Source organism: Rhizobium sp. C1 (assembly GCF_021026335.1).
Classification (GTDB): domain Bacteria; phylum Pseudomonadota; class Alphaproteobacteria; order Rhizobiales; family Rhizobiaceae; genus Ensifer_A.
Genome location: NZ_JAJNCY010000001.1, coordinates 733,520 through 845,530, shown reverse-complemented (window position 1 = coordinate 845,530; position 112,011 = coordinate 733,520). Strand labels below are relative to the sequence as shown.

109 protein-coding genes and 5 tRNA genes (1 of these 114 running past the window's edge) are annotated in these 112,011 nt (G+C 61.0%); 52 read left to right on the top strand and 62 right to left on the bottom strand.

What is annotated here, in order from left to right; translation table 11 throughout:
• Positions 1–421 carry the final stretch of a UbiH/UbiF family hydroxylase gene (locus tag LQK83_RS04225; RefSeq protein WP_230836008.1) on the top strand. It extends 791 nt beyond the left edge of the window, so the window shows 421 of its 1,212 coding nt (coding positions 792–1,212); its start codon lies off the left edge, out of view; its stop codon occupies positions 419–421.
• Here the strand turns inward: LQK83_RS04225 and LQK83_RS04220 are convergent.
• Both LQK83_RS04220 and LQK83_RS04215 read right to left on the bottom strand, forming a co-directional pair.
• A complete protein-coding gene (locus LQK83_RS04220; protein WP_230836007.1) occupies positions 389–1,351 on the bottom strand; it encodes an AEC family transporter in 963 nt (320 codons plus the stop codon). The genes LQK83_RS04225 and LQK83_RS04220 overlap by 33 nt on opposite strands.
• 36 nt (positions 1,352–1,387) lie before the next feature.
• Positions 1,388–2,131: a cytochrome c biogenesis CcdA family protein gene (locus tag LQK83_RS04215; RefSeq protein WP_230836298.1), complete on the bottom strand. Its 744-nt coding sequence runs from the start codon at positions 2,129–2,131 to the stop codon at positions 1,388–1,390.
• Positions 2,132–2,360: 229 nt separating this feature from the next.
• On the opposite strand from LQK83_RS04215, the gene LQK83_RS04210 reads away from it, so the two are divergent.
• Together LQK83_RS04210 and LQK83_RS04205 are read left to right on the top strand one after the other, a co-directional pair.
• Positions 2,361–2,436 (top strand) — tRNA-Lys (locus LQK83_RS04210).
• Positions 2,437–2,812: 376 nt separating this feature from the next.
• On the top strand, positions 2,813–4,369 hold the full coding sequence (locus tag LQK83_RS04205) for an amidohydrolase (protein ID WP_442966694.1): 1,557 nt from the start codon (positions 2,813–2,815) through the stop codon (positions 4,367–4,369).
• 86 nt (positions 4,370–4,455) lie between these two features.
• Here the strand turns inward: LQK83_RS04205 and LQK83_RS04200 are convergent, their stop codons facing one another.
• The 5 genes from LQK83_RS04200 to cysG form a co-directional block, all read right to left on the bottom strand.
• The gene (locus tag LQK83_RS04200) at positions 4,456–5,268 is read right to left on the bottom strand and encodes a ferredoxin--NADP reductase (protein ID WP_230836006.1); all 813 of its coding nucleotides are present in this window, start codon (positions 5,266–5,268) and stop codon (positions 4,456–4,458) included.
• Positions 5,269–5,471: 203 nt separating this feature from the next.
• A complete protein-coding gene (locus LQK83_RS04195) occupies positions 5,472–5,975 on the bottom strand; it encodes a DUF934 domain-containing protein (RefSeq protein ID WP_230836005.1) in 504 nt (167 codons plus the stop codon).
• A gap of 29 nt (positions 5,976–6,004) precedes the next feature.
• Entirely contained in the window at positions 6,005–7,675 is a 1,671-nt protein-coding gene (locus LQK83_RS04190; protein WP_230836004.1) for a nitrite/sulfite reductase, read from the bottom strand.
• A 68-nt stretch (positions 7,676–7,743) separates the two neighbouring features.
• On the bottom strand, positions 7,744–8,049 hold the full coding sequence (locus LQK83_RS04185) for a DUF2849 domain-containing protein (protein WP_230836003.1): 306 nt from the start codon (positions 8,047–8,049) through the stop codon (positions 7,744–7,746).
• A 1-nt stretch (position 8,050) separates the two neighbouring features.
• The gene (cysG, locus tag LQK83_RS04180) at positions 8,051–9,487 is read right to left on the bottom strand and encodes a siroheme synthase CysG (protein WP_230836002.1); all 1,437 of its coding nucleotides are present in this window, start codon (positions 9,485–9,487) and stop codon (positions 8,051–8,053) included.
• Between the two features lie 212 nt (positions 9,488–9,699).
• Here cysG and LQK83_RS04175 point away from each other — a divergent pair, with 212 nt between their 5' ends.
• Together LQK83_RS04175 and mazG are read left to right on the top strand one after the other, a co-directional pair.
• Positions 9,700–10,293 (top strand): nucleoside deaminase, encoded by a 594-nt coding sequence (locus tag LQK83_RS04175; RefSeq protein WP_230836001.1) that lies wholly within the window; start codon positions 9,700–9,702, stop codon positions 10,291–10,293.
• 31 nt (positions 10,294–10,324) lie between these two features.
• Positions 10,325–11,152 carry a nucleoside triphosphate pyrophosphohydrolase gene (mazG, locus tag LQK83_RS04170; RefSeq protein ID WP_230836000.1) on the top strand — a complete coding sequence of 276 codons (828 nt, stop codon included), beginning with the start codon at positions 10,325–10,327 and terminating at the stop codon, positions 11,150–11,152.
• On the opposite strand, the gene LQK83_RS04165 is transcribed toward mazG, so the two are convergent.
• From LQK83_RS04165 to dusB, 11 genes are all read right to left on the bottom strand, one after another.
• Positions 11,149–11,448, bottom strand: a complete 300-nt coding sequence (locus LQK83_RS04165; protein ID WP_230835999.1) for a type II toxin-antitoxin system RelE/ParE family toxin — start codon at positions 11,446–11,448, stop codon at positions 11,149–11,151. The genes mazG and LQK83_RS04165 overlap by 4 nt on opposite strands.
• 6 nt (positions 11,449–11,454) lie before the next feature.
• A complete protein-coding gene (locus LQK83_RS04160) occupies positions 11,455–11,748 on the bottom strand; it encodes a ribbon-helix-helix domain-containing protein (RefSeq protein ID WP_230835998.1) in 294 nt (97 codons plus the stop codon).
• A 128-nt stretch (positions 11,749–11,876) separates the two neighbouring features.
• On the bottom strand, positions 11,877–12,716 hold the full coding sequence (locus LQK83_RS04155) for an SDR family NAD(P)-dependent oxidoreductase (protein WP_230835997.1): 840 nt from the start codon (positions 12,714–12,716) through the stop codon (positions 11,877–11,879).
• 93 nt (positions 12,717–12,809) lie between these two features.
• The gene (gene hflX, locus LQK83_RS04150; RefSeq protein ID WP_230835996.1) at positions 12,810–14,126 is read right to left on the bottom strand and encodes a GTPase HflX; all 1,317 of its coding nucleotides are present in this window, start codon (positions 14,124–14,126) and stop codon (positions 12,810–12,812) included.
• A gap of 75 nt (positions 14,127–14,201) precedes the next feature.
• A complete protein-coding gene (hfq, locus tag LQK83_RS04145) occupies positions 14,202–14,441 on the bottom strand; it encodes an RNA chaperone Hfq (RefSeq protein WP_109857631.1) in 240 nt (79 codons plus the stop codon).
• A 100-nt stretch (positions 14,442–14,541) separates the two neighbouring features.
• On the bottom strand, positions 14,542–15,405 hold the full coding sequence (locus tag LQK83_RS04140; protein WP_230835995.1) for a D-amino-acid transaminase: 864 nt from the start codon (positions 15,403–15,405) through the stop codon (positions 14,542–14,544).
• Positions 15,406–15,446: 41 nt separating this feature from the next.
• Positions 15,447–16,811: a nitrogen assimilation response regulator NtrX gene (gene ntrX / locus LQK83_RS04135; RefSeq protein ID WP_230835994.1), complete on the bottom strand. Its 1,365-nt coding sequence runs from the start codon at positions 16,809–16,811 to the stop codon at positions 15,447–15,449.
• Positions 16,801–19,071, bottom strand: coding sequence for a sensor histidine kinase NtrY-like (locus LQK83_RS04130; protein ID WP_230835993.1), 2,271 nt, complete (start codon positions 19,069–19,071; stop codon positions 16,801–16,803). Before LQK83_RS04130 ends, ntrX begins: the two co-directional genes overlap by 11 nt.
• Before the next feature lie 149 nt (positions 19,072–19,220).
• Complete coding sequence (gene ntrC, locus LQK83_RS04125) at positions 19,221–20,675, bottom strand: nitrogen regulation protein NR(I) (protein ID WP_230835992.1); 1,455 nt, start codon at positions 20,673–20,675, stop codon at positions 19,221–19,223.
• A complete protein-coding gene (locus LQK83_RS04120; RefSeq protein ID WP_230835991.1) occupies positions 20,672–21,823 on the bottom strand; it encodes a two-component system sensor histidine kinase NtrB in 1,152 nt (383 codons plus the stop codon). The genes ntrC and LQK83_RS04120 overlap by 4 nt, the downstream gene beginning before the upstream one ends.
• Positions 21,820–22,827, bottom strand: coding sequence for a tRNA dihydrouridine synthase DusB (dusB, locus tag LQK83_RS04115; RefSeq protein ID WP_269065189.1), 1,008 nt, complete (start codon positions 22,825–22,827; stop codon positions 21,820–21,822). The genes LQK83_RS04120 and dusB overlap by 4 nt, the downstream gene beginning before the upstream one ends.
• 200 nt (positions 22,828–23,027) lie before the next feature.
• Between dusB and LQK83_RS04110 the strand changes: the two genes are divergently transcribed.
• The 4 genes from LQK83_RS04110 (at position 23,028) to LQK83_RS04095 (ending at position 25,755) form a co-directional block, all read left to right on the top strand.
• Positions 23,028–24,242, top strand: a complete 1,215-nt coding sequence (locus tag LQK83_RS04110) for a bifunctional 2-C-methyl-D-erythritol 4-phosphate cytidylyltransferase/2-C-methyl-D-erythritol 2,4-cyclodiphosphate synthase (protein ID WP_230835990.1) — start codon at positions 23,028–23,030, stop codon at positions 24,240–24,242.
• Complete coding sequence (locus LQK83_RS04105) at positions 24,239–24,754, top strand: CinA family protein (protein ID WP_230835989.1); 516 nt, start codon at positions 24,239–24,241, stop codon at positions 24,752–24,754. The genes LQK83_RS04110 and LQK83_RS04105 overlap by 4 nt, the downstream gene beginning before the upstream one ends.
• Positions 24,755–24,817: 63 nt before the next feature.
• On the top strand, positions 24,818–25,081 hold the full coding sequence (locus LQK83_RS04100; RefSeq protein ID WP_230835988.1) for a hypothetical protein: 264 nt from the start codon (positions 24,818–24,820) through the stop codon (positions 25,079–25,081).
• Positions 25,081–25,755 (top strand): nucleotidyl transferase AbiEii/AbiGii toxin family protein, encoded by a 675-nt coding sequence (locus LQK83_RS04095; protein WP_230835987.1) that lies wholly within the window; start codon positions 25,081–25,083, stop codon positions 25,753–25,755. Before LQK83_RS04100 ends, LQK83_RS04095 begins: the two co-directional genes overlap by 1 nt.
• Positions 25,756–25,758: 3 nt before the next feature.
• Here LQK83_RS04095 and LQK83_RS04090 read toward each other — a convergent pair whose 3' ends face one another.
• From LQK83_RS04090 to LQK83_RS04075, 4 genes are all read right to left on the bottom strand, one after another.
• The gene (locus LQK83_RS04090; protein ID WP_230835986.1) at positions 25,759–27,387 is read right to left on the bottom strand and encodes a CTP synthase; all 1,629 of its coding nucleotides are present in this window, start codon (positions 27,385–27,387) and stop codon (positions 25,759–25,761) included.
• A gap of 151 nt (positions 27,388–27,538) precedes the next feature.
• Complete coding sequence (secG, locus tag LQK83_RS04085) at positions 27,539–28,048, bottom strand: preprotein translocase subunit SecG (protein WP_230835985.1); 510 nt, start codon at positions 28,046–28,048, stop codon at positions 27,539–27,541.
• 119 nt (positions 28,049–28,167) lie between these two features.
• Positions 28,168–28,935, bottom strand: a complete 768-nt coding sequence (gene tpiA / locus LQK83_RS04080; RefSeq protein ID WP_230835984.1) for a triose-phosphate isomerase — start codon at positions 28,933–28,935, stop codon at positions 28,168–28,170.
• A 121-nt stretch (positions 28,936–29,056) separates the two neighbouring features.
• Positions 29,057–29,950 (bottom strand): alpha/beta hydrolase, encoded by an 894-nt coding sequence (locus tag LQK83_RS04075; RefSeq protein ID WP_230835983.1) that lies wholly within the window; start codon positions 29,948–29,950, stop codon positions 29,057–29,059.
• 207 nt (positions 29,951–30,157) lie between these two features.
• On the opposite strand from LQK83_RS04075, the gene parE reads away from it, so the two are divergent.
• Together parE and LQK83_RS04065 are read left to right on the top strand one after the other, a co-directional pair.
• The gene (gene parE, locus LQK83_RS04070; RefSeq protein ID WP_230835982.1) at positions 30,158–32,248 is read left to right on the top strand and encodes a DNA topoisomerase IV subunit B; all 2,091 of its coding nucleotides are present in this window, start codon (positions 30,158–30,160) and stop codon (positions 32,246–32,248) included.
• 131 nt (positions 32,249–32,379) lie between these two features.
• Complete coding sequence (locus LQK83_RS04065; RefSeq protein ID WP_230835981.1) at positions 32,380–32,835, top strand: hypothetical protein; 456 nt, start codon at positions 32,380–32,382, stop codon at positions 32,833–32,835.
• A 151-nt stretch (positions 32,836–32,986) separates the two neighbouring features.
• Here LQK83_RS04065 and LQK83_RS04060 read toward each other — a convergent pair whose 3' ends face one another.
• Positions 32,987–33,742, bottom strand: coding sequence for a carbonic anhydrase (locus tag LQK83_RS04060; protein WP_230835980.1), 756 nt, complete (start codon positions 33,740–33,742; stop codon positions 32,987–32,989).
• Positions 33,743–33,888: 146 nt separating this feature from the next.
• Positions 33,889–35,046 carry a DUF2336 domain-containing protein gene (locus tag LQK83_RS04055; RefSeq protein WP_230835979.1) on the bottom strand — a complete coding sequence of 386 codons (1,158 nt, stop codon included), beginning with the start codon at positions 35,044–35,046 and terminating at the stop codon, positions 33,889–33,891.
• 87 nt (positions 35,047–35,133) lie between these two features.
• On the opposite strand from LQK83_RS04055, the gene LQK83_RS04050 reads away from it, so the two are divergent.
• Entirely contained in the window at positions 35,134–35,682 is a 549-nt protein-coding gene (locus LQK83_RS04050; RefSeq protein ID WP_230835978.1) for a hypothetical protein, read from the top strand.
• Positions 35,683–35,717: 35 nt separating this feature from the next.
• Here the strand turns inward: LQK83_RS04050 and recJ are convergent, their stop codons facing one another.
• The 6 genes from recJ to LQK83_RS04020 all read right to left on the bottom strand — a co-directional run bounded on the left by recJ (position 35,718) and on the right by LQK83_RS04020 (position 44,110).
• The gene (gene recJ, locus LQK83_RS04045) at positions 35,718–37,520 is read right to left on the bottom strand and encodes a single-stranded-DNA-specific exonuclease RecJ (protein ID WP_230835977.1); all 1,803 of its coding nucleotides are present in this window, start codon (positions 37,518–37,520) and stop codon (positions 35,718–35,720) included.
• Between the two features lie 78 nt (positions 37,521–37,598).
• Positions 37,599–39,560: a MacB family efflux pump subunit gene (locus LQK83_RS04040; protein WP_230835976.1), complete on the bottom strand. Its 1,962-nt coding sequence runs from the start codon at positions 39,558–39,560 to the stop codon at positions 37,599–37,601.
• A gap of 11 nt (positions 39,561–39,571) precedes the next feature.
• Positions 39,572–40,795, bottom strand: coding sequence for an efflux RND transporter periplasmic adaptor subunit (locus LQK83_RS04035; protein WP_230835975.1), 1,224 nt, complete (start codon positions 40,793–40,795; stop codon positions 39,572–39,574).
• Positions 40,796–41,066: 271 nt separating this feature from the next.
• On the bottom strand, positions 41,067–42,377 hold the full coding sequence (locus LQK83_RS04030; protein ID WP_230835974.1) for a homoserine dehydrogenase: 1,311 nt from the start codon (positions 42,375–42,377) through the stop codon (positions 41,067–41,069).
• Positions 42,378–42,439: 62 nt separating this feature from the next.
• Complete coding sequence (locus LQK83_RS04025; RefSeq protein ID WP_230835973.1) at positions 42,440–43,663, bottom strand: LL-diaminopimelate aminotransferase; 1,224 nt, start codon at positions 43,661–43,663, stop codon at positions 42,440–42,442.
• Between the two features lie 174 nt (positions 43,664–43,837).
• Positions 43,838–44,110: a hypothetical protein gene (locus tag LQK83_RS04020; RefSeq protein WP_230835972.1), complete on the bottom strand. Its 273-nt coding sequence runs from the start codon at positions 44,108–44,110 to the stop codon at positions 43,838–43,840.
• 188 nt (positions 44,111–44,298) lie between these two features.
• On the opposite strand from LQK83_RS04020, the gene LQK83_RS04015 reads away from it, so the two are divergent.
• From LQK83_RS04015 to radC, 4 genes are read left to right on the top strand one after another with little or no spacing between them, the layout of a single operon-like run.
• The gene (locus LQK83_RS04015) at positions 44,299–46,128 is read left to right on the top strand and encodes a PHA/PHB synthase family protein (protein WP_230836292.1); all 1,830 of its coding nucleotides are present in this window, start codon (positions 44,299–44,301) and stop codon (positions 46,126–46,128) included.
• A gap of 2 nt (positions 46,129–46,130) precedes the next feature.
• Positions 46,131–46,829: a DNA/RNA nuclease SfsA gene (sfsA, locus tag LQK83_RS04010; RefSeq protein ID WP_230835971.1), complete on the top strand. Its 699-nt coding sequence runs from the start codon at positions 46,131–46,133 to the stop codon at positions 46,827–46,829.
• A gap of 45 nt (positions 46,830–46,874) precedes the next feature.
• Entirely contained in the window at positions 46,875–47,699 is an 825-nt protein-coding gene (map, locus tag LQK83_RS04005) for a type I methionyl aminopeptidase (RefSeq protein ID WP_230835970.1), read from the top strand.
• Positions 47,699–48,541: a RadC family protein gene (gene radC / locus LQK83_RS04000; RefSeq protein WP_230835969.1), complete on the top strand. Its 843-nt coding sequence runs from the start codon at positions 47,699–47,701 to the stop codon at positions 48,539–48,541. Before map ends, radC begins: the two co-directional genes overlap by 1 nt.
• Positions 48,542–48,570: 29 nt before the next feature.
• Here radC and LQK83_RS03995 read toward each other — a convergent pair whose 3' ends face one another.
• The 7 genes from LQK83_RS03995 to LQK83_RS03965 all read right to left on the bottom strand — a co-directional run bounded on the left by LQK83_RS03995 (position 48,571) and on the right by LQK83_RS03965 (position 57,116).
• Entirely contained in the window at positions 48,571–50,310 is a 1,740-nt protein-coding gene (locus tag LQK83_RS03995) for a pilus assembly protein TadG-related protein (protein WP_230835968.1), read from the bottom strand.
• On the bottom strand, positions 50,310–50,729 hold the full coding sequence (locus LQK83_RS03990) for a TadE/TadG family type IV pilus assembly protein (RefSeq protein WP_230835967.1): 420 nt from the start codon (positions 50,727–50,729) through the stop codon (positions 50,310–50,312). Before LQK83_RS03990 ends, LQK83_RS03995 begins: the two co-directional genes overlap by 1 nt.
• Before the next feature lie 479 nt (positions 50,730–51,208).
• Positions 51,209–52,291, bottom strand: coding sequence for a BMP family ABC transporter substrate-binding protein (locus LQK83_RS03985; RefSeq protein ID WP_230835966.1), 1,083 nt, complete (start codon positions 52,289–52,291; stop codon positions 51,209–51,211).
• Between the two features lie 25 nt (positions 52,292–52,316).
• The gene (locus tag LQK83_RS03980; protein WP_230835965.1) at positions 52,317–53,240 is read right to left on the bottom strand and encodes an ABC transporter permease; all 924 of its coding nucleotides are present in this window, start codon (positions 53,238–53,240) and stop codon (positions 52,317–52,319) included.
• 3 nt (positions 53,241–53,243) lie between these two features.
• Positions 53,244–54,338, bottom strand: a complete 1,095-nt coding sequence (locus tag LQK83_RS03975; protein ID WP_230835964.1) for an ABC transporter permease — start codon at positions 54,336–54,338, stop codon at positions 53,244–53,246.
• On the bottom strand, positions 54,328–55,890 hold the full coding sequence (locus LQK83_RS03970; protein WP_230835963.1) for an ABC transporter ATP-binding protein: 1,563 nt from the start codon (positions 55,888–55,890) through the stop codon (positions 54,328–54,330). Before LQK83_RS03970 ends, LQK83_RS03975 begins: the two co-directional genes overlap by 11 nt.
• A gap of 305 nt (positions 55,891–56,195) precedes the next feature.
• Complete coding sequence (locus tag LQK83_RS03965) at positions 56,196–57,116, bottom strand: LysR family transcriptional regulator (protein ID WP_230835962.1); 921 nt, start codon at positions 57,114–57,116, stop codon at positions 56,196–56,198.
• A 164-nt stretch (positions 57,117–57,280) separates the two neighbouring features.
• Between LQK83_RS03965 and LQK83_RS03960 the strand changes: the two genes are divergently transcribed.
• The 4 genes from LQK83_RS03960 to LQK83_RS03945 all read left to right on the top strand — a co-directional run bounded on the left by LQK83_RS03960 (position 57,281) and on the right by LQK83_RS03945 (position 59,199).
• Complete coding sequence (locus tag LQK83_RS03960; RefSeq protein ID WP_230835961.1) at positions 57,281–57,769, top strand: nucleoside deaminase; 489 nt, start codon at positions 57,281–57,283, stop codon at positions 57,767–57,769.
• Complete coding sequence (locus LQK83_RS03955) at positions 57,766–57,924, top strand: hypothetical protein (protein WP_230835960.1); 159 nt, start codon at positions 57,766–57,768, stop codon at positions 57,922–57,924. The genes LQK83_RS03960 and LQK83_RS03955 overlap by 4 nt, the downstream gene beginning before the upstream one ends.
• Positions 57,925–58,102: 178 nt before the next feature.
• On the top strand, positions 58,103–58,375 hold the full coding sequence (locus LQK83_RS03950) for a hypothetical protein (protein WP_230835959.1): 273 nt from the start codon (positions 58,103–58,105) through the stop codon (positions 58,373–58,375).
• A gap of 266 nt (positions 58,376–58,641) precedes the next feature.
• Positions 58,642–59,199 (top strand): hypothetical protein, encoded by a 558-nt coding sequence (locus LQK83_RS03945; RefSeq protein ID WP_230835958.1) that lies wholly within the window; start codon positions 58,642–58,644, stop codon positions 59,197–59,199.
• A 143-nt stretch (positions 59,200–59,342) separates the two neighbouring features.
• On the opposite strand, the gene LQK83_RS03940 is transcribed toward LQK83_RS03945, so the two are convergent.
• Positions 59,343–60,629 carry an amidohydrolase family protein gene (locus tag LQK83_RS03940; protein ID WP_230835957.1) on the bottom strand — a complete coding sequence of 429 codons (1,287 nt, stop codon included), beginning with the start codon at positions 60,627–60,629 and terminating at the stop codon, positions 59,343–59,345.
• 157 nt (positions 60,630–60,786) lie between these two features.
• On the opposite strand from LQK83_RS03940, the gene LQK83_RS03935 reads away from it, so the two are divergent.
• Positions 60,787–61,866, top strand: coding sequence for a glycosyltransferase family 61 protein (locus LQK83_RS03935; protein ID WP_230835956.1), 1,080 nt, complete (start codon positions 60,787–60,789; stop codon positions 61,864–61,866).
• 45 nt (positions 61,867–61,911) lie between these two features.
• Positions 61,912–62,265 carry a YigZ family protein gene (locus tag LQK83_RS03930; RefSeq protein WP_230835955.1) on the top strand — a complete coding sequence of 118 codons (354 nt, stop codon included), beginning with the start codon at positions 61,912–61,914 and terminating at the stop codon, positions 62,263–62,265.
• 40 nt (positions 62,266–62,305) lie between these two features.
• Here LQK83_RS03930 and thrS read toward each other — a convergent pair whose 3' ends face one another.
• Both thrS and LQK83_RS03920 read right to left on the bottom strand, forming a co-directional pair.
• Positions 62,306–64,315: a threonine--tRNA ligase gene (thrS, locus tag LQK83_RS03925; protein WP_230835954.1), complete on the bottom strand. Its 2,010-nt coding sequence runs from the start codon at positions 64,313–64,315 to the stop codon at positions 62,306–62,308.
• A gap of 165 nt (positions 64,316–64,480) precedes the next feature.
• On the bottom strand, positions 64,481–66,442 hold the full coding sequence (locus LQK83_RS03920; RefSeq protein ID WP_230835953.1) for an ATP-binding protein: 1,962 nt from the start codon (positions 66,440–66,442) through the stop codon (positions 64,481–64,483).
• Between the two features lie 944 nt (positions 66,443–67,386).
• Between LQK83_RS03920 and LQK83_RS03915 the strand changes: the two genes are divergently transcribed.
• Positions 67,387–67,842: a hypothetical protein gene (locus tag LQK83_RS03915; RefSeq protein ID WP_230835952.1), complete on the top strand. Its 456-nt coding sequence runs from the start codon at positions 67,387–67,389 to the stop codon at positions 67,840–67,842.
• Positions 67,843–67,872: 30 nt separating this feature from the next.
• Here LQK83_RS03915 and yidD read toward each other — a convergent pair whose 3' ends face one another.
• Positions 67,873–68,214, bottom strand: coding sequence for a membrane protein insertion efficiency factor YidD (gene yidD, locus LQK83_RS03910; protein WP_230835951.1), 342 nt, complete (start codon positions 68,212–68,214; stop codon positions 67,873–67,875).
• Between the two features lie 9 nt (positions 68,215–68,223).
• Complete coding sequence (locus LQK83_RS03905) at positions 68,224–68,670, bottom strand: iron-sulfur cluster assembly scaffold protein (protein ID WP_230835950.1); 447 nt, start codon at positions 68,668–68,670, stop codon at positions 68,224–68,226.
• 427 nt (positions 68,671–69,097) lie between these two features.
• On the opposite strand from LQK83_RS03905, the gene folE reads away from it, so the two are divergent.
• The 3 genes from folE to LQK83_RS03890 all read left to right on the top strand — a co-directional run bounded on the left by folE (position 69,098) and on the right by LQK83_RS03890 (position 71,251).
• Complete coding sequence (gene folE / locus LQK83_RS03900; protein WP_230835949.1) at positions 69,098–69,715, top strand: GTP cyclohydrolase I FolE; 618 nt, start codon at positions 69,098–69,100, stop codon at positions 69,713–69,715.
• A gap of 5 nt (positions 69,716–69,720) precedes the next feature.
• Positions 69,721–70,173: a phosphoribosyl-AMP cyclohydrolase gene (gene hisI / locus LQK83_RS03895; RefSeq protein ID WP_230835948.1), complete on the top strand. Its 453-nt coding sequence runs from the start codon at positions 69,721–69,723 to the stop codon at positions 70,171–70,173.
• Between the two features lie 109 nt (positions 70,174–70,282).
• Positions 70,283–71,251, top strand: a complete 969-nt coding sequence (locus tag LQK83_RS03890) for a patatin-like phospholipase family protein (protein WP_230835947.1) — start codon at positions 70,283–70,285, stop codon at positions 71,249–71,251.
• A gap of 27 nt (positions 71,252–71,278) precedes the next feature.
• Here the strand turns inward: LQK83_RS03890 and LQK83_RS03885 are convergent, their stop codons facing one another.
• The 4 genes from LQK83_RS03885 to LQK83_RS03870 all read right to left on the bottom strand — a co-directional run bounded on the left by LQK83_RS03885 (position 71,279) and on the right by LQK83_RS03870 (position 74,906).
• A complete protein-coding gene (locus LQK83_RS03885) occupies positions 71,279–72,256 on the bottom strand; it encodes a DUF2497 domain-containing protein (RefSeq protein ID WP_442966693.1) in 978 nt (325 codons plus the stop codon).
• A gap of 127 nt (positions 72,257–72,383) precedes the next feature.
• Positions 72,384–73,169, bottom strand: coding sequence for an ATP12 family chaperone protein (locus LQK83_RS03880; RefSeq protein ID WP_230835945.1), 786 nt, complete (start codon positions 73,167–73,169; stop codon positions 72,384–72,386).
• 79 nt (positions 73,170–73,248) lie between these two features.
• The gene (locus tag LQK83_RS03875; RefSeq protein ID WP_230835944.1) at positions 73,249–73,914 is read right to left on the bottom strand and encodes an HAD-IA family hydrolase; all 666 of its coding nucleotides are present in this window, start codon (positions 73,912–73,914) and stop codon (positions 73,249–73,251) included.
• Positions 73,911–74,906 (bottom strand): RluA family pseudouridine synthase, encoded by a 996-nt coding sequence (locus LQK83_RS03870; RefSeq protein ID WP_109857581.1) that lies wholly within the window; start codon positions 74,904–74,906, stop codon positions 73,911–73,913. The genes LQK83_RS03875 and LQK83_RS03870 overlap by 4 nt, the downstream gene beginning before the upstream one ends.
• Positions 74,907–75,253: 347 nt before the next feature.
• Between LQK83_RS03870 and LQK83_RS03865 the strand changes: the two genes are divergently transcribed.
• The 5 genes from LQK83_RS03865 to fghA all read left to right on the top strand — a co-directional run bounded on the left by LQK83_RS03865 (position 75,254) and on the right by fghA (position 79,593).
• Entirely contained in the window at positions 75,254–75,535 is a 282-nt protein-coding gene (locus LQK83_RS03865) for a hypothetical protein (protein ID WP_230835943.1), read from the top strand.
• 43 nt (positions 75,536–75,578) lie between these two features.
• Entirely contained in the window at positions 75,579–76,295 is a 717-nt protein-coding gene (locus tag LQK83_RS03860; protein WP_230835942.1) for an MgtC/SapB family protein, read from the top strand.
• 237 nt (positions 76,296–76,532) lie between these two features.
• Positions 76,533–78,212, top strand: coding sequence for a SulP family inorganic anion transporter (locus LQK83_RS03855; RefSeq protein ID WP_230835941.1), 1,680 nt, complete (start codon positions 76,533–76,535; stop codon positions 78,210–78,212).
• A 76-nt stretch (positions 78,213–78,288) separates the two neighbouring features.
• Positions 78,289–78,741: a YaiI/YqxD family protein gene (locus tag LQK83_RS03850; RefSeq protein ID WP_230836290.1), complete on the top strand. Its 453-nt coding sequence runs from the start codon at positions 78,289–78,291 to the stop codon at positions 78,739–78,741.
• A gap of 18 nt (positions 78,742–78,759) precedes the next feature.
• On the top strand, positions 78,760–79,593 hold the full coding sequence (fghA, locus tag LQK83_RS03845) for an S-formylglutathione hydrolase (protein WP_230835940.1): 834 nt from the start codon (positions 78,760–78,762) through the stop codon (positions 79,591–79,593).
• An 18-nt stretch (positions 79,594–79,611) separates the two neighbouring features.
• Here fghA and LQK83_RS03840 read toward each other — a convergent pair whose 3' ends face one another.
• The 4 genes from LQK83_RS03840 to LQK83_RS03825 all read right to left on the bottom strand — a co-directional run bounded on the left by LQK83_RS03840 (position 79,612) and on the right by LQK83_RS03825 (position 83,131).
• Positions 79,612–80,382 carry a hypothetical protein gene (locus LQK83_RS03840; RefSeq protein ID WP_230835939.1) on the bottom strand — a complete coding sequence of 257 codons (771 nt, stop codon included), beginning with the start codon at positions 80,380–80,382 and terminating at the stop codon, positions 79,612–79,614.
• An 82-nt stretch (positions 80,383–80,464) separates the two neighbouring features.
• A complete protein-coding gene (locus LQK83_RS03835) occupies positions 80,465–81,856 on the bottom strand; it encodes a TolC family outer membrane protein (protein ID WP_230835938.1) in 1,392 nt (463 codons plus the stop codon).
• A gap of 148 nt (positions 81,857–82,004) precedes the next feature.
• The gene (locus tag LQK83_RS03830) at positions 82,005–82,676 is read right to left on the bottom strand and encodes a protein-L-isoaspartate O-methyltransferase family protein (RefSeq protein WP_230835937.1); all 672 of its coding nucleotides are present in this window, start codon (positions 82,674–82,676) and stop codon (positions 82,005–82,007) included.
• A 380-nt stretch (positions 82,677–83,056) separates the two neighbouring features.
• Positions 83,057–83,131 (bottom strand) — tRNA-Asn (locus LQK83_RS03825).
• Positions 83,132–83,319: 188 nt separating this feature from the next.
• On the opposite strand from LQK83_RS03825, the gene LQK83_RS03820 reads away from it, so the two are divergent.
• Both LQK83_RS03820 and LQK83_RS03815 read left to right on the top strand, forming a co-directional pair.
• A complete protein-coding gene (locus LQK83_RS03820) occupies positions 83,320–83,586 on the top strand; it encodes a hypothetical protein (protein ID WP_230835936.1) in 267 nt (88 codons plus the stop codon).
• A 115-nt stretch (positions 83,587–83,701) separates the two neighbouring features.
• Positions 83,702–83,775, top strand: a tRNA-Cys gene (locus tag LQK83_RS03815).
• Positions 83,776–83,910: 135 nt separating this feature from the next.
• Here the strand turns inward: LQK83_RS03815 and LQK83_RS03810 are convergent.
• From LQK83_RS03810 to rocF, 3 genes are all read right to left on the bottom strand, one after another.
• Complete coding sequence (locus LQK83_RS03810; RefSeq protein WP_230835935.1) at positions 83,911–84,810, bottom strand: PhnA-like protein; 900 nt, start codon at positions 84,808–84,810, stop codon at positions 83,911–83,913.
• Between the two features lie 423 nt (positions 84,811–85,233).
• On the bottom strand, positions 85,234–86,289 hold the full coding sequence (locus tag LQK83_RS03805; RefSeq protein ID WP_230835934.1) for an ornithine cyclodeaminase: 1,056 nt from the start codon (positions 86,287–86,289) through the stop codon (positions 85,234–85,236).
• A 26-nt stretch (positions 86,290–86,315) separates the two neighbouring features.
• On the bottom strand, positions 86,316–87,245 hold the full coding sequence (gene rocF, locus LQK83_RS03800; protein WP_230835933.1) for an arginase: 930 nt from the start codon (positions 87,243–87,245) through the stop codon (positions 86,316–86,318).
• Positions 87,246–87,368: 123 nt separating this feature from the next.
• On the opposite strand from rocF, the gene LQK83_RS03795 reads away from it, so the two are divergent.
• The 7 genes from LQK83_RS03795 (at position 87,369) to LQK83_RS03765 (ending at position 93,585) form a co-directional block, all read left to right on the top strand.
• A complete protein-coding gene (locus tag LQK83_RS03795; RefSeq protein ID WP_230835932.1) occupies positions 87,369–87,806 on the top strand; it encodes an Lrp/AsnC family transcriptional regulator in 438 nt (145 codons plus the stop codon).
• Between the two features lie 88 nt (positions 87,807–87,894).
• On the top strand, positions 87,895–89,337 hold the full coding sequence (locus tag LQK83_RS03790; protein ID WP_230835931.1) for a cryptochrome/photolyase family protein: 1,443 nt from the start codon (positions 87,895–87,897) through the stop codon (positions 89,335–89,337).
• Between the two features lie 223 nt (positions 89,338–89,560).
• Entirely contained in the window at positions 89,561–90,121 is a 561-nt protein-coding gene (locus LQK83_RS03785) for a type 1 glutamine amidotransferase domain-containing protein (RefSeq protein ID WP_230835930.1), read from the top strand.
• 203 nt (positions 90,122–90,324) lie between these two features.
• Complete coding sequence (locus LQK83_RS03780) at positions 90,325–91,365, top strand: cysteine synthase A (protein WP_230835929.1); 1,041 nt, start codon at positions 90,325–90,327, stop codon at positions 91,363–91,365.
• A gap of 7 nt (positions 91,366–91,372) precedes the next feature.
• Entirely contained in the window at positions 91,373–92,110 is a 738-nt protein-coding gene (locus LQK83_RS03775; protein ID WP_230835928.1) for an alanyl-tRNA editing protein, read from the top strand.
• A gap of 12 nt (positions 92,111–92,122) precedes the next feature.
• On the top strand, positions 92,123–92,977 hold the full coding sequence (gene sseA / locus LQK83_RS03770) for a 3-mercaptopyruvate sulfurtransferase (protein WP_230835927.1): 855 nt from the start codon (positions 92,123–92,125) through the stop codon (positions 92,975–92,977).
• A 5-nt stretch (positions 92,978–92,982) separates the two neighbouring features.
• On the top strand, positions 92,983–93,585 hold the full coding sequence (locus LQK83_RS03765; protein WP_230835926.1) for a GNAT family N-acetyltransferase: 603 nt from the start codon (positions 92,983–92,985) through the stop codon (positions 93,583–93,585).
• 240 nt (positions 93,586–93,825) lie between these two features.
• On the opposite strand, the gene LQK83_RS03760 is transcribed toward LQK83_RS03765, so the two are convergent.
• On the bottom strand, positions 93,826–94,539 hold the full coding sequence (locus LQK83_RS03760; protein WP_230835925.1) for a PadR family transcriptional regulator: 714 nt from the start codon (positions 94,537–94,539) through the stop codon (positions 93,826–93,828).
• A gap of 158 nt (positions 94,540–94,697) precedes the next feature.
• Positions 94,698–95,522 carry a serine O-acetyltransferase gene (gene cysE, locus LQK83_RS03755; protein ID WP_230835924.1) on the bottom strand — a complete coding sequence of 275 codons (825 nt, stop codon included), beginning with the start codon at positions 95,520–95,522 and terminating at the stop codon, positions 94,698–94,700.
• A gap of 75 nt (positions 95,523–95,597) precedes the next feature.
• Here cysE and LQK83_RS03750 point away from each other — a divergent pair, with 75 nt between their 5' ends.
• Positions 95,598–96,398 carry an enoyl-CoA hydratase-related protein gene (locus LQK83_RS03750; protein ID WP_230835923.1) on the top strand — a complete coding sequence of 267 codons (801 nt, stop codon included), beginning with the start codon at positions 95,598–95,600 and terminating at the stop codon, positions 96,396–96,398.
• Between the two features lie 12 nt (positions 96,399–96,410).
• On the opposite strand, the gene LQK83_RS03745 is transcribed toward LQK83_RS03750, so the two are convergent.
• Positions 96,411–97,190, bottom strand: a complete 780-nt coding sequence (locus LQK83_RS03745; protein ID WP_230835922.1) for an alpha/beta fold hydrolase — start codon at positions 97,188–97,190, stop codon at positions 96,411–96,413.
• 168 nt (positions 97,191–97,358) lie between these two features.
• Here LQK83_RS03745 and LQK83_RS03740 point away from each other — a divergent pair, with 168 nt between their 5' ends.
• The 4 genes from LQK83_RS03740 (at position 97,359) to LQK83_RS03725 (ending at position 101,627) form a co-directional block, all read left to right on the top strand.
• A complete protein-coding gene (locus tag LQK83_RS03740; RefSeq protein WP_230835921.1) occupies positions 97,359–98,690 on the top strand; it encodes a glutamine synthetase family protein in 1,332 nt (443 codons plus the stop codon).
• Positions 98,691–98,705: 15 nt separating this feature from the next.
• Positions 98,706–99,995, top strand: a complete 1,290-nt coding sequence (locus tag LQK83_RS03735; protein ID WP_230835920.1) for an NAD(P)/FAD-dependent oxidoreductase — start codon at positions 98,706–98,708, stop codon at positions 99,993–99,995.
• Positions 99,996–100,102: 107 nt separating this feature from the next.
• On the top strand, positions 100,103–100,348 hold the full coding sequence (locus LQK83_RS03730; protein WP_230835919.1) for a zinc-finger domain-containing protein: 246 nt from the start codon (positions 100,103–100,105) through the stop codon (positions 100,346–100,348).
• Positions 100,349–100,451: 103 nt separating this feature from the next.
• Entirely contained in the window at positions 100,452–101,627 is a 1,176-nt protein-coding gene (locus LQK83_RS03725) for an FAD-dependent monooxygenase (RefSeq protein ID WP_230835918.1), read from the top strand.
• 26 nt (positions 101,628–101,653) lie between these two features.
• Here the strand turns inward: LQK83_RS03725 and LQK83_RS03720 are convergent, their stop codons facing one another.
• On the bottom strand, positions 101,654–102,856 hold the full coding sequence (locus LQK83_RS03720) for a cystathionine beta-lyase (RefSeq protein WP_230835917.1): 1,203 nt from the start codon (positions 102,854–102,856) through the stop codon (positions 101,654–101,656).
• Between the two features lie 442 nt (positions 102,857–103,298).
• Between LQK83_RS03720 and LQK83_RS03715 the strand changes: the two genes are divergently transcribed.
• The 6 genes from LQK83_RS03715 to LQK83_RS03690 all read left to right on the top strand — a co-directional run bounded on the left by LQK83_RS03715 (position 103,299) and on the right by LQK83_RS03690 (position 109,444).
• Positions 103,299–104,324 carry an amino acid ABC transporter substrate-binding protein gene (locus LQK83_RS03715; RefSeq protein WP_230835916.1) on the top strand — a complete coding sequence of 342 codons (1,026 nt, stop codon included), beginning with the start codon at positions 103,299–103,301 and terminating at the stop codon, positions 104,322–104,324.
• A gap of 102 nt (positions 104,325–104,426) precedes the next feature.
• Positions 104,427–105,620: an amino acid ABC transporter permease gene (locus tag LQK83_RS03710; RefSeq protein WP_230835915.1), complete on the top strand. Its 1,194-nt coding sequence runs from the start codon at positions 104,427–104,429 to the stop codon at positions 105,618–105,620.
• A 10-nt stretch (positions 105,621–105,630) separates the two neighbouring features.
• The gene (locus tag LQK83_RS03705; RefSeq protein ID WP_230835914.1) at positions 105,631–106,782 is read left to right on the top strand and encodes an amino acid ABC transporter permease; all 1,152 of its coding nucleotides are present in this window, start codon (positions 105,631–105,633) and stop codon (positions 106,780–106,782) included.
• A gap of 18 nt (positions 106,783–106,800) precedes the next feature.
• Positions 106,801–107,568 (top strand): amino acid ABC transporter ATP-binding protein, encoded by a 768-nt coding sequence (locus LQK83_RS03700; RefSeq protein WP_230835913.1) that lies wholly within the window; start codon positions 106,801–106,803, stop codon positions 107,566–107,568.
• 361 nt (positions 107,569–107,929) lie between these two features.
• Positions 107,930–108,268, top strand: a complete 339-nt coding sequence (locus tag LQK83_RS03695) for a hypothetical protein (protein ID WP_230835912.1) — start codon at positions 107,930–107,932, stop codon at positions 108,266–108,268.
• Positions 108,269–109,444 (top strand): glutathionylspermidine synthase family protein, encoded by a 1,176-nt coding sequence (locus LQK83_RS03690; RefSeq protein WP_230835911.1) that lies wholly within the window; start codon positions 108,269–108,271, stop codon positions 109,442–109,444.
• Between the two features lie 8 nt (positions 109,445–109,452).
• Here LQK83_RS03690 and LQK83_RS03685 read toward each other — a convergent pair.
• From LQK83_RS03685 to LQK83_RS03665, 5 genes are all read right to left on the bottom strand, one after another.
• Positions 109,453–109,529: transfer RNA gene (locus LQK83_RS03685), tRNA-Arg, on the bottom strand.
• Between the two features lie 84 nt (positions 109,530–109,613).
• Complete coding sequence (locus LQK83_RS03680) at positions 109,614–109,919, bottom strand: ETC complex I subunit (protein WP_230835910.1); 306 nt, start codon at positions 109,917–109,919, stop codon at positions 109,614–109,616.
• Between the two features lie 108 nt (positions 109,920–110,027).
• Positions 110,028–110,104: transfer RNA gene (locus LQK83_RS03675), tRNA-Pro, on the bottom strand.
• An 83-nt stretch (positions 110,105–110,187) separates the two neighbouring features.
• Positions 110,188–110,676 carry a DUF192 domain-containing protein gene (locus tag LQK83_RS03670; RefSeq protein WP_230835909.1) on the bottom strand — a complete coding sequence of 163 codons (489 nt, stop codon included), beginning with the start codon at positions 110,674–110,676 and terminating at the stop codon, positions 110,188–110,190.
• The gene (locus LQK83_RS03665) at positions 110,676–111,254 is read right to left on the bottom strand and encodes a cold-shock protein (protein WP_230835908.1); all 579 of its coding nucleotides are present in this window, start codon (positions 111,252–111,254) and stop codon (positions 110,676–110,678) included. The genes LQK83_RS03670 and LQK83_RS03665 overlap by 1 nt, the downstream gene beginning before the upstream one ends.
• 213 nt (positions 111,255–111,467) lie before the next feature.
• Between LQK83_RS03665 and LQK83_RS03660 the strand changes: the two genes are divergently transcribed.
• A complete protein-coding gene (locus tag LQK83_RS03660) occupies positions 111,468–111,908 on the top strand; it encodes a VOC family protein (protein WP_230835907.1) in 441 nt (146 codons plus the stop codon).
• Positions 111,909–112,011: the final 103 nt, after the last annotated feature.

Sequence of the window (112,011 nt, the reverse complement as noted above, 5' to 3'; positions counted from 1 at the left end):
GCTTTCCGGCATGACGGCCGATCGCTTCGGAAAGGGCCGTCTGGCGCTCATCGGCGAGGCGTCCCACGCTTTCCCGCCGATCGGCGCGCAGGGACTGAATCTGAGCCTGCGCGACATCATCGCGCTCTGCGATCTTCTCGGCATGAAGCGCGATCATGAAGGCCCCAAGCCTGTGGGTGACGCCTTTGACCGCAATCGCCGGCCCGACGTGCTCAGCCGCACAGCGAGCGTTGATCTGCTCAACCGCTCGCTTTTGTCCAATTTTCTGCCCGTGCAGCTGGTGCGCGCCGCAGGGCTCCACCTGCTCGACCTGTTGCCGCCATTACGCAATCTCGTCATGCAGGAAGGGGTCGCGCCGGGCCGGGGGCTTCAAGGCCTATCGTCGGGCCTACGGGAAAAGATCGCCCGGAAGCGTGCCTGATCGCATCAGATACAGCAGGACCGACACGGTCAGCACGGAAAAGAGCGTCGTGATCAGCACGGTTGCTGAGGCTTTTTCCTGCCATACGTCATATTGCTGGCCGATCACGAAGACATTGGTCGCGGTCGGCAATGCAGCAAGCAGGACAGCCGTCTGTATCCAGACATGATCGAAGTTGCCCGCGGCACTGAGGCTCAGATACATGAGCGTCGGCAACACGATCAACTTTGCAGGGACGATATAGACGATTTCTGCCGGGATCCGCTTCAAGGGACGCAGCGCCAACGTGACCCCCATGGCAAAGAGCGCGCACGGGGCGGCTGCCTGTGCAAGATAGTCAATCAGCCTGCCAAGCGGTATCGGCGGCTGAAAATGCATAGCCGCAGCGACGAAACCGATGGCTGTTGCGATGATGAAAGGATGCAGCACGATCCGGAGCAGCACGTCCTGTGCCACGAGCCGGGCTGACCGCTGTCCCTTTCCGCCGAGCGAAATGAGCGCCGGCGCGACGATGAAATGCAGCATGTTTTCAAAGCAGAAGATCAGCGCGACCGGAACTGCCGCCCGCTCGCCAAAGGCGAGAAGCGCAAGCCCCGGCCCCATGTAGCCGATATTGCCATAGGCGGCCGCCAGCCCCTGAACCGTCGCCTCCGGCACGCTCGAATCGCGGCCCAGCCAGCCGATCGCAAAGATCACCACGAAGACCGCGTAGGTCGTCCCAATATCCGTGACGATGAAATCGAAGCGCGTCAGCTGCTCGACCGGTGTTCTCGAGATCAGCTTGAAGAAAAGCGCCGGCAGTGAAACATAGACGATAAAGACATTGAGCCAGCCCAGCGCCTCGGCCGGCATGGGCTTGCACTTCGCCACCAAATAGCCGATCAGGATCAGCCCGAAGAATGGCAGCACAAGTCCGGTAACGTCCGCCATGTCCTGCCCCCGTGACTGTTTCCAACCCGTCTGCTGTTAGCCGATTTGTCCGAGGATTGGAAATGTCTGCTGGAACCAGATCGCCACATTGGCGACAAATCCGGTCAGAAATGCAATGCCGGTGAGAACCAGCAGTCCACCCATGACCTTTTCGACGGCGCCAAGATGGCGCCGAAAGCGCGAAAGGAAACGCATGAATGCCCCGGAGAAAAAGGCAGCGATCCAGAACGGCACCGCAAGCCCCAGCGAATAGACCGCCAACAGAAAGGCGCCGGAGCCTGCGGTATCGGAGGCTGCCGCAATCCCGAGAATGGCACCAAGAACAGGCCCGATGCAGGGTGTCCATCCGAAGGCGAAGGCCAGGCCCATCACATACGCCCCGGAAAGCGTCGCGGGCTTAGCCGACGACTGGAACCGCGCCTCGCGCGCAAGGAGCCCGATGCGGAACAGGCCGAGGAAGTTCAGCCCCATCACGATGATGATCACACCGCCGATCTTGGACAGAATGTCGATATATTGCCGCAGCAGCAGCCCCACCGCCGACGCGCCGGCTCCCAGCGCCACGAAGACGGTCGCAAAGCCCAGCGTGAAGAAGACGGAGGAGAGGATCACCGCATTGCGCGACCGTGCCGCCGCCTGCCCGCCGTTGCGGAAATCCTCGACGGAAACACCGGCCATGTAGCACAGATACGGCGGAACCAACGGCAGTACGCAAGGTGACAGAAACGACAAGGCACCCGCGACAAGCGCGCTGATGAGCGAAATACCGGCGACGGTCAGCATGAAAACTCCTTGCCCCTCACCGGTTCCGCAGCTCAGGTAAAAGGCCAAAATCCGAGGCCCATATAGACCCGGCATCCCTCACCCGCCAATCATCTTTTCGGCATCGCTGGAAAAAGCGCCAAATGGTCGCAGAATTGACGATTTTCCGGGTTGACCCGACCGTGCCTCCTGCATATGTTCCGCCCACTTTCCGGCCCGGTTCGCTTCTGCAACCGGACAGACGCGGGAGCGCGTAGCTCAGCCGGTAGAGCAACTGACTTTTAATCAGTAGGTCCAGGGTTCGAATCCCTGCGCGCTCACCACTTGAACCCCTGCCCCTATTTTTGTTGCCAGGAACGCTCCTGGCCTAGCAGAAGGCGGGTTGGCGGTTGTGGTCTGTCGCGATGAGGAAGCGTGAGCCACCGGCGCTTCTCAAGCGAACCATTTGCAACATCTTCAGATTCCGTACATAGATATTCCCGTATTCAACACATATGGCGAAGGATTTTTCATTTGTGCGATTGTTGTAACCCCGGCTTGATGAAGTTCATGCGGTCCTATCAAAGTCGGCGAAATGTTCTTGCAGGGCTTGCTGCTTCCCTTGCCGTCGCCGCTTCTCCGGCCTTGGCGCAGACCTCAAAACCTGACGGTCCACCGGAAAAACCTGAAACAATCTTTCTGGGACGCACCATCTATACGATGAACGATGCGCAGCCGCATGCCGAAGCGGTGGCAGTCAGCCATGGCAAGATCGTCGCCATTGGTCACGCGGCCGAAATTCTGGCGCTGAAGGGAGCAGACACCAAGGTCGTCGACTTCGGCGACAAGGTGGTTTTTCCGGGCTTTGTCGATCCGCACATGCATTCGTCCTTCTCAGGGCTTCGGCCCTGGCTGGACATCGGCCCGTTCAGCGTTCCAGATATGGACAGCGCAAGGCAGAAATTGCGCGATGCGGCAAGCAAGCTCAGCGGAGACCAATGGCTTCAGGCCAAGATGGTGGACCCCTCCATCATGCCCGGCGAGCCCTTTACGTTGTCCGACCTCGACAGCATCGCGCCGAATGTGCCGCTCTTCATTCTGGAATCGAATGGTCATGTCGCCTATGTGAACTCGCTGGCGCTGGCAAGGGCCAAGGTGACGAAGGATACTCCAGACCCACCGCAGGCCCGTTTCATGCGCGACGCGAGCGGCGCCCTGACGGGTCGCCTGGAAGAGGCACCGTCCTTCTATCCCTTCCTTGCGGTGATGCCGCAGCCGACCGCGGCCGATCTCGTTGGCTATTTCCGAGCAGATCTTCAGGATGCCGTGGCCAAGGGGTGCACGCTGGTGCATGATTGCGGCATCGGCGCAGCCTTCGGTGAGAAGGATCTGGCGCTCATCGATGCTGTCATGAAAACCAATCCGCCCCTGCGCTATGCCGGGTATCTCGTGTCCACGCATTACGACGCCTGGGAAAAGCTTGGCCTTCGCCCTGGCGAGCGTACGTCCCGCTTCACGCTCAACGGCATCAAGGCCTGGGCGGATGGCTCCAATCAGGCACAGACCGGCTATCAGCGCGAACCCTATCTCGGTAGCACCGGGCGCGGTGCCCTGAACTATCAGCCGAGCGAGATCGAGGCCGTGGTTCGCAAGGCTCATATGGCGGGCTGGCAGGTTGGGATTCATGCCAACGGCGATGCGGCCATCGATGTTGCCATTGACGCCTTCGCGCAAGGTACGAGTGGAGAAGGCGGCCATCAGCTACGCCATCGTATCGAGCACAGCTCGATCCTGCATGACGAGCAGATTGTTCGGATGAAGGAGCTGGGCCTCTCGCCCTCGTTCCTGATTGGACATGTCCACTTCTGGGGCCGCGCGTTTCAGGATCGGATTCTGGGCCCGGAACGGGCAAAGCGCGTCGATCCCTGCCGCTCCGCCCTCGACAAGGGCTTGCGAATTTCGCTCCACTCGGATTTCAACGTCACGCCCATCGATCCGTTGCGTTGCGTCGAGAATGCGGTCGTGCGCGATATGAAGGAAGGCGGCGGTGTGTTGGCGCCCGAGCAATGCATCACGCCCATGGAAGCACTGAGAGCCGTCACGATCGACGCGGCGTGGCAATGCCATATGGACCACGTCTGCGGTAGTCTCGAAGTTGGCAAGGCTGCGGATATGGTTGTGCTTGAAAAAGATCCGACCGTCGTTCCGGCGGAGCAAATCCATGCCATCAAGGTGATGGAAACCTGGATCGATGGTCAGGCTGGATATACCGCCTGATCAGCGCGCCGTGCGGAATGGATCCTAAAGACAAAGGGCGCCTCACCGGGCGCCCTTTTTCGATATTGCAGAGGATGCTGTCAAGCTCAGCCGACGAAGGCCCGCTCGATCACGAATTCGGCTGGCTTGTTGTTGGCCCCTTCAGTCAGCCCTGCCCGCTCCAGCAGTTCCTTCGTGTCCTTCAGCATCGCGGCCGAGCCGCAGATCATGCCGCGGTCGATGGCCGGGTCGAGTGGAGGAACGCCAAGATCGGCATAGAGCTTGCCGTTTTCCATCAGGTCGGTGATGCGGCCTTGGAACGGGTAATCCTCTCGGGTCACCGTCGCATAGTGCTTCAGCTTGTCACCGACGATCTCGGAGAGGATCTCGTCGTTCTTGATTTCCTCGACGAGGTCGAAGCCGTATTTCAGTTCGGCGACTTCGCGGCAGGTATGCGTGAGGATGACTTCCTCGAATTTCTCGTAGGTTTCCGGTTCGCGGATCAGCGAGGCAAACGGCGCGATACCCGTGCCGGTCGAGAACATGTAGAGACGCTTGCCCGGCGTCAGCGCATCGAGAACCAGCGTGCCCGTCGGTTTCTTGCGCATGAACACGGTATCGCCCGGCTGGATCTTCTGCAGTTCGGTGGTCAGCGGACCGTCCGGCGCCTTGATCGAGAAGAATTCGAGCTCCTCTGCCCAAGCCGGGCTGGCGATCGAATAAGCGCGATAAAGCGGCTTGCCCGAGACCATCAGGCCGATCATCACGAACTCGCCCGAACGGAAGCGGAAGCTCTCCGGACGCGTCATCCGGAAGCGGAACAGACGATCCGTGTAGTGATGGACGAAGGTGACGGTTTCGGCAAAGACGCCGGCCGGGATTTCAGCAGCGACATCCTGTTTCAATACGGGTGCGTTCATTCTTGATCCAATCCGGGTGGGCGTGCCGCAGACAAACTTGAGTGTGCGAGGCAAATATTACATTTCCGGCCGCTGGTGAAGCGCTGTTGTTGCTTTTAACGCGCCCTCAGGGGAATGCTTTGCCGCCATTCTCGCATTCAAGGTATATCAAATACATATTCTGTATTTGATATACATCAACGGCTGGCGGCAAGCGTGACCCCTCACGAGGCCTTGCGGCGCCAGCTATAGCCTTGGCCCGCTTCCGCCGACTTGAAGGCCGGCTGGGTGTGGAGGTCGATCCCCGGCAGGCGGTTTTCGGCAAGACGCGTCAGGGCCGTGGGGTTCTTGACGGCAAAGCTGTCGATGCCGCAGCGGATCATCAGGGGGATCTGGTCGATGAGCACATCGCCGACCGCCCTTACCTCGCCCTCATAGCCCAGGCGCTCACGCAGCAGCGAGGCATGGCTGAAGGCGCGCCCGTCGTTGAAGGCCGGGAATGCCAGCGCCACGACCGCGATGCGCTCCAGATGCGGTGCCAGTTTCGTGACGTCGTCAGCCGGCGCGATCAACACGCCGAAGCCGCCTTCATTGCTGGCCTCCATCTGTTCGAGGAATTCGCCAAGTGCGAGGATCGGCCGAGCGCCTACCGGCAGAGCCTCGCTCTCGATGGGCAGCGCCCAGGCGTCATTCTCGACAAAGCCGGTTTCTTTCCAGATTTTCGTCATGCGTCAGTTCTTTCTGATCCGGGTCTGTCTCAGGCGGCCTTGGAGGACGGCCCGTAAAGCGCGTCCTTGAACGGCTGCGGGCCAACACGGCGATAGGTGTCGATGAAGCGCTCGGAGGCGTCGTTGCGGATGGCGATATAGGTGTTGACGACAGTCTCCACCGCATCCGTCACCTTCTCCGGCTCGAAGCCGCGGCCGATGATTTCGCCGATGGAGGAATTCTCGTCGGCCGAGCCCCCCAGCGTGATCTGATAGAGTTCCGCGCCCTTCTTTTCCACGCCCAAGAGGCCGATATGGCCGACATGGTGATGGCCGCAGGCATTGATGCAGCCGGAAATCTTGATCTTCAGCTCGCCGATTTCCGCCTGACGTTCGGCCGAACCGAAGCGGGTGGAAAGCTCCTGCGCGACCGGGATCGAGCGGGCGTTCGCCAGCGCGCAATAGTCCAGACCCGGACAGGCAATGATGTCGGTGATCAGGCCGGCATTGGCCGTGCCGAGACCTGCCGGCTGCAGCGCGCGATAAAGCGGCTCCAGATCGGCAATCGCGACATGCGGGAAAATGATGTTCTGCTCATGGCTGATGCGGATTTCGTCGAAGGCGTATTCTTCGGCGAGATCGGCCACCAGATCCATCTGGCTGTCCGTCGCGTCGCCCGGAATGCCTCCGATCGGCTTCAGCGAGATGGTGACAGAGGCATAATCGGGGTTCTTGTGCGGATGCACGTTCTGCTGCACCCAGCGCGCAAAGCCCTCATCCGCCTTCTTCCAGGCGGCAAGGTTCGCCCAGCCTTCCGGCCGCTCGGGGAGCGCCGGCGGTGCGAAATAGTCGGTGATGGCGGCGATGTCCTGATCGGGGAGCTTCAGTTCGCCATCCTTCAGATGCACGAATTCGGCCTCGATCTGGCGCGTCAGTTCCTCGACGCCGGTTTCGTGGACGAGGATCTTGATGCGCGCCTTGTACTTGTTGTCGCGGCGGCCATGCAGGTTGTAAACGCGCACGATGGCGGTCGTGTAGGAAAGCAGGTCCTCTTCTGGCAGGAAGTCGCGGATCTTCTTGGCGAGAAGCGGGGTGCGCCCCTGCCCGCCGCCGACCCAGACGGCAAACCCAAGCTCGCCCTTGTCGTTCTTCTTCAGCTGCAGACCGATATCGTGAACCTGGATGGCTGCGCGATCATGTTCCGAGCCGGTGACGGCGATCTTGAACTTGCGCGGCAGGAAGGAGAATTCCGGATGCACGGAAGACCACTGGCGCAGGATTTCTGCATAGGGCCGCGGATCGGCAGCCTCGTCAGCGGCGGCCCCAGCGAAATGGTCAGCGGTGACGTTGCGAATGCAGTTGCCCGATGTCTGGATCGCATGCATCTCGACGGATGCGAGATCGGTCAGGATGTCCGGCGTGTCGGAAAGCTTCGGCCAGTTATACTGGATGTTCTGGCGCGTGGTGAAATGGCCGTAGCCGCGGTCATACTTGCGCGCGATATGGGCGAGCATCCGCATCTGCTTGGCATTCAGCGTGCCATAGGGAATGGCGACGCGCAGCATATAGGCGTGGAGCTGGAGATAGACGCCGTTCATCAGGCGCAGCGGGCGGAACGCATCCTCGGCGATCTCGCCGGACAGACGCCGCTCCACCTGGTCGCGAAACTGCGCGACGCGCGCGGACACGAAGGCGTGGTCGAATTCATCGTAACGGTACATAGGGGCTCCTCAAGCAATTCCAGGAAAAGTGCAAGGCGGTTTTCCGTCCGGAATTGCGCAAAAATCTCTTAAGCTGCGCGCGTCGGGGCGTAGGCGTTCTCGCCATAGCCGACCGTCGGGCCTTCGGCGCGGATGCGCTCGCGCAGGCGAATGGGGCGGATCGTTTCGCCGACCTCTTCCACTTCCACGAGGTTCACGTCAAGGATCTTGTTGGCGGCAAAGTCGCGCTTGCCGATCGCTTCCAGCGAGGCTTCGGCTTCCGCATGGCGGGCGACGAGCGCATCCTGCAGCGAGGTGGTCCACTCGCCACTGGCATTCAGCCAGACGGCAATGCCGTCGCCGAGGCGGTTGGCGGTGAGAACCTTGTAGATCATGTCAAACTCCCATGGAGACAGGCGACCGCTTGGCTGCAAGGCTGAGCGGCGTGGATTTCTCGAAGTTGGCTCCGGCGACGGCCTCGCCGATGACGACCATGACCGGCCCGGTCAGTTCGTCGAAATGCTGCAGGCTCGGCAGGTCAGCAATCGTGCCGTGGAAGAGCCGTGCCTCGCGGCGGCTGGCATTCTCGATGACGGCCACCGTCGTCTCGCGCGGCATGCCGCCAGCAATCAGGCGCTCGGCCACCGAGGCCGCGACCGTGCGCCCCATATAGACGGCAATGGTGGCGCCGGAAACGGCCAGACGCGCCCAGTCGGGCAGAACGTCACCCGTCATGTCATGGCCGGTGGTGAAGACGAGCGACGAGGCAACGCCGCGCAGCGTCAGCGGCAGTTCGAAATCGGCGGCGGCGGCAAAGGCGGACGTGATGCCCGGCACGATCTCATAGGTCACGCCGGCCTCGCGCAGCGCTGCCATCTCTTCAGCAGCACGGCCGAAGATCAACGGATCGCCGGATTTCAGGCGGACGACACGTTTACCTGACTTGCCAAGTTCCACCAACAGATCGTTGATTTCGTTCTGAGACTTGGAGTGGCAGCCCTTGCGCTTGCCGACGGGGATGCGCTCGGCATCGCGACGGCCCATATCGACGACGGCCTGCGGAACCAGCGCATCGTGGACGATCGCATCCGCTTCCATCATGACGCGCTGGGCGCGGAGTGTCAGAAGATCTTCGGCGCCGGGGCCGGCGCCCACAAGCCACACGTGACCGGGCAAACCGGCCGAGGCGCTCAGGAGACGATCCGCCTCGGCCGTGGCGAGAGTTGCGTTGCCATTCGCCATGGCATCAGCAACCGCGCCGGAAAAGAACCGGCGCCAGAACACGCGACGTGAAACGCCCTTCGGGATCTTTTGTTCCACGCGCTCGCGATAATTTATCGCGAGGCGTGCAAGGCGGCCGAGAGAGGGCGAGAGCATCTGATCAACCGCAGCGCGGACCATCTGCGCCAGAACCGGCCCCGCCCCCTCAGTGCCAATCGCCACAGCCAGCGGCGCGCGGTTGACGAGCGCGGGCGTGAAGAAGTCGCAATAGTCGGGCTGGTCAACGGCATTGGCTGGAATCTTGAGCGCGCGGGCGCGATCGACAATGCCACGATCCTCGGTCTCGTTGCCTGTTGCCGCAAAGACAAGAACGGCCTTACGCATCATGGCATCCGCTTCAGCCGGAGAAATCTGGCGCAGCGAATGCGAAGCAATGAAATCCGCGAAGCTCTTTTCAGGCGCATCCGCAGCGACCACGATCTCGACCTGCGTATTGGCGAGCAGCCGCGCCTTGGCATAGGCCTCGTCGCCCTCGCCATAGACGAGCGCCACCTTCCCCGCCACGCGGAAGAAGGCCGGAAACACCGAAAGCTGGTCGTCTTTTGCAGTCATCGCATACGCCTGTGTGAAGTCTGGTAGAATTTTCTCTTTTCGAGGCGAAAACCGGAAGGAACAGAAATGCGGATGCGGCACAAGGAGGATATTTCTTTGCCCCGAACAAAAGCTTTCTGAGCAAATCCGCCCGGTTGCCGCTTGCTGCGATTTACAGAGCCGACATGGCTCAATAACGTCGAGTCACTTCAAAACCGTGAAAGGATCGCTTGATGGATTACGCGCCCGAGGTCATAGCCGCCCGCCTGCTGGATGTCATGGAGAAGGACGTATTGCCTCTGACCCACAAGGGCGTGAATAGCGGAGCCAAGGTTTTCGGCGCGGCGATCCTGAAGAAGTCCGATCTGTCGCTGGTCATTGCCGGCACGAACAACGAGATCGAGAACCCGCTCTGGCATGGCGAAGTCCACACGCTGAAACAGTTCTACGAACGCCCAGGCGAGAAGAACACGAAGGACCTCATCTTCTTCTCCACCCACGAACCCTGCACCATGTGCATGTCGGCGATCACCTGGGCCGGTTTCGACAACTATTATTATTTCTACAGCCACGAGGACAGCCGCGACGCCTTCGCCATTCCGCATGACCTCAAGATCATGAAGGAACTCTACGGCCTCGACGCCGGCGGCTACCATCGCCAGAACGCATTCTGGAAGAGTTTCTATCTCGGCGATCTCGTCGCCGCTTCGCCGGATGCCCCGCGCGCAGCGCTTGAGGACCAGACCGCCCGCATCAAGACGGAATATGACCGGCTGTCGAACGTCTACCAATCCAGCAAGTCCGCCAACGCCATTCCGCTGAACTGATGCCCCTGATCGCCCCTTGACTGGAAAATCCATGGAACCCTCGCGCGATATCTCCCGCCTCCTCGAAATCATGGCGGCGCTCCGCACCCCCGTGACCGGCTGCCCTTGGGACCTCGAACAGAATTTCGAGACCATCAAGCCCTATACGATCGAAGAGGCCTATGAAGTCGCCGACGCCATCGAGCGCAAGGACATGGGCGACTTGTGCGAGGAACTCGGCGACCTCCTGTTACAGGTCATCTTCCACGCGCAAATGGCTGAAGAAAAAGGACTTTTCTCCTTCGGCGATGTGGTGGAGGCCATCACCCGCAAGATGATCCGCCGTCATCCGCATGTCTTTGCCGTCTCCGACGCCGGCACGCCCGGCGCGGTGAAGGCGCAGTGGGACGAAATCAAGACGCAAGAGAAGCGCGAGCGTGCCGAGCGCCGCGCCAAGGCCGGCTATGTCGAGCCGAGCAGCGGCCTCCTCGGCTCCGTCCAGCGTTCCTTCCCGGCGCTGACCGAGGCGCTGAAGATCCAGGAAAAGGCCGCCAAGGTCGGATTCGACTGGAAGGAAGCCGCGCCAATCATCGACAAGATCGAGGAGGAAATCGGCGAACTCCGCGAGGCTCTGGCGGAAGGAAACAGCCAAGCCGTCGCCGACGAACTCGGCGATTTGATCTTCGCGACCGTCAACATCGGCCGCCATGTGGGCGCCGACCCGGAGATGGCGCTGCGCGGGACAAACACGAAGTTCCGAAAGCGCTTCAGATATATAGAGACGTCTCTCGAAGCAACAGGCGAGGATATTGGAGGGGCCTCGCTGGAGCGGATGGAGGAGTTGTGGGTGGAGGCGAAGGGATCCGAGCGGCGGGGCTAGATTTCATCCAGTTCGATATTCCGGCCTCTATGGAAGATGCGCAGGATCGTGACTTGGCCACGGCCGACCCGAAACACGATCGTCGCCTGCCGATTGAATCCGACTGCCCGCATATTGTGTTTCGTACCCACAACAGTGCCGCGATTTGGGAAAAGTGAGAAGCCAAGGCAATAGTCGATGATTTCATCGACATAAGTGTGAGCAATCTGCCTGCCGGCTCTCGGCACCAAGTAGCTGACAATCTCGGCTATATCCGCCTTCGCCCTGTCTGAGATGACGACGACGAATTCAGCCATTTTCGTTCAGCGAATTTTGTCGTCTAGGTGGTCGATATAGGCGTGAAGTTGCCGTCTGGCCTCTTCCAACGGGATCAGCAGCGAGGGATCGGCGTCGATGGCTTCTAGCATCGGCACCATTTCGGTCTCGATCCATCGATCGATCTCCGCCTGATGCGGCCCGTCATCGAGAACCAGCGATAGAAGCCCGTCGACCACGACGTCACTCTCGCTTTGATATTCGCCTGAGCGCACTTTCTCGGCAATCATATCTGCCATCTCTTCCGGCAATTCGATTGTGAGCGCGCGTGTTCTGGACATGGATGAAACTCCTGTTCAAACCGAAAATAGCACAGGGGCCAGTACTATCAAAGCGCGCTGCAAGACGGCAGCAATCCTACGCTCATCCTTCTTCGACTTCACCGTCCCCGCACCGGTAAGAGGTGATCTCAGAGCTTCTTTTGCTCCAAAGCGGTGAAGCGCAGTGCTCGGCCGTCACTGGCAACCAGCGCGTCCATCTGGCTTTCGAGCGCGTCGCGGTCGTCAACCCCGCACAGCAAGCGTCCGGCCAGCCGGTCGAAACGCCCAGCCGCAATGTCTGCGATGAGAAGCGCCGCACGCGTCGGCTCCACGTTGATACCGTCCTCAAAGAGTTGCTGAATGCCGGGGAGGAAGCGCTTGCCCGCCTCCGATGTCAGCTGCATTTCCGTCATTGCCGTGCGCACGAGCCCTGGATCGACCGCGAAGGCGCGCACGTTACTGTCGACGGTCGTGTCATTGAGACATTCCGTCATCCGCATGATGGCTGCCTTGCTCGACGCGTAGCCCGAACCGTGCGGAAAGCTGTTGCCGGTTCCGCCACCGACGAGGTTGACGATCCGCCCCTTGCCGCGGGACAACATGACCGGCGATGCCGCGCGGCATGTGTGGAAGCTGCCCCGGAGATTGATTTCCACATCCTTCCACCAGGTTTCCGGGTCACATTCCCAGATCGGGCCGAAGGCCTGGAAGGAGCCATGGTTGTTCACGAGAAGATCGACCGGACCCAGTTGGTCGGCGATTGTCGCAAAGACATTTTCGACAGCGGCGTAATCTGAAACATCGGCTGTCAGCGCAATGGCCCGCCCACCTTCGGCCTCGATCATGGAGACGGTTTCGTCGATCTCCCTGGCCGTCCGCGAGATGACGGCGACCTTTGCCCCCTCGCGCGCCTGCTGAAGGGCGATCTCCCGGCCAATGCCTCTGCCGCCACCCGTGACGACCGCTACCGTATCCGCAAGACGCGCCATTTTGCTCTCCTCCATCGCAAAAGATTTATCTCCGACAAAGGAATGTAACGGGCGGCGCGGGGCGATCAACCTAGTGTTCGTCGCTGAGGCGTCCTACCACTCATCCTTCTTGGACTTCACCGTCCCGAGCTTCCGCTCCAGTTCCGCCGCCCCCGCTTCCGAAATCCGGATGTCGAGGCTGACCGAGCCATCTTCCTGGTCGTGCCGCTCATCCACAATGGCGTTGGCATAGAGCCATGGCAGCAGCGAGAGGTTCGCCGGCGAAATGTCGATGGTGGTCATCGTCATCACGCCGGAGATGCGGCGGCTGACTTCCTCCAGCAGGGCGTCGACGCCCTCGCCGGTCACCGCGGAGATGGCGCGGACATTGGGCATCGCGGCGGCCTTGTCGGCAATGGCCTCGTGCGCCTCCGGCTCCAGCCGGTCGATCTTGTTCCAGACTTCGAGAATGCGGTCTTCCGCCTCCTGCCCCTCGATGCCGAGATCGGTCAGGATGCGCATGACGTCGCCCGCCTGCGCCGCATTGTCCGGATCGGACATGTCGCGCACATGCAGGATGAGATCGGCTTCCAGCACCTCTTCCAGCGTCGCACGGAAGGCGGCGACGAGGTGGGTCGGCAGGTCGGAGATGAAACCCACCGTGTCGGAGAGGATCACGGTGCGGCCCTGCGGCAGCTTCATACGGCGCAGCGTCGGATCGAGCGTCGCAAACAGCATGTCTTCGGCGAGAACGCCAGCACCGGTGATCCGGTTGAACAGCGTCGACTTGCCGGCGTTCGTATAGCCGACCAGCGCCACAATCGGATGCGGCACCTTCTTGCGTTTGGCGCGGTGCAGCTGGCGGGTGCGGCGCACCTGTTCCAGTTCGCGCTCCAGCTTGACGATCTTGTCCTGCAGGATGCGGCGGTCGGCTTCGATCTGGGTTTCGCCCGGACCGCCCATGAAGCCGGCGCCCCCGCGCTGACGTTCAAGGTGGGTCCAGCTGCGGACCAGACGGCCCTTCTGATAGTTGAGATGCGCCAGCTCGACCTGCAGCGTGCCTTCCTTGGTGGAGGCGCGGCGGCCGAAGATTTCGAGGATGAGGCCTGTACGGTCGATGACCTTGGCCTTCCATTCGCGTTCCAGATTGCGCTGCTGAACCGGCGTCAGCGGATGATCGACGATGATCAGGCCGGCGTTCTCAGCCTTCGCCATTTCGCCGATTTCTTCCACCTTGCCGGTGCCCATGAGTGTCGCCGGGCGCGGCTGCGAGACGCTGACGATTACGCCGCCGGCGATCTCGAGATCAATGGCGCGGGCAAGGCCGATGGCCTCTTCAAGCTTGGCTTCGTTGCTGCGGGGTGCTGTCGTTGCCGTCTCGCCCTTCGGCTGCGGCTGTTTCAGCACCGGCACGACGACAAGCGCACACATGTCGTCACGCGGAACATCGTGTTCCGCGCCGGCAGCGTCGGTCGTGTCAAATTCGTCTGTAATGGCTTTTATCCGTCAGCCCGCGTCTTCACCTTCGAACATCTGCACGGGCTGCCCGGGCATGATAGTCGAGATCGCGTGCTTGTAAACCAGCTGGGAATGACCATCCCTGCGCAGAAGGACGCAGAAATTGTCGAATGACGTGACCACGCCGGTGAGTTTCACGCCGTTGATCAGGAAGATCGTCAGCGAAATCTTCTGCTTTCTGACGGTATTGAGAAACAGGTCCTGGAGGTTCTGAGAACGTTCCGCCATATGCGCCGCTACTTTCTTATGTGCCGGCGTTCAGGACGCCGCTTGGAATGAAATGATTGTCCCCGCAAACCCTCACTTTTGCGGCAATAGAAGACTCGTATCAAATCAATGTCTTTTCCGCAATGTCGAAAAAGGCTTCTCTGATCTGCTTTGATACAAGCCCGGGATGGCCGTTGCCGATCGTCTTTCCGTTGATGGAAACGACGGGAAAACAGATACTTGTGGCAGCGGTGATGAAGACCTCGCGCGCGTTCAGCATGTCTTCGACCGTGAACTGCTCCTCGCGAATTTCAATTCCTTCGCGAGCGGCCACATCCAGGAGAGTCGTGCGCGTGATCCCGCGCAGAATTCCGTGCTCCGCCGGTCTCGTCCGCAGGACGCCATCCTGACCGACCATCCAGACATTGGTCGCAGCACCCTCGGTTACATGGCCTGCTGCATCGACATAGATCGCCTCCTGCGCGCCCGCTTCCCTGGCCGCCTGCCGCGCCATGGCGTTGGGCAGAAGACCGACAGTCTTGATGTCCACGCGATCCCAGCGATTGTCCGGCAGCGTGATGGCGCGGATGCCATCGGCGTTCTTCTTGTCGATTGCATTGCGGTCGGTGTTCTTCGCCGTAATCACAATGGAGGGCTTGATCGCCTGCACCGGGTAAGCGTGGTCGCGCTTGGCCACGCCGCGGGTCACCTGCATGTAGAACATGCCGTTGGTCACGCCGTTCCTGCGCAGAACCTGCCGGATGACCAGCGTAAGAGCCTGGCGGGTCATCGGCCAGTCGATAGACAATTCCGATAGAGAGCGTCCGAGGCGGTCCAGATGCCGCGTCAGATCCACGATCATGCCGTGGCGAACCTCGCAGACCTCGTAGACCCCATCGGCAAACTGGTAGCCACGATCCTCGATATGAACGGCGGCGTCGGCGTGCTGGACATAGCGGCCGTTGACATAGGCAATTCTGGACATTCGAATTTTCCGCAGAGATGAAAAGATAAGGCCGCTTTGCTTCAAACGCCCAGAGACTTGAGTTTACGGTGCAGCGCCGACCGCTCCATGCCGACAAACTCCGCCGTGCGCGAGATATTGCCGCCGAAGCGGTTGATCTGCGCCATCAGATAGTCGCGCTCGAAAAGCTCGCGCGCTTCCCGCAGAGGAAGCGTCATGATGTGCTGGTCGCCCTGCGCCGAAATCTTCGGCATCATGTCCACCACATCCGGCGGAAGATGATCGGCAGTGATCGTCGTGTCGCCGGTGTCCGGACGCGTCAGGATCAGCACACGCTCGATCACGTTGCGCAGCTGGCGGATGTTCCCCGGCCAGTCATGCGCCTGCAGCACGGCGAGCGCGTCGTCTGCCACGCGCCGCGCCTTCATGCCGGCCTGTTCGCTGATCTGGCGCATGAAGAGATCGACGAGGAAGGGAATGTCCTCGCGCCGCTCGGCCAGCGCCGGCACCTTGATCGGCACGACGGCCAGACGATGATACAGATCCTCGCGGAAACGCCCCTCGCCGATCAGGCTTTCCAGATTATAGGCGGTCGAGGAGATGATCCGCACATCGACCTTGACCCGCTTCGAACCGCCGACGCGCTCGAACTGCTGGTCGACAAGGACACGCAGGATCTTGTTCTGGGTCTCGCGCGGCATTTCACCGACTTCATCGAGATAGAGCGTACCGCGATGCGCCTCTTCGAGAGCGCCGGTGCGACGCGGCTGGCCCGGCTGACCTTCGGTGCCAAAAAGCGCCATTTCCATGCGCTCGGGCGTGATCGTTGCCGCATTCAAGGCCACGAAGGGTCCGTCGGACCGCGACGACTTCTTGTGGATCATCCGCGCCACGAGTTCCTTGCCGGAGCCGGAAGGCCCGAGGATCATGATGCGGCTGTTGGTGGGCGCGATCTTCTCGATCGTCTGGCGAAGCTGCGAGACCGCGACCGAGGTGCCGATCAGCTCGACCGGATCGCCGGAGCGCTTCTTCAACTCGCTGACTTCCTTGCGAAGCTGGGAATTCTCCAGCGCGCGTTCGGCAACGAGAATGAGGCGGTCGGCCTTGAACGGTTTTTCAATGAAGTCATAGGCGCCGCGATGGATGGCCGAAACCGCCGTCTCGATATTGCCATGCCCCGAAATCATCACGACCGGAATGTCGGGATGACGGGCCTTGATCTCGTCGAGCAGCGCCAGACCGTCCAGCTTGCTGCCCTGCATCCAGATGTCGAGGAAGATCAGCCGCGGCACACGATCGCTGATGGCCGCCAGCGCGCTGTCGCTGTCATGCGCGGTCCGCGTTTCGTGCCCCTCGTCGGAAAGGATACCGGATACGACCTCGCGAATGTCCTGTTCGTCGTCTACGATGAGAATATCAGACGCCATTGACTGCTTCCTTCATTTCCATGTCGGTCTGGGCCGAGGCTTCCGTCCGGGGCAGATACACCCGGATCATCGCGCCGCGCCCCTGATCGAAATCTTCCGGCGCATCGTGCAATTCCAGCTCGCCGCCATGTTCTTCGATAATCTTCTTGACGATGGCGAGGCCAAGGCCGGTGCCCTTCTCGCGCATCGTGATATAGGGCTCGAGAATGCTGTTGCGGTTCTCTGTCGGCAGGCCTTTGCCGTTGTCGATGATGTCGACCACATAGCGTTCGCCGGAGGCGTCCTCGCGGGCGCGCACCATGACGCGGTTTTCCGTCCGCGCCGCTTCGGCAGGCACGGCCTCGATGGCTTCAACCGCGTTCTTCACCAGATTGCCGAAGGCCTGGCCCAGCATCCGCGAATCGAAGACGCCATCGAGCGCGTGATCGCCGAGATCCTTCTCGAAATGCACATGCGTGTTGCCCATCTCGCGCAGGAACACGGCATCTTTCAGAATATCGCGCAGATCACAGGCCGCCTTGGTCGGCTTTGGCATGCGGGCGAAAGAGGAAAACTCGTCCACCATGCGCCCGATATCGCCGACTTGCCGGACAATCGTGTCCGTGCACTGGTCGAACACCTCGCGGTCTTCCTGATTGATCTGCTTGCCATAGCGGCGGCGGATGCGTTCCGCAGACAGCTGGATCGGCGTCAGCGGGTTCTTGATCTCATGCGCGATACGCCGCGCCACATCCGCCCACGCGGTCGAACGCTGCGCGATCACCAGATCCGTGATGTCGTCGATCGTGAGCACCCAGGCGCTTTTTGCGTCGTCGGACTCTTCGCGCGTCACCTGGACGTTGAGCGTCCGTTCGCGCCCATTGATGCGCAGGTTGATCTGCCGGCGATAGCTCGGACGTCCGCGCGCCACCGCCTCGGCAAAGACCTCGTCAACTTCAGGGGAAAGCTCGCCGAGCGTGTGGCCGACGATCTCGCCGGCATCGCGTCCGACGAAACTTTCAGTCGAGGGATTGGCCACAGTGATCCGCCCATCCTCTTCAACGCCGATCACGCCGGCATTCACACCGGACAGCACGGCTTCGATGAAGCGGCGCCGATCATCCACTTCGTCCTTCGCGGCCAGAACCTCGTCGCGCTGCGAGCGAATTTCGGCAATCATCTTGTTGAACGTGCGCGACAGGTTGCCCACATCGCCATCGGCGGCGCGCACGGGCACGATCACGTTCATGTTGCCGGTCGCCACGCTGTCGGCCGCACTGATCAGGAGTCGGATCGGACGCACCAGACGGTCGGCAATGGCGATTGCGGTCCAGATCGCGGCCAGCAGCACGATCAGCGCGAAGCCCAGATAGAGAATGCCGAAGGCGACCTGAAGCGATGTCCGCCCTGCCTCCATGGCGCGGTATTCCTGGGTATTTTCCTCCATCAGCCGGAGCGCCGACATGACGTTGGGGTCGACGGCGCGGATCGTATAGAGATAGGCGCCGGGAATCTCATCGAGCTTGATCACCGCGCCGACGAGATTGGTCACGCCCGGCGGGATCAACGTTGGCTGACCGGCGACAGAGCTTTCCAATGCGTCCTTCGGGATCGCGGGAAGCGGCTTTTCCGTCTCGATTTCCGCCTGCAGGATCACGCTGCCATCGGGGCGCACCAGAAATGCGCCAAGCATGCCACGCCCACGCGCCTGCCGGGTCACCAGTTCGGTGAAGCCGGTCCTGTCAAGACTGTAAAGCGCTCGGTTGCGATCGAGATCATTGGCCATCGAGGCGGTCTGGCCCTGCAGATAGCTGGCATTTTCCAGCACATAGGCCTGCGCCACATTGATCGATGAATTGACGATGGACTGGGTCCGGATCGAGAACCAGCGATCAAGGCCCGCCTGCAGCGTAAACGAAGCAAAGATGGCGACCAGTACCGCCGGCAGGATGGCGACAACGGAAAAGAGCGACACGATGCGGACATGCAGCCGCGCTGCCGCGCGCCCGCGCCGCCTTGCCTTGATCAGTCGCAGCACTTCGCGGCCGATGAGATACATGAGGCCAAAAACGAACAGGCCGTTGATGACCGCGGATGCGATGACGACATCCGTCTCCGGCGCAATCGGCGTGAGCCCCAGGAGAACGAAAAGGGTGATGACCGAAGAGGTCAGCGCTCCACCTGCCAGAATGAGACCCGGCAATGCGAAATAGGCGCGCCGGTCCTGCGCGCCAAGGCCGGTCGCGCTGTCGTCTTCCGATGCAGCGTTGCTGCTTGCCATCAAAACAATCTCCAGGTCCATCCACGCTTTGGTTTGACGGACATGCTGCTCATGTTGCGATCCGGTGACGCGCAGCAGCGAGTCACGCAGAAAGCCGTGACTTTCAAGCAACATATTGTGGCGAAATTGCAACGCCTGGCAAGGTCTAATCAGCCGCTGCGTGCGCTTCTATACACAGAAACGCCGAGCTCGCGGATCTTCTTTCTTAACGTATTGCGGTTGAGGCCGAGCACTTCCGCGGCCTTGATCTGGTTGCCGCGCGTGGCCGTCAGTACAGCCAGAATGAGCGGGTATTCAAGCTCCGCAAGCACGCGGTTGTATAGTCCCGGCGGCGGCAGGTCTTCTCCGAAACCGGAGAAATAGGTCCGCATGTTTTCCTCGACCGCCTGTGAAATGGTCACCGGACCGGAGCGGCCGGCGGCCTTGTCGAGCGGGCTGTCGGGAATATCCGAGCGCAGTTCCGTGTCGATAATCTCGCGGGTGATCACGTCCTGCGGATAGAGCGCGGTGAGTCGCCGGATCAGGTTTTCCAGTTCGCGCACATTGCCCGGCCAGGGATAGGATTTCATCGCCTCGATCGCTTCGGAATCGAAACGCTTGACGTCCAGCCCCTCCTTTTCCGCGCGTGTCACGAAGTGACGCACGAGATCCGGAATGTCTTCAGAACGATCACGCAACGGCGGCAGGCGCAGCGGCACGACATTCAGGCGGTAGTAAAGGTCTTCGCGGAAGAGACCCTGATTAATCAGGTTCTTCAGATCCTTGTTGGTGGCGGCGACGATCCGCACATCGGTTCGTATCGGCGTCCGCCCCCCGACCGTCGTATATTCGCCCTGCTGGAGAACGCGCAGGAGCCGTGTCTGCGCATCCATCGGCATGTCGCCGATTTCGTCAAGGAAGAGCGTACCGCCCTCGGCCTGCTCGAAGCGCCCCGTCGAGCGGTTCTGCGCGCCGGTAAAGGCGCCCTTCTCATGACCGAAAAGTTCCGATTCGATGAGGTCGCGCGGAATGGCCGCCATGTTGATGGCGACAAAGGGTCCGTTGCGGCGCTTGCCGTAATCGTGCAGCGCCCGTGCAACCAGTTCCTTGCCGGTGCCGCTCTCGCCGGTGATCATCAGCGTCAGGTCCGTCTGCATCAGGCGGGCAAGCACACGATAGATTTCCTGCATCGCAGCCGAGCGACCGACCAGCGGCATACCGTCCTGCTGGTCATCCTCCAGCTCCGGTGCCTTCAGCTTGGGCTCTGAGAGCGCGCGCTTGACGATGGCCAGCAGTTCCGTGAGGTCGAAAGGCTTCGGCAGGTAGTCGTAGGCGCCCTTCTCCGAGGCCTTGATCGCCGTCATGAAGGTGTTCTGCGCGCTCATGACGAGCACGGGAAGCTCCGGCCTCGCTTTCTTGATCCGCGGCAGCAGATCGAAGGCGTTTTCGTCCGGCATGACGACGTCGGTGATGACGATATCACCCTCTCCGCCCGCCACCCAACGCCAGAGCGTGGCGGCATTCGATGTGATGCGCACTTCATAACCGGCGCGCGTGAGCGCCTGATTGAGCACGGTGCGGATGGCGGCGTCGTCGTCGGCGACGAGGACCGTGGCGCTGGTCATGGAGCTTTTCCTGCCTGTTCGTCACTGCGGGCATTCTCAGCCGTGTCGGTGGAGACGGGCATGAGAACGCGAAATGTGGTGCGGTTGGTCTGACTGTCGCATTCGACAATGCCGCCATGCGCGCCAATGATCTTGGCGACAAGGGCGAGGCCGAGACCCGAACCGTTGGTCTTGGTCGTAATGAAGGGATCGAAGAGATGTGGCACAAGGTCCTGCGGAACGCCCGGGCCGTTGTCATGTACGCAGAATTCCAGTGGCAGCGAAATCTTCTCGCGCGTTCCGGCAACCGACAGGCGGATGCCCGGACGGTAGGCGGTCGACAGCACGATCTCGCCGTCCGGCTTGTGGCCGATGGCCTCCGCCGCATTCTTCACGAGGTTGAGGAAGACCTGAACCAGCTGGTCGCGGTTGGCATAGACCGGCGGGAGCGAGGGGTCGTAATTCTCAACGAACTTGATATCGCGGGCAAAGCCGGCCTGCGCGATCGCCTTCACGCGATCGAGCACGACGTGAATGTTGATCGGCATCCGGTCGACCGGGCGCTCGTCGGAGAAGACTTCCATGCGATCGACCAGCGACACGATCCGGTCCGTCTCGTCGCAGATCAGCTGAGTCAAAGAGCGGTCTTCCTCACCCACGGAGGTTTCCAGAAGCTGTGCCGCACCACGAATGCCGGAAAGCGGGTTCTTGATCTCATGGGCCAGCATGGAGGCCAGGCCGCTGACCGAACGGGCGGCTGCGCGATGCGTCAGCTGACGATCGATCTTGTCCGCCATGGAGCGTTCCTGGAACACGACAACCACGGCCCCCGGCGTTGCCAGAACCGGCGCGACATAGATGTCCACCAGCTTGTCCGAGCCAAGGCGCGGCGACGAAAGATCGACGCGATATTCGTTGACCGGCGCGCGGCGCTCCCGCACCTGATCGATCAGCGCCAAAAGCGGGCTGCCGAAGGGGATCAGCGCCTCGATGACATAGCGCGACAGATGCGCAGCGCTTGCACCGAAGAAGGCTTCCGCCTCCCAGTTGGCGAACACGACATAGCCATCGGCATTCAGCATGATGACAGGGTTCTGGATCGCATTCAGCACGGGCAGCGCAAACGCTTCCATCGATTCGGGCGACAGGGCGGGTGGCTTCGGATTCATGCGGCCTCTCCGATTTCTGCACTGGCCGCATCGGCAGCCAGCAGAGCCTCACGCAGGCCCTTCACCACGGCATCCGGGTCATGCGACGTCATGATGGCCGCCCGCATCGCCGGCGTAACAGCCGTGGCATGACGGTCAAGATACCAGCCGACATGCTTGCGGGCATGCCGCAATCCGCCTTCCACGCCGTAGAAGGACAGCATGTCCCGGTAATGCTCTTCCGCGATATCGGCAATTTCGGAACGTGACGGCATTTCGCAGGTTCCGGCAATCTTGCCGCAAAGCCACGGCTGGCCCTGGCTTGCACGTCCGACCATGACGGCATCCGCGCCCGAGCGGCGCAGGATCTCCTGCGCATCTGCGGCGCAGGACACGTCGCCATTGGCGATCAAGGGAAGACTGATCGCCTCGCGCACGGCGCGGATCGCACCCCAGTCGGCCTTGCCCTCGTAGAACTGCATGCGGGTACGGCCATGGACCGTGATCATCGTCACGCCCGCATCCTCGCAGCGTTTTGCGATCTCGGGCGCATTCAGCGAAGTCTCGTCCCAGCCCAGCCGCATCTTGACGGTGACCGGGACGTTGACGGCCGCAACTGTCGCCTCGACCAGCGACAGCGCCAGATCAGGATCGCGCATCAGCGCCGCACCCGAATAGCCACCGATGACCTTCTTGGCCGGGCACCCCATATTGATGTCTATGATGTCGGCACCCTCGCCTTCGGCGATCTTCGCCGCCTCGGCCATCCAGCGGGCTTCACGCCCGGCAAGCTGAACCATATGCGGACGCGCATCCGTTGCCTTCAGCCGCTGGCGCGACTCGCGCATGTCGCGCACGAGTTCGCCGCTCGCCACCATCTCGGTCACGGTCAGTCCAGCGCCGTAGCGCCAGGCGAGCTTGCGGAACGGCAGATCGCTGACGCCCGACATGGGCGCAAGGATCACGCGGTTACGAATTTCGGCCGTTCCGGCAGAAAACGCGGATGAAAGGCTTACACGATGCAAATGCTTATCTTTCGTGCATCAAAATAATCTGCACCTTTTTTAGACATTGAAGCGCCCTTTGCCAAGGGGGATGCTGCAAAGGACTTAAAAAAGCTTTGGACTGGAAAATATTGACTTACACTTGTAGGCCTGCGACCTGACGCGGCGTGCCATACGGGACGTTTTTGGCAGAGACAAGACAAGAGCACGGATTTTGGAAAATGAATGACATGGCCGAACCTGTCAGAGACTGCGCATTCGTTGTCGTGGCTGCAGGTCGCGGCGAGCGCGCTGGCGCGCCGCACGAAGGACCGAAGCAATATCGCCCCATTGGCGGCAAGGCCGTGATCCGCCATACGCTGGAGGCGATCCTGTCCTGGTCGAGAAGCGGTCCGGTCGTGGTCGTCATCCATCCGGACGACGAGGCGCTGCTGGTCAATGCCGTGGCCGGCATGGCAGGCGCGGCACGTCTGACCATCGTTCACGGTGGCCCGACGCGCCAGCATTCGGTTCTGTATGGGCTTGAGGCGCTGATCGCGCAGGAGCCCCGCTACGTGTTCATTCACGACGCCGTGCGCCCCTTCGTGACATCGTCCTTCATGGATGGAATCGCGGGCGTGCTGGATGCGGGCGCCCAGGCTGCCCTGCCCGCGCTCGCTGTGCCCGACACGCTGAAGCGCGCCGAATCCGGCCGTATCGTCGCGACCGTCGACCGGGCCGGCCTCTATGCCGCTCAAACGCCCCAAGCTTTTGTTTATGCGCCTATCCTTGTGGCGCACCAAAAGGCCGCCTCGGCCGGAGATTTTTCCTTTACAGATGATGCGGCCATTGCCGAATGGGGCGGCCTCGACGTCAGCCTCGCGGAAGGTTTGGCGGGCAATGTCAAATTGACGGTGAAGCGCGATATCGACCTCGCCGATGAAAGGCTCAGACGCACCATGATCGCCGATGTCCGTTGCGGAAACGGCTATGATGTCCATCAGCTCGTCCCCGGCAACGGGGTCACGCTGTGTGGCGTCTTCATTCCCCATGAAAAGGCCCTTTCCGGCCATTCGGATGCCGACGTTGCACTGCATGCTCTGACTGACGCCCTGCTCGCCACCTGTGGCGCAGGCGATATCGGCGACCATTTCCCGCCTTCCGATCCACAATGGAAGGGTGCCGCCTCGCGCATCTTCCTGGAAAGGGCGGCGGAAATCGTCCGCGAGCGCGGCGGCACAATCACCAATGCCGATGTCTCCATCATCGCCGAGCGCCCGAAGGTCGGGCCGCATCGCGAGACCATGCGCGCCAACATGTCGGAATTTCTCAACATTTCCATCGACCGCTGCTCGGTCAAGGCAACAACGAACGAAACGATCGGTTTCGTCGGCCGCGAGGAAGGTATTGCCGCCATCGCCACCGCGACAGTGATCTATGAGGGAGGCCGGTCATGACGGTCCATGCTGAAAATATCGAACTCGCCCGACAGGTGATCGACGCCTGCCGCGTGCGCAACATCATGATCGCAGCGGCAGAATCCTGCACCGGCGGCCTGATCGCCACGACGCTGACTGAAATCCCTGGCTCGTCTGCCGTCTTCGACCGCGGCTTCGTGACCTATTCGAACACGTCGAAGATCGAGATGCTCGGCATCTTCCCGATCACCATCAAGCAATATGGCGCGGTCTCCAAGGAAACCGCCATGGAAATGGCCCATGGCGCGCTCGCCCGCTCCGAAGCCGGCCTTTCCATTGCCTGCACGGGCATCGCCGGCCCGGATGGCGGCACGCCCGACAAACCCGTCGGCCTCGTCCACATCGCCGCCAAGCACTATAACGGCACGCTCCTTCATCGCGACATGCACTATGGCGAAATTGGCCGCGCGGCGGTGCGCTTTGCGACAGTAAAGACGGCGCTGGAAATGATGTTGAAGCTTGCGGTGATCGACCCGAATTACAAGGGGTGATTCGACGGGCTTGCACGGCTGAACCGAACGCGTAAACTGTTCATCACAAGGCTTGGTGAAATAATGCAGAGCGTGGCAGCGAAAGTTCTCTCGACGGTCAACGCCCCCTATGGGACGAGCCTTTCGGCTGAGCAACTGGCCCAAAAGATCGCCAATCCAACGAGCGTCGATGCGTTCGACGCGTCTGCCTTCGCTTTCTATTCCGAAGTCGACCGAGAGCTTCAAGAGGCGTTTCTGGTCGAAATGAAGATCGACATGGACTCGGCGGCGCTGATCGCGCGGAAGTTCTCTAAACTTGCGGGATACACGCTCGCTCTTGCTGCTTGATGGAAGAGAAGCGACCAGCCACTTGGGAACAACTTTTCCTGCAGGCGCGGTCGATCATCCGTCAAGCGCAAACCCGAGTGGGTTTTGACATCGCCTGGAGTTTCGGCGGCGGCACGGCGCTCATGCTCCAGATCGATCATCGCGACAGCTTCGATATTGACGTTTTCATCGATGATCCGCAGCTGCTGCCTTTTCTCAACGCCAGAACCCAAGGCCTTGAACTCGACGTCTGGCCGGACGATTATAGATCCGACGGCACGAAGGCGCTGAAACTTGTTTTCACGGGTTTGGGTGAGATTGATTTCATCTGCGCAGCAGAACTCACCGAGACGCCGAGCGTCGATCGACCATTGTTCGACGAAATGGTGCGTTTGGAAACGCCTGCAGAGATCATTGCAAAGAAAGTCTACTACCGCGGAGGCTCTTTACAACCGCGTGACATGTTCGACATCGCCTGCGTAGTAGAAACTCTGGGAGAAGAGTATCTCAGAGATGCGCTGTATCCCTATGCCGAGAGAGCCTCGAACGCCCTCACCGTTGCAAAAACAATGAACCCGGCCTTTGCAACAGCAGTCATGAAACAGCTCCGCTATCGTCCGGCATTTGCAAAAACACCAGACGACGCGCAGGCCGTCACGATCAGGCTGTTCGAGTGGGTCTGCAGCCGGAAATGAGCCTCAAACCAGCCGGCTCTGCTCCAGCGCCGCTTCCACGAAGCTCTTGAACAGTGGATGCGGGTCGAGCGGGCGGCTCTTCAGTTCCGGGTGATACTGCACGCCGATGAACCACGGGTGATCCGGATATTCCACCGTTTCCGGCAGGACGCCGTCCGGCGACATGCCGGAGAAGATGAGGCCGCAATGTTCCAGGCGGTCCTTATAGTCGACATTCACTTCATAGCGATGGCGATGGCGCTCGGAAATCTCGGTCGAGCCGTAGATCGAGGCGATCAGCGTGTCTTTCTTGAGCGCGGCCTTGTAGGCGCCGAGGCGCATCGTGCCGCCGAGATCGCCGGCTGCCGAGCGCTTCTCCAGCTCGTTACCCTTCACCCATTCGGTCATGAGACCGACGACCGGCTCCTTGGTCGGGCCGAATTCGGTCGATGAGGCCTTTTCGATGCCGGCGAGATTGCGCGCGGCTTCGACGACGGCCATCTGCATGCCGAAGCAGATGCCGAAATACGGCACCTTGCGCTCGCGTGCAAAGCGGGCCGCATTGATCTTGCCTTCCGAGCCGCGCTCACCGAAGCCGCCGGGCACGAGGATGGCATTGACCTTCTCGAGATACGGCGCCGGATCTTCCTTCTCGAAGATTTCCGACTCGATCCATTCGAGCTTGACCTTGACGTGGTTTGCCACCCCGCCGTGATAGAGCGCCTCGATCAGCGACTTGTAGGCATCCTTGAGGCCCGTATACTTGCCAACGATGGCAATCGTCACCTCGCCCTGCGGCGTATGAATGCGGTTCGACACCTCTTCCCAGGGCTCCAGCTTCGGCTGCGGCGCCGGCTCGATGCCGAAGGCGGCGAGAACCTCGTTGTCGAGGCCCTCCTTGTGATAGGCGAGCGGGACGTCGTAGATGGAGGCAACGTCGAGCGCCTGGATGACGGCGGAGGGGCGCACGTTGCAGAACAGTGACAGCTTCTTGCGCTCGGCTTCCGGGATCTCGCGATCGGCGCGCACCAGCAGGATGTCGGGATGGATGCCCAGCGCTTGCAATTCCTTGACCGAATGCTGCGTCGGCTTGGTCTTCAACTCGCCGGCTGCGGGAATATACGGCATCAGCGTCAGATGGACATAGACGGCGGTGCCGCGGGGCAGGTCGTTGCCGAGCTGACGGATCGCCTCCATGAAGGGCATGGCCTCGATGTCGCCCACGGTGCCGCCGATTTCGCAGATCACGAAATCGTAGTCTTCATTGCCGTCGATGACGAAATTCTTGATCTCGTTCGTGACGTGGGGAATGACCTGCACGGTCGCGCCGAGATAGTCGCCGCGGCGTTCCTTGTCGATGATGTTCTTGTAGATCCGGCCCGTGGTGATGTTGTCGGTCTTGGTCGCCGAACGCCCGGTAAAGCGCTCGTAGTGGCCGAGGTCGAGGTCGGTCTCCGCGCCGTCGTCGGTGACGAACACCTCGCCGTGCTGCGTCGGGCTCATCGTGCCCGGATCGACATTGAGATAGGGGTCCAGTTTGCGCAGGCGAACACGGTAACCCCGTGCCTGCAACAATGCTCCGAGAGCTGCGGCCGCAATGCCCTTGCCAAGAGAAGAGACCACGCCGCCAGTGATGAATACGTATCGCGCCATGGGAGTCACCGGATACCTTTAATCAAACGATTCCGCTACCCGCAAAATTCAGGAGCCCCTGAAAATTCCGTGGATGATGAATCGATTCCAGCCAAAAGAAAACCGGCAGCCAGTTGGCTGGCTGCCGGGGGATGATTTCAACCTGTCTGCCTCACTGGGCGGACGGAACCTTGTTCGGGTCCGCCTGAGGGGCTGCCGGCGTGGTGGCTGCCGGAGCCTGCGCGGCGGGAGCCGTGCCCGTTGCCGGAGCTGCCGGCGTCTGCGCGGCAGGAGCCTGAGCCGCAGGCGCATTCGCAGCCGGTGCGCCGGCAGACGGAACGCCATTGTCTGGAACGGCAGGCTTCGTCTCAGCCGGCTTGGTGCCGCCCAGCTGGTCGAGAATGCCGTTCTGCTGACCCTGCTGGGTGATCGGGATGCGATCGAGAATGTCGGTTGGTTTCGCCTGGTAGCGGGCAAGAATACCAAGGCCGAGCGAGGTGATGAAGAACAGCGTCGCCAGGATCGCGGTCGTGCGGGTCAGCGCATTGGCCGTGCCGCGCGCCGACATGAAGCCGGATCCGCCGCCGATGCCGAGACCGCCGCCTTCTGAGCGCTGGATCAGCACGATGCCGACCAGCGCGAGCACGATCATGAGATGAATGACGATGAGAACAGTTTGCATAGTGGCATGTCCCATGCCGCGCGAAAAACGCGGCAAAATAATAGAAGTTGGCGGCTCTTTACACGAGCCGTCCCGTTATTCCAAGTCCCGACGGTCAATTTGACGTTGGGGAAATAAAGTTAGGCCTGAAGCGTCTCGTAGGCCTTGCAGATGGCGAGGAAATCCGAGGATTTCAAGGAGGCGCCGCCGACCAGCGCGCCGTCGACATTGGCGACGCCCATGAGTTCGACGGCATTGTTCGGCTTCACCGAGCCGCCATAGAGAATGCGCATCTTTGCGCCCTCGCCTGCAAAGCGCCCCTTGAGTTCGGCGCGCATGAAGGCGTGAGCTTCCTCGACATCGGTCGTGGAGGGCGTCAGCCCCGTGCCAATGGCCCAGACCGGCTCATAGGCGATGACGGTGTTTTCCGCCGTTGCTCCATCGGGGAGCGAGCCGGTCAGCTGGGTCTTCAAAACCTCGAGAGTCTTGCCGCCCTTGCGTTCGGCTTCCGTCTCGCCGATGCAGACGATGGCCACAAGCCCGGCCGCCCACGCGGCTTCCGTCTTGGCGCGGACTTCAGCGTCGGTTTCCTTATGATCCGTACGACGTTCGGAATGGCCGAGGATGACATGCGTGCCGAAGCAATCGGCAATCATTTCGGCGGAGATGTCGCCCGTATGCGCACCGGAGACCTTCGCATGGCAGTCCTGCGCACCGATTTCCAGGACGCTATCCGTCGCAAGCGCCGTTGCGACATAGAGCAGCGTGACAGGCGGGCAGATGAGCGTCGAGATGTTGCACCTGAGCGCGCCAACGCCCGCCGCCATCGCCTTGATCTCGTCCAGCGACGAGCGCGTACCGTTCATTTTCCAGTTGCCGGCAACCAGCGGGCGGACATCAGGCGTCATCTCGAAAATCTCCCCTCATCGAATTCGCGTGTGCGATGCCAATAACGGCGATGCGAGGCGGATGCAATGTGGCAGATATGTGAATGCTCTGCCGAACGTCGTCGGGTCTTGCGCAGCGAGCTTAGGAGCGGCGGAGGAACCAGTTCAGCGTATCGCGCCAGTCGAGCATGCGCAGTGGGATGCCGTGCGATCCGGTGTTGAACAGCACAAAACGCGTCGGATAGCCCTTATCGTGCAGTTTGCGATAAAGCCCGTCCTGGTCCTGCCATTTGTAGACCGTGTCGTCTGTCCCATGGGCGAAGAAGAGCGGCAGATGGGCGGTATAGAAGGGCGTCGTCTCGAACTGGCTGTCGAGAACGCCGCTCATCAGGATCATGCCGGAAAGCACGGAGACAGCCCGCGGATCACGCGCGATCTCGCGGCAGATCAACGTTCCCATCGAGGCGCAGGCGATGATGACGGGATTGCCGCCGGAGGCCCTGGAAAGGCTCTGGATCAAGGCCGAGACATCGGCCGCGCCCGCCGCATCGAAACTCTTCACGGTTGGGGCGACATAGACGCCGCCATTGTCCACCGCCAGGTTTTTCAGCCGGTTGAAATTGCCGCCGAACCGCTCGTCGCTCGCGCCAAGCTTCCGGTCGACGCCCCGGCCATGGATGAAGACGACGCTGAATTTCTGCTTGCCGATCTTGCCGGCGGTGAAAATGTCGAGCTTGCGCCCTGCCCCGAGATCGACGGTATCGAAGGATTGATGCCAGGTGACGCCCTGCGAAACATATTGCCACTTGACCTTGCGCTCCGGCACGTCGTCACGCTCATAGATGTCGCGCTCCTTGCGATAGTCGACCTTGATCCAGTCGCCATTGTCCTTCGACTCCATGATGCCGGGATAGGCAAAGAGGTCGTCCTTGAACGGCTTCAACTCCAGTGCAGCGGCCGCAGACGGCTGAAGAAAGGAAGCAGACAGGCAGAACAGCGCTGTCAAAACCAAATGAACTGTGGACACACGTCCCATCGAAGAACTCCCTGACCCGCCTCATCTTGCCAACAAGGCGGGTGATACGCAATTTCGGGGCCAGCTTTCACGGTTTCCCGGACTCGGACGCTGCGCTACAAGGCAAGAGAACATTTGGGAAACGATTCGCGCCGGTTTCATATGTGAACCCAAGCGGGCCGCGAACACCAGACTTGAACACCAGACAAGAAATTCAGATACGGCACGATGGATAATTCGAACGATCTTTTTGCGAGCATGGCCCCGAAGGCCGCTGACAATGCAGCCGGACAGACCGAGGTCGTCGCGGCGCAGGCAGCGCCCGCGCGCCCGCAGCCTGTGTCGGCCCCTGCCTCCGCCGCGCCACCGCCGCCACCGAAATCGTCCGGCGACGATTATGGCGCATCCTCGATTCGCGTTCTCGAAGGCCTCGAACCCGTCCGCATGCGCCCCGGCATGTATATCGGCGGCACGGACGAGAAGGCGCTGCACCACCTCTTCGCCGAAGTCATCGACAACTCGATGGACGAAGCCGTGGCCGGCCACGCCAACTTCATCGAGGTCAGCCTCGATGCCGATGGTTGCCTGACCGTCACCGACAACGGCCGCGGTATCCCGGTCGAAGAACACCCGCAGGCGCCGGGCAAGTCGACGCTGGAAGTCATCATGACGAAGCTCCATGCAGGCGGCAAGTTCGACGGCAAAGCCTACGAGACCTCCGGCGGTCTGCACGGTGTGGGCATCTCGGTCGTCAACGCGCTTTCCGATCTCCTTGAAGTCGAGGTCGCGCGTAACAAGAAGCTCTATCGCCAGCGCTTCTCGCGCGGCATCCCGCAGGGACCGCTCGAAGAACTGGGCGATGTGCATAACCGTCGCGGTACGCGCACACGCTTCCATCCCGACCCGCAGATTTTCGGCGCCGGCGCCAAGTTCGTGCCCGCCCGCATCTTCCGCATGGCGCGTTCCAAGGCCTATCTCTTCGGCGGCGTCGAAATCCGCTGGAACTGCGATCCGTCGATCCTGCCGGAAAGCGGCGAGATCCCTGAAAAGGCGGTCTTCCACTTCCCCGGCGGTCTGAAGGACTATCTGCAGGCATCGCTCGGCAAGGACTTCACCGTCACCCGCGAAATCTTCGCCGGCAAGACGGAGAAGACCGGCGGCCACGGCGCGCTCGAATGGGCGATCACCTGGTATGGCGGCGACGCGATCCTCAATTCGTATTGCAATACGATCCCGACGCCCGAAGGCGGCACGCACGAGGCAGGGCTGCGCATTGCGCTCACCAAGGGTCTGAAGAACTACGCGGAACTGACACAGAACAAGCGCGCCGCCAACATCACCACCGACGACGTGATGATCTCGGCCTATGGCATGCTCTCCGTCTTCATCCGCGAGCCTGAATTCGTGGGCCAGACCAAGGACAAGCTCGCGACCGTCGAGGCCCAGCGCATCGTCGAGAACGCGCTGCGCGACCCCTTTGACCACTTCCTCGCCGGAAACCCGCAAGAGGCCGACAAGCTTCTCGAATGGGTGATCGAGCGCTCCGAAGAGCGCATGCGCCGCCGCAAGGAAAAGGAAGTCAACCGCAAGACGGCCGTGCGCAAGCTGCGCCTGCCCGGCAAGCTTGCCGACTGCGCCCAGAACACGGCGGAAGGTGCGGAACTCTTCATCGTCGAAGGCGACTCGGCTGGCGGCTCCGCCAAGCAGGCGCGCAACCGCGCCAACCAGGCAATCCTGCCCTTGCGCGGCAAGATCCTCAACGTTGCCAGCGCCGGCCGCGAAAAGCTTGGCGCCAACCAGCAGATCTCCGATCTCATCCAGGCGCTCGGCTGTGGCACACGGACGAAGTATCGCGAGGAAGATCTCCGCTACGACCGCATCATCATCATGACCGATGCCGACGTCGACGGAGCCCATATCGCCTCGCTGCTGATCACGTTCTTCTACCAGGAAATGCCGGAGCTGATCCGCGAAGGGCACCTTTTCCTGGCCGTGCCGCCGCTCTACAAGCTGACGCAGGGTGGCAAGACGCTCTATGCCCGCGACGACATCCACCGCGCAGAACTGATGGCCAAGGAATTCACCGGCCGCGGCAAGGTCGAAGTCAGTCGCTTCAAAGGTCTCGGGGAAATGTCGTCGGACCAGCTGAAGGAAACGACGATGAACCCGAAGACGCGCACGCTTCTGCGCGTCGATGTCGACCGGGAAGATCCGGAAGGCACGCGCGATTCGGTCGATGCGCTGATGGGCACGAAGCCGGAAGCCCGCTTCCGCTTCATCCAGGACCGCGCCGCCTTCGCCGAAAACCTTGATATCTGAGCGGTTTGCGCCGCCCCGGCCGATCCTGCCGTTGAACGACTGCCACAGTTCCGTGATATTCCGGCTTATAACGGGATGAGCGGGTGTTTCAGCATGGCGTGCGCCATGCGACAAGGGATGGACGGGAAGAGATGCAGGTCAAGACTGCGATGATCGTCATGGCGATCATGGGCTGCGACGACAGCGCGACGACGTGTACGCAGCTTTCGCTGAGCGAACCGAGATGGGAAACGGTCGCCGCCTGTGACAAGGACAGCGAGCAGGAACTGGCGCGGTTCTCCAATGCCAAATATCCGATGGTGATCGCCATCTGCCAGTCGCCTGAAGTCGGCAAGGCAGAGGCGATGCAGGACAACGCCATCCATCAGCAACAGCAGGCGCCACCCCAGCAAACGCCGACCCAGCCGTCTCAACCGTCCGAGACGGCATCCCAGCAAGCGCCGAAACCCAATCTTCTCGAACGCACCTTTGGTGCGATCAAGGAAGCGATCCCGACAACCGATGGCATCAAGCAAACCGTTGGCAAGCCGGTCCATGTCATTGCGGACGGCTATAGCTGGGTCGTCCGCAAGATCGCGCCGGAGTGACGCCTGCAGTAGACCCGGGAAGCGCCGGCTGCTGCGCAAACCGTCACGACAGAAAACAGCACGCAGCCCAAAGCAAGACTGCCCGCCTCGATATGAGACGGGCAGTTTCCAGATCGAATACAGCGAATGTGAAAGCCGGCCGAAGCCTGGCTTACTTCGACATCAGGACGAGCCGCCGGTTGAGCGGCGTGACCGGACGCGCATTGTTCGCGTAGATCGCGGTAAACGCATCGATTGAGGCCTTGGCGACCTTGATCGGCTTGCGCGCCACCATCCATGTCACGACCTCGCTGCAGGGCGGCGTGGTCAGCGAACCCTCATAGGTCCAGTATTCGAGACCTGCCGGCAGCAGATCGCGGGGCGTGAAAGCCTCCAGCGTGGCCTCAGCTCCTGCGGCCTTCGGGAAGTTCTTTGCCAGCATGGCCATCGTATCGTTCTTCTTGTCAGGCGCAATGAAAACGCCGAGAACCGCCAGATCACCGTCCTTCTTGTTCTTGTGAACGAAGTGAACTTCCATCGGATAGGCCTTGCCGTCGACGAGATGTTCGCTCGGCGCATGGAAGTGGAACTGCAGCAGATCGTAGACCTTGCCGTCACGGGTGATCGAAGACCCTTCCGGCATGTTGATCTGGATCGTGTGACCGTTGTTGACGATCTTGGCGGCGCTCTTCTTCCACGAGATGCTCATCGGAGCGACCTCGGCCTTGATGGCGGATGTAATGTTGATCGGCGACTGCTGGCCGCCCATGGAGCAGACCTCATAGGCCTTATCCATCTTGCCCCAGTGATCCGGGCCATGCTCGCCGTTGTATTCCCAATGAACCCCTTCCGAGGCCTTGGCCACGCCCGCGCACACGGCACAGCCACCCAGCGCGATGAAACCGCGCATCAGATCACGTCTCTTCATAATATCCCCCTGCCCGAAACAAAAGAAATAGGCGGCAGCCCCCAATTGAACGCCGCTGGTCTCGGGAAAAAAATTCATCAAACAAAATAATTGATAACAAGTTGCACAACCCGCCGTCAATATCGCGAAACGCAATCCGGACAGGCTTACGCTGCCTCGCTCAGGAGCTCGTGCACATAGGCCTTTGCCATCTGACGCATCTCCGTAATTGCCAGTCGCTCGACAGAGTCGACCAGAGTATGTGCCGCCGCGGAAAGGTCCTTCTGTGCCCGGCACCGCTCGGCAAGGCGCAGGAAAATCCCGGTATCGCCGGGCAAGTCGCCGCCCTCCTCACGCCAGATCGCAACGGCCTCGCAAAAGACGTCGGAGACCTCGCGGTCGATGCCGGCCGCCTCGATCAGCGCCCGCACGGCCCGGGGCCGCCCGGAAGCCAGGATCGCCCGCGAACGCACCCGGGCAACGCCCGACAGATTCGAAATCACTTCGGCAAAGAAGCCAGTCCGCCCGGCGCAGAGCGCATGGATGAGGAACATGGTGGAAAGCCGGCCCTCGAGGCGGAGATGTTCTACCATTTCGGCCAGTTCGGATTCTCCGGCAAGCCCCAGCACCCGAACGAGCGCGGCTTCGCAAGCCTCCCGCCGGATGCGCTCCCGCTTGCGCGGCGGAAGCAGGGCCGTCACCAGATCGGCATCGGTCAGCGTATCGCCGATCTTCTCGATCAGGATATGACGCGCGGTGACCGGCAGTTCCTCGCGAGCGAGAAGAAGCTCGCGGATCGTCGCATCTTTCCCGCAACGAGATGCCAGCCGGACCATGACATTTGCCGTCATGTGCGCACCGGGATTACGCAGAAGAAGAGCGATCTCGAAGCGCCCGCCCACCTGTGCCAGCGCAGCAGCGACAGGGACGGAAACGCATTTGCGCACGGAGACGGCCGCGCGCATTTCCGGCCCCCCGCGGCCGACGATGTCAATCAGATCGTTGTCGGTCAGAACCGGAGAGCGTGCTATGACGGTTGCTGCAATGTCGGGCCTGTCTTCCGTCAGCGCGAGAATCACGGGACGCGGCGCACCGCCATCTTCGGCGAGCGCCTCCGCCAGCGAAAGACGGACCTTGGGAGAGAGATCATCGAGCAGATAGGTGGAGGCGAGATCAAGCGCCCGGCGCTTTTCGCCGGCAAGATCGGGCAGAGCCGCAGGCACGGACGACTCGCTGACGGGCTCGACCCTGTCTTGGGTCTTGGTCCTGTCCGAACGACGCAGGAAAGTTCCGAAAATCAACCGTTTGCCCCTGAAATGACTCATGTCCAACTTCCACGGAGCTTAGGCTGGAATTGGTTTAAGATTCCTTTACCATGCCGGTAGTTGAACCCTTAACCATGAATGGCGCGCATGAATGTCCTCCTTCGCCACGAGACGGCTCGCGGTGTCATCACCGTGAGCCACGCGACCTCCGGTCCCTTGCGCAGGGGCATGACGTTTCTTGAGTTCTCGGTCCCGCGCACGCTGGCAGATGATCGAGCCTTGATGACGCGCCTTTCCCGGGAGGATTGGCAAGGTGTCGCGGTTTGCGGTGTGGAAACGCCGGCAGATATCGAGAAGGCAAGTGCGCTCATGCGTGTCGCGGAGGCCAATCGTGGCCTTGCCCCGCTCAGTCTTCTGCTGCTCGCCAGCCTGGATACCGCGAAGGCGGCGCTGGGTCTCGCGAGTTTCAATCGTGCCATTCCCCGGCTTGCCGGCCTTGTCTTCGACAGCCGCACGATGGCAGAAGCAGCGGGCGTGAGCGCGAAGGCCGCGCTGATCGAGGAACTGCGCCTGCGCCTGCCGCTGGCGGCCAAAGCTGCAGACGTGATCGCGGTGCTCAAGCAAGCCGAAGATGGACAGGAACAACGGGCAATGGCGGCGCGTGACGGCTATGCCGGCCTTTGCATCGACGTCTGAGGCGTTCCGGACCCGCTTTGAAACAGGCGACCGTTTCAGAACATCTTCGCCGCATCGACGATGCGCAACTGCACGCGCCGCGCACTCTGCCACATATCCGCCGACAGCGTGCCGGCGAGATGCAGCGAGGCACCGCGCGAAGCGAGCAGCAGGTCGCCAAGCGGCGTTCCGATGGCGCGGAAGGCAATGGCCTCCAGCCGCGTGCGATCCAACCCCTCGATACTGACCTTGATGTGATTGACGCCCACCTGTCGCGCATCGAGGATCTTGTGCGACGGCAGCGCAAAGACCGGCTGCGAATGGCCGGAGCCATAGGGGCCCGCCTGCTCGATCAGATCGATCAGTTCCAGCGTTGCCCCCGAAGCGGAAAGCGCGCCGTCGATCTTCAGCGATGCGCCCGCCGCTATATCGAGAACGGCGCTGCCCGCATGCTCCTCGAAAAAGGCGCGCATCGCGCCGAGCTTGGAGCGCTCGACCGTCAGCCCCGCCGCCATGGCATGGCCGCCGCCCTTGATCAGCAGGCCTTCGTCCACGGCCGCGCGCACCATGCGCCCCAGGTCGAAGCCTGCAATGGAGCGGCCAGAGCCTGACCCTTTGCCCGAGGGATCGAAAGCGATCGCAAAGGCCGGCCGCTGGAATTTTTCCTTCAGCCGCGCCGCCAGCAGTCCGACAATGCCGGGATGCCATTGCGTGCTGGCCGTCACCAGAATCGAGGCTTTCTCGGCCGTGCCGTATTCGGCCAGCACTTCGGCTTCGGCCTGTTCGAGCATGGCAATTTCCATCGCCTGCCGCTCGCGGTTCAACCCGTCCAGCCGCTCGGCGATTTCACCGGCCTCGACCGGATCGTCCAGCGTCAGCAGCCGGCTTCCCAGCGCAGCATCACTGATCCGCCCGCCGGCATTGATGCGCGGGCCGATGAGAAAGCCGAGATGGTAAGGCGTGACGGGACCCGAGAGACCGGCGACCTTCAGCAGCGCTGCCAGACCGGCATTCTTCTGATGTCGCGCTGCAATCAGGCCTTTCACCACATAGGCACGGTTCAGCCCCTTCAGTGGCACGACATCGCAGACCGTGGCGAGCGCCACCAGATCGAGAAACGACAGCAGGTCGACCGTGCCTGCTGCCGGATGGCCCTGTTCCTTGAGAAGGCGCAGCGTCGCCACCAGGACAAGGAAGACGACGCCCGCCGCGCAAAGATGGCCCTGCCCCGACAAATCGTCCTCGCGGTTCGGATTGACCAGCGCAAGTGCGACCGGGAGCTCGTGTGTCACCTGATGGTGATCGATGACGACGACATCGATGTTGCGCTCGGCGGCAACCGCCAGCGACTCGTGACTGGTCGAGCCGCAGTCGACTGTGACGATGAGCTGCGCGCCATTGTCGATCAGCTGACCGATGGCCGCAGGGTTCGGTCCATAGCCTTCAAAAATGCGATCGGGAATATAGATCGTCGCTTCGACGCCGAAATGCGTGAGGAACCGGTAGAGCAGCGCCGAAGACGCCGCGCCGTCGACGTCGTAGTCGCCAAAGATCGCCACACGCTCGCCCCGCATAACGGCCTTGGCGATCCGGCCGGCCGCCTTGTCGCAATCGGTGAGGGTCGAGGGATCTGGCATGAGGTTTCGGATGGTTGGATCGAGAAAGGCCGGCGCATCGTCCACCGACACACCCCGCCCCGCCAGCACCCGGGCGATCAGCTCCGGTATGCCGTGCAGCTGCGCCATCGCGAGCGCCCGGTTTTCGCCCGCCTGCCCCAGCCGCGAAACCCAGCGCTGTCCGCTGATCGACCGCTCGACATTCAGGAATGTCTGCGGTGCGGGATCGATCGGTTGTGCCATATCCTGCCCTTCATCTGCGGCATCTTGTCTATCGCGATGCCCGGCGGGTCAAGGCTTGGCGGGCTTTTCCACATCGTGTCACCTTGCCAGCGCCGCCACCGGGTCGAGCCGCGAGGCATTGCGCGCCGGCAGGAAGCCGAAGACGACGCCGATGAGGAAGGAGCAGAAGAAGGCGACTTTGATCGACCCACTCGAAAACACCAGCGAGAATCCGACATTGGCCGCATTGAACGCCCAGCCGAAGCCGAGCGCGAGCGCAATGCCTAGTCCGCCGCCAATGAGGCAGACCAGCACGGCTTCAATCAGGAACTGCTGCAGGATATCCGCACGGCGCGCTCCCACCGCCATGCGCACGCCGATCTCCCCTATGCGTTCGGACACGGAGACCAGCATGATATTCATCACCCCGATCCCGCCGACGATCAGCGAGATGACGGCAATCGCCGCCACCAGCAGCGTCAGCGTCTGCGTCGTCTGGGTGATCGTCTGGCGGATATCGTCGGTATTGAGGATGAAGAAGTCCTTCTTCCCGTGCCGGTCGGTGAGGAACTGCGTGACACCCGCTTCAGCGATATCGGTTGCCGCATCGTCGGCGATCCGCACGGTGATGGATCGAAGCGCCCGGCGACCATCGAAACGCGCCTGCACGCTGGTATAGGGCATGTAGAGGTTCAGGTTGTTGCGCCCGCCGAACCCACCTTGCTGCGGGGCAATGACGCCGATGATGCGTACGGGCACATCGCCCAGAAACACCGTCTGGCCGACGGGATCGATGCCGCTGTCGCCGAAGAGCGCATTGGCGGTGTCCGAATCGATGACGGCATCCTGCGTGAGGTTCGCCACCTCATCGTCGCCGAAGAGCTTGCCCGCCGTCAGCTTCGAACCGCGCACCGCGAAATATTGCGGTCCCACACCGTTCACCAGCGCATTCGCCGCGACAGAGCCGAAACGCGCCGTCGCGTTTTTCGAGACCGTAGGAGTCACCGCGCTGACATAGGAAAGCCCCGCCAGCGCATCCGCATCCGCCACGACCAGCGTGGTCACGCGGTTCGAGCGAAGATCACCGAAACCGGTGCCGGGAAAGATTTCCAGTGTGTTCGTGCCAAGGCTTGAGATATTCTCCAGCACCTTGCGCTGCGACCCTTCGCCGAGCGCGACCACACAGACCACCGATGCAATCCCGATGATGATCCCAAGCATGGTGAGAAAGGTCCGCAGCCGATGCGCCTTCAGCGCCAGCAGCGCCATGGCAAAAGCCTCGCGGAAACGGTCGGCCATGCGGAAGAGCCCGAAGCCCTTTCGCATTTGTGTCTGAGTGGCGACCGGTACGTCAGCCTCGGCGAAGACCTTCTCGGAATTGACGTGATCCGCGACAATCACGCCATCGGCAATCTCGATGATCCGCCCGGCGCGGCGCGCGACATTCATGTCATGCGTGACGATGATGACCGTCTTGCCCTCGGCATTAAGCTCGTCGAGGATCTTCAGCACTTCCTCGCCGCTTGCCTGATCAAGGGCGCCGGTGGGCTCATCGGCCAGAATCACATCGCCGGCATTCATCAGGGCACGGGCAATGGAGACGCGCTGCTGCTGACCGCCCGAAAGCTGCCCAGGGCGATGGTCGAGCCGGTCCGGAATGCCGAGCCGTGTCAACAATTCGCCGGCGCGCGTCTGCCGCCGCTTGCGGTCTGCACCCGCATAGATCGCCGGCACCTCGACATTGCCCAGCGCCGTCAGTTCCGGCAGCAGGTGATAGCGCTGGAAGATGAACCCGAAATGCTCGCGCCGCAGCGCCGAACGCTCGTCGCTGTCGAGTTTGCTCGTCTCTCGGCCGGAGACGATGTAGCTGCCGGAGGTGGGGCTATCGAGCAGGCCGATGAGGTTCATCAACGTCGACTTGCCCGACCCGGACGGCCCGACGATCGCGACCATCTCGCCGCGCTTGATCGTGAGATCGACATCCTTCAGGACGGTGATTACACCGTCACCGGAGGGATAGTCGCGCCGCAGGCCCTTAAGTTCTATGATCGGTTGGCTCATGGCTTCGCCCCTCAGAGCATCGGCGGCGGACCGCCACTCGATGACGAAGACGACGTCTGGCGCTCGGCGGTGCCCTCGCCGACCACAACGCGCTCGTCCTTCTCAAGGCCGGATCGTATTTCGGCGAGCGTCTTGTTGTTCAGGCCCACCTCGACCTTGCGCTGCTCGATCGTTCCGTCCGATTTCTGCACACGAACGAACGTTCCATCCTTGCCCGTGTTGAGCGCCGAAGACGGAACGGTCAGGACATCCTTGGCCTCGCCGAGGATGATGCGAACCTCAGCCGTCATGTAGGTGCGGAAGCGACGGTCCTTGTTGTCGATGTCGAAGGTGCCAATGTAGTAGACGGCCGACGACGAGCTGGACGATGAGGATGAGGATGAGGATGAGGATGAACTCGAGGAGGTCGACGAGGAAACCGCGCTGTCGCTGGTGATCGTTTCTGGCGCCGGCTCGATTGCAGACAGCACCGCATCATATTGCTTGCCCGAATCTCCGACCATATTGAAGCGAACCTTCTGTCCCGCTTTCACCCGTGCGATATCCGCTTCGGAGATTTCCGCGCGGACCGTCATCATGTCGAGCTTTCCGAGGACGACGATCGTCGGCGCGGACTGGCTGGCATTGACGGTGCGTCCTTCCTGGTTGACGACCGCGAGCACACTGCCGGCTATGGGCGCGGTAATGCGCGTGTAGCCGAGGTCGGTCTCTGCTGTCGAAACGGCAACCTCTGCCTCGACGATCTGTGCCTCCAGCGCGTCGATCTGAGCCACGATGGCCTTCAGGTTGGCCTGCGCGGTCTCCAGATCCGCCAGCGCGCCGGCGCGACTCTGGTAAATCAGCTTCTGTCGGGCGAGGACTGTCTTGGCATTTTCCAGGTTGGCCTGTTTTTCAGAAAGCTGCGCCTGCACGTTGGCGAGCGCCGCCTTGGCCTTGCGCACGTCGTTCTGTTGCGGAATGGAATCGATGTCCGCGATAAGATCGCCCTGCTTCACTTCGTCGCCTGGCTTCACATGCAACGCCGTAATTCGGCCGGACACCTGCGCGCCCACGGCCACTAGCTTCACAGGCTTCAGCGTACCGCTCGCTAGAACCGTTTCCGAGATGGTTCCGGTCGCAACAGTTGCCAAGATATAACGAGAAGTCTCGACCGTAAAATAGCGATTCCAGATTATATATCCACCGCCCGCAATCAGGGCGAGGACGACGAGTGATAGTAACAGGCGGGCTTTCATATCGTCTTTCCGGTTGACGACGGGGGCGAATATCCGTCGGACTGAACAAGCACGGGGAGGATATACCGACTTCAGGCTGATATGGTGCCATTTGGGGGCACATCCCAACCTTGATCTAGGACAATTCCCTGCACTAATCTTGCTCATCAGGATAAGGTGCCCGCCTGATATCCCAATGAACACGTCTTCTGTATCGATAAATCGCGGCGGAAAAAAAGCAGCTATATGGAAAAATCAGGCCGCGCCAGCAACCTTGTTTCCTTCATGCCGGTCAAGGTCGCTCGATGCGAATGACCTGCGGCTCGCCGACGAGGTATCCCTCGCCCTTGATCGCGGAAACGGCCGTGCGCACGGCGTTTTCCATGGTCTCGTGGGTGACGAGAATGATCGTCTTCGGCCCGTCCGGATCGTCCTGGTTGGGACGCTGGACGATGGATTCCAGCGAAATCCTGTTTTCCGCCATGCGCGTCGCAATGCTGGCGAAAACACCGGCGCGATCTTCCACCGTCAGACGGATGAAATAGCCTCCCTCGTGGGAGCGCATGCCGGCGCGCTTGTAGGGCGCAAGCGACTTCGCCGGACGGCCAAGCGCCGGAGCAACCTGCGCGCCGGGGCGCGCCTTGGCGATATCGGCAATGTCACCCATCACGGCCGAAGCAGTCGCATTGCCGCCGGCACCGGGGCCGACCATCAGCAATTCGCCGAGAACGTCGCTTTCGATCGCGACCGCATTCGTCACGCTGTCGACCTGCGCGATCACGCTGTCGCGCGGCACCATGGTCGGATGAACGCGCTGCTCGATCCCGCTCTCGGTCTTCTGCGCAACACCCAGCAGCTTGATCTTGTAACCAAGATCGGCCGCCGCGCGGATGTCCTCGATGGAGATGTTGCTGATTCCCTCGAGATAGATGTCGTCGGCCGCAATCTCGGTGCCGAAGGCAAGGCTCGTCAGGATGGAGAGCTTGTGCGCCGTATCGTTCCCCTCGATATCAAAGGTCGGATCGGCTTCGGCATAGCCCAGCCGCTGAGCGTCCTTGAGGCAGTCGGCGAAGGAAAGACCTTCCTTCTCCATGCGCGTCAGGATGTAATTGCAGGTGCCGTTCATGATGCCGTAGACGCGGGAGACGGTATTGCCAGTCAGCGACTCGCGAAGCGCCTTGATGACCGGAATGCCCCCGGCAACGGCAGCCTCGAAGTTGAGGATCGAGCCCTTGTCTTCCGCCAGTGCCGCAAGCTTCACGCCATGGGCCGCCAGCAGCGCCTTGTTGGCCGTCACCACGTGGAGACCACGCGTCAGCGCCGCCTCGACAGCCGCATGCGCCGGATCGCCAGACCCGCCCATCAGCTCGACGAAAACGTCGATATCGGCATTTTTCGCCATCTCGACAGGGTTGTCGAACCACTGCGCCTTCGAGAGATCGACACCGCGGTCGCGTGTCTTGTCGCGCGCTGTCACCGCCGTCACCCTGATTGCGCGGCCGCAGGCAATCGCCAGCATGTTGTCGCGCTCGGCAAGAATTTTCGCGAGCGAAGCGCCCACTGTTCCCAAACCTGCAATGCCGATCTTCAGGGCATCAGTCATGCGTCATTTCCGATTTTGATTGAGGGCCCGCGACAGAGGTCGCGGGCAGGAGTTGAAACAGTTCAGCGGCGCGCCTCGAGCGAGATCACGTTGTGCAGCGTGTCGTCCGCAGTACCGAGGAACTTCTTGATGTTGCGCGCAGCCTGGCGGATGCGGTGCTCGTTCTCGACCAGCGCGATGCGGACATAGTCATCGCCATGTTCGCCGAAGCCGATGCCCGGAGCCACGGCTACGTCGGCCTTCTCGATCAAGAGCTTGGAGAACTCGAGCGAACCGAGGTGGCGGAACTTTTCCGGCACCGGAACCCAGGCGAACATCGAAGCTGCCGGCGGCGGAACGTCCCAGCCGGCGCGGCCGAAGCTTTCCACCATGACATCGCGCCGGCGCTTGTAGGTCTGGCGCACTTCCTCGATATGCTGCTCGATATCGGGATCGTTCAGCGCGGCGGCCGCTGCCACCTGGATCGGCGTGAAGGCACCATAGTCGAGATAGGATTTCACGCGTGTCAGTGCCGAAATCAAACGATCATTGCCAACGGCAAAGCCCATGCGCCAGCCGGCCATGGAGAAGGTCTTCGACATCGAGGTGAACTCGACCGAGACATCGATGGCACCCGGCACCTGCAGGATCGACGGCGTCGGCTTGCCATCGAAGTAGATTTCGGAATAGGCCAGATCCGAAAGCACGAAGATTTCATGCTTCTTCGCAAACGCCACGACATCCTTGTAGAAGTCGAGTTCCACCACGGTCGCCGTCGGATTGGACGGATAGCAGAGGATCATGGCGATCGGCTTCGGGATCGAATGGGCGACTGCGCGTTCGAGAGCCCGGAAGAATTCCTCGTTCGGCTCGACGGGGATCGAGCGGATCACGCCTCCCACCATCAGAAACCCGAAGGCATGGATCGGATAGGACGGGTTCGGGCAGAGCACGACGTCACCGGGCGCGGTGATCGCCTGCGCCATGTTGGCAAAGCCTTCCTTGGAACCGAGCGTCGCCACGACCTGCGTGTCGGGGTTCAGCTTCACGCCGAAGCGGCGCGCATAATAGGCGGCCTGGGCGCGGCGAAGGCCGGGAATGCCCTTGGAGGAGGAATAGCCGTGCGTATCTGGCCGCTGGACGGTCTCGATCAGCTTGTCGACGATGAACTTGTTGGTCGGAAGATCGGGATTGCCCATGCCAAGGTCGACGATATCCGCGCCACCGGCTCGCGCGCTCGCCTTCAAACGGTTGACCTGTTCGAAAACGTAAGGTGGCAGGCGTCTGACCTTGTGAAACTCTTCCATCATCGGCTCCAGGACGGCTGCTCTCGAAGAAAAGGCCCACCGTCGCAGTTGGCAAGGTTCGTCTTGGGGGTGTTTGAAGCGCGATCCGGCGCGAACCTCTCTCAAGCCGGATCGGCGAAGGGTTATCGCCCAAATTCCACGAAACGCAAGGACAAATTGTCCTGTAACGCGTTGTCAATTCGAGGCGGGAGCGTCCGCCTTGCCCGCGGCCTGTGTCGCCTCGCCCAGCTTGCGCATTTCGGCGACCTTGCGGTTGTAATCGGCTTCCGAAACCGTTCCGGCCTTGCGTTGGTCGGCAAGCGCCTGCAGCTTTGCCCCCAGCGAGGCCGCCTCGGTGTCGCTCATCTGCGTGGTGGCAACCTCGCGCTTCTCACCGACATAGGGGTAGACGCCCGAATTGTTCATGCCCGCAGGCGTCGGCGTGTTGTTCAAGATATCGCTGGACATGCAGCCGGAAACCGCTGCTGTCGAAACGAGCAGTGCTGCGACAAGTGGCAAACGTCGTTTCGCTAGAAAAAACAAATGTGCTGCCTCTCGAATCTGCAATCTGACGTATAGAACTTGAGAGCCTTTTACGGCACAATGCAGCAAATCAAAACGACAAAATTCCGGGAGGACATGAATTGGCGGAGGAGATGCGGGAGGAAAACGGCCAGAAGCCGCCGTTTGGCGCGATCGATCCGGCTATATTCGAACCTTATATCCTGAAAAATCCGGAGGCCATGACGGTCAATCTCGCGCGCGCCGTGCAGAATGCCGGCAAGGCCGCCTCGCTGTGGCTGGAGCCGCGCGAAAAGGGTGAGATCGTCGATCATGTTGTTGAGCCTGTCGGCGACATGGTGCGCACCCTCTCCAAGGTCATCGAATACTGGATGACGGACCCCAAGCGGACGCTCGAAGCCCAGACGCGGCTGATGGGTTCCATGATGACGGTCTGGATGCATTCGATGCAGAAGCTTAACGGCGAAGCCACCGCTGAGCCCGCCGCCAAGCCCGATAAGCGCTTTGCCGACAAGGACTGGGAAAAGAACCCCTTCTTCGATTTTCTCAAGCAGGTGTTTCTGGTCGCCTCAGACTGGGCCGCGCGCCTGGTGAGCGAGACGGAAGGTCTCGACGCGCACACCCGCCACAAGGCCGAGTTCTACATGCGCCAGATCATCTCGGCGCTGTCGCCCTCCAATTTTGCGCTTACCAACCCGCAGGTCTATCGCGAGACGATCGCCAGCAATGGTGAAAACCTCGTCAAGGGCATGAAGATGCTCGCCGAGGACATCGCCGCTGGTCATGGGGATCTCCGCATCCGCCAGACCGACATGTCGAAATTCGCCGTCGGCGTGAACATGGCCGTTACGCCCGGCAAGGTCGTCGCTGAGAACGATGTCTGCCAGATCATCCAGTATGAGCCGGCGACGGAAGAGGTGCTGAAGCGCCCTCTCCTCCTCTGCCCGCCCTGGATCAACAAGTTCTACGTTCTCGACCTCAACCCGGAAAAATCCTTCATCAAGTGGTGCGTCGATCAGGGCCACACCGTCTTCGTCATCTCCTGGGTCAACCCCGACGAGCGCCATGCCCGGAAAGACTGGGAGGCCTACGCGCGCGAAGGCATAGACTTTGCGCTTGAGGTGATCGAGAAAGCGACGGACGAGCGCAAGGTCAACGCCATCGGCTATTGCGTCGGCGGCACACTGCTGGCGGCAACGCTGGCGCTGCATGCGAAGGAAGGCAACGACCGCATACGCTCGGCAACCTTTTTCACAACGCAGGTCGATTTCACGCATGCGGGCGATCTGCAGGTTTTCGTTGACGAGGAACAGCTGAAGACCCTCGAGGCGACGATGAAGGAACATGGCTATCTCGACGGCTCCAAGATGGCGCTCGCCTTCAACATGCTGCGCGCCTCTGAACTCATCTGGCCTTATGTGGTCAACAACTATCTGCGCGGGGTCGAACCCATGGCCTTCGACCTGCTCTACTGGAATTCCGATTCCACCCGCATGCCGGCCGCCAACCACGCCTTCTATCTGCGCAATTGCTATCTGGAGAACAATCTCTCCAAAGGGCGCATGAAGATGGGCGGCCACAAGCTCGACATGCACGACGTCAAGATCCCGGTCTACAATCTCGCCGCCCGCGAGGACCATATTGCACCCGCCAAGTCCGTCTTCGTGGGCAGCCAGGTCTTCGGCGGTGATGTCACCTATGTGATGTCCGGCTCCGGCCACATCGCCGGCGTCGTCAATCCGCCCTACAAGCCCAAGTACCAGTACTGGACCGGGCCGAAGCCGGAAGGCGAATTCGAGACCTGGGTGAAACACGCTGTCGAAACGCCGGGCTCGTGGTGGCCACACTGGCACACCTGGATCGAGCAACAGAACGACAAGCGCGTACCCGCCCGCATCCCCGGCGGCGAGCACATCAACCCGATCGAAGATGCGCCGGGCTCCTATGTCCGCGTGCGGGTCTGAATGTGCTGTTTGATCCGCCGCTGGTCGAGGGCCGGCTGATTGCCCGCTACAAGCGCTTCCTCTTCGACGCCGAACTGGAAGACGGAACGATCATTACCGGTAATTGTCCCAATACCGGTTCGATGCTGGGCCTGACCACGCCCGGCAGTCGCATCTTCATGTCGGTCCACGACAAGCCGGGGCGGAAATATGCCCACCAGTTCGAGATGATCGAGGCGGACGGTACGATGGTCGGGGTCAATACCGGCATGCCGAACCGCATTGCGGAAGAGGCCATCCTTGCGCACATGATCCCTTCTCTCTCGCCCTATCCTCTGCTGGCCCGCGAGAAGCGCTATGGTCTCAACTCTCGCATCGATATTCTGCTCTCAGGCAAGAACCTGCCGACGGCCTATGTCGAGGTAAAGAATGTCCATTTCAGCCGTACGCCCGGATTGGCAGAATTTCCCGACACGAAAACCGAGCGGGGCACCAAGCATCTCGCAGAACTCGGCGAAATGGCGGAAGCCGGACATCGCGCTGTCATGCTTTATGTCATCCAGCGCGCCGATTGCGCCGAATTCCGGATTTGCTCGGATCTCGATCCCGCCTATGCGGCCGCATTCGAACGGGCCAGAGCCCGTGGCGTTGAAGCCTACGCGCTTGATTGCGCGGTTTCGCAATCCCAAATTACGGCGAACAGCTTGATCCCGGTTGTCTAAGCCGGCATAGAGTAACGACGCAAATACGAGACTGATCGAATCGCCATGGTCAATTATATCGACGCAGCAACAGCCCCGATGAAGAATACGGGCGCGATCCGTCTTTACGGAGACGACGCCTTCGAGGGCATGCGGCGTGCCTGCCAGTTGACGGCCCGCTGCCTTGACGCGCTGGCCCCCATGGTTCAGCCGGGCGTCACGACCAATGCCATCGATCGCTTCGTCTTCGAATTCGGCATGGACAATGGCGCCCTGCCCGCCACACTGAACTATCGCGGCTACACCAAGTCCACCTGCACCTCGATCAACCACGTCGTCTGCCACGGCATCCCCGATGACAAGCCTTTGCGCGACGGCGACATCGTCAATATCGACGTGACCTATATTCTCGACGGCTGGCATGGCGACGCAAGCCGCATGTATCCGGTCGGCGAAGTCAAGCGCGCCGGCATCCGCCTTCTCGAAGTGACCTATGAAAGCCTCATGCGTGGCATCGCCGCCGTCCGGCCAGGCGCCCGCACCGGCGCCATCGGCGAAGCGATCCAGACCTTCGCGGAAGCCGAACGCTGCTCCGTCGTGCGCGATTTCTGCGGCCATGGAGTGGGCCAGCTTTTCCACGACACGCCGAACATCCTGCATTACGGCCGCGCCAATGAAGGTCCGGAAATCCGCGAAGGCATGATCTTCACCATCGAGCCGATGATCAATCTCGGCCGCCCGCATGTGAAGGTGCTCTCCGACGGCTGGACGGCCGTCACCCGCGACCGCTCGCTCACCGCGCAATATGAACACACGGTCGGGGTCACCGCGACGGGCTGCGAAATCTTCACCCTATCCCCCGCGGGGCTCGACAGGCCGGGGCTCACCTGATGATGGCAAACGGCGGCAAGGATCGTCTGGACGAGCCGGCGCAAGCCGAGGCGCCTGACGATTTTTCCGCCGATCCGGAGGCCGACGAACGCGGCTTCTTCGCCGAGCCGCGCCAGCGTCCCAAGGCGGCCTCCAAAGCCACCGCGGACGGCAGGGAAAGCCCTGCCCCTGAGCAGCATTATCACGGCCACCGCGAACGCCTGAGAGCCCGCTTCCGCGACAACGGCGACACGGCACTGGCCGATTACGAAATCCTCGAGCTCCTGCTTTTCCGGCTGATCCCGCGTCGCGACACCAAGCCGATCGCCAAGGCGCTGCTCGACCGGTTCGGAACGCTTGCCGGTGTCTTCGGTGCCGAAGCGGCGCGCCTGGTGGAGGTGAAGGGTGTGGGCGAAGCCGTTGCCACCGATCTCAAGCTGATTGCCGCGACCGCACACCGCATGCTGAAAAGCGAACTGAAGGGCAAGAAGGTCCTCGCCTCATGGTCGTCGGTGGTCGAATATTGCCACGCCGCCATGGCTTATGAAACGCGCGAGCAGTTCCGCATTCTCTTCCTCGACAAGCGCAATGCGCTGATTGCCGACGAGGTCCAGCAGAAGGGCACGGTCGACCACACGCCGGTCTACCCGCGCGAGGTGGTCAAGCGCGCGCTCGATCTGTCCGCGACCGCCATCATCCTCGTGCACAACCATCCGTCAGGCGACCCGACGCCCTCGCGCGCCGATATCGACATGACGAAGACCATCATAGAGACCGCGAAGCCGCTCGGAATCACGGTCCACGATCACATCATCATCGGCAAGGAAGGCCATGTCAGCCTCAAGGGTCTCAGGCTGATCTAACTTTGCTTTGCGCAATTCCGACTGTCCGGTCAGAGCACGAGCGAAGGCGCGGAGCACGATGCGCCGGTGACGCTGACGTCCGCTTCCCCAATCTTGTAGCCATAGATGAACATGTAGGTGGCCAGAACGCGGTCCATCGGCAAGGTCAGGTTAGACAGCGTCGATGCCACCTGACTGCGATACATGTTGACTGCCTGGGTGCCGATGCTGACACCAGCGATATTCACGTCGAGATTCAGGTGTTTGATGATGCTCGTGATGTAAGACGTAATCGGTGTGGTGACGCTGGCCCTCTTGATCTTGCTGATATCGATATCGGCGCGGCTGAAGTCCATCAACGTGCCCGAAATGTTGTTGATATCCACCTGTGCTGATCCGTTGATTGTCACGCCGGGCGCAGAGGCCATCGTGGCGGGAACCACGCGCGGCTTGCTGCCGAAGTTGATGAAAGAGTTTTCGTCGACATCACCCACGACCAGTTCAGCCAGCCCCGGGAACGTCTGAACCTTCACGCTGGTCACTGTTCCCGACTTGCACTGAATGTCCGTCAGCCGCGCTTCGCTATTGGCAGCCTCGATATAGATCGGAACCCGCAGCTTAAGCCCGCCCATGGCAGGAACACTGCCGAGCGTGAACGTGACGAGCGTGCGGATCTGTGCCGTCCGGACCAGAGACCCTGGTGAATTGATGGCAACCGACTGCGCTCCAACCGGCGGTTCGCCGATCAAGAGTCTGAAATTGACATCGCCCAACCCCGGCACCCTGTAGTCTACATTCAGATCGACCTGATGCTGTCCGTTCGAGACGGCAGCCGATGCCCGGATGAGACCCAAAGCATCGGCCGTCGACGTGCCGCCATAGCCCGTTCCGACCTTCTGCTTGCCGATCGCGGCGAGGTTCAGGATCTGCGACAGCTTGAACGTGCTGTTGCTGTGGGAGACCGCAATTTCAAAAAGGCGCATGGATGCCTGGGCCGAGGCATTCAGATTGCCCGCAACCCGAATGGCTCTGTAGAACTGCGCCAAGGTCACGTCCGCGTCGAGCACATCGTTGTAGCTCAAGCCCTTCATGTTGATGTTTGTCGCCAGCTCCTTCACGGTCGCAAGCACATCGACATTAGCACTGGCCAGCGAATTGTAGTCGGCAATGTTGAATGAAACAGTCGTCCCAAGCAAGGCGCCGAAAATGGCGTTGGCGAGGCCGCCGTCATAGCTGGCCAGCCGGCTGCCGATCCAGTAGGAGGCGAGCTTTTTCGACGCGGCCGTGGCGGTCACGTTGATATCCGGCTCGGCCATCAGAGCGGAGGCGAAGTATAGATGCCCCTTGCAGCTTTGCTTGACGCGCACGGCATCCGCCATGGAGGAGACAGGCTGAAACCGCTGCGACACCGGCAATGTCTCGTCCGGCGCATAATGGCCGACCTCGACCGTCGCCACACAATCGGGCGCCCCGGCCTGCCGCGTCTCAGGCAGCGTATTTACGGCGCGTCCATCGGCAAGATAGAGCGCCCCTTCCTGCTGAACGGCGTAATTGAGACCGTTATCGGCATAGTAACGTTGCAGCAGCGCACGCGCCTGATTGGGATCGGCTGCAGCCGCAATGGCGGCCAGATCGGCGGTCGCCTGCTGGCTGCGCCGCTGCTTGACGAGACCAGAGTAGTCGACGCTGACGGCGAGGCCGGCGACCATCAGCGGTGCGCTCAGGGCAGCGGCCACGGCAATGTTGCCCCGTTTCGCGCGCAGAAATCTCCGAAATATTGAGGACGTCATCAGGCGCCTCCTACGCGCATGACCGAGGTTCTGGAAATGGTCTTCATGCCAGGAACCGCATAAGCAAAAAGGGACCACACGGGGAGCTTGGCAGCGTCATAGGAAACCTGGATCGTATAGCGATCGGTATCCTGCCCGCTGATCGTGACCTTGACCTGCCGTGCATCGATGAAAGCACGATCCTTTGCGCTCATGGCTACGGCATTCTGTGCCAGTTGCTCACGCTCCTGCGCGGACAGACCGGCCACGGCTGCCCGCGCCGCCTCCTCCGTCATCTGCTGAATGCTGGCGGACGCAGAAAGATAGATCGCATAACCGATCATCGAGAAGAGAGCGGCAATGAAAATCGGTGCGAGAATGGCAAACTCGACCGCGGAGGCGCCATCACGGCGCCGCGACATTGCTGACAAACTGGTCAAACCATATACTCCTAGGTTGTGTGCCTAAAGTAGACGGTCTACCCTTGATAACGAATTAAACAGTACAGTAAAATTGCTAGAACTGTACCGATTTCAGCAAAATTCCACCAAGAGATGGTAGTTTTAAACGCCAAATAAGGCGCGTAACGCCGAAAAATTGAATAAATAATATAAAATAATATATTCCTAATATTTTATTTTCTAATACGTGCGGCGAACTTTAACGGAAAGAAGAATGAGCGATAGCTTTGCACGCTTGCTGCTGAACAATGATTGAGCCTTTGAAATCCGAAACATCTTTTTTAAAGAAAAGGCGGCCAAAGCCGCCTTTTCTGTTGTTCAGGCTGGAGAGTTCCAAAAGAGCGATCTCGCCTGAAACCCTCTTTCGTCCAGCCTTTGCAAAATTTGAACCGGAAACCGGTCCTGCTTTTCCTTGGAAGTGCTCCAGCCCCTTGAAGGGGGACTGGAGGCTCCTGATGTCACGCCGCGCTTTCGACGCCCTTGACGAACCAGTCCATCACGGCGAGGTCGGCCAGCTTCATCGTCTCGCCTTCCTTCACGCGCAGCTTGCCTTCCTGGTCGTAGATCGGGCCCTTGAAGATATCATAGGAGCCGTCCTTGTAGCCGGCCTGGATACCATCGGCGAGCTTGACGACGTCAGCCGGAACGACCTTGTTGTAAGGCGAGATCACGACGGTGCCTTCCTTCATGCCGTCCCATGTGTCGGTCGACTTCCAGGAGCCGTCGAGGATCATCTTGGCGCGCTCGACATAATAAGGACCCCAGATGTCTTCGATGGCGGTCAGGTGAGCGTTCGGCGCAAAGCGCGACATGTCGGCGCCCTGGCCGAAGCCGTAAAGCTTCTTCTGTTCCAGGATCTGCAGCGGGCCGGGGCTGTCGGTGTGGGTTGCGACGATGTCGCAGCCGAGGTTGATCAGCGTTTCGGTCGCTGCAGCTTCCTTCGGCGGGTCGAACCAGCTGTCGATGAGGACGAGCTTGACCTTGGCGTTCGGATTCTGCTTCTGGGCGGAAAGCGCCATGGAGTTCACGCCGAGCACAACTTCCGGAACCTTGTAGGAGCCGAGATAGCCGATCGTGCCCGACTTCGACATCTTGCCGGCAATCGTGCCGAGAACGGCGCGGCCTTCGTGGAACTTCGAGTTATAGGTCGCCACGTTGTCGGCGCGCTTATAGCCCGTGCAATGCTCGAACTTGACGTTCGGAAACTCCTTGGCGACCGCGATCGTCTGGTCCATGTAGCCATAGGACGTCGTGAAGATCAGCTTGCAGCCCTGCTGCGCCAGATCGCGGATGACCGGGATCGCGGAGGCGTCTTCCTGAACGTTTTCGACATAGACCGTCTCGACCTTGTCGCCGAGTTCCTTTTCCACCTGCAGGCGAGCCTTGTTGTGCGCCCAGGTCCAGCCGTAGTCGCCGACGGGGCCGAGGAAGATGAAGCCGATCTTGACCTTTTCGGCCGCGAAGGCCTTGCCGCCGAGAACCGGCAGCGTCGCGGCAGCGCCGGCTGCCTGCATGAATGTACGGCGTGAAATCTTGGACATGGAGAACTCCTATCGTCAGGGCGTTTCAGGTTGAAGGAAGGAACGGCTTGCCGAGGCAGGCCGGGGCGTTGCCGCCCGACCGGTCGCGTATCGAAATGACCGAAAGCGCGACGATCGTCATGAGGTAGGGCATCGCGGCCCAGAATTGCGACGGCAGGAATGAGAAGCCTGCCGCCTTGGCATAAAGTTCGAGCGCCATCAGGATGCCAAAGAAGTAGGCCCCGACAAGCAGGCGCCCTGCCCGCCAGCCGGCGAACACGACCAGCGCCAGCGCGATCCAGCCGCGCCCGGCCGTCATCTTCTCGGCCCACATGGGCGTGATGACCATGGAGAAATAGGCCCCGCCAATGCCTGCCATCGCGCCGCCAAAGGCAATCGCCGCATAGCGCACACCCTTGACCGAATAGCCGATGGAATGAGCCGACAGGTCGTTTTCGCCGACGGCGCGCAGGATCATGCCCGCCCGCGTCGATTTCAGGAACCATGCCACCGCCGGCACCATGATGAGTGCAAAATAGACGATGGGCGAATAGCCGAAGATCACCTTGAGATAAGGATCGCTCGCCAGAGACGCCGGGAAGATCGAGCCGAAGACGGGTACGATGAAGCCCGTGTAGGACAGTCCCATCAGCGACGAGAGACCGGTGCCGAAAATGGTGAGCGCGAGCCCCGTCGCCACCTGGTTGGAGTTCAACTCCAGAACAAGGACTGCAAAGAGCATGGACGACAGCGCGCCACCCGCGGCTGCACCGAGAATGCCGAGCCACGGATTGAAGGTCGAGACCGTCGCGCCGAAGCCGCAGATCGCGCCCATCAGCATCATGCCTTCGACGCCGAGGTTGAGGACGCCGGCCTTCTCGACCACGAGTTCGCCGAGCGCTGCCAGCAGGATCGGCGTGGTAAGACCGACGATGGTGACGATGGCGGCGATGATGAATTCAGTGCTCATGGATCACTCTCCTGCCGCCGGAAGCGCGCTGGCCTTGGGACTGCCGACGAAGCGCACCCGGTAACGGATGAGAATGTCGCTCGCCAGAATGAAGAACAGCATCATGGCCTGGAAGATACCGGCCGTGGAGTTGGGAATATGCACCGTCGTCTGCGCCACCTGGCCGCCGACATAGGTCACGGCGAGAACGACACCCGCAATCAGACACCCGATCGGGTTCAGACGGCCGAGGAAGGACACGATGATCGCCGTGAAGCCATAGCCCGAGGGGAAGCCGAGATTGATGGCCTTGAGCGCGCCCGCGAATTCCAGCGCGCCGGCAAGGCCTGCCATCGCGCCGCCGATGAGGAGCGAAAGCCAGATCGTCTGCTTGGCATCGAAGCCGCCATGGCGCGCCGCATCCGGCGCACTGCCGACGACACGGATCTGGAAACCGAAGACCGAGCGCGACATGATCAGCCAGAAGACGAAGGGCAGAACGAGTGCGATGGCGACGCCCAGATGCACCGTCGTGCCAGGAAACAGGATCGGCAGTGTCTGATCCGCATGAAGCGGCGCCGTGGCAGGGAAATTGCGTCCGTTCGGGTCCTTCCACGGACCGCCGACAAGATAGCCAAGCACCTGCAGCGCCACGTAGGTCAGCATCAGTGTACTGAGGATCTCATTCACGTTGAGACGCGTCTTCAGGAAAGCCGGAAGCACAGCCCAGGCTGTCCCGCCTGCAATCCCTGCGAGGATCATCAGCGTGATGATAATGCCCCCGCCCGCCCCGCCGGCCGCAATGCCGACACCGGCCGCGGCGAGTGCGCCGATGATATACTGCCCCTCGGCCCCGATATTCCAAACCTGCGCGCGGTTGCCGATGGAAAGGCCGAGCGCGATGATGATCAGTGGAGCGGCCTTCACCGCCACGTCCTGCCATTTGTAGGAGGACAGAAGCGGCGTCAGGAAGATGTCGATGACGGCCTTCTCGCCCTTGATGCCGAGCGCGTCGAACACCACGACGCCAATGGCCATGGTGAGCAGCACAGAGGCGATCGGCGTCGCAAAGGCCATCAGCGTCGACGGTTCGGGACGTTTTTCCAGCTTAATGCGCATGGGCCACCTCCGGATGCAGGTTTGCGGTTGCGGCCGGGTCGCCATGGACACCGCCCATGAGCAGACCGATCTCCTCGATATCGGCATCCGCCACCTTCATCGCGGGTGACAAGCGCCCCTCGTTGATGACGGCGAGCGTGTCGCAAAGCGAGAGAAGTTCGTCGAGGTCCTGGCTGATGACGACGATGGCAGAGCCCGATGCAGCCAGGTCGACCAGCGCCTGGTGGATCGCCGCCGCAGCGCCCGCATCCACGCCCCAGGTCGGCTGCGAGACGACCAGAACCGCCGGGTTCTGCATGATTTCACGGCCCATGATGTATTTCTGCAGGTTGCCGCCCGACAACGAGCCAGCCGTCGAGCCCGGTCCGAGCGCCTTGACGGCAAAGGTCGAGATCACCTCGCCCGCATAGGTCCGCGCCGCCTTGTGATCGATGAGCCCGGCCTTGACCATGCCGAGCCGGTCGCGCGCGGTCAGAACCGAATTGTCGGCCAGCGTGAATTCCGGCACGGCCGCATGACCGTTGCGCTCTTCCGGAACGGAAGACACGCCGGCCAGCCGCCGCTGCTTCGCTGTCAGCCGTCCCAGCTGCGCGCCGTCCACGGTGATGGCGCCCGGATCGTCCGTCAGCGTTTCGCCGGACAGCGCCAGCAGAAGCGCGTTCTGCCCGTTGCCAGCCACGCCCGCGATACCGAAGATTTCGCCCTCGCGCACGGTGAAGGTAATGTCCTTGAGCGAGACGCCGAAATGCGATCGCGCGGGCATGTTCAGCCGGTTGACGATCAGCTTCTCTCGCCCGACCTTGCGGCCTTCGGCCTTCTCGATGGTCTTCAGATTGCCGCCGATCATCTTCTCGGCCATGGAGCGCGACGTCTCGACCGAAGGATTGCAGGTATCGACCAGCTTGCCGCCGCGCAGGATGGTTGCGGTGTGGCACAGCGCCTTGATCTCATGCAGCTTGTGCGAAATGTAGAGGATCGAACAGCCTTCGCTGGCGAGCTGACGCAACACGACAAAGAGTTGCTCCACCTCCTGCGGCGTCAGCACGGACGTCGGCTCATCCATGATCAGAAGCTTCGGGTTCAGAAGCAGCGCGCGCACGATCTCGATGCGCTGCCGCTCTCCGACTGAAAGCGTCGAGACGATGCGATGCGGCTCGAGCTTGAGGCCGTATTGCGTCATGACCTCCTTGATGCGCGCTTCGAGTTCGCGCGCCGGGATCTTGGCGTCCATGCCCAGCGCGATGTTCTCCAGCACCGTCATCGCCTCGAACAGCGAGAAATGCTGGAACACCATACCGATGCCGAGCTTGCGCGCCGCCTTGGGGTTCGCCACCACAATGCGTTCGCCGTTCCAGCGGATTTCGCCGCCGTCCGGCTGCATGATCCCGTAGATCATCTTCACGAGGGTCGATTTGCCGGCACCGTTTTCGCCGAGCAGCGCGTGGATCTCGCCCGGCTGCACCGAAAAACTCACCTGGTCATTGGCCAGCACGCCCGGAAAGCGCTTGGTGATGCTCTTGAGTTCCAGACGCGCCATGGGTTCATTTGCCATCGAGAGCTCCCCCGGCAGCACCGCCGAACAGACACCCGCTCCGGCCGCCGGCATTCAGTCCGTAAGGCAGGATGGAAACGGTGTCGAGATGGTCAGACCCGGCTCCCCGACCGGACAAGAAAAGGCTAAAAAACGCGCCCACCACACCGGCAAAAGGCCGGACTGCGGACGGACTCCCACTCCCAGAATGCTGCAACGTCACCAAGGTCCCCTGCTTTAATTTTGTGCATTAGTTGGTCTGGGTTTCGCATTGCACACAAGCACATTGTTTCGCTCGTTGCGTTGCAAAAATTGCAACAGTAAGATTAAGCGCTTTTCGTCACAATTGGCAAGCTGTCCATTTGCGTCTTGATGAGATCGGCAACCGCTGAGGTTGCGGAGCTCAGGGCCTGGCTGGAGCGGGTGATCAGCGACAATTCTTCCGCCGCCAGTTGCCGTCCCGCCAGCGGAATGAACTGAAGGTCGGCGTCCCGTTGCAGGTCGATGAGATTGCCGGCATTGAGAAAGGCAATGTGCCGCTTGTCGGCTATCAGCCGCTTCATCAATGCGGTGGAGTTCGTCACCAGACTGGGCACGGTCTGCACACCGGACGCGCCGAGCGCGCCGTCGATCAGCCGTCGTGCTGCGATCGAAAAGTCTGGCAGGATGAAGGGATAGTTGATGCATTCGGAGAGCGGCACGTTCAATCGCCCTGCCAGCGGATGTCCCTCGGAGACAATGACGCCCGAAGGCGCCTCCACCGCCTTGAGTTTAAGGATGTTATGCCGGTCCGGCACATTGAAGCAGACGGCAAGATCAAGCTCGCTATTGAGGATTTTCTCCGTAATCAGCGCCGTTCCGCCCACGAAGATATCGAGCGTGAAATGCCGGAAGCGCGCCTGGATCTCATCGAACAGCATGCGCGCAAAGTCACCGGCCAGACACTCCATCAGCCCGACCGAAACGTGGCCGCGCCGCAGGCCTTGCAATTGCTGGAGCCGCACCTTGGAGCGCTCCTGATCCGCCTTCCATTTGCGGATATCGGCAATCAGCACCTCGCCCGCTGCGGTGAGCCGCACACCGCGCGGCAGCCGCTCGAACAGTTTCAGCCCGTAATCCTCCTCAAGGTTGAGGATGCGCCGGTTGAGCGCGGAAGGCGAGACGTTGAGATGCTCGGCCGCCTTGCGGATCGAACCGAGCCGGGCCACCTCGTCGAAGAGAAGTGCCGCTGGCGAAATCAGGGACATGCGTTATCCATTGTGCGAACAATTCGTACGGAACTCTCCCTACAATGACTTGAATTTTGTGGCGATCAAGGCAAGTCTTCCGCAGCGCAAGAATTCGCGCATCGCGATGAAACCATATCAAGAGGGTTCGTCGCCACATGCGCCGGAGAATAAGGGGAAAAGGCATGGCCATGGTATGCGAGGAACTGGATCACGAAGCACTGTTGCGCATCGCCATTGCCGAATCGCAAAAGGCGCGCGACGCGGGCAACCACCCCTTCGCCTCCATCCTCGTTGGACCGGACGGTAAGGTGCTGATGACGCAGCACAATGCCTATATGCCCGACCACGACATGACCGGCCATGCCGAACGCGTGCTGATGACCCGTGCCTCAACCACGCTGCCGCACGAACTGCTCAAGGAATGCACGATCTACACCTCGGCCGAGCCCTGCGCCATGTGCGCCGGCGCGATCTACTGGACGGGACTGAAGCGCTGCGTCTATGGCATGACCGAAAAGCAGCTGAAGGAGATCACCGGCAATCACCCGGAAAATCCGACGCTCGACCTCCCGTGCGAAATCGTCTTCGCCGCCGGTCAGCGCAAGGTCGAAGTGATCGGACCCATTCTGGTGGAGGAAGCCGCAAGGGTGCATGAAGGCTTCTGGGGATGAGCCCCACCCGCCTCGAAGCGAGTGACTTCGACGTGACGGCCGGTTCTGCCACCATGTATGTCGCATGCTGGGTTCTGGACCTCATGGCCTTTCTGGTCGCCATATCGCTCCGCCCTTTTCTCAAAGCCTCTACCCCGCTCGCCTCGCCGGCCTGAGATGCGGCAGCCCGCGCGGGACGCTGAAAAAGGCCGCTCCCCGAAATCGACATGATCGTTCAAATTGTAACGATCCTTTTCAGCGCCTCTTTGCGCCTCGCTTGTAAAACCGTGTCCAGGAGACCGGCAAAAGCACAACAAGAACAGCAGACATCGCCGATCTCACGGGAGAAGAGCGATGCCGCATGTTTCAGGCTTCATGCCGCCTTATTTTCCGGAAGGCCGCAGGATTCAGGCGCAGAATGGCGCGATGAATCTCCAGGCCGCCACTGCGAATGTCGCCGCGGCCAATCACGACACGCCCTATTACCACGGCGATTACAGTCTCTTGAGACAGATGTTCGAACTGGCCGCCAACCCGAAGGCGCCCGGTACGGGCGTTCCCTTCCGCGTTGCGCAGACCGCTTATGAAGAACATCTCAAGCTCGGGCCTACGACCGCACTCAGGTAACCGCGGCCGAAGGGTCCGACGGCTCGGAGAACGCCCACAAGAAAAATGAGATATATATAAAATTCTACCTTTTGAATTGAATATAAATTCCGGATTGGTGGCATAGAGCTGATCCCGAATGCTTCTCAAAAAAGAATAGCCCTCCGCATCGTCGGGTAGATCAGGCGGGCTTACGACAAACAGGACTTGCCCGGTCAAAAGACGACGTCCGGAGGCGATGGCGCGGAAGCGAAGAATTGTCAGGCGGATAACACGAAAGGTCAGTCATGCGTATTTCTCAGAACACGGCAAGTGCCGCCGCCTACAATCCGGCCTCCGAAGCTCCGGCCAAGAAGGGACGCGAACTCAGCGACACCCAGAAGGCTGTCCAGGCGCAGTTGGCGCATAACCGTCAGCAGTCGAAAGTGGATGCCGACCGCCTCGCCGCCGTTACCTCGCCGCCCAAGACGCAATCCACTGCGGACGCCGCAACGGCAAAGGCCGGCGCCGCGCAGGCCACGGCAGCCGCATCGACAGTTTCGACCTCGACCCGCGCTGCAGCCAACGCACGCAGCGTCGACGCAACCGACACCGTCGGCGCAGCGGACAAGAAATCCGACCGCAAGCAGTCGGTTTTCGACAAGCAGCACGCCTATAACCAGTCGATGGCGCGCATCAATGCCGCCATGTTGGCCAAGGTCAGCCACACCGACACGGCCAAGCCGGAGACCGTCAAGGCTGATGCCGCCAACGCCTCGAGCACTGCCGCACAGGCCGCGACCGCAAAATATATGGAAAACAACGGCGCGAATTCCGGAACGTCGACAACGATCTTCCGCGCCTGATCGACCGCCAGCAGAGCAATTCCGCCGAAAGCGGGGACCGGTTTCGCGTCCGGAATTGTCAAAATAAAGATGTAGGGCATCTCGGTGTTTCTCTGAAACACTGAATGCTCCGGCCTCACGATCCTCCCATCAGCGGGGCGGAATTACGCCACTGGCGCGTAGTCCGCCCCGTCGACCGTTTCAGGCCGGCCGTCCAAGAAAAGCGCACTGACGCGCGGCGCGGTTCTGGAAATCACCTTCCCGGCCTTGATGACATGGAGACGGTTCGCCTTGAGCCGCAGCGCCTCGGCCGCATCGTGCGCTTGCAGGATGACGAAGTCGGCCTTCGCGCCTTTTTCGATGCCGTAGCCTTCGATCCCCATCGTCCTTGCCGAATTGACTGTCAGGCACTGGAAGATCTTTTTCTTGTCCTCGATGCCGGCCATCTGCGCCACATGGATCGCCATATGGCCGACTTCCAGCATGTCGCCGGCGCCCATATTGTACCAGGGGTCCATCACGCAATCATGCCCGAAGGAAACGTTGAGGCCGGCCTCCATCAGCTCCTTTACCCGCGTCATGCCGCGCCGCTTAGGATAGGTGTCATGCCGGCCCTGCAGCATGATGTTGATCAACGGGTTGGGGATGACATTGATCTCAGCCTCCGCCATCAGCGGGATGAGCTTGGAGACATAGTAATTGTCCATCGAATGCATCGAGGTCAGGTGCGAGCCGGCGACGCGGCCCTGCAGGCCGAAGCGCACAGTCTCCGCCGCCAGCCGTTCGATATGGCGCGACATCGGATCGTCGGTCTCGTCGCAATGGATATCGACCGGCAAGCCGCGCTCGGCCGCAATCCGGCACAGCGCTGCGAGCGATTGTCCGCCCTCTTCCATGGTCCGTTCGAAATGCGGGATACCGCCGACGATATCGAGCCCCATGTCCAGCGCCCGTTCGAGCGATTTCACCCCGTCTGCCGCGCGGTAATAGCCATCCTGCGGAAAGGCAACGAGCTGCAGATCGATATAAGGCTTCACCCGCTCGCGCACCTCGATCATCGCTTCCGCTGTCACCAGTCGGGGATCTGACGTATCGACATGACTGCGGATGTAGAGGAGCCCCTGTGTCACCGCCAGGTCACAATAGCGCAGCGCCCGTTCGACCAGCGCCTCCCGTGTCAGCGTCGGCCGAAGCTCGCCCCAGAGCTGAATCCCCTCCAGCAGCGTGCCGGAGACATTCATGCGCGGGAGCCCCAGCGACAGCGTCGCATCCATATGAAAATGCGGATCGACAAAGGGCGGCGAGACGAGCCGTCCCGTCGCATCGATCACCTCGTCCGCCTCAGCCACAATGCCGGCCTCGACAGCCGTAATCCGGCCGCCGCTGACGGCAATGTCGACCCCGATACGTCCATCGGGAAGGTTGGCGTGTCTGATGAGGAGATCGAACATGGGCGGGAATACTCATACTGGGAGGAATGATGGATCAAATGTTTCAGGAGGATCACCGGGCCGTCAAGGTCTCTTCCATCATGCTGCACCATCACCGCGCAAGTTTATCAGGCCACGATGTGGCAACGACTGCCACTCGAACGGAACAAGAGAACGCATGCCCCCATTGACCATCCCCAGTGAAACCGTCCCCGGCTGGTCGCCCCGCTTCGAAATCTCGCCCGCCGTCACCGAGATCAAGACCTGGGACCGCGCCAGGGCGAAGGGGCCGCTGGACATGACGCATTTCGCCGAAGCGTATGAGGCTCCCGCCATCACCTTCACCCCGCTGGGCAGGACGACCGTCCCCGGCAACAGCTTCTGCGTTCGCGGCGAAGAGCTGGGCGTCCTGCGCGAATCCCTGACGCTGGTCGGCGGCGCGATGTGGGCGGAAGTCGTGGTGCCGGGCGACAAGCTCGTTTCGATCGACAATGAGGAACCGGCGCTGGTCTGCGGCAATCTGGCGGTGATCAACTACTATCACTGGACGCTGCAATGCCTGGCGAACCTTCTGGTCTATCGCCGCCTGACCGGCTCGGATGATTTCACCGCCATTGTCCCGACGCTAACGGGCTTCCGCGCGCAACTCGTGGCGCTGTCGGATTTCTGCGGCCGCACCGTCGAGATCGAAGCTGATGAGGTGCTGACCGCCAATCATGGCATTTACGGCAATCTCTGCGGCGGCGCCTTTTCCTTTGCACCGCATCCGGCGACCATGGCCGAATTCGATGCGCTGGCGGCAGAGGTCGAGGCCGAGCGCAGCTTCGGCAAACGCATCTATGCCTCGCGGCTCGACGCCCGCAACATGCGCGGCGTGGTCAATGAGGAGGCGGTCTGCGACCTGATGCTCCGCCACGGCTTCGAGATCATCACGCCGGGCGAGCTTTCCGTCGAAGAACAGATCGCCGCCTTCCGCGACGCCGACGTGATCGTCAGCCCGCATGGCGCTGGCCTCGCCAACCTCGTCTATTGCCGGACCGGCAGCCGCACCCGCGTCGTCGAACTCCTGCAATCGAGCTATATTCCCGGCTCCTATATCCGCATCTGCCAGGCCAAGGGCCTCGACTATACCGGCATCGTCAGTTCCGACGCCATGCCGCTGGACGAAAACGGCAACCCGCTGCCCCAGCGCAATTTCAACAACATCAACAACGCCGTCGATCTCGATCTTCTGGACAAGGTCCTCTCCGGGCTTTGACCGCCAAAGCTTGCCCAGGCTTTCTCCAGCGTTTAAAGCCGCCCCATGCTGATCCTCGACAACATCATCTCCGATCGCGGCTCCAAATACGCCGTCTCCGGCGGGCCTTGCCGCTCGGCTGCCGAGGCGAAGGCCTTTATCGATGAGCTGAAGCAGACGAAGAAATTCGCGAAGGCGACGCATAACAGCTGGGGCCTGATCTGCGGCGAAGGTCCGCTGAAGAACGATGACGGCGAAAGCGGCGCGGGCGCGATCATCGTCCGCATGCTGGAGCGCGAGGGCTTGAACGATCACATCGTCGTCGTCACCCGCTGGTATGGCGGCAAGCATCTCGGCGGCGACCGCTTCCGGCATGTCACCGATGCCGTGCGCACCTATCTCGATGCGCTGAAAGCCTGAAACAAAAAGGGCGGAACCGAAGTCCCGCCCCTCATCTCGTTCAAGCCACCCGGGCGGCCCGGGCGGCCTTTTCGGCCGCCTTGCGCTTCACATCCGGCGGCGTCGCCTCGTCGGCGAGCGTCGAAAGCGCTTCGGCCAGCGTCATCGACGTCTGGTTCTGCGAACCGAGACGGCGGATATTCACCGTCCGCTCCTCTGCCTCGCGCTTGCCGCAGACGATGATCGCCGGCACCTTGCCGACGGAATGCTCGCGGATCTTGTAGTTGATCTTCTCGTTGCGGAAGTCTGTCTCCACATGGAGACCGGCATCCCGCAGAAGTTCAGCCACTTCGCGGCCATAGTCATCCGCCTCCGACGTGATCGTCGCGACCACGACCTGCACCGGCGCGAACCAGAGCGGCATATGGCCGGCGAAGTTCTCGATGAGAATGCCGAGGAACCGTTCCATCGAGCCGCAGATGGCGCGGTGGATCATCACCGGCTGCTGCTTTTCCGAATTGTGGTCGATATAGAAGGCGCCGAAGCGTTCCGGCAGGTTGAAGTCGACCTGCGTCGTGCCGCATTGCCATTCACGGCCGATGGCGTCGCGCAGGGTATATTCGAACTTCGGCCCGTAGAACGCGCCCTCGCCCGGCAGGATGCCGGTCTTGATGCGGCCTTCCGACTGTTCCTCGATGGTCTTGAGAACCTCCATCATGACGCTTTCGGCGCGATCCCACAGCGCATCCGACCCGACCCGCTTTTCCGGCCGCGTCGAGAGCTTCACGACAACCTCATGGAAGCCGAAATCCTCGTAGACCGAAAGGATGAGCTGGTTGATGCGCAGGCATTCCGCCGCCATCTGCTCGTCGGTGCAGAACACATGCGCGTCGTCCTGCGTGAAGCCGCGCACGCGCATCAGCCCGTGCAGCGCGCCCGACGCCTCATAGCGATGCACGATGCCGAATTCGGCCAGGCGAATGGGCAGCTCGCGATAGCTCTTCAGCCCATGCTTGAAGATCTGCACATGGCCGGGGCAGTTCATGGGTTTAAGCGCAAAGACGCGGTTGTCCGCTTCCTTGTCTTCCGGATGCGTGAAGGCGTAGGCCGATTTCACCGCGAACATGTTTTCCTGATACCAGCCCCAGTGACCGGAGGTCTCCCACAGCGAAGCATCGAGCACCTGCGGCGCATTGACCTCCTCATAGGTGCCGGAAAGACGGCGGCGCATATAGGCCGTCAGCGTCTGGAACATGCGCCAGCCCTTGGAATGCCAGAACACGACGCCCGGCCCCTCTTCCTGGAAATGGTAGAGATCCATTTCGCGGCCGAGCTTGCGGTGATCGCGCTTTTCCGCCTCTTCCAGAATGTGGAGATAGCTGTCGAGGTCTTCCTGCTCGGCCCAGGCCGTGCCGTAGATGCGCGTCAGCATCGGATTATTGCTGTCGCCGCGCCAATAGGCGCCGGCCACCTTCATCAGCTTGAAGGCCGTGCCGATCTGCCCCGTGGAGGCCATATGCGGCCCGCGGCAAAGGTCGAACCAGTCGCCCTGATAATAGATCTTGAGGTCCTGGCCTTCGGGAATAGCATCCACCAGCTCGACCTTGTAGCCCTCGCCCTTGTCGGCAAACACCTGTTTCGCCTTCTCGCGCGACCAGATCTCCTTGGTGAAAGGCTGGTTGCGGGCGATGATCTCCTTCATCTTCTTCTCGATCTTCGGCAGATCTTCGGTCGTGAAGGGCTCGTTCTTCGCAAAGTCGTAATAGAACCCGTTCTCGATCACCGGCCCGATCGTGACCTGCGTGCCGGGCCAAAGCTCCTGCACGGCCTCGGCCATGACATGCGCCGCATCGTGGCGGATGAGTTCCAGCGCGCGCGGATCGGTCCGCGTCACGATCTCAATCTTGCCCTCGGTGACGGGGTCGGAAAGATCGCGCACCACGCCATCGATCGCAACCGCAATCGCCTTCTTGGCCAGCGACTTGGAAATCGATTCCGCAACATCCTTGCCAGTCGCACCGGCATCATAGGATCGAACGGAACCATCGGGAAAAGTCAGGGAAACAGACATCTTGAGTCTCCTTTATCCAGTCCCGCCTACGAGCGCGGGTGGAGGTGGTTGGGGGCGACGCGGGGCGCAGAGGCCGAGGGCGTCGCGGGACGTTGCGCGGTATAAGGGGAAACGGCGAGGATGGGAAGGGGTGGCAGGTCGCGATTGCGCCAACAAAAGTGAGCGCTATTGGCCGCCGCCATAGAAGTGCTTCTGCCTTGCGAGTTCACTGTCTGAATCGTTCAGATAAGACACAAGATCTTGCAGACAAATGACTTCCATTCGTTTCTCCCTTGATTGGTAAAGAGCATGTGTTGCGCCAAAAAACTGTCTTACAGAGCCCTCATCGCCAATCAAAAACGCGGAAACGTCATATTCCCTGCGCGTTTTTGCGCCAATTTCCCAACATATCAAAAGATCTATGTCTGCTTGATATTTCTTCTCCTTGGCAACATCGTCTACAAGTGCGTCGGAACCATATTTGAATTCGAGAACGTAGGGTTTTGATTCCCTACGTTCGCTATTTTCCGCCACCCCAAGAGCGCGATCTTCACTATAGATGTGCATGGGATCATTATACTGTGTAACAAATATGCCATCATAGCGCTCGCTCTCGGTCGTTGCCAGGAAGCCATACCCTGACAAAACTCCCATTCCTACAAGCTCATGAAAAAGTGCGATTACATCCTGTTCGCTTTGTGGCTCCGAAAGCAAAGAAACCACCCGGTCATCAACCCTAAGCGCCAAAGGTTTGTCGCGGCGATGACTAAGCTGAGCGTTCACGAAGTCCCACAAGTCACGTGCAGAAACACCGGTTGGAGCTCCCGTATCCTCACGCATAAGCGCTAGGTAGCCCTTAAAGATGTCTACCGCGCGCCTGGACAATTCCTCGGCGAGCGCCTTTATTTCTGGCTGAAACACCTTCCGACCCATATCTGGGTTCCCATCTCGCAGATGGATGACTAGATGGGTATTGTTTTGATATCCGATTGTACTTGTCAAAGGAATGACTGACAGATCCCCTTGAGGCATGAAGTCGGACGCGAGTTGAAGACCTCCACGCAACAGAGCGGCGTTCTGCCTAACTCGTAGCGTGTCCTTCTGAAAGGTCGTCCATGTTTTTGCCGAACTCAAAAAGCATCCGTAGATCGAAACTTCATGCTTTTGCAAAAGGATTAGCTGTTCCTCATCGAGGTTACGGGTAAAGATTCTCTCATTCAAGATCTCACTCGAGTTCCAAACCTCCCAGACTGCGTCCAAGCGACGGTAATCGTCAGGAAGTCGTTGAAATCGAGTCGCCGGATCGCCCTTAACAGTATCTATTTTCTTCTCGATTTCCTTAATTGACTTCGTCTTTTTAATATCTGGGATTTCATGCGGATAATAATAGTCAACATTATCTTTGACTATTTCCGTGCGTCCGCCGCTTAGATCAGTAACGCGAACCTGATATCGCACATTGATGTCTCTGTTGGCGGCCGATAGGTACACCCCTCCCAAGGGCGTCTTTATTCTCAAAAGATCGAGCCATTGTTCGGCATTTGTCGCTTGCATCCACGTAAGCTGTGGACGTTGAGCTGACTCGATGTAGACCTCAACTGAAGTCCCGGACTCTTCGGAGGATAGTTCGTTATGACTGTCTGAAATCAAATTGAACTTTGGTCGCGCAAAGGAATCAGAACTATCTTCCGCCCATCGCCTGCCGTTGTTCAACTCACCCGCTATGACTGTGCCATCACGCTTCGTTATCAATCTAACGCATGAGAAACCGTAAGCTATAAATGTGGCACCTACACCCTTATGACCGCGAGACTCACGACGTAGTTTAAAACTGACGTTTGGCCTAAAGCAGTATTTGAACTGCTCCAAATTCATTCCACAACCATTGTCGGTTACTCGAACTTTATTTTCAGATAGATCTATATCAATCCAAATTTTTGGTTGAAAATTTGGAGAAATCCTCTTGCGATGGTCTAGTGCGTCGAGGGAATTTTGTAAAAGTTCTGAAAAGAGGTCGAAATACCCTGTATAACTTTTGAGAACATTCAATACCTCGCGGCGGATTGCTTCCTCTGCAATTTTCTGTTCTAGCCCATTTGGAAGCCCGTTCTCTGCCAGTGGGTCAAATCCCTCGATGTCAATTTCCATGTGGTCCGCCCTGTGAGTATTAGCTACACGATTCCGAATACATTATGAGAAACAACTCACGTAAAAAGACAAGCGCAAAAACAAATCTAAGTTGCATGGAGCTTTGATAGGGGACGAAATCTGCCCCCTCACCTGCGATTTCTAACACTTAGCTGAAGCTAAGATGTTGAAATCGCTTCCTCTCCCACAAGCGGAGAGGCTGAGCCGCAACCTCTCCTCCGTCATCCTCGGGCCTGTCCCGAGGATCTGCTACGGAGGAGATTCTGCTGCTCCGTCAATTGCTTGGCTTCGTCAGCAGATGGTCGGGACAGGCCCGACCATGACGGCGTTGAATGTGGTGCCGCGGTTGCCTCATCTGAATGCCCGAGAAAAAATTTCATCCCACAATTTCCCCGCCCTCCCCAACCTCCCTTATCCTAAACCCCTCCCGTCACCGGATGGGCCGGCGACGACTGGTTCAGGCGGGAGGAGAGCTTGATGACGTCCATCGTAACGTGCGGTGAATGTCATCAGGGGGCGCGGGCGGCGGTGAGCCTAACAACCTCACCGAAACGACTCCCCCGATGGGCTGCGAATAGCTCGGCGGCCTGGCTGCGCCAGAGAACCCGTCTGCCTCCGCAGGCGGTTTAGCGAGGCGGCCCGCGCTTGAGGACTGGAGTCGGATGAGGCTCCCCTTGGCAATCTCGACGGGCCGCGCTGGCGGGCCGCCGTTTTTATCTACCCAATCAGGGCGGCGCGTCAGCGTGGCTCTCCGGAAGTTTTTGGCCCGAGACAGGGGCAAGAGCGGCAGAACCGGAGTGGAACTCGGAAACAGGTTTTCCGGGGCGTACCGTTGCGCCCCAAGAGCATGTCGAGGAAAAGTGGGAACCGGTTTTCCGTCCGGACATGCGTCAAAACAAGGTCAGGAAGGCAGGGACGCGATGGCAAGGCGAAAGAGAAAGATCATGCCGGACATCATGCGGCGCGGATGGATCCGTCCGCTTGAGGTCGACGACGAGACGATCGAGGCAATGTTTCTAAACCGCTGGTTCTATCAGCAGACGGCGGACGCCTTGGGCCTGCCCGACCATTGCCCTAAATTGCGCTGCCGCCGTCGCCATGCCTGCGTTTCCTTCACGCCCGCCGCAGACTACTGTGCCGAGCCGATCAAGCTCTACCCGGCCTGCATCCGTAACGTCGATGCCGTCCGTCTCATCCAGAAGTCGGTTGAGGCCATCAATGCAAAGGCCGAGGAGGTCGGAGCCGATGCGGACGACGAAGTCTTTCTGCAGGCATTTCTCGCGGCGAGCGACAGCTTCCGCCGGGCGCGACTGGCCACAGAGGCGGCAGAGAAAGCAGCGGCGGAGAAGGCCAAGAAAGAGGCACAGTTTCGCTGGTGGCTTTGGAAGAAGCGGAAGTGAGGTCGAGGGCGGCAGACCCCCTGCAGCGCCTCAATGCTCCGGCCGCGAAACGCCCCAGAGCCGCCACGGCGCCCACCAGACAAACCGCCGTTCCAGCACCTCCGGCACCGGATCATACCCCCAGGTGCCGCCCGGTCCGCAGCGCATGAAGCGGAACAGCGCCATGAACGACCCTTTCCACAGCCCATGCCGCGCCACCGCCTCATAGCCATATTCCGAACAGGTCGGCGAATGGCGGCAGGACTGGCCGATAAGGGAGGAGAGCGTGAGCTGATAGGCACGGATCAGCGTGAGGCCGAGAAGCCGCCCGGGCGTCTTCGGAAACGCACCCTGCCAGTTGCGGGAATGGGGATGGTGGTGGTCAGCGCACAAGGAGAGCCCTCACCCCGCCGCGACCTTCGCCCCCGCCTCGATCTGGTCGAGACAGTCACAGACGGCGTCGAAAGTGAGCATGGTGGAGGCGTGGCGGGCCTTGTAGTCCTTGACGGGCTTCAGATAGCGCATGTCCTCGAAGCGGCCCGAAGGCCCCTCGCCGTCCGCCTTCAGCATGGCGAGCATGTCGGTCTTGGCCTGGCGCAACTCGTCGGCCGTAGCACCTATGACGTGTCGGGCCATGATGGAGGACGAGGCCTGGCCGAGCGCGCAGGCCTTCACGTCATGGGCGAAATCGGCGACCTTGCCATCCGCGACCTTGAGGAAGACGCGCACCTTGGAGCCGCAGAGCTTGGAATGCGCCATCGCGCTCGCATCCGCGTCCTCCAGGCTGCCGAGGCGCGGAATGTTGCCGGCGAATTCGAGAATGCGGGCATTGTAGATGTCGTCGATCATGGCCTTGAACCGGATGAAATGTCGGGCGCGGCAGAATACTGTCGCAAGCTGACAATGCGTTCGCTGTTTGCCTCTTTCCTAAAGGTGCAAACTTACTATATCTTATGTCGTGGATGGAGGCGCGTTTTGCAAGCTGCAAAACAGCGCCTTTTCTCTCCGGTTTTTTACGGCGAATTTTTCGAACGTACACATCCGTTTGAAATCTTCGTGCGTAAATGGATCAGAGTTTGGCGGATGCGTTCTCTTTTTTAGGGAACATTTCCGTTAGTATGGGAAACCGTGCCGGAGACCGCGCCTTGAACGCGGATCGAAAGCCCCGGAGCCCGCCATGGCGTCGAGAGCCTTTCCAAGGAAGGTTCTGCGTGCCGGTCTGGCGGTCCGAACCAAAACGGCCTGTGCTCGCGCCGAGGCAGGTCAGGAGGCCAGAATGGACGCAGTTGTAACACGGATCGGTTCCGCCAACACCGAAGCCAATCGCCCGAGCCAGAAGGACGCCGAAGAGGCAGTCCGCACCCTGCTCGCCTGGGCCGGCGAAGACCCGTCCCGCGAAGGCCTGCTCGACACGCCGAAGCGCGTCGCCAAGGCCTACAAGGAACTCTTCGGCGGCTATGACGAGGATCCGGTCGAGGTTCTGGGCCGCACCTTCGAGGAAGTGGCCGGCTATGACGACATGGTGCTCGTCGCCGACATTCCGTTCTTCTCGCATTGCGAACACCATATGGTGCCGATCATCGGCAAGGCGCATGTCGCCTATATGCCGGACGGCCGGGTGCTCGGCCTCTCCAAGGTCGCCCGCGTGGTCGACATCTTCGCCCGCCGCCTGCAGACGCAGGAATCGATGACGGCGCAGATCGCCTCCGCCATCGACACGACGCTGGCACCGAAGGGCGTGGCCGTCATGATCGACGCCGAGCACATGTGCATGTCCATGCGCGGCATCAAGAAGCAGGGCTCGACGACGCTGACCACGACCTTCACTGGCGATTTCAAGACCGATGCGGCCCTCCAGGCCCGCTTCATGACCATGCTCTACGGCCGGAAGTAAGGTCCATGTCCCTCACATTCTCTCCGCCACCTTCCAACAAGGCGGAACTTGAAGGCGCTGGCGCCTTCACCCCCAAATTCGACCGCGACGGCCTGATCACGGCCGTCGTGACGGATGCGCGCGACGGCGAACTGCTGATGGTCGCGCATATGAACGACGAGGCGCTGGCGCTGACGCTCGAGACCGGGATCGCGCATTATTTCAGCCGCTCGCGAAACATGATTTGGAAAAAGGGCGAGACCTCTGGCAATCTCCAGACGGTCAAGGAATTGCGCACCGATTGCGATCAGGACGCCGTCTGGCTCAAGGTCGAAGTCGCAGGGCATGACGCCACCTGCCACACCGGCCGGCGTTCGTGCTTCTACCGGGTCGCAAGGACCGAAGACGGCCGGGCGGTGGTTGAAATCACCGATCATCATCGCCATTTCGACCCGGAAGACGTCTATATCAAAAATTAGGCATATGCCTTGAAACGATACAGGCAACTCCCGCGTTTACGGTTTGGAAAGTCCTGCGCGCGCCTAATGTGATGGAACGGTGAACGTTCAGCGCTGTATGGGGAGTATCATGCTGAACTGGAGTTTGAAACGCGACAATGCAAACCAGTTGCAGGCCGACAAGGCCCTGACTCCTGACATCCCCTCGCACCCCCTCATCCCTCAACCCAAACGACCGGAACCGCGCATTGCGCTCGCCCTCGGTGGCGGTGCAGCGCGTGGCTGGGCTCATATCGGTGTCCTCAGAGCGCTGGACGAAGAAGGTATCAAGATCGGCATGGTCGCCGGCACCTCGATCGGCGCTCTGGTCGGCGGCTGCTATCTGGCCGGCAAGCTCGATGAGCTCGAAAGCTTCGCCCGCTCGCTGACCATGCGCCGCATCGCCGCCTTTCTCGACTTCACCATCGGCGGCGGCGGCCTGCTCGGCGGGCTGCGGCTGACAAAGCGGATGCAGGAACATCTCGAAGGTCTCGACATCGAAGACCTCGACCGCCCCTTTGTGGCTGTCGCCACCGAACTGAAAACCGGCCATGAAGTGTGGATGCATTCCGGCTCGCTGATCACCGGCCTTCGCGCATCTTATGCGCTACCCGGCATCTTCGAGCCCATCGTGTGCAACGGACGCGCGCTGGTCGATGGCGCGCTGGTCAATCCGGTGCCGGTCTCCGTCTGCCGCGCCTACGAACAGCAGCTCGTCGTGGCGGTCAATCTGCATTACGACCTCTACGGACGTTCGGCCGTCATCAAGCACACCGCCGCGCATCAGCCCACGACCTATCGCGACACCCAGTCGAAGCCGGACAACGAACGCCGGCATGGCGTAACATCCGTCATGGTCGAGGCCTTCAACATCATCCAGGATCGCATTTCGCGGGCACGGCTCGCCGGCGATCCGCCGGACCTGTCGTTGCATCCTCGGCTTGCCGATATCGGGCTGTCGGAGTTCCACCGCGCCGGCGAAGCCATCGACCGCGGCTATCAGGAAGCCAAGGTTAAGATCAGCGAAATCAAGCGCATGCAGGATGTCCTGCTGCGCTGATCTCTCTATCTCGCATAATGCCGTATATTAACGGCGCGGGCCGCGCGCTACGCGCTCGATTTCCTCTCGGACAAGCCGCTCGACCATCATCGGCAGATTGTCGTCGAGCCATTCCTGAAGCATCGGCTTCAGCATCTCTTCCGCAATCTCGTCAAGCGAACGCTTCGAACCGCCAAGCGCATCGGCGAGCTCTTCAAACGACCGCGAAACCTTCTCTTCCGTCACCGGCGACAGCAACTGGGCCGGAACGGCAGCGGCAATCTCGTTGCCGATCTGTGCCGCGAAACGCTCGATCGGATCGAGCGACACCTCGTCGTCTGCCTCGACAACGGGCTCAACGGTTTCGTCCATCATGTCGAAACGGTTCATGGCGCTCTCCTCGGTTTCGTAGGTCGAGGCCGGTGCCTGCACTTCGGAAAAGAAAGTATTTTGCGACGCCGTGGCCGCAGTCGCAGTCGCGGAAACATCCGCAAAGGCATCGACGGGCTGCTCATAGCGCTGTTGGGTGATGACCGGGCTCGCCGCCGTCTGGTCTTGAACAAATTCGGCCTGAACCGGCTGTGCTTCGACGGGGTGAGACAGAACGGGTTGAGACTTAACAGCCGGGGCCGGAGCCGCCGCCTGTGCCTGACGCTCGGTGTCATTGGCCGGAGCGGCCGGCTGGCGGCGCTCGGAGGCAGCCTTCACGCGGGCGGCAACATCGGCGAGAGACATGGGGCGCGCAGCCGGCTGTTCGGCCTTCTCGGGCGCACGGGGTGCTGAAACTGATTCGGTCGCCTGAACCGGGGCAACGCGCGCCGGCGTGAAATCGGCACCAGCTGCCATCAGCGCGATGTCTTCATCGATCGTCAGTTCGATCGTCTCCGGAGCGCTCGGAGCCTGAGCGGAATAAGAAACATTATCAACGCTTTCGACCGGATCATTGTTCTCGATGATCCGGCGGATGGACGCCAGGATCTCTTCCATAGACGGTTCACGCGCTACATTTGGCTGAGCCATTTTCATCCCCGTTCAACTTGTCTGCCGGACACGATAATTATTAGCAGACAGTTTACCCTAAATGGGGCGAAAGGGAAAAAGAACAGGACGCGGAGGTTATCCACCGCGCCATCCACAGTTTCGGACCTCGACCTTAAAGGGCCTTGAACAATCCGCAAGCTGCATCCAGATCGACCTTGCGCGCGGCGCGGCGGCGGATGGCTTCCTCGTCGTCGCCCCACTGGCTGATCTGCCAGTCCTCGTCGATATGCGCAAGCCGCCAGACCTCGTCGGCATCGGCAACCTGTTCGGCAAAGGCCAACGCCAGAAGCGCCGAGCCGGTCAGCGTAGTCACTGTATGGAGACAGGCGAGCCGGAAGGCGTCGTCGTGGCGTTTCAGGCCCGCGCCAAAGGCGGCGATCGCCTCGCGCGGCTGTTCCTGATGCATGACACCCTCTGCGAGGATGAAGCGCGCGCCAAGCCGTTCGGAGGCCCAGCCGAGGATCGGATCCCAGCCATCGGCCTGAAGATCGACGAGCTTCTGCGGCGCATCCGCGCGATAGCAGAGAAGGTCGCTGGAGGAGTAGCGCAAGATATCCTCGAAGACCGCCTGCGGATCGACCGCGACGCCGTCGAGAACCGTATTGACCAGTCGAGTCACCGGCATCGTCAGCGGGCTGATCACATCTTTCTGCGCGGCCCATTCAGCCGCGACCATGTCGGCAGCGGCCTGGGTCGGCACGGAAAGCTTCGCCTTGGAAGGCGTACGCACCGTCTTGCCGTCGAGCAGAACCGAGAAACCGCCCTCGCCGTCTTCGCCCACGCTCACTGCGTCATAGAAGCGCTTCGGCAGCGGTGTCTTCATCTGGATCTGTGCACGGCGCACAGGGTCCGGATCGGACAGAAACGCATCGTTGAGGTCGGTCAGGATATCGCGCATGGTTTGTTACCCGATTAGAGCATGCCCGGCAAAAGTGCTTTAGTGTTTTGCGTCCGGACTGCGTGAAAACAAGCAGACTCTAGGGTCTGAATTGACGGATGAGCAAGGGAATGTCGGTGGCGGCCTCGGCGATCCGGTCAGCGCCGGCGCGCCTCAGATCGTCAATCGCGCCATAGCCCCAGGAAACACCGAGCGCATGCGCGCCCGCCGCCCTCGCCATCTCCATATCGTAAATGCTGTCGCCGATGACAATGGTGTCGGTGGGCGAAATTCCAGTCGTGTCGCAGCATTCCAGCACCATGGCCGGATGCGGCTTGGAGGGGCAGTCGTCTGCGGTACGGGTGACGAAAAACGTCTCCGTCCAGCCATGCGTTTCGCAGACCATGCTCAAGCCGCGCCGCGACTTGCCGGTGACGGCTCCCAGGATCAGATCGTCTTGCCGTGAGAGTTCGGCCATCACGCCGGCAATGCCCGGAAACAGCGGCTCCTGAAAGCCGGCCTCCAGCCGTGTGGCCGCGAAGATCGACTTGTAATGCGCCATCATGGCCGTCGCCTGTGCGTCCACCACGTCAAGCCCGCGCATGCGAGCAATCGCGCTGTCCAGCGTCAGACCGATGATCGAATGCGTGGCTGCGGCCTCCGGCTCGTCCAGCTCGAAATGCCGGAAGGTGCGCACCATGACCTCATGGATCAGATGCGCGCTGTCGACCAGCGTCCCGTCGCAATCGAAGAGAACGAGTTTCATTCGTCGTAGTCCGGCCCGTTCTGGTCGAAGCCCAACAGGTTCCACGTCTGCACCATATGGGGCGACAGCGGCGCAGTGACTTTCAGGCGACCGCCGGAGGGATGCGGAATGTCGATATGGCGGGCATGAAGATGCAGCCGGTTCTGGACGCCGCCAGGGAAGGTCCAGTTGAGATCGGCCTGGAAATATTTCGGGTCGCCGATGATCGGATGCCCGATATGGGCGGCATGAACGCGCAACTGGTGCGTACGGCCCGTATAGGGCTCCATCTCCAGCCAGGCGAGGTTCTGCGCCGCCTGTTCGAGCACGCGGTAATAGGAGACGGCATGGTCGGCACCGTCCTCGCCATGCTTGGTGACGCGCATGCGGTCACCGTCGGGTGTCTCTTCCTTGACCAGCCAGGTCGAAATACGACCCTCGCGCTGGCGCGGCACGCCGCTCACCAGCGCCCAATAGGTCTTCTTGGTGTCGCGTTCGCGAAAAGCGGCGGTGAGCTTCTGCGCCGCGCCGCGGGTGCGGGCAACGACCAGAACACCGGACGTGTCGCGGTCGAGCCGGTGAACGAGGCGCGGCTTTTCGCCCTTCTTGCTGGTCCACGCTTCGAGCATCTTGTCGATATGGCGCGTGAGGCCTGAACCGCCCTGAACGGCAAGGCCGGCGGGCTTGTTGAGCACGAAAACCTTGTCGTCTTCATGCAGCAGCATGCGCGACAGAAGCTCGGCATCGCCGGAATGCTTGAGTTCCTTGCCTGAAGGCGCGCCCGTGCGCTCCTCGCCCTTGGCGTCGATATCCATCGGCGGGATTCGCACCTTCTGGCCGGCCTGTACACGCGTGTCGGACTTCACCCGGCCGCCATCGACGCGGATCTGGCCGGAACGGAGCAGCTTCTGCAGCGCGCCGAAGCCGAGCCCCGGATAATGGACCTTGAACCACCGGTCGAGCCGCATACCGGCCTCGTCCTCGCTCACGTCCCTATGTTCAATGCCAGCCATTCTTGTTCTTCCTTCAACTTGCGCCCGCTTTAGCGGAAATGCGGCAGGAAGGCCAGAGTGCAGCGCATATGGCTGAGAACACGTGGGATCGTTGCGCGGGGTCCAACGCTTCGTATCGGTCTGCTTACCCAAAGTATATCCGTACGAACCGCTTGCTTTCTGGTCAGGCCGGCAAGCGGCGCGTATTGAGAAGACATTGCCGCGCTGAACAACTGCGCCATGCCAACCAAGGGAACCACGCGAAATGTCGTCCGACAGTCGTCGAACAACCCAGATCAACGAGCCCGGCCGCGACTGACACTTTGGTCCCGGACGGGCGCACCAACGTGCTCGAAAGGGGTCCGACCATGATCTTCAAGACCATCCTCCAGACCATCGCCGTCATCTTCGGCAGCAACACCATCCGTCAGGGACGCGACGCCCGGCTTGCATCCGGCTGCAAAATCGTCCGGCTACCCGCCAAGCCGCGCGCAAAGGTCGGCGGCCAGATCGTCGCCAAGTGGCGCCGCAACCCGGTTTCGGGCCAGCTGGAATGCCGCTGGACAGTCTCCGGCGCCGGAAAGATGCTTGACGCCCACGATCTGCCACGGCATTCGGCACGCGCATCCTCACGCTCCGCCCGGCGGTGAAACGCCGGGAGAGCAAACCGGAAGAAACGGGAACTACGGGATCATGAGAGCGACCAGCACCTTCGAGCTTATCCCCATGATGGATACGATTATCGCCTATCTGAGCGCTTTCGTGCTCGGAACGCTGATCGGAGCGGAGCGGCAATACCGGCAGCGCACGGCGGGCCTGCGCACCAATGTGCTGGTTGCAGTCGGCGCGGCGGCCTTTGTCGATCTCGGCGTCAAGGTCGCGGGCACCACGGAAGCCGTGCGGGTCATCTCCTATGTCGTCTCCGGCATCGGCTTTCTCGGTGCCGGCGTCATCATGAAGGAGGGCATGAACGTGCGGGGCCTGAACACGGCGGCGACACTCTGGTGCTCGGCTGCCGTCGGCTGCTGCTCCGGCACAGGCAATATCGCCGAAGCGGCCCTGCTGACGGTCTTCGTGCTCGCCGGCAACACGCTGCTTCGCCCGCTGGTCAACATGATCAACCGCATTCCGATCGACGACCGGGCGACAGAGGCGACCTATGAGGTCAGCATCATTTCCAGCCGCGAGGCCATGCCGCAATTGCGCGACCTGCTGGTCGAGCGCCTCGAGGCCGCGAAATATCCGGTCAGCGATGTCGTCATCGTCGACCGCAGCGACGAGACGGTGGAAATCGTCGCCACGCTGGTCAGCACGGCCGTTCACCCGCATGAAATCGAAGCGGTGACGACCTTCCTCGAGAAGCAGGCTACCGTCCTCAACGCGAGCTGGGACAGCAGTACGAAGACCTGATGTGCAGCGCCGTCAGCCTTGACGGACCGAGGCGCGGAGCGGACCATGAGCCATTCCGTTTTGCATGGCAAAAGCGGAAAGCTCCCGTTTCCCCGAGGGCTGCAGGTTGCGCCACCCGGATCGGCATGCCGTTTTTGCATATCTCTTCGACTCAGATTGGAGCTAAGCTCTGTCCCGTCAGGCGCGACGGCTCGCCGCCACGCCCGTCTTTCGCGTCGAAAAGGCAGGCATCGGAACATGACAGACAGGCTTGAACCGAAATTCGTCAGCGTACTGAAGGAAGGCTACAATCTGCCGCGGCTGAAAGCGGATGCGCTGGCCGGCCTTACGGTCGCCATCGTGGCGCTGCCGCTCTCCATGGCGATCGCGATTTCCTCTGGCGTAACACCGGAGCGCGGGCTTTATACGGCGATCTTCGGCGGGTTCATGGTCTCGCTGCTCGGCGGCAGCAGGTTCCAGATCGGCGGACCGGCGGGCGCCTTCATCGTTCTGGTGGCGGCCTGCGTGGCGCGCAACGGCATCGAGGGGCTGATCCTCGCCACCCTGATGTCGGGCCTCTTCCTGATCGCTGCCGGCTTCCTGCGGCTCGGCAAATATATCAAGTACATTCCCTACCCCGTCACCGTCGGCTTCACCGCCGGCATCGGCGTGATCATCTTTTCAGGCGAAATCCATGATCTCCTCGGCCTGACCACGCAAGGCAAGGAGCCAGGCGCGCTTGTCGCAAAGCTCACCTATCTCTACGGCTATATGGGCACGATCAGCGCGCAGGCGACGGCCGTCGCCGTTTTCACCATCGCCGTCATCCTGTTGATAAAACGCTTCCTGCCGAATTGGCCGGGCCTGTTGATCGCCGTCATTCTATCCTCGGCGGTGGCGGCGACGCTCGGGCTGCATGTGGAGACGATCGGCACCCGCTTCGGCGGAATTCCGGATGCTGTACCGGTTCCGCATCTGCCGGCGCTGAACCTTGACCTCCTACTCAAGGTCATGCCCGACGCCATCGCCTTCACGCTGCTTGGCGCCATCGAATCGCTGCTCTCGGCCGTCGTGGCGGACGGCATGTCAGGACGACGCCACCGCTCCTCGATGGAACTGATCGGGCAAGGCGTGGCCAACATCACATCGGCGCTCTTCGGCGGCATCTGCGTCACCGGCACGATCGCCCGCACGGCGACCAATGTCCGCGCCGGCGCGACAAGCCCTGTGTCCGGCATGCTGCATTCGGTCTTCGTCCTCGTCTTCCTGCTGGTCGCCGCACCGCTCGCCAAATACATTCCGCTGGCGGCTCTTGCCGGCATGCTCGCCTTCGTCTGCTATAACATGATCGAGAAGCAGGCGATCGCCGCCCTCTTCCGCTCGTCCTGGGGCGATGCGATCGTGGTCTCGGCCACTTTCCTCGTCGTGGTATTCCGCGATCTGACGGAAGGCATTCTTGTCGGTTTCGTGCTGGGCGCCTTCCTCTTCATCGAGCGCATGGCGAAACATGTTCAGGTCAGCGAGCAGTCGGGCGAGCTCTTCGCCGACGATTTGGAAAGTCCTGAAAAACCCTTCCGCACGACCGACCCGGAAACCGCCGTCTACCGCATCTCCGGCGTCTTCTTCTTCGGTGCGGCAGCCACGGTCGCCTCTGTGCTCGACCGCATCGCGGACCGCCACAAGAACTTCATCCTCGATTGCTCCGCCGTGCCATTCATGGATTCCTCAGCCGCCAACGTGATCGAGGGCGCGGTGCGCAAGGCGCACAAGAACGGGATCCGGGTGCTCATTGCCGGGGCATCGCCGGACGCGCGATCCATCCTGGAAGCCAATCACGTGAAGGCCCCGGCGGTCGAGTATTTCTCTAGCTTCAAGGAGGCCGCGGCCGCGGTCGAGCTGCAGCCGCCGCGTTTCGCGGCGACGACCGCCCGGGCGTGACTGTTCACAGATAAAGCGCTTCCCCCTCGTTCGCCGCCGCGCTATGCAGCGGACCATGAGCCAACAAATCGCCCCGATCATCTATGTTGATGCCGATGCCTGCCCGGTGAAGCCGGAAGTGCTGAAGGTGGCCGAGCGGCATGGCTTCAAAACCGTCTTCGTCGCCAATTCCGGGCTTCGTCCGTCACGTGACCCCATGGTTGTCAACGTTATCGTCAGCGCGGGCTTCGACGCCGCAGACAACTGGATCGCCGAGCATGCCGGCGACCATGATATCGTCATCACCGCCGACGTGCCGCTGGCCGTCCGCTGCGTCGACAAGGGCGCGCTGGTGACGGGACCGCAGGGCCGCATCTTCGACCGCACCAATATCGGCATGGCATCCGCCATGCGCGACCTCGGCCAGCACCTGCGCGAAACCGGCGAAAGCAAGGGCTATAATGCCGCCTTCAGCCCGCGCGATCGCTCGGCCTTCCTCGAAACGCTCGACCGGCTCTGCCGGAGGGCAAAATCCGAACGACAGAAATAAATGACAGGATCAGCAGCCATGAAGATCATTTCCGAGAACGTCTCTTTCGACGGTGTTCAGGGCGTCTACAGCCACACATCGAAGATCACCGGCACCGACATGACCTTCGCCGTCTATGTTCCGCCGCAGGCCGCGCATGCGCCCTGCCCGGTCGTCTGGTACCTTTCAGGGCTCACCTGCTCCCACGCCAATGTGATGGAGAAGGGCGAGTATCGCCGCGCCGCATCCGAACTCGGCCTCATCATCGTCTGCCCCGATACGAGCCCGCGTGGTGACGATGTCGCCGACGAAGCGGGGAACTGGCAGATGGGCAAGGGCGCGGGCTTCTATCTCGATGCGACCGAGGCCCCCTGGGCGCAGCACTATCAGATGTATTCGTACATCACGGAAGAACTGCCGATGGTGATTGCCGCCAACTTCCGCGCCGACATGGGCCGTCAGGGCATCTTCGGCCATTCGATGGGGGGGCATGGCGCGCTGACCATCGCGCTGAAGAACCCGGAGCGTTACAAGAGCTGCTCGGCCTTCGCCCCTATCGTCAATCCGATGGAAGCCGACTGGTCCGTTCCGGCCTTTGAGAAATATCTCGGCAACGACCGTGCCGCCTGGCGTCCCTACGACGCCTGCGCGCTGATCGAAGACGGTGCACGCTTCCCCGAATTCCTGGTCGATCAGGGCACGGCCGACAGCTTCCTGCAAAAGGGCCTGATGCCATGGAATCTCGAAGACGCGGTGAAGGATACCGGCATAGGCCTGGTGCTCAACATGCGCGAACGCTACGACCACTCCTACTATTTCATCTCGACCTTCATGGCCGATCATCTGAAATGGCATGCGGAGCGGCTTGGCTGAACCCGACGCGAGCGACGCTTACTTGCGCAGACTGAAATCGCCCGACAGAAGCGAACCCTGAGGGCAGGACGCAAGCGATTCTCCGGTACAGGCGGCGTCCGGCAGGGCGACCGCCTGACCGGGCACACTACCGGTCTTCGTCTCGTCCTTTGCCGGAGCGGACGTCTCTGCGGCGGCCTTCATCAGCGTGTTCAGCGCATCATTCGACAGCGCAGGATCGGTCTTGGCCGCATCGGCATCGGCGTCCGCCTGCTTGGCCTCGATCTGCTTCGAAAGAGCCGGCTTCTTCGTCTCGCCATTGTCGCGCCGAGCGGCATTGGCAGAGGCCGAAACGCCGGCGCCGGCGGGAAGGTCGAAGTTCCGGCGGACACGCGCCGCAATTGCAGCGGCAAGCTGGCGTGAAGCGCGCGCCTCATCGCCGGAGGCGGCATCTTCATGGAAGGAGGCCGTCTGTACGACCTTGCCCCCGGCGACGGGCTTCAGAGTGACCGTCACATCCGCGCCAGCCTTGTAACCTGAAGCCACCGCGCCACCGGAAAACCCGGAAATCGAAACGGCCATCTGCACCGGCTGGGCACCGGGCTTGGGCAAAGTCGTGCGAATGGCGGAAACGAGATCGCTGCTGATCAATTCGGACACGGCCTGCGGCGCGACGCCCGATATGGCGACGGACTTGATGGCATAGGCCTGCACATCGGCGGCGGTCGGCGCAAAACTCGTCGTCATGCACCCGCACAGCGCCGTGGCCAGAAAAGCCGCCATCCCCGTCATCAGAAAAATGCGAACCATTGCGAATCCCGTACTGCAAACCAAACGTTCGCGCGGGAGGTTACGCCAATTGCCGGCCGAAACAACGGAAAGCGGGGAGGACTTAGTTCCCGTCCACAGTCCTGAGACCGAACCAGGCGTCCTTGACGGCTTCGTAATGCGCTTCAGGCTTGTATTCAGCCACCTGCAACCCTTGTGTCTGCACCGTCAGCTGACCGGAAGCGGCCAGAACGCCATAGCTTGCCACGACGAGGTCGTGCTGCGCCTGAGCAAGGTTGAGCTTGGCGGTCAGAACCGTCTGCTGCGAATTCAGAACGTCGAGCGTGGTTGCCTGACCGACATTGCGCTCTTCGATCACACCGGACAGCGCCAGATTGGACGCAGATACGGCCTGCTTGTTGGCGGTGATCGATGCTCCGGCAGCCTGCATCTGCGCATAGGCAGAGACGATCGACTGGCGGACGGAAAGCCGGGCCGAATCGACCCTGATCTGGTTTGCACCGAGCGTTTCCTTGGCCTGGCGCACCGCGCCATATTCGGCGCCCCCCTTGTAGAGCGGGATCGTCAGCTGCGCTGTCACGCTGGCGGAATTGTAGATGCGCGGGCTCGAAAGCGAGGACGGATTACCATAATTGCGGCCGACGGACCCCTGGATCGCGACACCCGGAAGGAGCGCACCCTCGGCGGTCTTCACCTGATAGCCCGAGGAATCCACGACATGTTCGGCGGCAAGAATAGAGGGATGCTGCTGCAACCCGAGCGCCACGGCCTTGTCGAGCGTCGAAGGCATGCCGCGCTTGGCGGCCGACGGCAGGGAAATGCCCTTCGGTTCGTCGCCGACGATCTGCATATAGGTCGCCTCGGCGATTTTCAGCTGAGCGACAGCGGCCGCCAGCTGGGCCTGAGCGGCAGCAAGCTGAGCCTGCGCCTGGCTGACATCGGTCTTCGTCCCCTCGCCGACCTGCAGCCGCGCGTTGGCCGCTTTCACCTGCTCGTTCAGAAAACCGAGGTTCTGCTTGCGAATGGCGACGAAGTCCTTGTAGAGCGCGACGTTGGCATAGGCCTGGACGGCGGAATAAAGGATCTGCATTTCCGTGCCGCGAACCTGTTCGCGCGTCGCGTTGACGCCCGACTCGGCCGCATTGATGCGGTTCAGCGTCTGAAAGCCGTCGAAAATCTGCTGCGTGACGGTCAGCGCGATCGAATCGCTCGTCGTCGTGGCATCGGCGCCCTGGATATTGTTGACGCCGTAGGCACCGGCATTCGTATGCGTTCCAACGGCGCTTATCTGCGGCCGGTAGCCCGCCTTGGCGATCGTCACATTCTCATCCGTGGCGCGCAGGCTTGCTCTGGCGGCATTGAGGTCCGGGTTATTGGCATAGGCCTTGGCCATGGCGCCCTGAATCGTCTCGGCCTGCGCTGCGACAGCAAAACTCAGCATCGTCGGAAGGGCGACGGCTGCAAGAAGCGTCCTACGGAAATTAATCACGACCATTCTCCCGATTGAACGCCGAGCTTCGATGGCGCGACGACATTTGAAACACAACGATAGACAATGCGTCTCTCCGGCAAGAACCAACACTGCCGGACAGATGAGGCGTTCGGGGCTGACACTAGGCCCGCCCCGAACACTGCATTTCACATCAGAACACGAATTCCGCAACTTTTCGGAAGCCCGGAAGAGGCTTGACCGAGGTATTGAAGAGGAAGCGCTTGGACACCGAAGCGCCCTCACGAACGTAAACATAAGCGGCAGAGGCATTGCCGTAACCAACAACGGCGATCAGGCGTCCGCCATCCCGCAACTGGTCGAACAGCGCATCAGGAATCACTTCCACGGCGCCGTTGAGGAAAATGATGTCGAACGGCGCTTCGCCGGAACAGCCCTTTTCCAGGCTGCCCTTGACGACCGACACATTGTCGAAGCCCTGCTCGGCAAGAACAACGGTCGCACGCGACACCAGCGCATCGTCCTGTTCCAGAGCCAGAACAGACTTGGCCAGCCGCGACATGATGGCGGAAGCGTAGCCCGTGCCGGCACCGACATCGAGTACCACGTCATCCTGGCCAATCTCGGCAGCCTGCAGAAGCTTGCCGAGCGGCGACGGCTCCATCATGTAGCGCGGAGCCTGCCCGTCGGTTGCCGGGGCAATCTCCAGGTCGCTGTCGATATAGGCCAAGGCTGCCAGCTTCTCGGCCACAAAAGCCTCGCGCGGCACAGTCAGAAAGGCCGAAAGAAGCGAGTGAGAGGTCACATCGGTCGTGCGCAACTGGTTGTCCACCATGCGGGCGCGCGCAGATTCAAAGTCGATCATAAGCTATGTCCCTGTTCCGCCTGAAAGTCCGCTAACAGGAGGGATGCGGGTTTCCCGGCGTTTCTTAACGGTCTTTAACCGTGGCCGGAGACGCTTTCAAGCGGGCTCTGAGCAATTGCGGGAAAAATCGGGCCGGCGTTGCAGCCATGCACAGGATACAGAATAGAAGAGGAGTACTCGATGGCCGACGGCCCCGGGCTCCACCGGATGACGCGGCCCCTGCCCTCGCCGCGCGTCACCGGAATGCAGCAGCTGAGAAATCGCGGCGAGGAAGGTAACTCGCGAGGCCGAGCCGCAGCCAACAGACAAGAAAAAACCCCGAACGTCGAGGACGCCGGGGTTCTTGTAAAGTCGTGCCGCGACATGCACAGCACCAAATTTGGCTCCCCGGGCCGGATTCGAACCGGCGACCTGTCGATTAACAGTCGAATGCTCTACCGCTGAGCTACCAGGGATCATCGCCTTGCGGCGGGTTGGCGGCGTAATACAAACGCTTTGCCGATTTGCCAAGCGGTTTTTTGAAAAATCTTCGCGAAAATCTTGAAAGCCCTGAAAAACAACCGATTTGAAATGAAGATTGTGGCCATGCCACGCTGTGGAAAGAATGCCGATCACAAGGCGAGCACCGAATCCGAAAGACACGATGGCCAATTTCCAAATCGCGAAGGGTGAAATCGAGGTCGCAAACCGAAAGTTTCGACTCCCGAGGTCGCGAGCAGCACGGATCGGCCTGGGTCTGGCCTTCATCGCTGGCGGCTTGCTCGGGTTCCTTCCCGTGCTCGGCTTCTGGATGCTCCCGCTCGGCTTTATCATTTTGTCGCATGACATCCCGCTTGCACGCCGGTGGCGCCGCAGGATGGGTCTGGCGTGGGCGCGCAGACGCAGAGAAAAAGCCGAAGGCAAGCGATAAAACCCCTTGCAGTTCGTCTATATTCATTCTAAATCGCCCCTCGTCGCGGGACAGGCGCCCCCGACAGGCACCCTCGAAAATCCTCTGTCCTCACCAGACAAAGGCGGTGCAGTGAGGCCTCGTGGCGGAGTGGTGACGCAGAGGACTGCAAATCCTTGTACCCCGGTTCAATTCCGGGCGAGGCCTCCAAAAAATTCTCCACGGTAAAATGAAAAATGTCGGATCGCAGCGCAAAGCGTTGGCCTTGGCTTTGCAGGGACGACTCGCGTCATGCAAAAAGAGCCGGCTTTCGGCCGGCTCCCTGAGTTTTAAGTTCAGTGTCAATCAGCTGGCGAGAACCAGCTCCTCACGCGTGACCCGCGTCGTGCCGGCAAGACCACCGAGCCAGGCTGCGATGGCACCGATGACCAACGCGACGAAGGCGACGATGGCTGCCGCGGAGAAGGCCTTGGCGGCCGTTTGCGCCGCTTCGGTCGCGCTCTGCTTGGCCTGTGCAGCGGCCTGCTTGTACTGCGCTTCATACTGGGCCACCTGCTGGCGGGCCTGATCGACAGGAATGTTCTGAGCCTTGGCGATGGCATCCGCGGCGCGGTTGCGGGCTTCTTCAGCCTTGGCCTGATCGCCCGTCAACACGGCCTTGACCGAAGCGACCGCCGCATCGCGCAGAGCTGCCGGATCATTGCCGCCCGTTGCGTTGCGAACGCTCTGTTCCACGCTGGCCATGGGGTCAGTCACCTTCGCGATGGAAGGAGCTGCCGCCGTTGCAACGGTCGCCACCGTTGCGCCACTGCCCTGCACGATGCTGCCAAGCCCGGAAAACGCGCCGCCGATCAGTCCACCGATCGAGGTGGTGAGTAGATAGACAACAACCAGCGTCGTGGTTGCCCAGGCGATCAGACCATGAAGACCGCCGGTGGAGCGAACCGGGCGTCCGGAGAGCCGGCTTGCCACATAGCCGCCTGCGAATGCGGCGATAACGCCGCTGGCGATCAGCCATCCGGCTGTCGAAATCGAAGCGGCTGACACAGAAGGATTGTCGGCCGAAACCGGATCAATCACACCGGCACCGATGCCTGCGCCCAGAAGATTGAGAAGTATCTGGACCACGAGCGTCACGGCAACACCGGCAAACACAGCCCCCCAGGACACCCGATGAAAGGCGGCGCCGATCAGGGGATTTGTGTCTCGGCTGTAAATGCCGGCAGTTGAATAATGTTCTGTCATGAAAAATCCTCCGGTAGGGCTACTGTAATTCGAGCACTGGGAGAATGCGGACATCAGGAACAAGTTCCGGGCCGGTCTTCATTTAAGGTGATTGAAATAAAAGAGAATAAGGGATCGCGGTTTTCTTCGCGGACGGCGAAACGCCGGTTGTGCGCAAGTCCATGAGGTCACACATCTGAAGGAAAAGCTTGAGGTGTACACCTCAAAGGCAGAGCCGGGGTGGTTGAGAACCCCGGCTCGTTCCAGAAGGACCCCGGGATTGCGCCCTACTTCCGGAAGACAAAAGCCGGTGCCCGACTGGAGGTTAAGGCACCGGCTTGTATTACCCGGGAACCCGCGTTCCCGAGAGGCTTTATCCTATATTCAGGTTCCCGTAGCAAATTAAAAACGTGTAATTTTTGTGACAAAGCGAAAAAACTGTTGTCATGCAACGGCACGTGGCATTTTCGCACGCATCAGCATGCCATAAAGATCACGCGGCTCGTCCGGATCGGCCAGAAGATCCAGATCCTCATAGAGGCCGGTTTCAGCAAGTTTGCGCCGCACATAGCGCAGGGCCGAGAAGTCCTCGACCGCAAATCCCACGGAATCGAAGAGCGTGATCTCGTCGCGTCCGCGCCGGCCCTCTGCCCTATCCGCGATGACGCTCCAGAGCTCGGTGACCGGATGATCGGCCGACAATTGCTGGATCTCGCCCTCGATGCGGGTCTGCGGCGGATATTCGACAAAGATCGACGCGCGGTGGAGAATATCGGCATGCAGTTCCGTCTTGCCCGGGCTGTCTCCGCCGACCGCATTGATATGAATGCCGGGGCCGATCATGTTATCGGTGAGGATCGTCGCATTCAGCTTGTCCGCCGTCACCGTCGTCACGATGTCCGCGCCGAGAACGGCCTCCTGCGCGGAGGCCGCGATGACGCAATCGATGCCGCTGCCCACGAGATTACGGGCGCATTTCAGGCTCGCGGAGCGATCGATGTCGTAAAGCCGGACCTGGTTGACGCCGAGAAGCGCCTTGAAGGCAAGCGCCTGGAATTCCGACTGCGCGCCATTGCCGATGATTGCCATGGTCCGTGCATGTTCGGGAGCGAGATATTTGGCCGCCAGTGCGGACATGGCGGCGGTGCGCAGCGCCGTCAGCATGGTCATTTCGGACAGCATCAGCGGATAGCCGGTCGCCATGTCTGCAAGGAGACCGAAGGCCGTCACCGTCTGGCGACCGGTGCGCGTGTTCTTCGGGTGACCGTTGACATATTTGAACCCGTAGACCTCGCCATCGGTCGTCGGCATCAGTTCGATCACGCCTTCCTGGCTATGCGCCGGAATGCGCGCCACCTTGTCGAAGCTTTCCCAGCGGCGAAAGTCCTTTTCGATCTCTTCCGCAAGCTCGATCAGGAACGTCTCCACCCCGATAAGGTGGACGAGTTTCATCATCTTGTCGACGCTGACGAAGGGGACGAGATTAAGCTTCTGCTGCATGGTTCACCTCTGGTTTTTGTTTGGAATCAATAGGTCTGGGTAGGCCGATCCATCACGCGCTTGCCCATCAGGCTCGTGGCCAGATCGGTCATCAGGATCGCGGTGCGACCTCGCTCGTCGAGGAACGGGTTCAATTCGACGAGATCGAGACTGGTGACGAGCCCGCTGTCGGACACGATTTCCATGATCAGATGCGCCTCGCGGAACGTCGCACCGCCCGGAACCGTCGTGCCGACACCCGGCGCGATCGTCGGATCGAGGAAATCGACGTCGATGCTCACATGCAGGTCGCCGCCGGCTGCCTTGACCTTGTCCAGAAACCGCTTCAGGAGCGGCACGATCCCCTCCTCGTCGATCATTCGCATGTCGCAGACGGTCACGCCCTGCGCGGCCAGCGCCACGCGCTCAGCCGGATCGACGCTGCGAATGCCCATCATGCAGATATTCTTCGGGTCGATCGGATAGGCCGGCTTTTCCAGCGCACCTTCGAAACCGCCAAGCCCGCAGGCATAGGCCATCGGCACGCCATGCAGATTGCCGCTGGTGGTCGTCTCCAGCGTATGGAAATCAGGATGCGCGTCCAGCCAGAGCACGAAAAAGGGGCGTCCGCGTTCACCGGCATAAGCAGCATTGCCGGTCAGCGAACCCGCTGCCAGACTATGGTCGCCGCCGACGACGACAGGAATTCCATCGGCGCGCGCGGCGATCACGGCATCGCGGATCGCATGCGTCCAGCCCACGAATTCAGGCAGAAATTTCAGCACCGGATTGGCATGATGTGCCCCCTCGCCTGACGACGGCACCAGATTGCCGCGATCCTCGACCTGATGGCCCAGTTCGGCGAGAGCCGGGATCAGGCCGGCGGCGCGAAAGGCATCCGGCCCCATGTTGCATCCCGGCCGGCCTGTGCCTTCCTGTACGGGCGTCCCGATGACGATGAGTTTCTGCTGGTCCATGTCGTGCTCCTGATCCTCGTCAAATCTAGCGATGAAGTCCGGCGATCTGAACAAACCAATTTGGCAATTTATCCAATCCGGTTTATCATAATGGGCAGCATATATGACAATTTGGACAAGGCTATGGACGAGTACGACTACAGGCTGATCACGCTGCTCAGGCAGAACGGCCGCCGTTCCATATCCGACCTTGCCCACGAAATCGGCCTGTCTCGCGCCACCGTCAGGGCGCGGATGGAAAAGCTGGAGCAATCAGGCGAGATCGTCGGCTACACCGTGATCCTGCGGGCGGATGCTTTCAACGCGCCGGTGCGCGGGATCATGCTGATCGAGGTGGAGGGCCGCACGGCGGAGCGAGTCGCTGCGGCTCTCGGCGGCTATCCGGAGGTCACCGCGCTTCACAATACCAATGGCAAATGGGACTTCATTGCCGAGATAGCCGCAAACAGCCTGACCGAATTCGACGCCATCCTGCATCGGATCCGTCGCATCCCCGGCATCGCCTCCTCGGAAACCAACATCCTGCTGTCGACGCCGAAAAGCACCAGCGCGCGGCTTTAACGGGACTGCGGGAAAGTCTCTGATCCACAGTACGCCGAAAGCCGTAATTCACTGGAGAAGTCTCATTTCTTCATAAAGCGGCGATTGCATGTCCATGACAAACCACCCCGCCATCGTCCTCATTCGCCGCGACCTGCGCCTTGCCGACAATCCGGCCTTGACGGAAGCGGTGAAACGCGGCGGCCCGGTCATACTCGTCTATATCCGCGAAACGGACGATCCGGATGCGGGCGCGCTGGGCGCGGCACAGCGCTGGTGGCTCCACCATTCGCTGATCCGGCATATGCAGGCCTGCGAAAGCAGGGGCAACCGGGTCATCCTGCGCACGGGCAGGCAGAACGACATCGTTGAGAAACTGGTTGTTGAAACCGGCGCGAAGACCATATTCTGGAACCGCCGGTATCATCTGAAGGGCCGGGAAACGGACGCCGCCCTGAAGGTCTGGGCCAGGGGTCACGGGCTTGAGGCGAAAAGCTTCTCCGCCAATCTCCTGCATGAACCGTCGAAACTGCTGACCGGCGCAGGCGGCCCCTATCGCGTCTATACGCCCTTCTGGAAAGCCTTCTCAGCCAACGAACACTTTGGCGAGCCCCTGCCCGCGCCCGCCAAAATCGCCGCCCCGGACGAGTTTCCGGCAAGCGAGGCGCTCGATGACTGGCGTCTTCTGCCGACAAAGCCCAACTGGGCGAGCGGTTTCGAGGATCCGTGGATTCCGGGAGAACAGGGCGGCAAGGCTGCCTTGCTGTTCTTTCTCGAAGACGCGCTACGCGGCTATCGTACGCGCCGCGATTTTCCCGGCGGCGAACACACCTCGCGGCTTTCACCACATCTGGCGCTGGGCGAGATTTCGCCCCTGCAGATCTGGCATGCCGTGGTGGAGGCAGAAAAGGGCCATCCCACCGAGGACACGGTTCATTTCCGCAAGGAACTCGCCTGGCGCGAATTCTCCTGGCATCTTCTGTTTCACTATCCCGATCTGGCAAGCAAGGAGTTCAATTCCCGCTTTACCGATTTCGGCTGGGACTTCGACGAACGCGCCTTCCGCGCCTGGACGCGCGGCATCACCGGCTACCCGATCGTCGACGCCGGGATGCGCGAGCTCTGGCAGACCGGCTGGATGCACAATCGCATCCGCATGATCGCTGCCTCATTCCTCATCAAGGACCTGATGATCGACTGGCGCCATGGCGAGCAATGGTTTCGCGACACGCTGGTGGACGCAGACCCGGCATCCAATGCCGCCAGCTGGCAATGGGTCGCAGGCTCCGGAGCCGATGCCGCCCCTTACTTCCGCATCTTCAATCCCGTGCTGCAGGGCGAGAAATTCGACCCGCAGGGCGATTATATCCGGCGCTACGTGCCGGAGATCGCTGGGCTCGGCAATGATGCGATCCAAAAGCCGTTCGAGGCCAGCAAGGCAGCCCTCGACAAGGCGGAAATCCGTCTGGGCTTCACCTACCCGCGCCCCATGGTCGACCATGGCGCCGCGCGCGACCGGGCGCTCAGGGCCTATGACGACATAAAGGGCTGACTGAGGCTGCCGGAAAGGCGAAAGCGCAATAATTTAGCCGGATAAAGAAATATCAGCCGGGCATTTCGTGCGCTTCATTCATGAAGGACGCAATGTTGATATCAGGCGCGCTTGCGAAAATTTCCTGCGGAACAACTTTCGTCCGAAAGCCGTTGAGCAGGCAGGACGCTGCAAACGCGGCGCCTGTCTCACCCATTCGCTCACAAAAACATCGGAGGAAGCCATGCCTTCTATCGATCAAGCCAAGATTCTCATCATCTCCGCCAACGGTTTCGAACAGTCGGAGCTGATGGTCCCGCTGGAAAAGCTGAAACAGGCAGGCGCCACCGTGCATGTCGCCACCCCGGACGGCCAGCCGGTCAAGGGCTGGAAGGACAAGAACTGGGGCGACAGCGTCAATGCCGATCTCAAGATTTCTGATGCCCGCGTCGACCAGTATGACGCGCTGGTCATCCCGGGCGGCCAGATGAACCCGGACATCCTGCGCACCGAGCAGGACGCTGTTTCGCTCGTTCGCAAGTTCGCCGATAGCGGCAAGGTCATCGCCGCCATCTGCCACGGTCCGTGGATGCTGGTCGAAGCCGGCGTCATCAAGGGCCGCGAGGCGACGTCTTACAGCTCCATCAAGACCGACATGGTCAACGCCGGCGCGCGGTGGAGCGATGTCGAGGTGGCGACCGACGAGGGCATCATCACCAGCCGATCCCCGAAGGACCTCGAAGCCTTTGTCGCAAAGATCATCGAGGAAGTCGGCGAAGGCCGTCACGACCGCCGCGCGGCGTAATTTCCTCCAAACAAAGGCGGGTGGCCTCGGTCACCCGCCTTTATCTTTTCAGCACGACGGCAGCCGCCTCAAAAGCTCAAGACGGAACAAACCTTCGCCTTTCCGCCCCAAAAACGAAAACGATTGCCTTGCGAAAAGGCCTTTTCGCAGACAAAACTCGCGGCAAATTCAAAGACTGCGAGAATGAAAAGGTTTTGTCGCCCATGTCCCAGTTCCCCTCCGTCATCGAAGCCATCGGCAATACGCCGCTGATCAAGCTGAAAAAGGCATCGGAGCTGACCGGCTGCACCATTCTCGGCAAGGCTGAGTTTCTGAACCCCGGCCAGTCGGTCAAGGACCGCGCGGCCCTCTTCATCATCCGCGATGCGGAGAAGAAGGGCCTCCTGAAGCCGGGCGGAGTTATCGTCGAAGGAACGGCGGGCAATACAGGCATCGGCCTGACCATGGTTGCAAAGGCTCTCGGCTATCGCACCGTCATCGTGATCCCGGAAACGCAGAGCCAGGAAAAGAAGGACGCGCTGCGCCTTCTCGGCGCCGAACTCGTCGAAGTTCCGGCCGTCCCCTACAAGAACCCCAACAACTATGTGAAGGTTTCGGGCCGTCTCGCTGACGAACTGGCGAAGACCGAACCGAATGGCGCGATCTGGGCGAACCAGTTCGACAATGTCGCCAATCGCGAGGCGCATATCGCCACGACCGCCCCGGAAATCTGGGAAGCGACCGCTGGCAAGGTCGATGGCTTCATCTGCGCCGTCGGCTCCGGCGGAACGCTCGCCGGCACGGCCATGGGCCTGCATCGTTTCAACAAGGACATCAAGATCGGCCTTGCCGATCCGGAAGGTGCAGCACTTTATCAATATTACACGACCGGCGAATTCGCCTCGCCCGGCTCTTCCATCACGGAAGGCATCGGCCAGGGCCGTATCACCGCGAACCTCGAAGGCTTCACGCCGGACTTCTCCTATCGCATCCCGGATAGCGAGGCGCTGCCGATCGTCTTCGATCTGGTGGAAGAAGAAGGCCTCTGCCTCGGCGGCTCCTCGGGCATCAACATTGCCGGCGCAATCCGTCTGGCAAAGGATCTCGGCCCCGGTCACACCGTGGTGACAATTCTTTGTGACTACGGCAATCGCTACCAGTCGAAACTTTTCAACCCGTCTTTCCTTGAAGAAAAGGGCCTGCCCGTGCCACAGTGGTTGCTCACGAATCCCGATATCCGGGTTCCTTATCTGCCCGTGGACTGAAGGTTCAATGCCGACAAGACTGTTGTTTCGCGATGATTTCTATCTCTCAACCTGCGAAGCAACGGTTACGGCGGTGCGCGACGACGGCGCAATCGAACTCGACCAGACCTGTTTCTATGCGACATCCGGCGGCCAGCCGGGAGATACCGGCTTTCTGGAACGCGCTGACGGGAGCCGCATTACGCTTGACGTGACGGTGACGGGCGAGACGAAGGACGTCGTCCTGCATCGCCCGCTGGAAGGCGAGCCGCGCCCCGAGGTCGGCGAAAAGCTGGTGCTGCACATCGACTGGCCGCGCCGCTACAAGCTGATGCGGATGCACACCGCCTGCCATCTCCTCTCCGTCGTTTGCCCCTATCCGATCACCGGAGCGTCCGTGAGCGAAGACGACTCGCGCGTCGATTTCGACATGAGCGAGACGATCGACAAGGACGACGTGACGGCAAAGCTGATGGAACTGGTCAACGCCAACCATCCCGTCTTCCTGCAATGGATCACGGACGAGGAACTGGCGGCCAATCCCGGCATCGTGAAATCGAAGAATGTCCGCCCGCCCATGGGGCTGGGTCGTGTCAGCCTCGTCTGCATCGGCGAGAACTCGGCGATAGACAGCCAGCCTTGCGGCGGCACGCATGTGTCCGAAACGCAGGAAGTCGGCGCAATTCATATCGCGAAGATCGAGAAAAAGGGTAAGGAAAACCGCAGGTTCCGAATTCGATTCGGCGCGCCCGGGGATGCTTCTTAAAGGAATAACAAGATGACTGCTGACAAGAGCCGCTTCGTGGTCGATGCCGACTGGGTCGAAAAACAACTGGGCGCGCCGGAATTCCGGATCGTGGATGCAGCCTGGTATCTGCCGGCGCAGAACCGAAATGGCGCGGAAGAATATGCGGCCGGCCATATTCCGGGCGCGGTCTTCTTCGATCAGGACGTCATTGCCGACCACTCGACCGGCCTGCCGCATTCCATCCCCTCGCCCGAATTCTTCGCGGCGGAAGTCGGCAAGCTCGGCATTGCCGCGACCGACACGATCGTCGTGCATGACGGTCCCGGCTTCTTCAGCGCGCCGCGTGCCTGGTGGCTCTTCCGCCTCATGGGCGCGGAGAAGGTCTATGTGCTCGACGGCGGCCTCGACGGCTGGAAACGCGAAGGCCGCCCGCTGCAGACCGACCTGCCGGAACCGGCGCCCGCAACATTCGTCCCGAATTTCGACGCCGCGAAAGTCACGACATTCGAAGCGATGAAGGACATCGTCGCCTCCGGCTCGAAGCAGATCGCCGATGCCCGCGGCGCTGGCCGCTTTACGGCCGAAGAGCCGGAGCCTCGCGCAGGCATGCGCGGCGGCCATATGCCGGGCGCGAAGAACCTGCCGATCAGCGTCTTTTCCGACGCGGGCCGCTTCAAGTCCCTCTCCGAGATCAAGGACACCATCGAAAAGGCCGGGATCGATCTCTCGAAGCCCGTCGTCACCAGCTGCGGTTCCGGCGTCACCGCCGCCGTCATCACGCTGGCGCTGACGTCGCTTGGCCATACCGATAACACGCTTTATGACGGCTCGTGGTCGGAATGGGGGTCGAAACCCGACACGCCCATCGTCACGGGCCGGGATTGATCCAGATGGCAGCGACAAAGAAGCCGAAGGCCATCAAGGCCCATATCACCTATCTCGAAATGACCGCGCCCCCGAAGGCGCAATTGCCGGTGCCGGCCAACCTGCATACGGCGATCATGCGCGCGGAAAACATTCCGCTTGCCTATTATCGCTATCTCTACAAGCAGGTTGGTGCACGCTGGCACTGGGTCGATCGCCTGCGGCTTTCCGACAAGCGCTTGGCGGCCCTGCTGCACAGCGCGGCAAGCTATATCGGCATTCTCTATGTCAACGGCGCGCCGGCGGGCTTCTATGAACTGCGACACGAAAGCGAAGAGGTCGTCGAACTCTGTCACTTCGGCCTGATGGAACACGCGCTCGGTCTCGGCGTCGGCAAATGGTTCCTCCTGCAGGCGCTCCGCGCCGCCTGGAACCTCAACCCGCAGAAGCTGACGGTGACGACCAACAATCTCGACCACCCCCGCGCCCTGCAGCTCTACCAGATGTTCGGATTCTCACCGGTCTCGACGTCGGATGCGCTGGTGCGGCCGCTGAGCGACGAGGAGTTGCTGGAACTGGCCAAGCGAGATAGCGGGCTGGTGACGGTTGTGGAAGGTGCGGGGAAGTAAAATCTCCCTTGCTCCGGATTGTTTTCAGCCTTCGCTTCATTGCGGACGAGTGCCCATTAGCCCGTCATGCCGGACTTGATCCGGCATCCAGCCAGCCCGCGTCTGCGGGCTGAGAGGACTGCTTAAAGAGAGTCTTTCGCGCGATGGACATCGCGCACTGGATCCCGGATCAAGTCCGGGATGACGGATGAAAGGGCAAGCCCGCCCTCTTCCGTCGCGTGAAAGGTGCAGCCAGCACCCTCACCCCAGCTCCTCAGCCATCGCGAGCAACTTGCGCACGATCTCGGTCGCCGCCGCATCATCCTTGCCGAGCTTGCGGGCAACGGCCTCGCGGAGGTTGAGCAAGGCGGCATCGACGCCGCGCGGCAGGTCCGGGCCTTCGTGGCGACCGCGACCGTGGCGCTCTTCGCGTTCCTTCATGTGTTCGCCGAGCGCCTTGAGCCGTTCGACAATCATGCCAGCATGCGCACGGTTCTCGTCGAGATGCGCCTTGCCTTCCGGCGTGATCGCATAGAGCTTCTTGTTGCCCTCGGAGGTCGTCGCGGCATAGCCGGCCTCTTCCAGAAGCGTCAGCGTGGGATAGATAACACCGGGGCTCGGGGCATAGGCGCCGCCGCTCATCTCTTCAATCTGCTTGATCAGATCGTAGCCATGACGCGGTTCCGCCTCGATCAGCGACAGCACGAGAAGCCGGATATGGCCCTGGCCGAGCGAGCGGCCGCGCGGGCCGAACCCGTCATCACCGCCGCCGAAACCGCCGCGTCCCGGACCACGTCCGCCACCCTCACCCATGAAACCGCGCCCGAACGGCCCGCGGCCCATCAGCATCATGGCGAGAAACTTCTCGCGCTTGCCGAAATGGCGACCTTCGCCATGGTTCCCGCAATCGCGCCCGTGACGGCCTTCGCCGTGATGCCCATGCCCTTCGTGGAGGTCATCAAAATGTTCTTGCATGAAAATCTCCTTCAGATGTGTTTTCGATATATCGAAATATAGACCGAAATCGCGGGAACGCAAGAGATAGATATATCGAAGATGTATCTTTAGACAAAAAAACGGCCGGAAGAAAGCTCCCGGCCGTCAAATCAAACACTTAGATATATCGAAAAATATCAGTCGTACGTCTCGACCACTTGATTCATGCTGCGCGACGGCTCCTGGCATCCGGCCTCGCCGACAACGCGCGCCGGTATGCCGGCCACCGTCGTGCATTTCGGCACCGGCTTGAGCACCACCGAACCGGCCGCAACCCGCGAGCAGGAGCCGACCGTGATATTGCCGAGCACCTTGGCGCCCGCACCGATCATCACGCCGTCACCGATCTTCGGATGGCGGTCGCCGGTTTCCTTGCCGGTCCCGCCAAGCGTCACGCCTTGCAGGATCGAGACATTGTCGCCGATGACGGCCGTCGCCCCAACAACCAGCCCGGTCGCATGGTCGAGGAAGAAGCCGCGGCCGATGGGAGCGGCCGGCGCGATATCTGTCTGGAAAACGCTGGACGAGCGGCTTTGCAGATAAAGCGCGAAATCCTTGCGGCCCTTCAGCCAAAGCCAATGCGCCAGACGATGCGTCTGGATGGCATGGAAGCCCTTGAAATAAAGGACCGGCTCGATGAATCGGGTGCAGGCCGGGTCGCGGTCATAGACGGCCTGGATATCGACGCGCAGGATCGTTGCCCATTCCGGCCAGTCGGCCAGCATTTCCTCGAATGTCTGGCGTAGCAGAACGGCCTGCATGTCGGGATGATCGAGCCGTTCGCAAATCCGGTAGATGACGCAATCTTCCAGCGAACGCGCATTGATGACAGTGGAATACATGAAGGCGGCAAGAACCGGATCGCTCTTCGCAGCGGTATCGGCCTCAAGCTTCATCGCATCCCAGATGGGGTCGACGCTCTTGATGTGCCCAACCGGCTTCAGTTCGCTGTGCGCGGACATGCGCATCTCCTTGTTGGCTTCCTCGGACGTCCAATATATTCCATCCCGAAGAGAACTTAAATGGGGTGGGGTCAAATGAACTTAACGCAGGCTTTCGGCGATGGCGGCATCGTGGCGGCGGTTGACGGACATGTGGGCCTGCTCACCATCTCCAACGCCCGGCGCAAGAACGCGCTGAACCTCGCCATGTGGCAGGGCGTAGCGGAGGCAACTAGCTGGCTGGCCTCGCAGGACGCCCGCGCCATCATCCTGCAGGGCGATGGCGGTGTGGACTTTTCAGCAGGCGCCGACATTTCCGAATTCGACGAGGTTCGCAAGGACACAGCAAGTGCGCTCGCCTACGAAACCGCCAACAGCGCCGCTTTCGCTGCCATCCGCGAGGCCCCGGTGCCGGTCATCGCCAAATTGCGCGGCATCTGCTTCGGCGGCGGGCTGGGGCTGGCGGCAGCCGCCGACATCCGCATCGGCGACGAAACCGGCCGCTTCGCCGTCCCCGCCGGCAAGCTGGGGCTGGCCTATCCGGCGGATGCGATGGCCGATATTGTGGCGGCGCTCGGTCAGGCGACTGCAAGGCTTGCCGTGTTCACGGCACGTCAGTTTTCGGCGGCGGATCTTGCGGGCTCCGGCTTTCTGACGATGCAGGTGGAAAGCGCAGCGCTGGATGAAACCGTAGCTGGCATCGCGGCAGACATCGCCGCGAATGCGCCCCTCTCCGTCCGGGCCTCCAAGGTCTCCATCCGCGCCGTGGTGGCCGGCGATTCCGCACTACAGGCGGAGGCCGCGCGGCAGGGTGCGGCGACGTTTGACAGTGCGGATTATCGCGAGGGACGTGCAGCTTTTGCGGAGAAGCGGAAGGCAGTTTTCACCGGGCGGTGATGCGTCAACCCCTCATGAATGCTTGTGCAAGAACTCCAGCGCCGCCTTCTTGAACACCCGGTCCCCCACGGCCAGCATGTGGTCCCTGTTCGGGATATCCAGCGCTTCGGCATGCGGCATCAGCATGGCAAGCTCCTGCGCAGAGCCCGCGATATCGTCCTTGGTGCCGACGCCGATCAGAGCCGGCATGTCGATCTTGCCCATATCTTCAGCGCTCAGGAGATCGCGCGAGGTACGGATGCAGGCGGCGAGCGCCAGGCGGTCGCTTTTCGTCTGGTCGGCAAAGGCGCGGAACATGCGGCCGCGCTCATGCGCCACATCCTCCAGCGACGGCGCGAGTAGCGCGTCGGCGATCGGGTCCCAGTCGCCCACGCCCGTGACCATCCCAATACCGAGCCCGCCGAGAATAATGGTGCGGATGCGGTGCGGGAAGGCAAGCGCCGCAAAGGTGGTGATCCGCGCGCCCATCGAATAGCCCATGACATGCGCTTCCGGGATGCCGAGATGATCGAGCAGTGCGACCGCGTCGGCGGCCATGAGCGGCACATGGTAGCGGGACGGTTCATGCGGCTTGTCGCTTTGCCCGTGGCCGCGATTGTCGATGGCAATCACGCGATAGCCGGCATCGCCCAGCGTCTTCAGCCAGCCCGGATGAACCCAGTTGACCAGCGCGGAGGAGGCAAAGCCGTGGATCAGCAAGATCGGATCGCCCGCCGGATCGCCCTCGTCGAAGAACGAAAGCTTCAGCCCGTCATGCTGAAAGGACGAAAAGGCGGGGGCGTTGAGATGCAATGTGTGGCTCCACAGGCAGATGACCGGGTCTTTGCGAATACTTCCTACCTATTGCAGTTTCTCAAATTCGCAAGCCTCTTTCGACAACCGTCGCACCAAGATCAATCTTGCAAATTTGATCAAGTCATACGTAGATGTCGCATGAAAGCCACCGCCCGGAGCCATCCCTTGTCGCAATCAGACCTGAAGCCGCACACCGCCGAACCCGCTCACCTCTATGCTGCCATCACAGACATGAACGGCATTTTCCGCGGCAAGCGTGTCGCGGCGGAAAAGCTCGGCAAGTTGCAGAAGGACGGTATCCGCATGCCCATGTCCTCCATCGGTGTCGACATCTGGGGCACGGACACGGCGGGAACGCAGCTGACCATGGAGCGCGGCGATCTCGATGGCATCTGTGAGGTGACCGGGCGCGGCCTGATCGATCTGGGAATGGATGCTCCCGTGCTGCCCATGTCGATGCGCAAGGAAAGCGGCGAGCCCTATTACGCCGATAGCCGGCATCTGCTGCAATTGGTTCTGGAACGTTACCGGGCGGCGGGACTGACGCCGGTCGTTGCATCCGAGGTCGAATTCTATCTCATCGACCCGGCCAGCGACGGCGTTGCCCCTGCCCGGCCGAATACCGGCGGCCCGCCGCCCAGTTTCGACAACATCTATTCGCTCGAAGAGTTGAGCGACACCGGCGCGTTCATCGACGACCTCTGTCGATGCGCTGCCGCGGCCGGCATCGAGGTCGAGGCAGCCATTGCCGAAGGTGCTCAGCGACAGTTCGAATTCAATCTGATGCATCAGCCGGACGCACTGAAGGCGGCGGAAGACACGCTGTTCCTCAAGCAGATCATCCGCAATGTCGCGCGCCGCCACGGCACCCTCGCAACCTTCATGGCCAAGCCCTATCCCGACAAGGCCGGCAGCGGGCTGCATATACACTTCTCCATACTCGACGAGAGCGGCCGCAACGTCTTCGACGATGGCACTGAAAAAGGCTCCGAGATCATGCGGGCCGCCGTCGCCGGGCTGATGGACAGCATGGCCGACGCCACGCTGATCTTCGCGCCGCATCTCAATTCCTATCGCCGCCTGTCGCCTGGCGGACTTGCACCCACGACGGTCGGCTGGGGCTATGAAAACCGCACGGCCGCCATCCGCATTCCGGGCGGCCCTCATGTTGCCCGGCGCATCGAGCACCGCGTCGCGGGCATCGATACCAATCCCTTCCTCGTGCTGGCCACCATTCTCGGCGGCGCGCTGGATGGCATTGCCCGCATGCTGACGCCCGCCGAGCCGGTCGCCAGCAATTCTCACGAACTCGATCTGCAGAAGCTCGCGAAAGACTGGCGGCAGGCGCTGGAACGCTTCGAGACGGCGGAGAGCATGAAGCGCATTCTCCATCCGGAATTCGTCACCTGTTTCGCCGCCGCCAAGCAGCAGGAACAGGATGTCTTTGCCGCACAGGTGACCGACCTCGAAATCGCCACCTATCGGCTGAGCGTCTAAGCCCGGAAGAGATCAATGGCCGAGACCTATTGCAACTCCTACTATGCCGCGACCCGCAACCCGATTGCGCCCTTCCCTCGGCTCGACAAGCGGATCGAGGTCGATGTCGCCATCATCGGCGGCGGCTTTACCGGTGTGGCGACAGCCGTGGAACTCGCCGAACGCGGCGTCTCGGTGGCACTGCTGGAAGCCAATGTCATCGGCTGGGGCGCATCAAGTCGCAATGGCGGGCAGATCACCGGCTCACTCTCCGGTGACAAGGCAATGCTCAAGCAGTTCGGGCGCACGCTCGGACCGAAGGCCGACGATTTCGTCTGGGACCTGCGCTGGCGCGGACAGCGGATCATCCGCAATCGCGTCGAAAAATACGAAATCCAGTGCGACCTGAAATTCGGCCACATGCAGGCCGCCTGGCAGCCGTCGCACATTCCAGAGCTGGAGGCGCTCTATAAGATGGCCGTCGCGCGTGGCATGGGCGACGAGGTCGAGATGGTCTATGGCAAGGCCGTGCGCGACGTCATCGACACCGACCTCTACGCCGCCGGCCTGATAAACCGCCGCAACATGCATGTCCATTCGCTGAATCTCTGCCTTGGCGAGGCGGATGCCGCGCGCGGGCTTGGGGTCCAGATCTTCGAGGACACGAAAGTCCTCGATATCCGTCACGGCAAGCGCGCCGAACTGGTGACGGCGGGCGGATCGGTCATCGCTGACAAGGTGCTGCTCGCCGGCAATGCCTCACATCATCTCGAACGTTTCAAGCTTGCAGGCCTGCTCTTCCCGGCCTCGCTCGGCATCGTCACGACGGAACCTTTGTCCGAACAGGTCGCCCGCGCCATCAACCCACAGGACATCGCCGTCTATGACACACGCTTCGTCCTCGACTATTACCGTCTGACCGCCGACCGTCGCCTGCTCTTCGGCAGCGGCACGAACTATACCGGCCGCGAAACGCCAAACCTCGCCGACCAGCTCCGCCCGGCCATCGAAAAGACCTTCCCGCAATTGAAGGGTGTCCGCATCGATTTCGCCTGGCAGGGACAGGATGGAATCACCATCAACCGCATTCCGCAGCTCGGCCGCATCCGCGACAATGTCTTCTACGCGCAAGGCTATTCAGGCCACGGCGTGGCGACCTCGCATATCGTCGGTGAGATCATGGCGGAGGCGCTGACCGGCAACCCGCGCGACTTCGATATCTTCGCCAGCGCCTGGCACTGGCGGCTTCCCGTGGGCCGGATGCTCGGCAACACCGCACTTGCTATCGGCATGTGGTATTTCCAGCAGATGGAAAAGCGCCGCTGAGTTTCAACCTCAAACTTCGCGCCGCCCCCTACACTTTTGTGCAGTGCCGTTATAAGGTCCGGGCCAAATCCTGATTTGAAGTCAACAGAGCGCATTCGGAGGCATTCATGGCCGGTCACAGCATTCCCCATTTCCAGAACGACGGCGGCCATCGCGTCATCGAGGTCGGCGTGAAGGAATTCATGTGCACGGGCGCATCCGTTCCCTTCGACCATCCGCATATCTATATCGATATGGGCGCCGACAGCGAAAAGGTCTGTTCCTACTGCTCGACGCTCTACAAGTACAATCCGTCGCTGAAGGACAACCAGACCAATCCTCCTGGCTGCGTCTTCCTCGTTAAGGCTGCCTGAGGCAATCCAGCGAAGCGGAACCGGTTTCGGGTGCGGGCTCGTTTCCTGGCCATGAAACCACGCACCCGACGCGCGCCATTTTTCCAGACAGGCAGGTGACGGTATGACCGTCCAGTCAGCAATCGTTGTCGGTGCCGGTGTTGCGGGCTTGACCGCAGCGCTGTCTCTGGCGGAAAGCGGCATAAGCGTTGCGGTTCTCGAACAATCGGCGCAAATGAGCGAAGTGGGCGCAGGCCTGCAGATTTCCGCCAACGGCGCGCGCGTTCTCGACCGGCTCGGCGTCCTCTCCCTCTTCTCCTCCCGCTGGCTGCAGCCCGAGAGTGTCACACTCGCCTCAGGCGCGACACTCTCCGATCTGGCCACGGTGCCGCTCGGGCGCATAGGCACTGAGCGTTGGGGCGCGCCCTATGGCGTCCTGCACCGCACGACCCTGCAGCAGGCCCTGCTGCAAAAGGTCGAGGATCATCCGCGGATTTCCCTGAAGCTTGGAACGCGCATCGAACGCCCCTCTAGACAGGCGCTGTATGAAGAGGTCGGGATGCGCGCGGACCTCCTTGTCGGCGCAGACGGTGTCTGGTCGAAGATGCGGGCCCTTGTGCCGGGGGCCGGACAGGCCAAATTCTCCGGCTTTGCCGCATGGCGTTTCGTCATCCCGGAAAAGGACGCACCCGCCTTCATCCAGCGCAACCGTGTCACCGCCTTTACCGGACCGGATGCCCATATCGTCTGCTATCCGCTGAAGGAAGTCGGAGCGATCAATCTCGTCGCGATCTCGGCGGGCGAGGACCCCGGCCATGCCTGGTCCATCTCACCCACGGAAGAACAGCGCCGGGCCTTTGTCGGACGCGCCCTCGCCGGCTGGAACTCAAGACTGTGCGACCTGCTCCTCACCGCCCCGACACCGACATGGTGGCCGCTCTTCGGTGTTAGCGAGGGTCACTGGACCGACAACCGCGACGTCGTCCTGATCGGCGACGCCGCCCACGCCATGCTGCCCTTTGCGGCGCAGGGCGCGGTGATGGCGATAGAGGACGCCTATGATCTGGCTGCCATGGTGAAGTCCATGCCGGTCGGGGCCGCTCTCGTCCGTTATGAAGCCATGCGCCGCGCCCGCGTCGCCAAGGTTCGCGCGCGCGGCGATTTCAACCGCTTCGCCTATCATGCGCGTGGTCCTATCAGGCTCGCGCGCGACGCCGTCTTTGCGCTGAGCCCGGCAACGAGACTGGCCGCCAAGCTGGACTGGATCTACGGCTACAAGGCCGGCGAACAACCGGCCTGATCGTCAGCCCTGCAAACGCGCGCGGATCAGCCGCCGATCGCAGCAAAGCCACGCTCGAGATCGGCGATGATATCCTCAACATCTTCCAGACCGATCTGAAGCCGGATCACCGGACCTTCCTTCGGTGCCTTTCGGATCGTTCGGTCGCCCAGGAACGATTGCACCGCGAGGCATTCGTAGCCGCCCCAGGAATAACCCAGACCGAAAAGCTTCAGCCCGTCGAGGAAGGCGTGTGCGCGGGCCTTGAAGCGCTGCTCCTGGCTCTCTTTCAGCACGAAGGAAAACACGCCGCTTGCGCCTTTGAAATCACGCTTCCAGATGGCGTGTCCGGGGAAGCTCGGCAGACCGGGATGCAGCACGGCGGCGACATCGTCCCTGCCCTCCAGCCATTGCGCGATCTTGAGCGCCGTTTCCTGATGCCGCTCGAGCCGCAGCGCCATAGTGCGGAGACCACGCAGGATCTGGTAGGCGTCATCCGAGGTGACGCACATGCCGAACTGCCAGTTGGCCTGATGCAGAGCCGGCCAGTGCGTCTCATTGGCCGACACAAAGCCCATCAACACATCCGAATGTCCGGACGGATATTTGGTCGCCGCATGAATGACGACGTCCACGCCGTAATCCATCGGCCTGAAGAAGACCGGCGTCGCCCAGGTGTTGTCCATCATGACCACACAGCCATGCAGGTGTGCCGCATCTGCAATGGCACGCACATCCTGCATCTCCATCGTATGCGAGCCGGGCGCCTCGAGATGCACGAGCTTCGTGTTCGGCTTGATCAGCGCCGCAATTCCCGCACCGATCTCGGGATCATAGTAATCCACCGAGATACCGAACTTCTTCAGGATATTGTCACAGAAAACCCGCGTCGGATTATAGACCGAATCAACGATCAGCGCATGATCGCCGGCGGAAAGATAGGCAAGAAGCGGGAGCGTGATCGCAACAAGACCGGAGGGAACCAGCACCGTTCCGGCCGCCCCTTCAAGTTCATTGATCGCCTCGCACAGCGCATCCGTGGTCGGCGAACCATGGGTGCCATAGGTATATTTCTGCGAGGGCTCGCCGGCCGGACGTGACATGTCTCCGGCACTCGGGAAAAGCACGGTCGAACCGCGCACGATCGGCGGATTGACGAAACCGTTGTTGGCAAAGGGATCGAGCCCCAGATGGCCGAGCCGCGTATTGATGCCTGCGGTTTCGAGAATGTCCTTCTTGCCAACGCTCATTTTCCAAAACTACCCATCCCGGCTTCTCGATCCGCCGTCCCATATGCTGTGAAATCGGTCCAGACCGGGCCCTTTGAGGAACCCGGATGGACACGTGAACCAGTCTTGGAGACCGGCGCGAGGATCGTCAACCCCGGCGCTGTGCAAAGTGCAAACGGCGCCGAAAGAGATAGTCAAAGCCGAATTTTAGGCAAATGAAGCAGGGCTCTGCAGCATTTTCCGCCAAAGCCCTGGAATTGCTGCAACTTGAATGGGCAATGGCTGAAATTTGACCTGAATTTGGAAAAAATGTGGCGTTCCGACTTGACCATCGGAGCGAAACCACGTGGAATAATCTCGCTCACGCCGGGAGGTTTGTGAGCATCCGCGCCGGTGGCTGGGGAAAGTGCCTGGCGCGGTTCTAAAGAATTCACCGACAAAGAAAAAAAAGGTTGAAAAGCAAATGAGCAAGAAGCTTCTGTCCGCCATCATCGGCACGGCTCTCCTGGGCCTGACCGCGCATACGGCGTCTGCCACAACGCTCGAGTCCGTCAAGGCCAAGGGCTTTCTTCAGTGCGGTGTGAACTCCGGTCTTGCAGGCTTCGGCTTCCCCGACGCCAGCGGCAACTGGTCCGGTTTTGACGTTGATTATTGCCGCGCAGTCGCTGCAGCAATCTTCGGCGACCCGACCAAGGTGAAGTTCACGCCCACGACCGCCAAGGAACGCTTTCCGGCCCTTCAGTCCGGCGAAATCGACATGCTGGCCCGTAACACGACCTGGACGATCAGCCGCGACACCGCACTCGGCTTCCTCTTCCGCGCCGTCAACTATTACGACGGCCAGGGCTTCATGGTGCGCAAGAGCCTCAACGTGAAGTCGGCGCTCGAACTCTCCGGCGCTGCTGTCTGCGTCCAGTCCGGCACGACGACCGAACTGAACCTTGCCGACTATTTCAAGTCGCATAACCTGCAGTACAACCCGGTCGTCTTCGAAAAGATCGAAGAAGTGAACTCGGCCTACGATTCCGGTCGTTGCGACGTCTACACGACCGACCAGTCAGGCCTTTATGCGGTCCGTCTGACCCTGTCGAAGCCGGATGATCACATCATCCTGCCGGAAATCATCTCCAAGGAGCCGCTTGGCCCGGCCGTTCGTCAGGGCGACCCACAGTGGTTCAACATCGTCTCCTGGACGCACTATGCCCTCGTCACAGCGGAAGACTTCGGCATCACCAAGGCCAATGTCGATGAAATGCTGAAGTCGTCCAACCCGGACATCAAGCGCTTCCTCGGCGAAGAAAAGGACCAGCATATCGGCAAGGACCTGGGCCTGGACGAAAAGTGGGCCTACAACATCATCAAGGCGGTCGGCAATTACGGCGAAGTCTTCGAGCGCAACCTTGGCAGCGGCTCGCAGCTCAAGATCGCACGTGGCCTGAATCAGCTGTGGTCGAAGGGCGGCCTGCAATACGCTCCGCCGATCCGCTGATACCCACGTTGCCACGTCGGAAGGCGGGTTCGCGCTCGCCTTCCGCATTACATAGCCTAGACAAGATTGCCCGCAGAACAGGGCAACAGGGGAAAACAGGCAATGGCCGTAAATGTCTCGGAACCGGCCGGCGATGACCGTCCGCGTTCGTCACTACTCTATGACCCGGTGTTCCGCAGCATCATCTATCAGGTGCTGACCGCTATCATCTTCGTCGCGTTGATCTGGTGGTTCTGGAACAACACGCTCGAAAACCTCCGCCGCGCCAATATCGCCTCCGGTTTTGGCTTCCTCAATGGCCGCGCAGGCTTTGATGTAGGGCAATCCCTTATCGCGTATACCAGCGATTCCACCTATCTTCGCGCGCTCTATGTTGGTTTTCTCAATACGCTGCTGGTCGCCTTCACAGGCATCGTCACCGCGACGATCATCGGCTTTATCGTCGGCATCGGAAGGCTTTCGCACAACTGGCTGATCGCCAAGGTGTCGCAGGTCTATGTCGAGGTGTTCCGCAACATCCCGCCGCTGCTCGTCATCTTCTTCTGGTACAAGGGCGTTCTGGCCGTCCTGCCACAGCCGCGCGACTCGATCCACCTGCCCCTCTCCGTCTTCCTCAACAATCGCGGATTGGCCTTCCCCAGACCGATCTGGGGTGACGGTGCAGGGGCGATCCCGGTCGCCTTCCTGGTCGGCATCGTGGCCGCGATCCTCGTGACCAAATGGGCATCTGCCCGGCAGGCGCGCACGGGTCAGCCCTTTCCGAGCGGCTGGACCGGGTTTGGCCTGATCCTTGGCCTGCCGATCCTCACCTTCCTGGCGCTCGGCTCCCCCTTGAGCTTCGATTATCCGGTGGCGGGCAAGTTCAATCTCAGCGGCGGCTCCGTCGTCGGTCCGGAATTCGTTTCGCTCTATCTGGCCCTTTCCTTCTACACGGCGGCTTTCATCGCGGAAATCGTGCGCTCCGGTATCCGCTCGGTCCCCAAGGGACAGACGGAAGCGGCCTTCGCGCTCGGCCTGCAATCCGGCGTGACCACCCGCAAGGTCGTGGTGCCGCAGGCGCTCAGGATCATCATTCCCCCGCTGACGAGCCAGTATCTCAACCTGACCAAGAACTCGTCGCTGGCCATCGCCATCGGCTTTTCCGATCTCGTGGCGGTCGGCGGTACGATCCTCAACCAGTCGGGCCGCGCGGTGGAAATCGTTGCGATCTGGATGGCCATCTACCTGTCGATCAGCCTGGCAACCTCGCTGTTCATGAACTGGTTCAACGCCAAGATGGCACTGGTGGAGAGATAGGATGGTCGACATGTCCTCCCACTTCGTTCGCACCCAGATGCTGGCCCCCGAGGCCCCGCCGTCAAACACGACGGGTCCCGGAGCCTGGTTACGGCAGAATCTCTTCGCCACGCCCAAGGACGCCGTGCTGACCATCATGGGCCTGCTCGTTCTGGCATGGCTCGTTCCGGATGCGGTGAACTGGCTGTTCATCAAGGCCGTCTGGTCGGGCGCGGATCGCACGGTCTGCGCCACCACCGAGCAGCTTGGCGGCATTCAGCCCGCAGGCTGGTCCGGCGCCTGCTGGGCCTTCGTTCAGTCGCGCTTCACGACCTTCATTTTCGGGCGCTATCCGATTGAAGAACGCTGGCGGCCTATCCTTGTCGGGGTGATGCTCGTCGCCCTGCTCGTGCCATTGCTGATCCCGAAGGTCCCGCGCAAGGGGCTGAACGCGCTCCTGCTCTTCGTCATCTTTCCGGTGGTCGCCTTCTATCTGCTGCTGGGCGGCGTTTTCGGCCTCAGCCACGTGGAGACATCAAACTGGGGCGGCCTGATGGTCACGCTCATCCTGTCCTTCGTCGGCATCGCGGTGTCGCTGCCGGCGGGCATTCTGCTGGCGCTCGGAAGACGCTCGCGCATGCCGGTGATCAAGTCGCTCTGCGTCATCTTCATCGAAGTGATCCGCGGCGTCCCGCTGATCACCGTGCTCTTCATGGCCTCCGTCATGCTGCCGCTTTTCCTGCCGGCTGGCGTCAACTTCGACAAGTTCCTGCGTGCGCTGGTCGGGGTCTCGCTCTTCGCGGCCGCCTATATGGCGGAAGTCATTCGCGGCGGCTTGCAGGCGATCCCGAAAGGCCAGTATGAAGGCGCCGACTCGCTCGGCCTCGGCTACTGGCAGAAGATGCGCCTCATCATCCTGCCGCAGGCGATCAAGCTGGTCATTCCGGGCATCGTGAACACCTTCATCGGCATGTTCAAGGATACCTCGCTCGTGATGATCATCGGCATGTTCGACCTGCTCGGCATCATCAACCAGAGCTTTTCGGATGCGACCTGGGCAACAGCGGTGACCCCCGTCACCGGCCTGATCTTCGCAGGGTTCATCTACTGGCTCTTCTGCTTCGGCATGTCGCGCTACTCCGCCTTCATGGAGCGGCATCTCGACACCGGACACAAACGATAAGAAAAGGGAAACTGATAAATGGCCCAGACGCAAACAATGACGGTTTCCGCAACGGACGTCGCCGTCGAAATCACCAACATGAACAAGTGGTACGGCGACTTCCACGTGCTTCGCGACGTCAACCTCAAGGTCATGAAGGGCGAGCGCATCGTCATCGCCGGTCCGTCCGGCTCCGGCAAATCCACGATGATCCGCTGCATCAACCGTCTGGAAGAACACCAGAAGGGCAAGATCGTCGTCGACGGCATCGAACTCACCAACGACCTGAAGAAGATCGATGAAATCCGCCGCGAAGTCGGCATGGTGTTCCAGCATTTCAATCTCTTCCCGCACCTGACCATTCTGGAAAACTGCACGCTTGCCCCCATATGGGTCCGCAAGATGCCGAAGAAGGAAGCGGAAGAGATCGCGATGCACTACCTGAAGCGCGTCAAGATCCCGGAACAGGCCAACAAATATCCCGGCCAGCTCTCCGGCGGCCAGCAGCAGCGCGTGGCGATCGCCCGCTCGCTCTGCATGAAGCCGAAGATCATGCTCTTCGACGAGCCGACCTCGGCGCTCGACCCGGAAATGGTCAAGGAAGTGCTCGACACCATGGTAGGCCTTGCCGAAGAAGGCATGACCATGCTCTGCGTCACCCATGAAATGGGCTTCGCCCGCCAGGTCGCCAACCGCGTGATCTTCATGGACCAGGGCCAGATCGTGGAGCAGAATTCCCCGAACGAGTTCTTTGACAACCCGCAACACGAACGTACCAAGCTGTTCCTCAGCCAGATCCTGCATTGATCCGGCAAGGCACACACAACGCGGCGGACCGGAAAAGGCTCCCAGTTGGGAGCCTTTTCTTTTTCGGCAATGCGCCTCAGTCCGCGCCATCTCAACGAGGGGACATATCTGCGCCTCTTGGAATGAACGCCACCTGTCCTGAACTCGCCCCGTTTCGCGTTGTGAACAGGCACATGGAGCCCGTAAACGCTCGACACGCTTTTTGGTTGTGTCTTTAATCTCTCTTTCACGAGTGTTATCTAGGGTTCGATTGCATTCTTCCCGGCCGGTGCACGGAAACAGTTGTGTCTCTGCTGCGCCTGCCGCATGTGCGCCCTCGCCCCCTCAAGGTGGCCTTGTCTTTCTGCGTGAGGTTCGGTTAGTGAAAAAGTTTCTGGCGATCGGGGGCGCGGTTCTGGCGCTGTTCGGCGTCTCGAAATATTCCGATTATCGCTCCACACAGCGTGATCTCGACAGGTGCTATCAGGCAGCGCGCCAGCGCAGACCGCCGGCCAGCCGCCTGACAGAACAGGATTTCAGATTTCAGCTGCCCAATGGTCGCGATTGCGGCGATGCCGCATCCTATCTGGCGTCGCACCAGAACGGATCGTCCTACAGCAGCGGTTCCGGCGGCGGCTATTTCGGCGGTCACGGCTTGGGCGGCGGCGCGCATTTCGGCGGCTTCGGCCATGCCGGCTCAGGCGTGCATGGAGGGTCCTGAATGCGCAGGATTGCGTCCACTCCGCGCGCCGATATCGTTCAGGTTGCCGATGAGCTTGGCTTTCCGCTGCTTGAATGCGACGGCAAGCCCTATTGGGACGAGACCGCCTATTACAGTTTCTCGCTGCGTCAGATCGAGGACGATCTGGAGGACCCGACGGCCGAACTGCATGCTCTCATCCTTGATACGGTGGCGCATGTGGTGTCCGATGAAGCGACGCTAAGGCGGCTTGGTTTTCCGGCCCATTCCTGGAACTGGATTGCGGACAGCTGGCGCCGGCGGGACCTCTCGCTTTATGGCCGCATGGATCTGGTCTATGACGGGCAAACACCTGCCAAGCTTCTGGAATATAACGCCGATACGCCGACAGCTCTCTACGAAGCGAGCGTCTTTCAATGGCGGTGGATGAATGACCTGAAGGCATCCGGCGCGCTTGAAGCCTCCGCCGATCAGTTCAATTCGATCCACGAGAAATTGCTCGACTGGTTTGGCGCATGTGGCGACCGCAGGGATCTTCACCTCGCCGGCTATCTCGACAATATGGAAGACGGGCTCTGCATCGACTATATCGCCTATTGCGCTGGCGAGGCCGGGTTGCAGACGCAACGATTGTCATTGGAGGATATCGGCCTCATGCCCGACCGGCTCTGGCGGGCGGGCCATTTTATCGATCGCTCGGGCCGCAAGATCGAGCGCCTGTTCAAGCTATACCCGTGGGAATGGATGCTGGCCGACCCCTTCGGTCAGGACAGCGCCATCTCGCGCCTGACCTGTTATGAGCCACTGTGGAAGTCGATCGTCTCCAACAAGGGCTTTCTGGCGCTCCTGTGGGCGCGCGAGCCGGGGCATCCCAACCTGTTGCCGACCTATTTCGAGGACGATTCAGCCGCCGCAGCCCTGTCGGGCAGTTATGCGCGCAAGCCGCTGTTCTCGCGCGAGGGCGCCAATGTCTCCCTGTTTCGCCATGGCGTGCTGCTGGAAGAGGCGCCGGGCGGCTACGGAACGGAAGGCCACGTCATCCAGCAATTGCATCTTCTGCCGGATTTCGACGGCAATTTTCCGATCATCGGCAGCTGGGTCATCGGCGATCAGCCTGCCGGAATCGGCATCCGCGAGGATGACACGCGGATCACCCGCAACACCTCACGCTTCGTCCCTCATATTTTTGTCGACTGAAAATAGAATGGCGATCCCTGCAGGGCTCGAACCTGCGACCTAGTGCTTAGAAGGCACTTGCTCTATCCAGCTGAGCTAAGGGACCGCTGACGCGGCAAGGACCTATGGCCCGCGCCCCGTATCGTGTCGCGCGCCACAACAGGACGTCGGCGCGAAAACGCACAAACCCTTAGTGTGTCCAGGGCTGGGTGCGCGAATAGCGGAAATTGTCGGAATAGGACACGGCCTTGCGCGTGGCTTCCTTGGGCTCCATGACACGATAGGCAATGCCGTTTGCCTTGGCATAGGCCTCAGCCGCCTCGCGCGTCTCAAACGTCAGCTTCACCTGCTGCTGCATGTCGCCGGAACCGGTATAACCCATCAGCGGATCAATCACGCGCGGCGCGGACTGATCGAATTCCAGAACCCACAAATGGGTCTTGGCCTTGCCGGACTGCATGGCGGTCTTTGCGGGACGATAGATCTTTGCCGACATCTTCAAACTCTTGCCTTGAGAAACCCCGATGACCGAAACGACACCTTCCCGATTCCGGCCCGACGTCATTCCTGCCACAAAATTCGCGCCCGCGAAATAGGTGCGAAATGGTCGGAGTGGAGAGATTCGAACTCCCGACCCTCTGGTCCCAAACCAGATGCGCTACCAGACTGCGCTACACTCCGTCACATTCGAGCCCCGCTGATACACGCTTGAAAACGCTACCGCAACAGCAAAGTTCGCCTTTGCAGGCTTGTGGCTTTATCAGTCAATCCCGCGCCTTGAAATCCAGCGCCGGGCCGGTGACTGTGTCGCCGGCGGAAAGGTGCAGGCGCGCGGCTTCGCCGCCGGAGAGTTCCAGCACATACGCCGTGAGACCGCGAGACGGGATGATGGTCTCGTCCATGGGCTTGGCATTCTCGGCGATGTTGATGACCTTGCCGCCCGCGTCGATGAACAGCATATCCAGCGGGATAAGCGTATCCTTCATCCACATCATGACATCCCTGGGCTGCGGGAAGATGAAGATCATGCCTGTACCGGCCGCAAGCGAGCTCCGGTTCATCAAGCCGGTCGCGCGTGTTTTGGCGGTGGCGGCGACCTCGACCTTGAAATCAAGCGCCTTGCCGCCGGGGCCTATAATCTTCAGTGTGCTGACCGGCAGTCCATCGGCAAAGGCCGCGGTTGTCGCCAGCACAAAAAGCAAAAGCGCCCCGAGAGCGCTTGCCAGGCTGGCGAGGCGGCGCTTCGGCCACATCAATGCGAGCGCGCCGGCGGCGCGGGGACATCCGGATGAATTTCCGCGGCCATCAGGCCTTTTTCCCCGTCGCCGAAGCGGATGAGCACGGTCTGGCCCGGGCGCAACTCGGTCATGCCGAAGCGGCGCAGCGTTTCCATATGGATGAAGATATCCTCGGTCCCCTCGCCGCGCGTCAGGAAGCCGAAACCCTTGGTGCGGTTGAACCACTTGACCAGAACGCGCTCCAGCCCACTCGTCGGCGTCACCTGCACATGCGTCTTGACCGGCGGAAGCTGCGACGGGTGAATTGCCGTCGACTGGTCCATCGAAAGAATGCGGAAGGCCTGATATCCGCGATCGCGCTTCTGCACGAGCGCCACGATCCGCGTTCCCTCCAGGATCGTCTGGTAACCGTCGCGGCGCAGGCAGGTCACATGCAGAAGAACATCCTGCATGCCATTGTCGGGAACGATGAAGCCGAAGCCCTTGGCAACGTCAAACCACTTCACGACACCGGTGATTTCAATCAGATCAACGGACTCACCGGACACGTCGTCAACAGTAGACATATCCTTTGCCGATATTCTGTCCGCCATTTCCCGTTGCCCCTCATCTACGCGTCACATGCAATCACGGTTAACTGATTCTCGCCACAAAGATTAACAATGTGTTCGGGTTTCTGTGCAAGTGCCAGTTTGCATTTAATCCCAGCGACTCGCGTCTTCCACAGCTGGATTCGTGGCATCGCGGGCTTGCCTCAGGCTTTAGCCGACCGCATATCAGGGCGGCACGAAACAAAGGACATCGACATGCGCTATCTGCACACCATGGTCCGCGTCACAGACCTCGACGCATCGCTGACATTCTACCGCAATGTCATGGGTTTTGAAGAAACGAGGCGGATCGAAAACGAGGTCGGCCGCTTTACCCTCGTCTTCCTGGCGGCAACGGAAGATAAGGCCAGTGCGCAGTCAACGGCCGCCCCCTGCCTGGAGCTCACCTATAACTGGGACCCCGAGACCTACACGGGCGGCCGCAATTTCGGCCACCTCGCCTATGAAGTCGACGATATCTATGCATTTTGCGAAAATGCGCAGAAGCATGGCGTCACCATCAATCGCCCGCCGCGCGACGGTCATATGGCTTTCATCCGCTCCCCCGACGGAATCTCGTTCGAGATTCTGCAAAAAGGCGAAAGTTTGGCACCAAACGAGCCCTGGGCCTCGATGAAGAACACCGGAACCTGGTGATCGGAGATTTTTTGAAACCTCCATATCCCTGAAATCCTTGGGGGTTTTATGCGTCATCTCTCAAATTGACGCAACGGCAGGCCCGGGCGGTTTACATCGCTCG

Coding starts and splice junctions, on each gene's coding strand:
- LQK83_RS04030 (WP_230835974.1), bottom strand. CDS start 42,377: ATGACTGATGCCCTGAAGATCGGCATTGCAGGTTTGGGAACAGTGGGC.
- tpiA (WP_230835984.1), bottom strand. CDS start 28,935: ATGACGCCTGATGTCCGCCCGCTGGTTGCCGGCAACTGGAAAATGAAC.
- cysG (WP_230836002.1), bottom strand. CDS start 9,487: ATGACTGCAAAAGACGACCAGCTTTCGGTGTTTCCGGCCTTCTTCCGC.
- LQK83_RS03795 (WP_230835932.1), top strand. CDS start 87,369: ATGGACGAGTACGACTACAGGCTGATCACGCTGCTCAGGCAGAACGGC.
- LQK83_RS03930 (WP_230835955.1), top strand. CDS start 61,912: ATGCTGATCCTCGACAACATCATCTCCGATCGCGGCTCCAAATACGCC.
- LQK83_RS03975 (WP_230835964.1), bottom strand. CDS start 54,338: ATGCGCATTAAGCTGGAAAAACGTCCCGAACCGTCGACGCTGATGGCC.
- radC (WP_230835969.1), top strand. CDS start 47,699: ATGATGGCAAACGGCGGCAAGGATCGTCTGGACGAGCCGGCGCAAGCC.
- LQK83_RS03940 (WP_230835957.1), bottom strand. CDS start 60,629: ATGTTCGATCTCCTCATCAGACACGCCAACCTTCCCGATGGACGTATC.
- LQK83_RS03915 (WP_230835952.1), top strand. CDS start 67,387: ATGCCGGACATCATGCGGCGCGGATGGATCCGTCCGCTTGAGGTCGAC.
- LQK83_RS03870 (WP_109857581.1), bottom strand. CDS start 74,906: ATGGCTGGCATTGAACATAGGGACGTGAGCGAGGACGAGGCCGGTATG.
- LQK83_RS04185 (WP_230836003.1), bottom strand. CDS start 8,049: ATGATCTACAAGGTTCTCACCGCCAACCGCCTCGGCGACGGCATTGCC.
- LQK83_RS04055 (WP_230835979.1), bottom strand. CDS start 35,046: ATGAGTCATTTCAGGGGCAAACGGTTGATTTTCGGAACTTTCCTGCGT.
- LQK83_RS03710 (WP_230835915.1), top strand. CDS start 104,427: ATGGCCGTAAATGTCTCGGAACCGGCCGGCGATGACCGTCCGCGTTCG.
- LQK83_RS03790 (WP_230835931.1), top strand. CDS start 87,895: ATGTCCATGACAAACCACCCCGCCATCGTCCTCATTCGCCGCGACCTG.
- LQK83_RS03670 (WP_230835909.1), bottom strand. CDS start 110,676: ATGTGGCCGAAGCGCCGCCTCGCCAGCCTGGCAAGCGCTCTCGGGGCG.
- LQK83_RS03775 (WP_230835928.1), top strand. CDS start 91,373: ATGCCGACAAGACTGTTGTTTCGCGATGATTTCTATCTCTCAACCTGC.
- LQK83_RS04155 (WP_230835997.1), bottom strand. CDS start 12,716: ATGGCGCGTCTTGCGGATACGGTAGCGGTCGTCACGGGTGGCGGCAGA.
- parE (WP_230835982.1), top strand. CDS start 30,158: ATGGATAATTCGAACGATCTTTTTGCGAGCATGGCCCCGAAGGCCGCT.
- LQK83_RS03965 (WP_230835962.1), bottom strand. CDS start 57,116: ATGTCCCTGATTTCGCCAGCGGCACTTCTCTTCGACGAGGTGGCCCGG.
- hflX (WP_230835996.1), bottom strand. CDS start 14,126: ATGTGTGCGCTTGTCGTCGTGCCGGTGCTGAAACAGCCGCAGCCGAAG.
- LQK83_RS04205 (WP_442966694.1), top strand. CDS start 2,813: ATGAACGATGCGCAGCCGCATGCCGAAGCGGTGGCAGTCAGCCATGGC.
- LQK83_RS03720 (WP_230835917.1), bottom strand. CDS start 102,856: ATGAGCGTTGGCAAGAAGGACATTCTCGAAACCGCAGGCATCAATACG.
- LQK83_RS03750 (WP_230835923.1), top strand. CDS start 95,598: ATGAACTTAACGCAGGCTTTCGGCGATGGCGGCATCGTGGCGGCGGTT.
- LQK83_RS04175 (WP_230836001.1), top strand. CDS start 9,700: ATGGATTACGCGCCCGAGGTCATAGCCGCCCGCCTGCTGGATGTCATG.
- LQK83_RS04090 (WP_230835986.1), bottom strand. CDS start 27,387: ATGGCGCGATACGTATTCATCACTGGCGGCGTGGTCTCTTCTCTTGGC.
- LQK83_RS03660 (WP_230835907.1), top strand. CDS start 111,468: ATGCGCTATCTGCACACCATGGTCCGCGTCACAGACCTCGACGCATCG.
- LQK83_RS03840 (WP_230835939.1), bottom strand. CDS start 80,382: ATGGTTCGCATTTTTCTGATGACGGGGATGGCGGCTTTTCTGGCCACG.
- LQK83_RS03735 (WP_230835920.1), top strand. CDS start 98,706: ATGGCCGAGACCTATTGCAACTCCTACTATGCCGCGACCCGCAACCCG.
- LQK83_RS03700 (WP_230835913.1), top strand. CDS start 106,801: ATGGCCCAGACGCAAACAATGACGGTTTCCGCAACGGACGTCGCCGTC.
- LQK83_RS03950 (WP_230835959.1), top strand. CDS start 58,103: ATGCCGCATGTTTCAGGCTTCATGCCGCCTTATTTTCCGGAAGGCCGC.
- LQK83_RS04075 (WP_230835983.1), bottom strand. CDS start 29,950: ATGGGACGTGTGTCCACAGTTCATTTGGTTTTGACAGCGCTGTTCTGC.
- ntrX (WP_230835994.1), bottom strand. CDS start 16,811: ATGGCGTCTGATATTCTCATCGTAGACGACGAACAGGACATTCGCGAG.
- LQK83_RS03985 (WP_230835966.1), bottom strand. CDS start 52,291: ATGTCCAAGATTTCACGCCGTACATTCATGCAGGCAGCCGGCGCTGCC.
- LQK83_RS03935 (WP_230835956.1), top strand. CDS start 60,787: ATGCCCCCATTGACCATCCCCAGTGAAACCGTCCCCGGCTGGTCGCCC.
- LQK83_RS03945 (WP_230835958.1), top strand. CDS start 58,642: ATGCGTATTTCTCAGAACACGGCAAGTGCCGCCGCCTACAATCCGGCC.
- LQK83_RS03855 (WP_230835941.1), top strand. CDS start 76,533: ATGACAGACAGGCTTGAACCGAAATTCGTCAGCGTACTGAAGGAAGGC.
- LQK83_RS03680 (WP_230835910.1), bottom strand. CDS start 109,919: ATGTCGGCAAAGATCTATCGTCCCGCAAAGACCGCCATGCAGTCCGGC.
- LQK83_RS04200 (WP_230836006.1), bottom strand. CDS start 5,268: ATGAACGCACCCGTATTGAAACAGGATGTCGCTGCTGAAATCCCGGCC.
- LQK83_RS04040 (WP_230835976.1), bottom strand. CDS start 39,560: ATGAGCCAACCGATCATAGAACTTAAGGGCCTGCGGCGCGACTATCCC.
- LQK83_RS03805 (WP_230835934.1), bottom strand. CDS start 86,289: ATGCAGCAGAAGCTTAATCTCGTCCCCTTCGTCAGCGTCGACAAGATG.
- LQK83_RS03980 (WP_230835965.1), bottom strand. CDS start 53,240: ATGAGCACTGAATTCATCATCGCCGCCATCGTCACCATCGTCGGTCTT.
- LQK83_RS03705 (WP_230835914.1), top strand. CDS start 105,631: ATGTCCTCCCACTTCGTTCGCACCCAGATGCTGGCCCCCGAGGCCCCG.
- LQK83_RS03885 (WP_442966693.1), bottom strand. CDS start 72,256: ATGAAAATGGCTCAGCCAAATGTAGCGCGTGAACCGTCTATGGAAGAG.
- LQK83_RS03880 (WP_230835945.1), bottom strand. CDS start 73,169: ATGCGCGATATCCTGACCGACCTCAACGATGCGTTTCTGTCCGATCCG.
- LQK83_RS04160 (WP_230835998.1), bottom strand. CDS start 11,748: ATGTCCAGAACACGCGCGCTCACAATCGAATTGCCGGAAGAGATGGCA.
- secG (WP_230835985.1), bottom strand. CDS start 28,048: ATGCAAACTGTTCTCATCGTCATTCATCTCATGATCGTGCTCGCGCTG.
- LQK83_RS04050 (WP_230835978.1), top strand. CDS start 35,134: ATGAATGTCCTCCTTCGCCACGAGACGGCTCGCGGTGTCATCACCGTG.
- LQK83_RS03890 (WP_230835947.1), top strand. CDS start 70,283: ATGCTGAACTGGAGTTTGAAACGCGACAATGCAAACCAGTTGCAGGCC.
- recJ (WP_230835977.1), bottom strand. CDS start 37,520: ATGGCACAACCGATCGATCCCGCACCGCAGACATTCCTGAATGTCGAG.
- hisI (WP_230835948.1), top strand. CDS start 69,721: ATGTCCCTCACATTCTCTCCGCCACCTTCCAACAAGGCGGAACTTGAA.
- LQK83_RS03875 (WP_230835944.1), bottom strand. CDS start 73,914: ATGAAACTCGTTCTCTTCGATTGCGACGGGACGCTGGTCGACAGCGCG.
- LQK83_RS03830 (WP_230835937.1), bottom strand. CDS start 82,676: ATGATCGACTTTGAATCTGCGCGCGCCCGCATGGTGGACAACCAGTTG.
- LQK83_RS04060 (WP_230835980.1), bottom strand. CDS start 33,742: ATGAAGAGACGTGATCTGATGCGCGGTTTCATCGCGCTGGGTGGCTGT.
- LQK83_RS04065 (WP_230835981.1), top strand. CDS start 32,380: ATGCAGGTCAAGACTGCGATGATCGTCATGGCGATCATGGGCTGCGAC.
- LQK83_RS03665 (WP_230835908.1), bottom strand. CDS start 111,254: ATGGCGGACAGAATATCGGCAAAGGATATGTCTACTGTTGACGACGTG.
- LQK83_RS03905 (WP_230835950.1), bottom strand. CDS start 68,670: ATGATCGACGACATCTACAATGCCCGCATTCTCGAATTCGCCGGCAAC.
- mazG (WP_230836000.1), top strand. CDS start 10,325: ATGGAACCCTCGCGCGATATCTCCCGCCTCCTCGAAATCATGGCGGCG.
- LQK83_RS04120 (WP_230835991.1), bottom strand. CDS start 21,823: ATGAATCCGAAGCCACCCGCCCTGTCGCCCGAATCGATGGAAGCGTTT.
- LQK83_RS04015 (WP_230836292.1), top strand. CDS start 44,299: ATGCGGGAGGAAAACGGCCAGAAGCCGCCGTTTGGCGCGATCGATCCG.
- hfq (WP_109857631.1), bottom strand. CDS start 14,441: ATGGCGGAACGTTCTCAGAACCTCCAGGACCTGTTTCTCAATACCGTC.
- LQK83_RS03865 (WP_230835943.1), top strand. CDS start 75,254: ATGATCTTCAAGACCATCCTCCAGACCATCGCCGTCATCTTCGGCAGC.
- folE (WP_230835949.1), top strand. CDS start 69,098: ATGGACGCAGTTGTAACACGGATCGGTTCCGCCAACACCGAAGCCAAT.
- LQK83_RS03760 (WP_230835925.1), bottom strand. CDS start 94,539: ATGCAAGAACATTTTGATGACCTCCACGAAGGGCATGGGCATCACGGC.
- LQK83_RS04195 (WP_230836005.1), bottom strand. CDS start 5,975: ATGACGAAAATCTGGAAAGAAACCGGCTTTGTCGAGAATGACGCCTGG.
- LQK83_RS04020 (WP_230835972.1), bottom strand. CDS start 44,110: ATGTCCAGCGATATCTTGAACAACACGCCGACGCCTGCGGGCATGAAC.
- LQK83_RS03725 (WP_230835918.1), top strand. CDS start 100,452: ATGACCGTCCAGTCAGCAATCGTTGTCGGTGCCGGTGTTGCGGGCTTG.
- cysE (WP_230835924.1), bottom strand. CDS start 95,522: ATGTCCGCGCACAGCGAACTGAAGCCGGTTGGGCACATCAAGAGCGTC.
- LQK83_RS04130 (WP_230835993.1), bottom strand. CDS start 19,071: ATGGCAAGCAGCAACGCTGCATCGGAAGACGACAGCGCGACCGGCCTT.
- ntrC (WP_230835992.1), bottom strand. CDS start 20,675: ATGACCAGCGCCACGGTCCTCGTCGCCGACGACGACGCCGCCATCCGC.
- LQK83_RS03730 (WP_230835919.1), top strand. CDS start 100,103: ATGGCCGGTCACAGCATTCCCCATTTCCAGAACGACGGCGGCCATCGC.
- LQK83_RS03785 (WP_230835930.1), top strand. CDS start 89,561: ATGCCTTCTATCGATCAAGCCAAGATTCTCATCATCTCCGCCAACGGT.
- LQK83_RS04190 (WP_230836004.1), bottom strand. CDS start 7,675: ATGTACCGTTACGATGAATTCGACCACGCCTTCGTGTCCGCGCGCGTC.
- LQK83_RS03970 (WP_230835963.1), bottom strand. CDS start 55,890: ATGGCAAATGAACCCATGGCGCGTCTGGAACTCAAGAGCATCACCAAG.
- LQK83_RS03860 (WP_230835942.1), top strand. CDS start 75,579: ATGAGAGCGACCAGCACCTTCGAGCTTATCCCCATGATGGATACGATT.
- LQK83_RS03715 (WP_230835916.1), top strand. CDS start 103,299: ATGAGCAAGAAGCTTCTGTCCGCCATCATCGGCACGGCTCTCCTGGGC.
- LQK83_RS03995 (WP_230835968.1), bottom strand. CDS start 50,310: ATGACGTCCTCAATATTTCGGAGATTTCTGCGCGCGAAACGGGGCAAC.
- LQK83_RS03820 (WP_230835936.1), top strand. CDS start 83,320: ATGGCCAATTTCCAAATCGCGAAGGGTGAAATCGAGGTCGCAAACCGA.
- LQK83_RS03810 (WP_230835935.1), bottom strand. CDS start 84,810: ATGACAGAACATTATTCAACTGCCGGCATTTACAGCCGAGACACAAAT.
- LQK83_RS03920 (WP_230835953.1), bottom strand. CDS start 66,442: ATGGAAATTGACATCGAGGGATTTGACCCACTGGCAGAGAACGGGCTT.
- LQK83_RS04105 (WP_230835989.1), top strand. CDS start 24,239: ATGACGGTCCATGCTGAAAATATCGAACTCGCCCGACAGGTGATCGAC.
- LQK83_RS03780 (WP_230835929.1), top strand. CDS start 90,325: ATGTCCCAGTTCCCCTCCGTCATCGAAGCCATCGGCAATACGCCGCTG.
- LQK83_RS03690 (WP_230835911.1), top strand. CDS start 108,269: ATGCGCAGGATTGCGTCCACTCCGCGCGCCGATATCGTTCAGGTTGCC.
- LQK83_RS04100 (WP_230835988.1), top strand. CDS start 24,818: ATGCAGAGCGTGGCAGCGAAAGTTCTCTCGACGGTCAACGCCCCCTAT.
- fghA (WP_230835940.1), top strand. CDS start 78,760: ATGAAGATCATTTCCGAGAACGTCTCTTTCGACGGTGTTCAGGGCGTC.
- LQK83_RS03955 (WP_230835960.1), top strand. CDS start 57,766: ATGAGCCCCACCCGCCTCGAAGCGAGTGACTTCGACGTGACGGCCGGT.
- LQK83_RS03765 (WP_230835926.1), top strand. CDS start 92,983: ATGGCAGCGACAAAGAAGCCGAAGGCCATCAAGGCCCATATCACCTAT.
- thrS (WP_230835954.1), bottom strand. CDS start 64,315: ATGTCTGTTTCCCTGACTTTTCCCGATGGTTCCGTTCGATCCTATGAT.
- LQK83_RS03835 (WP_230835938.1), bottom strand. CDS start 81,856: ATGGTCGTGATTAATTTCCGTAGGACGCTTCTTGCAGCCGTCGCCCTT.
- rocF (WP_230835933.1), bottom strand. CDS start 87,245: ATGGACCAGCAGAAACTCATCGTCATCGGGACGCCCGTACAGGAAGGC.
- LQK83_RS04035 (WP_230835975.1), bottom strand. CDS start 40,795: ATGAAAGCCCGCCTGTTACTATCACTCGTCGTCCTCGCCCTGATTGCG.
- sseA (WP_230835927.1), top strand. CDS start 92,123: ATGACTGCTGACAAGAGCCGCTTCGTGGTCGATGCCGACTGGGTCGAA.
- LQK83_RS04095 (WP_230835987.1), top strand. CDS start 25,081: ATGGAAGAGAAGCGACCAGCCACTTGGGAACAACTTTTCCTGCAGGCG.
- LQK83_RS04140 (WP_230835995.1), bottom strand. CDS start 15,405: ATGTCCAGAATTGCCTATGTCAACGGCCGCTATGTCCAGCACGCCGAC.
- LQK83_RS03960 (WP_230835961.1), top strand. CDS start 57,281: ATGGCCATGGTATGCGAGGAACTGGATCACGAAGCACTGTTGCGCATC.
- LQK83_RS04110 (WP_230835990.1), top strand. CDS start 23,028: ATGAATGACATGGCCGAACCTGTCAGAGACTGCGCATTCGTTGTCGTG.
- map (WP_230835970.1), top strand. CDS start 46,875: ATGGTCAATTATATCGACGCAGCAACAGCCCCGATGAAGAATACGGGC.
- LQK83_RS04165 (WP_230835999.1), bottom strand. CDS start 11,448: ATGGCTGAATTCGTCGTCGTCATCTCAGACAGGGCGAAGGCGGATATA.
- LQK83_RS04025 (WP_230835973.1), bottom strand. CDS start 43,663: ATGGAAGAGTTTCACAAGGTCAGACGCCTGCCACCTTACGTTTTCGAA.
- LQK83_RS04220 (WP_230836007.1), bottom strand. CDS start 1,351: ATGGCGGACGTTACCGGACTTGTGCTGCCATTCTTCGGGCTGATCCTG.